Raw genomic sequence first — 115,343 nt, 5'->3', positions numbered from 1 at the left:
CATTTCAACTGTAGCCGACTGTGGAACTAAAATTGCATCGTCGTGCTGTAATCCTAAACGGATTCTTCCTGTGTTTCCAGAACGTAAGGTTCCGTTTGCATTTGGGAAAGTGGCTCTAATTGTGATGGCACCTGTAGTTTTATCAAACTGACCGTCAACCATATCGATTTTTCCTGTTTTTGGATAAGCACTGTTATCAGCCAAAATCAAAGTAACTGGAGGAAGTTTTTTGATTTTATCTCCTAATGAACTTCCTGCATATTGCTCTTTAAAGTGGATGAAATCTGTTTCACCTAAAGAAAAATAAGCATATACTTCATGAACATCAGATAAAGTTGTTAACGCTTCAACATCAGAAGCAGAAACTAAACTTCCTTGTTTTTTAGGCAGTCTTCCAATGTAACCGCTAACTGGAGCCGTAACATTTGTATATCCTAAATTAATTTTTGCAGAACCAACCATTGCCTTTGCTTGTTCGATATTCGCAGCAGCAATTTTTTGAGAAGCTTTAGCTGTTTTCAATTGGTAATCAGAAACTACTTTGTTTTGTACTAACGGAGTCAATTTATCAACTTCTAAATTCGCGTTGATCAAAGCCGCTTCTGCAGCGTGAAGACTTGCTAAAGCATTGTTTAACTGCTCACGATATGGACGTTCATTTATTTTGAATAAAGTTTGTCCTTTGCTTACATAAGCACCTTCGTCAACAAAAATTCGGTCAAGGTTTCCGCTTACTTGTGGGCGAATTTCAACGTCAACAGTTCCTTGTATAGAAGCTGGATATTCAGCATCAGTAGTTGTATTTGCACTTGTTATAGCCAACACAGGTAAAACCGGCGGCGGTGGAGCAGTAGGCGCCTGATTTTTGTCGCCACAGCTGCTTAATACTAAAGCCAGAATAAAACTGGTTATAATTACATTTTTCATTTTCATATTGGTTTTAATTGGTTGAACATTCTCTCGGATTAAATTTTTTGGTATTCTGGAATTCTCGGGATTCATATTTAATTAAATTAAATTATCTAACGTTGTTAAGTAAAAGTGCACAAACTTTCATACTTTTTATCTTTTTCAATGTGTTCTAAAATCACTATTAAAATATTTAACGGTGTTAAGTAAAAGTCTAAAAAAAAGGCTTTTATTACCTCGATTAAATTTTCTAACAGCGTTAAGTGAATGTTATAAAAAAAAGGATTTTATATTATCCAATTAAATTATTTTACACTGTTAAGTAAAAATTGAAAAAAATATTATTGTATAGATTTGATGATACCGCCAATGGCATCTTTCAAAATTTGAGCATTTATTGTTTCTAAAATATCACTTTTGTTAATGATGTTGATGGCGATTAAACCATGAATAACAGAAAAGAAAGTGAAATACTTTTGTTTAATGATATCTTGACTCGGATTGCTTTCTTTCATTACTTCAGCAATAACCTGAGTGAATAATTTGTAAGGTCCCTCTTGAGCCGAACATCGCTGTGCGCAACACGTCATTTGAACACCAAACATCAGCTGATACATTTCAGTATTAGTAAAAGCGAAGTCCCAGTAAGTCATCCACATGGCTTCCAATTGATCTTCGGGTTTTTCAAACTTATCTATTGCAACTTGCAATTCTTTAGTCAGTTTAATAAAACCTTTGCCAGTCAGTTCTTCTAAAATTGCTTCTTTATTTGAGAAATATTCATAAATAATAGGAGCAGTATATTCGATTCTGTCAGCAATTTTACGCATACTCAAACCATTCCAGCCTTCTTCTTTTACGATATCATAAGCAGCGCCAAGGATATTGTTCCTTGTCTCTTCTTTTTGTCTCAAAATTCGATCTTTGCTAGCCATTATATTCGAGTATTAAATCGTTTAACACTGTTAGGCAAATGTATGACGGTTTTTCTAATAATGAAATATTTTTATCATAATATTTTCTTATCGTGTCATAGATTAATGCAAAAAGCTTTAAGAACCCTTTATTTTATTGAGATTTCTTTTGGTGTGATTTTATTAAGGAGCACAACTTTTTCGTTTTTTAAGACCACTTGTCCTGCTCTTCACTATATCTTTTATGCCGAACCCCGGCATAAAAGGATGCCGTTTCGATCAGGGCTAGGTGAGAGCGTGTATTTTTTCATTAGAACTTTGTCAAAGTTTCAAACTTTGACAAAGTTGACAAGAACGATTCTCTTACCGCAAAATTCCGAAAGAATGAAATATTTATAGATTGTTGGTTACGCGGTTTACAAAAAAGCTCCAGCGGAGCGACATATTAATTATTGCAAATCCAAAAAATATTTCGCCCCGCTGGGGCTCTTGCAAAACGGAATTGATTTTTCTATAAATATTCCGTCCCTCTGGGACTTGCTATAGAATACAATTTTAACGTTCGGTTTGTCATCCTGAGGAACGAAGGATCACACTCGAATATCGACAAAGATTGGAATTTCACAAATAAATAAAGCTCAAAATTCTCATCCCGCAAAATTCCGGAGGAATGAAATATTTATAGATTGTTGGATACACGGTTTGCAAAGAGCTCCAGCGGAGCGACATATTAATTATTGTAAATCCAAAAAATATTTCGCCCCGCTGGGGCTCTTGCAAAACGGAATTGATTTTTCTATAAATATTCCGTCCCGCTGGGACTTGCTGTAGAATGCAATTTTAGCATTCAGTTTGTCATCCTTAGGAACGAAAGATCATACGAGCAAATCGACAAAGATTAGAATTTCACAAATAAATAAAGCGTAAAATTCCGGAGGAATGAAATATTTATAGGTTTATGGATACGCGGTTTACAAAAGAGCTCCAGCGGAGCGACATATTAATTATTGCAAATCCAAAAAATATTTCGCTCCGCTGGGGCTCTTCTAAATTGGAATTAATTGTTTATAAATATTTCGTCCCGCTGGGACTTTTGCAGAATACAATTTTGGCGTTCAGTTTGTCATCCTGAGGAACGAAGGATCACACTCGTAAGTCGACAAAGATTAGATTCCACGCGTAGTTTGTCATCCCGACGAAAGGAGGGATCTCCATAAGTAGCTCCGCAAAGATTGTCAATTATGATTGCGGAATTCCTAGTGTGATCCTTCGTTCCTCAGGATGACAAAAACTCGAATACAGCCATCTGTATTCAATTTTTTTCGTAACATTACAATAAAAAAAATGAAACCTCTAACTATCCTAAAGACCACAATCGCTGTTTTATTTTTCCAGCAAACCTTTTCTCAGGAAACAAAAAAAGAAACCGTAACACCACAATACACAATCGAAAACTGTGTCAATCATTTTGATATAAACAAAGCCACCAAAACCAAAGTAGGTTATCAATATTGGTTTGCAGACAAAGATTTTACTCAAGAAAACACTTTAAAAATGAGCATTGTCGAACCTGGAAAATCAACACACGCGCCGCATCACCATCCTGAAGAAGAATTTTTCTACATCTTAGAAGGAACAGCCGAATTCTTCCTTAACGGAAAAACTGTTACAGCTGGTCCAAATACAAGTTTCTATTGTCCGCCAAATGCCGAACACGGAATTAGTAATGCAGGAAAAACAGATTTGAAATATTTAGTTATTAAAAAGGATTTGAGATAGTTTGGTTTCTTGTATTTTGAATTTTTTGGTTGTGTTTAACGGAATTTAATTAGCATTTAAGATACCATTAATCTGCATGCATTTCAAAATAATTGGAAGCCATTTCTACAATTGCCTCTTTTGTTGTAAAACTATATTGAACTCCATGATTGAGTGTATAGGAATCTCCAAGTTCAGGATAATGCTGTTTTCCATCGATTTGAAAGGGATCTAGAACCGACAGCCAAAGATTGCGATGCCGATCTTTGAAATAAAACTGATCTCTATCTGAAACGACTAAGATCGTCCCATTGTTATCGTCAAGAATTGAAGTGTAGTTACTGCTTTCATAATCGCCCAAAATAGTAATATTGGTATTGTATTTTTGGGACATTATTTTTGCAATTTTCTTTTTTAACGGCATAAGAAGTGGTATTTAATTGGTCTGGAAGACAGTAAATTTAAAACCGCAGGATTTATGAATATTACCCCTAAAAGTTTTTTTTATATTAAAATAAGGTTTTTTTGCTCGATAATTTGAGTGAAGCTTTGAATACTTATTTTCGACTAGAAGCATACATAAGTTTCAATAAAATAAAAAACCTCGATCTTATGAATCAAGGTTTTGTTTTAAAATCTTTGTTTTTCAATGCGTTATCTATAATTCTAATGTAATCAAATAAAGAATGAAAGCAAGTAGTATTGATCCAATTCCAACTATCAGTATTGGATCGACTATATCAAAAAGTTTTGGTTTTTTAGGAAGAGAATATACAATGGCTGTCAAAATAGTGATCGAAAACAAAATCAGAAAAATCCTTTTTCCTCCTCCAGTGTCTACTTCATTTCTGCATCTAAGATCGAGGTATTCTTTATCATTTTTTATGAGCGAATGAATTTCACAGGAATTTTGCGTGTTGAAATCATTCAAATCATTTTTTAAAATAGCAATTGAGATAGTATCTCCAGTTTTTATTTCATTTATAACTTCTTCATCATTAACACAACTATAGTCATAACCAGTAATCTCAAAAGTACTTTGATTATTAATGCAATTAAATTCTATCCATTTTCTGCTTCTTTTTCCTTTTCTTTCTTTGAATTTAGGAGCGTTCGAAATGATCAGGTTTTCATAAACTTCAAGGTCTGATTTTTCTATGGCATAACTTCCGCTAATGACTTTGATAAAAAAATAAGTTCCGAAAATGAGACACAATACAGATACAACTAAATAACCTTTTTGTTTTTCTTCCCAATCACTAATGCTGTTAATCATATTAAAGTTTGTGATATTTTGTATTCAAAAATAGGAATATTTTTGTAGAGATTTTGGGTTTAGAATTGTTGGTGTTTTTGTTGTGCTTTGTTGTCAGTCTGAGCGAAGTCGAAGACCGCATTAGTAGCTCTACAAAGATTGGCGATTATAGGAGCGGGGCTTCGACTTCGCTCAGCCTGACAAATGTTTACGTGCAGCTTGTCATCCTGAGGAACGAAGGATCACACGCGCATATCGACAAAGATTGTCGATTTAGATTGCGGGGCTTCGACTTCGCTCAGCCTGACAAATGTTTACGTACAGTTTGTCATCCTGAGGAACGAAGGATCACACACGCATATCGACAAAGATTGTCGATTTAGATTGCGGGGCTTCGACTTCGCTCAGCCTGACAAATGTTTACGAGTAGTTTGTCATCCTGAGGGACGAAGGATCACACACGCATATCGACAAAGATTGACGATTTAGATTGCGGGGCTTCGACTTCGCTCAGCCTGACAAATGTGTACGTGTAGTTTGTCATCCTGAGGGACGAAGGATCACACATGTATTTCGACAAAGATTATCAACTCACTTTGCGGAGTTTCTCGCGAAGATTTGCTTCGCCTATTCGCTATCGCTCGGGTCTCCTTACGTCGAAATGACAAAAATGCGATAAATCCCTGCTGAAATATAGATTTCTTATATTTGATAAAAGCAATATATTAATTGAAAGAAAAATCCTTCTTTTAAAATAATTTTCTCTACATTTGAAGTTCTTAAATCTTCACATTTAAAATAAAGTAAAAATTTGCCTTTTATGGTTTGACAAGTAATTCTAGCTACAGTGTCTTACCAAACAGGCTTTAATTCACTAAATGGAAGAATGAAAACAAACACCCTTTCCAAAGAAGCCGAAACAAGGCTGATTGATTTTTTTAACCATATTATAGATCCCGAAGATATGGCTAAAATCTTAAGACAAGTAAATTGCATTTTAGCTCTCGGCGTAATGCGACAACACGAAACCCTCCAAATTGGACTAACCAATTTTGAAGACAATTATTATTGGCTCAATGAATTGGCGGAGATTTTGAATCCTTATTTGAGTGCGGAGTAGAGATTTTTTAAATGGAAAAACCTCGACTTTTTTAAGATCGAGGTTTTATTTTAATGTATCATTTATCTGTCGTGCCAATAAGAACTAAATTATTTTTGCAAATATATTTTTTGTCATTTCTACTGCATCTCCCAATTCATTAATTATTAAATCTAACACTTCAATATATTGTTTTTTTGCTTCTTTCAAAGTCGAATGATTATTTGGCATACTACTAACTGTATCTCTTAGATTAATAAAAGTGTTTAATGCATAATCAATTTGATTTGGCACTTGCTCAATGAAATTTACATCATCTACAAAATCTTCTAATCTAAAGTTCAGGAACTGCATGCCTATTATAAGCTTTTCAAATCCACTGATTCCAATAGAATATAATTGAGAAAATAATTCAATCTCTGTCTCAGATCTTCGGGCAGTTAAATTCATTGATTTTCCTAAAGCTTTATAGGTATTTATTAATTCTGCGTTTAAATCTGGCGATTTCTTTTCAATAAAATGGTTTAATTTTTCTGTTAAGCGATTTGTTTCTGTTGTTTGTGAATTTAGAAAAGCACTTATATTATTTATACATATTGTAGCATCAGTAATAGACTTTATGTCTTCATTGATTTCATCAATATCATTCGAATCTACTCTGCCTCTGAAGACATCGAACTTCTTCTCATTTTTAAGAGATAAAATTTGAACAAGTCTGCTTTCTGATTTTTCATTAAGTTTTTGTTTTAATGGAATCTCAATTTTCCATCTTTTTTTACTTTTCTTTAAGTTTTCGGTCGTTATTGCTTGCCAATAGGTTTCATCTTCATTTGGTAAATGAGCAACAAGGATTATGGGGATGTTTAGATTTAACCAGTAATTATAATGGACATTGCTAACATAATAGGTCAAACCTTTTTCAGTTTTATAAAAATTGCCCAAACCACTCTTAATTTGAATCGCAATAAATTTCCCCGTGGGTTCTCCATTTTGAACTTGCTCTATTATTCCATCTATTCCCACATCAGCAATAGATTGTTCTCTAAAAATCCAACCAAGATTTTTAGTTATAATTCTTTCTGTTGCATTAACACCTATTCTTTCTGTAGGATCAAATCTTTTCATGTTTTTAAATCTTGAATTTAATGCTTTTTTATAAAAAAAATGATTTTATTGTTTATCAAAAACTTTTCTCTGGTTCCTTAATCACTATTTTCTTGTACTAATTATATAGACTTGTTCAAAAAGGGAATCTCTATCTTTTTTATTTTCTTCATAATTAAAATTAGTGTCTGAAAATATAATTTTTAAATTCAATCCTTCAATCAAAAAGGTTGGAGGTAAATTATGAATTATTCTGAAATCAGTCAAAAATTTATTTTCATTATTTTCCCATTCAGACCCTGTTCCTGAATACCAGTTATAAAATATGTGTAATTGCTCGTAATTGGAAAGTATTGATCTAAGTACTCTTAAATAATTTCTTTTCTCATGATAACTTAGAAAATCATTATTAGCCACATATTTAACTAGAGAGTACAGTTGTCTAATTATCAGTGATAATTTCGTTTCCATACCCTTAAAGGGAATATGATTGAATTTTATTCCGTACTTTTCAATAAAGATTAAGTATGAATAATGATAATTTTCAAATAGTAGGTCTTGAAATAATGTATCATATTCTTTAATGTCTAATTTTTCCAAAAGGGTTGATACTTCTAAATCTTCTTCATTAGTTAAAGTCTTATTTTGCTCTTTGTCTTTAATGATATATCTATATATACTATCTAAAATATCATCCAGTTCTAGAAAATCTTTTTTACGTATATTATATTTATCGCTAAGAAATAGAATGTTTTTTTCTTCAAAGAAAAATTTTCTGCCCATATAAAAAATTTTATAGGCAATTTTGAATTTAATTTCAATTGGTTTGTCTGTCAATATATTAGATACTATAAAATAGATAAATTTTATTTCCTTATCTAATTCGTAGAAAACTTTACGGCCTGTTAGTGTACTACCATTTTTTAAGGGTAAGTATATATTATTAATTTCTTCTTTTGCTAAATTTAGTCTTTCATAAAATTGTGACTCAAATTGTTGAATTGTGAATTGTTCTTGTACCTGTTGATTGGCTATAAATTGCGCATAAAAAGCAAGTGATGCTGCAATTATCCCAATAAAGGCAATTATTGGGTTCAGAATACCACCAATTAAATCGCCATATGGACCAATTTTTCCGTAGTCTACAGTTGTTAGATTAGGATTGACCAATAAATCATTAGTAAAATTTAAAATTATTGCTAATAGAAATGCAGATATTGCTAATAAACATAAGGAAATAATAACTGTTGAGCTTTTTTTATTTTTAGCGTTTTTTCCAAATTTATGTAATAAGAAATAGCCTGAAAAGAAAAATGCAATAGCTGCAATGACTGAAGATAAAAAAGAAAAAAAAATCATGTTTTGGTTTTAATAAATTTTAGGATTTATTCGATTGGAAATTTAAGTACTATCTATCGAATAATTTTACGGAAAACCGTAAGATTATAAATTAAGATTTTATTTAGATGAGTTCTTTTCAGATTATTCTTTAATTAGAAAAGTTAGAAATACAATTAGGTTTTGGTAAACGTAGTAACAAAAAAAGGACAGTCCCTCCAATTAAAGAAGAACTGCCCTTTTAGGCAAATTTTTAAATTTGCATTCCTAAGAATGCGTACAGTTTTTGGTAATCACTAAATTGAAGACTAAACGCAGGTTATTCGTTTATGGTATCGCCTTCCTTAGTTTCTTCGCTGGCAATTTTTACCAGTTTATCGTTTGGAGTCAAATCGCCGAAAATTTCAATTTTATCTTCGATTTCTCTTCCTTTTTTAATGTCAACTCTTGTCGCTTTGTGGTTTACTACTTTTACCACATAAATTCCTTCTGCAGAACTTACTACTGCCGATTTTGGCACTACAAATGTGCTGTCTTTCGCGTTAAGCGGTAATAAAACTTCGGCAACCATTCCTGGCAATAAATTTCCTTTGGTGTTGTGAACGTCCATTTCAACTCTTTCAGAACGTAATTTTAAATCTAAAGCGCCAGACATTCTGGTAATTTTAGCTGTAAAAGTATCTGGTAACGATTTTACATTAAAACTCATTTCGTCGCCTGGGTGTAAATATCCTGTGTACAATTCTGGAACAGAAACCGCCAAACGTAATTTGCTTTGTTCCTGAATCGTCAATAAAGGCAAATCTGAACCTTTTCCTGCTGGGCCAACAAATGTTCCTAAATTCACATTTCTAGCTGCTACAACACCATCAAAAGGAGCACGAATTTCCAGATAACCTCTCATAATCGAGATTTCTTTGTGTGCTGCAATTGCTGCTTGGTATTGTGCATAATCAGAATTCTTTTTACCGCTTGCCATTTCTAAATCGTTTTTAGAAATCGTTCCTTCCACTTTGCTTGTTTCGTACAAACGGTTGTAAGTGCTTTTGCTGGTTGCGTAAATCGCTTCCATAGATTTCAATCTCGATTCGGCTGCTACTACTTGCGAGCTTATTTCTGGCGCTTCTAAAACAATTAAAAGCTGTCCTTTTTTTACTTTCGTACCAATATCAACTTTTAAAGTTTTTACGAAACTGCTCACTTTTGCGTACAAATCAACTTGTTGGAAACCGGTTAATTCAGCTGGTAAACGCAATTCGGTTGTTAGTTTTTCTTTCGATAAAAGGAAAGTTTCAATTTTAGGTTCTATTTCTGCTTTCGCAGTTTCTTCTTTTTTCTTTTCACAGCTTAGTACAACTAAAGCTGTAAATAGTATCGCTGTAGATTTTATAATGTTGCTTTTCATTTTTTGGTTTTATATAATGAATATATTTTTAATTCTTTGGGAGTAATTATTTTAACACATAGACACATAGCTTTTCTTTGTGCATAAAAGGCGTTTCACTTTTTTAAATACATCTCGAAGCTTCGGGACTATGTGTGAAAACTAGTTTTTTCTTTTACCTTTTTTTATTAAAACTAAAATCTATGTTTCTATGTGTTTAAAAAAAAATTACACTCAACGAGTTATGACTTTCCAACTTTCGACTTACTTATTGATGAGATATAATGGATACTTTCTTCGTCTTCAGGATCTAAAGAAACAGATTGTGTCGATGTTTTTTCTTGTGCCCACGCAAATATCTGCGGAAGGATTAATAATACGGCAAAAGTAGAAAATAATAATCCGCCAATAACCGCTCTTCCTAACGGAGAAACCTGATCGCCTCCTTCGCCGTGTCCAATTGCCATTGGTAACATTCCCGCAATCATCGCAACAGATGTCATGATAATCGGACGAAGACGCAACGCAGCAGCTTCACGCGCAGATTCTAAGGCATTTCCGTTTATTTTTCGAAGCTGTTCAGCATTCGTGACCAAAAGTACGGCGTTTGCAATAGAAACCCCAACCGACATGATGATTCCCATATACGATTGTAAATTTAATGTAGAACCAGTAATAGTAAGCATTAATAAAGCGCCTAAAACTACCGCAGGAACCGTTGTTAAAATTACCAGCGAAACTTTGAACGATTGGAAATTAGCAGCCAACATTAAGAAGATTACAAAAATGGCAACCAATAATCCTGTTTGTAAACTGCTTAATGTTTCGGTCAATACAGTACTTAGTCCAATTGGCGTAATAAACAAACCACGAGGCAATTCGCCTAAAGAACTAATTGTTTTGTCAACATCTTTTGTAGCCGTACCTAAATCGGTTTGGTAGATGTTTGCTGTAACGGTAATGTATGGCATGGCTCCTAAATTGTCATTTTCACCGCTTACAAAGCCCGGTGTAATTTTGGCAACATCACTTAAAACAGGACGAAGCGAATTTTTCAATACTGGAATTTCTCCAATATCAGTTTTGCTTTTCATTTTATTTAATGGCACTTGAACCTGAACAGAATATGATAATCCTGCTTTTTCATCGACCCAGTTATTTTTTTCTGTATAACGAGAAGATGAAGTTGAAGCCACAAGCGAACGCGAGATATCGTTCATATCAACTCCTAATTCAGCAGCACGGGTTCGGTCAATATCAATATTCATTGCTGGATAATGAATTGGCTGACCAATTTGAACGTCTCTGAAATATGAAATCGCTTTTAGTTTGTCTACAATTTGAGTAGCGTATAATTCATTTTTCTTTTTGTCTTTTCCGGCAACTCGAATCTCGATTGGAGTAGGAGAACCTTGACTTAAAACTTTATCTGTCAATTCGATTGGCTCAAAAGAAAGTTTAGTATCAGGAAGCACTTTTTTAAGTCTTGCTCTAAACTCGTCTTTAAAGTCATCCATGTCTGCCTCATAGTCTTTCAAACTCACTTGGAAAACCGCTTCGTGAGAACCCGCCATGAAAAGATAAATCGGGTTGATCGAGAATAGAGAAGGGTGCTGACCGACATAAACAGAAGAAATTCCGATATGATCTTTGCCCACCATTTTTTCCAGTTCTTTTAAAACAATTCTGGCTTGTTCTTCGGTTCTTTCCAAACGCGTTCCATCAACAGCACGCATTCTCAGCTGAAACTGGCTTGAATTGGTTCTTGGGAAAACGTCTTTTCCAATTAAACTAATAAATACTACAGCGAGAATAATAGATCCTGTTAAATAAACAATTGTCGTAACTTTTTTATGAACAAACAAACGATCTAAAGTTCGCATGAAACGATTTCTGAACTTTTCGAAACCGCTTACTTTTCCGTCGTCGTTGAAATCTTCTCTTTCAACCAAATCTTTTTTCTGACCAATTAAATTTTGTTCAGATTCTGGTGTTAAACCACAGTCATTAAATTCAGCTTCGTCATCAGTAATTTCTGGTCCGTGCGCATGTTTTTCATGTCCTTTCATCATCCAGTTGGCCATTACAGGTACAAATGTCTGCGAAAGCAAGAATGAAATTACCATTGAGAATCCAATTGCTAAAGCTAAAGGAAGAAACAATGCTCCCGGAATACCAACCATTGTAAATGCTGGCGCAAATACAGCTAGAATACAAAGAAGAATCAATAATTTAGGTAAAGCAATTTCCTGACAGGCATCCCAAATAGCGAGTGCCTTGGGTTTTCCCATATCGAGATGCTGGTGAATATTTTCGATCGTTACCGTACTTTCATCCACCAAAATACCAATTGCCAAAGCTAATCCTGATAAGGACATTAAGTTGATGGTTTGTCCGAATAATTTTAGGAATAAAACTCCAGAAATAATCGAAATCGGAATCGTCATAATTACAATTAAAGCCGCACGACGGTCACCTAAGAATAATAAAACCATTAATCCTGTTAGAACCGCCCCGATAATTCCTTCAGTAATCAAACTTTTAACCGAGTTGATTACATAAACCGATTGGTCAAATTCATACGTAATGTTTACATCTTCAGGAAGAGTACTTTGAATTTTTGGAAGTTCTTTTTTCAATTTCTGAACCACATCCCATGTTGAAGCGTCTCCCGCTTTTGCAATACTAATATAAACCGAACGTTTTCCGTTTACCAAAGCATAACCTGCCGTAATATCGGCACCGTCTTTTACATTGGCAACATCGCCTAGTTTTAAGTTTTGAACACCGCCTTTGAATAACGGAATCTGCTCAAAATCTTTAATTTCTTTAATCGTATTATTGGTTGGCGTAATATAGTTTTTGTCGCCCATACGTACGTTACCAGATGGAGCCGTTTGGTTGTTTAAACGAATCGCTTCCACGATTTGATCTGGCGTCATATTATGAGAACGCAATAAATCTGGATCTACGTTTACCTCAATAGTTCTTGGACTTCCTCCAAATGGAGCAGGCGATAATAAACCAGGAATTGCAGTAAACGAAGCACGAACATAAACGTTGGCTAAATCCTGTAATTCGTTGTTTGAACGTATTTTACTGCTCAAAACCAATTGTCCAATTGGAAGCGAAGAAGCATCAAAACGAATGATAAATGGAGGCTGAGTTCCAGGAGGAAAAGCCGCCTGGATTCTGTTAGAAAGTGCACTTAACTCGGCAGCAGCCTGAGCCATGTTCGTACCTTCATAATAGGTTAATTTCATAATCATTAACCCTTGAATATTTTTGGTTTCTACGGATTTGATACCGTTCGAGAAAGGTAAAACGTTTACGTAGTTTTTGGCAAAATAAGCTTCCATTTGGTCTGGCGTATAACCTCCAAACGGATGCGCAATATAGATAACCGGCAAATTCATTTTTGGTAAAATATCTACCTTAATGTCTTTGATGGCACCAATTCCGAAGAAAAATAGACCCGCAACCAATACTAAAATGGAAATGGGTTTGCGGAGTGCAAAACGTATTAAATTCATTAGGATTTATAATTAAAATTCATTTATAAATAAGTCAAAATTTCCTGTTGCAGCGACTTTCAGTAAAAACGACTGCCATACATTGTTGTTAACAATATCACGGTCGATTTCTGCACGGTTTAAGACATACATTGTTTGTGTTAAATCGGTCAAATCGGTTAAACCGTTTTTGTATAAAGTCGATTTCTGAATGTAAGCTCTTTTTGCCGCGTCAACTTGAATTGGTGCTTCGGCATAGTTTTCCAAAGTAATTTTGATCTTATCTTCTGCAAAGTTCAATTGCGATTTCAATTCTCTGTCTGCCTGATTATATTCTTCCTGCAATCCTTGAGAAACAAATTTCTGTGCGCTGACTTGCTTACTTGATCTAAACGGTGTGGTTAAATTCCAAGAAATTCCAACTCCAACCAAATAATTTGCACGATCTGGATTTACACCGTCCCAATAATTTCTGGTAAAAGCAGTCTGGTCTGTTGTATAAGATGAGTCAAATCCCGAAGCTCTGGTTTGTAAAACTCCAAAAGCACTCATGGTCGGATAATAAAATCTCTTATACAATTTAACCTGCTGGTTGCTGTAATCGATTTTCGTTTTATAGAATTGTAATAAAGGATGAAGACTATCTGTAGAAGCTTCTTTTGTTACTAATTCCTTCGGAATCTGAGTTACAAATAAAGTATCTGTAACGAAATCCTGAGGCGCAACGCCCATTAAATCGACTAATTTGTTGTTTTGTTCTTTAACGAAGTTTCTAGCAAGGTTTAAAGCAATTTTAGCTTTAGAAACCTCGGCTGTAGCCAAAGTAGAATCGACTCCGGCCAATAATCCGTTTTTAACTCTCGCTGCAGCAGTCTTTTTGAAAACTTCTGCACGATCTAAATTCTTTTGCTGTGAAATCACTAATCTCTGGCTCGCCAATAGATTGAGATAAGCAGCCGAAATTTTGATTTCCTGCTGAAATTTTTCCTGCTGTAAATCTTTTTCTTTAGCCTGAACATCAATTTTAGATAAATTGATTTTTTCCTGTGTTTTTCCGAAAGTGAAAAAATCCCAGTTCATGTTGACTAAATAAAGTGCGCCAAAAGCTGAGTTCCAGTTTTGTTCTGGTAACGGAAGTCCTGATGAAGCAACTCCTAAACCTCCAAAACCATAAAGCGGTCCGTTTTGTCCGTTTACAGTTCCGTAATCCTGCTGTGCCGATAAGTTAAGGTTTGGCAGGTAATCACGTCGAGATTGTTTTAGAGTCTCTTTTGATGCATTGGCGTAATTGTTTTTTGCTCGGATAGAACCGTAGTTTTCAAGACCTATCTTTAATGCTTCTTTTAAAGACAGGGTTTGAGCATAACCGATTGAGGCAAAAATCAATAAAAATAAAATGGTAATTTTTTTGAAATACATAAACTCAAGGTGTGAAATAGAATGTTTTTGATGCAACAAATTTATTTCTCTTACACTGATAAAAGTCAGGTTAAGTGATGTACTGCACTGGTAAATGACGAATTGAATTTGTCATTTAATGGAAAAAATAATTAAAATTTTATTCGAACTTTGTAAACTATTTTAAAATTAAGAATGAACAAAAGAATTGATAACATACTGGATAACAAATGGTGGCAAGAAGTTGCTGTTATCCTTTTCTCCTTTACTATTTATACCTTAAAAAACGATTGGATGTTAATTAGTTCATTCACTTCTATCTTAATGGGTATATTTTTCTACTGCATTTTGTATATGCATGCGCAGTTTAACCGATTCTTTTTACTTCCAATATTATTCAAAGCCAATAAACCTTTCACTTATATTATCCTAACTCTTTTTGGTGTTTTTGTCTTTTCTGTCGTGTTGTATGAAATCACAATGATGGATATGTTTAATAAATGCCATTTGTATCAAAATTCACATCAAAGAAGTTATGCGTATCAATTAGCGAGCGTTCTAGGAACTTTGGTCTGCATTCTGAGTCCGATAATTGTGTTTAAGTTTTATCGTATTCACAGAAAACAAACCGATGCGGCTTTATTGTTCAATCAAATGCAATTAAATTCTTTGAAAGGACAATTAAATCCGCATTTTTTGTTCAATACATTTAATACGCTATACGGAATAAGCCTTCAATTTCCAGATAGAACGCCCGATTTAATTATGAAGGTTTCGCAGTTAATGCGTTATCAATTAGAAAGTAACAGCAAACAATGTGTTTCTTTAGAAGATGAATTGGAGTTTATAAACAGCTATGTTCAGCTTGAAAAAGAACGTGTCGGTTATAGATGCGACATTAATTTTGAAAGTAAAGTTGATATTGAATATACCTATAAAATTTCTCCGATGCTGTTAATTGCATTTATCGAAAATGCCTTTAAACACGGAACTTGTGCTATTGAAAATTGTTTTGTAAAAATCACGATTTCTGTTGAGAACGGATTGCTTCATCTTCATGTTGCCAATTCAATTCCGAAAAAAAACGATGTGATTTCTACCAAAATTGGATTAAAAAACACAATCGAACGTCTGAACTTAATTTATGGAAAAGATTATAAATTAGATGTTAAAGACGATAAACAGACTTATATTGTAGATTTGCAAATACAGCTTAAAAAGTTTGTAGGATGAGAGAAACAAAAAGATGCATTATTATAGATGATGAGCCCGCAGCGCATTATGTTTTGGCTAATTATATCAAACAGAATCCGCAGTTAGAATTGGTTTTTCAAGGTTATAATGGCATTGAAGCGATGAATTATCTTAGAGAAAATCCAGTCGATTTGATGTTTTTGGACATTAATATGCCTGAAATTTCAGGAATGGAATTGCTTAAAATTCTTCCGACACATCCAAAAACAATTTTGACCACAGCTTATTCTGAATTTGCTTTAGAAAGTTATGATTACGGTGTTATTGATTATTTGCTGAAACCAATTTATTTTCCAAGATTTCTAAAGGCAATTGACCGTTTTTTTGCAACCGAAAGTGTGAAGCAAAAAACAGAAGAAACGGTAAATTCGGTTAGCGTAAAAGTAGATGGTTATTTGATGGATATCGAGTTGGATCAGCTTTTATATGCACAGAGTTTTGGTAATTATGTAAAACTTCATACTACAAAGAGAACTTATCTAGCTTCGATTACTACAACGGAATTTGAAAAATGTCTTCCCGAAAAGAGTTTTATGCGCATTCATAAATCGTATATCGTAGCGCTGGATAAAATTGATGCAACCGAAAAAGATTTTGTAGTCATTAAAAACGAAAGAATCCCAATCGGAATTACTTATAAAAGAGAATTGACAGATAGATTAAAAAAGCTTGAATTGTAAACAGAATTTTTGTCTAATGCTTAATTTAAAAGAAGTTTTAAGTGTTGGTGAAAAATGTTAATTTCTTCATGTGATCTTAATAAAAAAGTAGTAATTTTAATACGTTGTTTGAAGTTTAATTTAAAGAATGAAACTATGAAAAACGTGTTTTTTACATTGGCTTTTTTATGCAGTAGTATTTTAATTGCACAGGAAGGAACAAACATGAAAAAGTTGATCACTCCGCCAGAACAGGTGAGATTAGCTTTTGAAAAAGAATATCCTGGAAAAGTGCCTGTTTGGTCTGAAGAATATGTTGGTGATGATGCAGATGAAATTAGATTTGAGGCAAAATATAACGTAAGTAATACAACCAAAGCGGTTGCGATTTATGATAACTTAGGAAATATGAAAGCGTATGAGTTACAGATTCCTTTTAGTCAGCTTCCGCCAAAATCGCAGGCATATTTAAAGAAAAATTATGCTCCAAAAGCGATTCGAGAAATTGCAATGGTGGTAGATAATAAAAATGTAACAACTTATGAAGTAGGAATAGAAAAGGATACTAAATTTTATGACATCCAGTTTGATAAAGATGGAGGTTTTGATGTTATAATAGAAAAAAATTAGAATAAAATTGTAAGAAAAATACTTTTGTTTTAGTTTTGTGTTTTTAAAACCAAAACAATGAAAAACATTCTTTTATTAGCCTTTTTTATTTATAGTCATTTTCTAATAGGTCAAAACGCAACTTTAGTACCGCCTGAAAATATTAGAACAGCATTTGAGAATCAATATCCAAAAAAGAAACCAATTTGGGATATTGAATACAGCAGTAAAAATGACGATGTTATTTTTGAAGCAAAATTTAATGAAACACCAAAAACAATAGCTTTTGCCAGATATGACAAAAATGGAAATTTTAAAGCCTACAAAGGACAGATACTTTTGAATAAACTGCCAAAGAAAGCACAAACATATCTTAAAGCGAATTATCCTGTAAAGTCTTTAAAACAGTTTTTTGCTGTAAATGATAATTTAAATGTACGCACATACGAAGCCGCAGTTATTAAAGATTCAAAATTTTATAATGTAATTTTTGATCAAGACGGCGAATTTTATAAAAGAGTCCAAATAAGGTAAAACTGCTTACTAATTCAAATATTATTTGAAATGACAAACCCGATAAGTTTTAAAGCTTATCGGGTTTTGTTTTTTTTTTATGAATTATGAATTATGAGTTATGAATTATGAATTATGAATTATGAGTTATGAGTTATGAGTTATGAGTTATGAGTGAGATAATTACCACCAACCACCAACAATTAACCATCAACAATCAACCATTAACCATTAACAATTAATTTAAAGCATCATTCCGCCAGAAGCTTCAATTCTTTGAGCGTTTACCCAGCGCGCATCTTCTGAACATAAAAAGGCAACAACACCGCCAATATCATCAGGAAGACCAACTCTTCCTAAAGCTGTTACAGAAGCAATTTGCTGATTCATTTGCTCATTGTCACGAACTACACCGCCTCCAAAATCAGTTTCAATTGCACCAGGCGCAACTACGTTTGCTCTAATTTTTCTTGCGCCCAATTCTTTGGCCTGATATTTTGTCAAAGTTTCAATGGCACCTTTCATAGAAGCGTAAGCTGCGTAACCTGGGAATGAAAATCTTGCTAAACCAGTTGAAATGTTTACAATTCCGCCGCCATCATTCATTACATTAAGTCCTTTTTGAGTTAAGAAAAAAGGCCCTTTAAATTGAATATTAGTCAATTGATCAAATTCTGCTTCTGTTGTTCCGATGAAAGAATTATGAATTCCAATTCCTGCATTGTTTATTAAAAAGTCGAATTTATCAGTTTTAAAAGTGTTTTTTAAAGTAGTTTCTACTTCTTTAAAGAATGAATCAAAAGTGCTCGATTCGGCTACGTTTAATTGTAATGAAGCTGCTTTTTGACCTAAACTTTCAATCTCTGAAACTACAGCGTCGGCTTCATCTTTTTTACTGTTGTATGTGATAATTACATCAAGTCCTTTTTTTGCAATTGCAATTGCCATATTTTTTCCTAAACCTCTGCTACCGCCTGTAACTAGAGCTATTTTTGTATTTACTGCCATTTTTATAATTGTTAATTGTGAATGGTTAATTGTGAATTAATTACTTGCTTTTTTTGTTGTCAGTCTGAGCGAAGTCGAAGACCCTTTACGGCACCAATGTCCTTCGACTACGCTCAGGAGGACAAATCGTTGAGTTTATTTTTTAAACACATAGAAACATAGATTTTATTTCTCTTTTAAAAGATTACTTAAAGAAACTAGTTTCTAACACATAGCTATGTGTATTTATAGAAAGTGAAATGCCAAATGTTTTATCTTTTCAATTAACAATTCACCATTTATAATTTACCATTAATTATGCATTGCATTAAAATGATTTCTCAATTCTTCTGCGCTTGCGTTTAATCTTGTTTCGCTTGTGCCGAAAGTCAGTTCTTGTCTGCCTTCTTTTAGTTGTTCGAAAATAGATTCGATAAAACTGCTTACGCTTGGATGTGCGTCGTGAAGACCAATTCCGCCTAAATCGGTATTTAATGCTGGCGGAATAATTTCGATTACTTCAATGTTTTTTTCCTTTAATAAATGACGAAGTGAAAGCGTAAACGAACGGAAAAATGCTTTTGTAGCCGAATAAACTGGAACTTTTGCAAATGGCGAAAACGCCAATCCAGAAGTTGTATTCATTACTGTTTTTAGAGATGGTAACTGAATAAATAATGAAGTTAAATGTAAAGGAGCTTCAATATTTGTAGTAAGCTCATTTTTCATGTTTTCATAAAAAGCGGCATCAGTTATGCTCATCCAATTTTGAATTCCAGCATTGTTTACTAAAACATTTAAGTCTGGATGATTTGCTGTAATCCATTCGTAAAGTGCAATGCGTTCTTCTTCTAAAGATAAATCGCATACTTTAGTAATAATACTTGGAAACTTAGCTTTTACTTCCTCTAAAAGAGAAGCTCTTCTTCCGCAAATAATTACAGTATTATTTTCTTGAATGAATCGTTCGGCAAGTCCAAGTCCGATACCGCTTGCACCGCCAGTTATTAAGATTTTGTTGTTTGATAAATTCATTTTTTCGATCTTTTAATTTGATGAGACAAAGGTAGGAGCGAAGTAGACTTGGGGAGTTGTAAATATCAAACCGATGTTTGCGAAATTCAAATCAATTGTAAAATTCAAATAATAAAATTCCAAATTCCAAAACTCATTTCTTGTCTTCCTGAGCGAAGTCGAAGGACACACACAGTATGGCGAACTGAATGGATCAAGCATGCGATCCTTCTCCCGAAGCCTCGGGATCGCTCAGGAAGACAAGCTTTGTAAAATAATCTAAAATCTAAAATATCTAACTCCTAAAAGCAATCGGCGTAAAGGAAGTTTGTTTTTTAAAGAAATTAGAAAAATGCGCTAATTCTTCAAAACCAAGAGAATAAGCTATTTCAGAAATATTCCAATCGGTTTGTTTTAAAAGTATTTTGGCTTCGTTTGTTAGTCGGTTGCTGATTAATTCGGTTGTGGTTTTTCCGGTGTTTTCCTTTAAAACCTTATTTAAATGATTCACATGAACGGATAAACGTGCAGCGAAATCTTTTGCCGTTCTTAATTCCAATCTTTGATTTGGCGATTCAATAGGGAATTGTCTTTCTAGTAATTCAGCAAATAAAGAAGAAACTCTTGCTGCCGAATTGTGCTTAGAATACAATGCTGTAATAGGCTGTAATTTTTGCCCGAAGTGGATTAATTCAGCCACATAATTTCGAATTAAATCATATTTATAAATATAATCAGAATTAATTTCTTTTTGTATCTTTTTGAAAATCAAAGCTACTTCTTCCACTTCTTCATCTGATAACTGAAAAATTGGATAACCATCTGAAGCAAAAATAGGAAGTTCATCCAGATCGATTCCGCTTTTGCTTTTAGATAAAAATTCGCTGGTAAAAACACAAAACTGTCCGCCTTGATTAGTATCTTGCGGTAAATAATTGTACGGAATTTTTGGTGTTGCAAATAACAATCCCTGTTTTTCGATTTCGATTACTTTATCGGCATATTCAGCTTTATTGTGACCTCTAATTAAACTTATTTTGTAATACGCTCTGCGGTCATAAGGCATTCCAGGCTTTCCTTTCATGCGTTCCAAAAGTTCTTTAATATCAAAAACATTAAAATGCCCAATTTCTTTCTGAATGTCGTTTGGCAATAATGAATTGGGATCAACTGTTGAGCCTTCGGTAATATCTTGGTAAAATGAATCTAAGGATTTCATATAAGTGAATTGCGAAATTCAAATATACGACTTTTTTTGCACGCAGATTTAAACAGATAATAGCATATTTTGTTTTCACTTTTTGTCATCCTGAGGAACGAAGGATCACACTTGAGATTCGCCAAAGATTGACTACTTTATGGAGTTTCTTGTGTGATCCTTCGTTCCTCAGGATGACAAGATTGTGTAAAAAACTAAAACAAACTTCCTTGAACAAACTCAGGTTCTGGATTGCTTCCAAAAGGAAAAGTATCCATTACAAAAAACTGTTTTACTTTGGGATCAAATTCCCTTAAAACAATTTCATTACATTCAAATTGAAGATCAATTGCTGTAAAAAGTTCAGATGCTATTTTAAGATTTTCGGGAGTTAATCTTCTTCCGATTGACATATGCGGTTCGTCACTTTTTTTGAGTTTTAAAGACTTTAGAGTTTCATGAATCTTTTTCATGATAGGCACTAAATTATTTTTAGAATCTTCATTTACACCAATAAAGAAAGCACCAGCATTCGGAAAAGAATCAAAGTGATTTAAAGACACTTGGAAAGGCGTAAAAGTATCCGAAATTTTAGAAAGTTTTTGTTTGATTAAATCGAACTCAGATTCATCGATTGTAAATTCACAAATTGTAATATGTGCTTCAGAATTGCAGCTGTTGTACCAATTGATTTTGCTTTTTAAAAAGTCTTTCAATTTTTTAACAGGCTCAACTAATGCTTTAGAATAAAATACAACCGAATATGTTTTCTCCATTTGATAAAACTATTTTACAATTTTAAAATCGGAATTGTAATGGTGCTGTCAGAATACCATTTTATTTGTAAAGGCTCTTTAGCATCAGCAATAGTTTCATCGCTAACATTTTTACCAGAACCGTAATTAACTTCCCAGTTTGGATTTTTGTTAACGCCTAATACGATTACAATTGAGCTTCCTTTTTCTAATTCTTTTGAAATTATAAAGGTTTGTTCAATGTCAATTGTTTCTATTTTATTAGGAGTCAATAATTGTCTTTTGGTTCTGTCTTTTGCAAAACTAGCTCTTTGTAAATTGTTGGTTAAAGCAAAATATTGATCTTTTGCTGTTTTTTCGTAAAGCTGTATTTCGACATCAATGTCTTTTTTGTTGGTGCTTATTTTTAACGATGTTTTTAATGAACCGCTTATTATAGTTGAATTTTCAAGTGGGTCGCTTTCAAAAACTAATAGATGTTTTTCTGGTTTAAAAATCGAATCTATAACTTTAGGAAAACCATTTACGTAGTCATCATTATAGATATTAATTTCAGATCGATCTGTTAAATCAACAGTTTGGTTAATAGCAATGGCCTTTTTTGGAGCTGTTTTTTGTAATGAATATTTAGAATTGTTATTGCTTAGATAAAAGGTTAAGTTTTCATTGTGCATTTTGTCTAAAGAAGAAACACTTTTCCATTCATTTTTACCCATAATTTCAAAGTTTACTTTGTCCTTCAAAATTTCAGGACGTTTTGCACCTTTCAAGATATGATCAAACCATTCAAAAATAATGGCATTAATTGGAATATTTGCCGCCTCATCGATGGTATAACCGCCTAATTCTTTTCGCGGAGTTCCTTGTGAACCGCCATGATCATACGGCCCGATTATGAGATAATAATTGTCGCTTTTATTATATTTTTGATACTGATTGTAATAGTACATCGCTCCAAGCTGATCGTCATCGTAATAACCTGTTGTGCTTAGAATTGGGATATTAATATTAGCAAAAGCTTCTTTTTGAGGCGTCATATTTTGCCAGTAGCTGTCATAAGCTGGATGTTCCAACCATCTTTGAAATAAAGGAGAAGGATTGCCTTCAATTTTGTCTAAGGAACCGAAGCTTGCTCCAGTTTTATAATATTGAGTGAAAACTTCATCCCATTTTTTGCTGTTTAAAAAGCTATTGAGATCTGTTAGTTTTGTATTGGTAACCAGATGAATCCATTTTAAAGCATAACTCATAAAAATGCCGTTTTGCATAGGAAAATCAATTCCAGCTCCTACCGAAACCAAAGGCACAATTGTCTTTAAGGCAGGATGTACTTTTTTTACAGCGCTCCATTGGCTAAAGCCTAAATAACTGCCACCGTATAATCCAATTTTACCGTTGCACCACGGTTGTTTGCTAACCCAATCCAAAATATGATACGCATCGTCGCCATCGTGTTCGTAAGGTTCTATTGGATCATTGCTTAAACGTTTGCCTCGTGTATTGGCAACAAAACCAACATAGCCCATATTCGCAATTTCTTTGCAGTCGCTTACTTCATTTCCTGCATAGATATTATATTTCATTACAACGGGCTGTGGTTCGGATACATTTTTAAGTCTGACCATAGTGGCAGAAATTGTACTTCCGTTTGGCAATGTAATAATAATATCACGATCTATTATGTAAGTTTCAGCTTCTATTTTTGCAATTATTTTATGAGCGAGAGAAAGTGTTTTGCTTAAAATAAAATAGCGTGAATATTGTCGGCATAATTGCGCAGCATTTTCTACACTAATGCTGTCATTATCACGAACCGCTTTTAACTGTGTTTCAAAATCGTTTTTAATGTCGGATAGTTTTAATTCATAATATCCTTCAGCCCAGCTTTTTCCATCTGTATTGAAAGTATTGTATAATTTGTAAAACTCAGCTGTGAAGACTTTTTCAAAATCAGATTTTGTTTTAGGCTCTTTTAAAGCTGTTTTTCCATAAGTTTTGTAAACAAATCCTAAAGGTCTGTTGGCAATACTGTCTCCTAAAATTTCTTGCGAATAGGTTACAAAAGTCTCATGCATTCCTTTAAAATCTCCTGCAACAGATTGTATTCTAGAATAATAGTCTAAGTAGGAAGCCCTGCTTGGATTTTTATAAAGCGGCAGTACCTTTTTGGCAAGAAGCGGCATGTTTTTGCTGAGAGTCAGACTGTCTTTGTAATTGTTTTTTTCAAAATAGATTTTTTGTGAAGTTCCTATTTGAAAGGAAAAACAAATTAATAAAAGAATGATGCTTTTTTTCATCTTAAGAAACTTACTTTTTGAGGTATTGGTTTAAATTTGTGTTCTCAAAAGTAGCATAAATTTCTTATAATTGACAAGCGGATTTTCATTATGTTTAAAAGAAGAAAAATATGGCAGCTAAATTTTTCCTTTTAGATGTAATCTATGCAGAATTTCAGATTTTAACAAACCGCTTCCTCCTCCAAAATGTTCAATGACTTCAACATCTGGCTGATGTTTTAAACAGAAAGATGTAAATTCTTTTTCGACATGATCTTCGATCGCAGAACTCAAAAGTACGATGTCAATTTTGTTATTTTGAAAATATTCTTGAGCTTCTTTTTCGTTATTAAAAGCAACTCCGTTCCAGTTTTCATCTGCATTGACAAGACGAAGTAAAATTGCCAATATTGCTTCGTTTTTTCCAAGTAATAAGAATTGTAAAGTTTTCATTTTTTTAAGGTTCTAAGATACTAATGCACTAAGTTTCTGAGCTTTTAATTATCTGATTGATAAATTCTCTCTTTATCTAATCAACATTGGTTACAAATGTAGGCAGGATTTAGAAAATCAAGACTTAATCTAGAACAAGAAATGTAGTTTTTTCGCTTCTTTTGAGGAAAATTTTTTAAAAAATGAGAATTTTCTTTTGCGAAAGTTTTGTTAAATAAAAAAATGAAATATTCTGCTGTACAATTAATTAGCTCTTTTGTGATGAGTTTGATTCCATTATTTTTTATTTAATGAGGAAAACCGTAATGTATTCTCTTTTAAGCTTTATACTTTTGAACTGTAGAAATCTTGAAACTAGTGGCATTTTTACCTTTTTAAATGTCATGTAATGTTTCTAGAGCTGTTTTTGGAGAAACATTTTTACAACGAATTTGGCATATTCATTTGATCGTGGGTACTTGTATAAGAGTTTGCATTATACATTAATGTCTAATTTTTTTTGGGTTTTAAGATTAGGTCGACGGACATAATTTTAAAACCCTTTTTTTATATAAAAAATGAAAGACCAAAGAGCCAGAATTGAATTACATCGGTATTGATTTTAAACTTTTGAGGTGAGAATCCATAGTAGCTTTTAAATGCTGCCGAAAAATGGGAAACATCTTTATAACCACATTTATAAGCAGCTTCAGTTACTGTTGCTTTTTTATTTTGAAACAATTCTTTGGCATGCTCCATTCTCAGTTTGATGATATAACTTTTAACGGTTGTACCAAAACAAGTTTTAAATCCCTTTTTTAGTTTGAATTCGTTTAGCGAAATAAGTCTGGAAAGTTCAGGTAGAGTAGGTGTGTTTCGATAATCGTTGTCTATTATTTTTTTTGCTTCTAATAATTTGTTGTAATGTTCTTCGTCAATCTTATCTATTGCTAAAGGCTTAATAATTAAGCTTTCAAGTTGATGAATTAAAAGTTCTTTTATTTTACTTTCAATATAAATTCTTTTTAAAACACCTTGTCTTGTACAGCTTTTTATTTCGTGTGTTACCCACTGAATGGCAGGTGTAAAAGGAAGATATTTTGTAGTTAAATAACTAGATTGTTTTTGAAGTATTTTTTTAGAAAACTTTTCATGAAGCTGCCAGTCTTCATTGATAATATTATAATAAAACTCTTTAGAAAGTATGATCGAAAGATAATTTGTCGGAGTAGAGGCAGGAATTTTAAAGGAAGCTTTGAAATCACTAGTATAGAAAATGTTATGAGTGTTTTCTCTAGAATATTTTTCGCTTTCTAATTGATCAATTTGGGTTTCTACGTTACTGCTATAGATAAAATTCATTACTACAGATTCTTCGTTGATTTCAAAGTTAACAGTTTTAGGACTTGAGAAATACATTTCAGTATCCAAAAGAACTAATCCTTCGGTTATCCAATGGCGACTTATAATTTTCTCTGAATCTCCATTTTGGATATTTATGTTTTCCTCGGTTAAAATGCTTTTGGGGTAATATTTGTCTCCAATTTGAATTTTAATTATAGGTGTTTCTGGCGTTAAAAGAGTGGCTTTGATTTTCAAAATTTAATCCGTTTTTACAAAATAATAATCCGTTTTTCCCTATCTTTTTTTAAGACGTTGATGGTACTTTTGTAGCAAAGTTATTTATAATTAGTCTAATTAAAGATATGTCAACTCGAAAAATTTTATTTGCCTGTTTGTTTTTTTTATTTACGTTCGTATCATTTTCCCAGCAAAATCAAGGCTTTATGGTGTCTGGAAAAGTTGTTGAAAATTCTGGAGAGACAATTCCGTTTGCAACGGTTATTATTGAAAAAACGGATTTAAGTGTGATTTCCGATGAAAATGGGAATTATATTTTCAAAAATGTAGCACCAGGAAAATATGCTCTAAAAATTTCCGCAATCGGGTTTGCAGTTCAGAAAAAACAGATCGAAGTTTCGGCAAGTAATTTAGATGTTTCGATTAAAATGGAAAGTGAATTGCAAGAGTTAGAAAGTGTAACTGTACTTGGAAGATCTCAAACAGAAAAAGTAAATAAACAAGCTTACAGTGTAACTGCAATAGATGCTAGAAAGCTTCACAATTCAACTTTAGATTTATCTCATGCATTAGATCGCGTTTCGGGTGTGCGTAACCGTGAAGCGGGTGGAGTAGGTTCTAGATCGGAGCTTTCGATTAATGGATTTTCAGGAAATCAGATTAAAGTTTTTATTGACGGAGTTCCGATGGATAATTTTGGATCTTCTTTTCAGATGAATAATATTCCGATCAATTTAGCTGATCGTGTAGAAGTTTATAAAGGTGTTGTGCCAATTTGGTTGGGTGGAGACGCTTTAGGCGGAGCCATTAATATTGTAACAAATAGTAAACCTAGAACTTTTATTGACGCTTCTTATTCGTTCGGATCATTTAATACACATCGTTCAAGTATTAATGCTGGATATACTGCAAAAAGCGGTTTTACAACAGAAATTAATGCTTTTCAAAACTATTCAGATAATAATTATTGGGTAAATGTTGATGTCGCAGATTTAAATACTGGAGCTTATTTTCCGAACCAGAGAGTGAGACGTTTTCACGATAAATACCGTAATGAAACCGTGATTTTCAACATTGGAATAACTGGAAAAAAATACGCGGATAAATTAATGATCGGATTTACCGGTGGTGAAAACAAAGCAGATATTCAAACCGGAGCCAGAATGGTAAGCGTTTTTGGTCAGATTTATAGAAAAGGAAGTATTGTAATGCCAACTTTGAAATATCAGGTTAGAGATTTATTTACAAAAGGGCTGAATGTAAATGTTACAGGAAATTACAATTTTGGTTACGAACAGAATATAGATACTGTTTTTAGAAGATACAATTGGTTTGGCGATTATAAAGAATATGATGGCGATGGAGGAGAAAGAAGCCGAACACTCCGCAAGTTTTACAATAATAATGGTGTGGCAACGGCCAATGCTACTTATACACTTAATGACAGACATTCGTTTATGGTCAATAATACGTTTAATACGTTTGATCGTAAGGAAAGTGACGAATTAGTTCCAGAATCTTTGGTGTATAAACAGCCTAAGAAAACGCAAAAAAACGTTTTGGGATTAGGTTATAAATTAGATTACAATCAAAAATGGAGTACTTCTTTATTTTTAAAAGATTACTCATTAAAAACTACTTATTCAAGAAGTTATAATCCGTCTGGAAATACAGGAGATATTGCTTATCAAAAATATGTAGATCACACTTCTACAACAGGATATGGCGCTGCTACGAGTTATTATTTAAGACATAATCTTCAGATTAAAGCTTCTTATGAAAAGACTTATAGACTTCCAACTCCAGAGGAAATCTTTGGTAATGTCAATGACAATTTAGAAGGAAACCTTTCTTTAAAACCTGAAACAAGTAACAACTACAATTTAGGAGCAAGCTATCAGACAAGTTTTAATGAAAAAAACGCCTTGTCATTTGATGTGAATCTTTTGCATAGAAATGCCACTGACTTTATTCGTGCGACATTAAACAATAATCAAACCATGACCACAAATGTCAACCAAGGAAAAGTGACGAATTATGGTATTGATGGCGAAATTAGATATTCATACAGCAATCGTTTTACAGCTGGTTTGAATACGACTTATCAAAATATTCGAAACATGACCGAATATGAGCCAGATCAAAATTATGTATCTCCATTTTATAAAGACAGAATTCCAAATATGCCTTATTTGTTTGGAAATGCAGATGCTACAATGTTCTTTAATAATGTTTGGAAAAAAGGTAACAATTTGTCTGTAGGCTATAATCTGCTATATGTTCACACGTATTATTTGTCATGGCCAAGCATGGGAAGCAAGGACAGTAAACTAGAAATTCCGCAACAATTCAGCCACGATTTAAATGCGGTTTATACAATGGCAAACGGAAAATACAATATCGCTTTAGAATGTAAAAATCTTTTAGATAATAAGCTTTACGACAATTTTTCATTGCAAAAACCAAGCAGAGCTTTTTACATCAAGTTTAGATATTATTTCAGTAAATCAAACAATTAATTTTTAATACAAATACATAATACAATGAAAAAAAGTACCACATTAGCTTTATTATCAGCTGTTTTAGCTTTTACAGCTTTTTCTTGCAGCAGTGATTCTGATAAATCAGGAGGAGAAACTGGCGGAGGAACCGATACTGGGAAAACGAAATATATTATTACTGCAACAACTGGAGCTGCAGGAATTGCAGATTATTTATTGACTGCAGACGATGTTTCAACTGGAACAATTACAACTACAGGAAACGGATTGGAGCAAGACGGAACGTATCGTTACTATATTACAGCACAAAATAATTTCTTCAGTTTGCTTTACGGACAAGGAAATCCAGGAGCTGTAACAACTTATAATTTAAATTCAGAAGGAAAATTAGTTAAGAAATCTGATTTTCAAGCGGAAACTGTACATGTGTTCGCGGCTGTAAATACGGATATTTTGACAGTTAAAGTTCCAAGAAGCGGTGCTTCAATTGCTTCAATGTATAAAATTGATGCTGTAAACTCACTTATTACGGGTGAAGCTCAACAAGATACTAAAGTATTAGCTGGGAATGGAGAAAGAGCTTTCTTTACTTGGGCAACTCAAGTGGGAGAAAAAGTGTATATGCCTTATATGAGTATTAAAGGAGACGGAGTAGATAACTTTGGAACTGCAAATCCAGATAGTACTTGGGTTGCGGTTTATAACTACCCAGAATTGAAATTAGAAAAAGTAATCAAAGATAACAGAACAAGTTATTTAGGAGCTTATTTCACAAACGGATTATTTCAGGATGAAAATGGAGATGCTTACGGTTTCTCAGGTGCAATCGCTACGAGCAATTCTGTAATGACTTCTACAAAACCTTCAGCTGTTGTTAAAATCAAAAAAGGAACTACAGAGTTTGATCAATCGTACTTCTTTAACGTTCAAGAAAAATCTGGCGGATATAAAATTTCTTCTACAACTTATATTTCAAAAGGTAAATTCTTACTGTTAATGTACGGAAATGTTGGAAAAAATAGCGGAACTGTAAAAATGGCAATTGCTGATGTTTACAACCAAACATTTACTTGGGTAACAAATGCTCCAGAAACATTAACTTCTGTAACAAGCCGTTACAACATTACTTCAGAAGATGGAAGTTCTGCAATTGTGGGTATCAATACTCCTGACGGAAACTGGATTTACTCAATCAACGGTACAACTGCTGTTGCAACAAAAGGTATGAAAGTTGAAGGCGGACAAATTACTGCAATTCAAAAATTGAAATACTAATATTTTTTTACTGTAAGTCCTTATTTTATGAGGGCTTACAGTTTTTTCATTTATCCTATTTATCTATCCAATTATGTTTTCTTCTTCAAAACCGAATAATAAGAAAAAAAGTAAAAAGTCGCTTTTTAAGCGTATTATGGCCTGGCTGCATTTGTGGCTCGGTTTGGCATCTGGAATCATTGTAGTAATTGTCAGTCTAACAGGCTGTATTTATGTTTTTGAAAATGAAATTAAAGATTTTATTGAAGACTGGCGTTTTGTAAAACCTCAGAAAGAAGCATTTTTGCTGCCTTCGCAATTAGTCTCAATTGCTGATAAAAAAATGAAAGACAAAAAAGCTACAAGTGTCACTTTTGGCGCAAAAGATGAAGCTGCAATTGTTGGTTATTTTGTGGAGAAAAAAGAAGAAGGCGAAAAAGGAGAACGAGGAGAGAAAAGAGGAGAAAGAAAAAAAGACTTTGCTAAAAACGGAAACGGAAAAGGAAAATTTGCTGAAAAAGGCAAAGGAAAAGGAAAGGGAGAAAAACCTAAAGGAGGCCGAAGATCTGGAACTTTTATCAGTGTTTACATGAATCCGTATACAGGAGAAATATTAAATGTAAAATCTGTTTCTAGAAGTGATTCGCCAGATTTTTTCAGATGGATATTAAACGGACATCGCGCCTTATGGCTTCCTTATGATATTGGAAGACCAATCGTTGGAGTCGCAGTTTTGATTTTTGTAGTGTTATTAATTTCGGGTATCGTTTTATGGTGGCCAACAAAATGGATTAAATCTATTATTGATAAAAGTTTTAAAATTAAATGGGATGCCAGCTTTAAACGTGTCAATTATGATATGCATAATGTGCTTGGCTTTTACAGCTGTATATTCCTGTTTTTTATTTCCGTAACGGGCTTAGTATGGAGTTTTGGATGGTGGAGTAAATCATTGTATTGGGTCACATCTGGAGGAAAACCGTTGACTGAAAACCGTGAATCTCCAAAATCTGACACAACTAATGTGAAGGAATTCAATATCACAACAGCAGATAAAGTTTTATTGAATTTAAGAAAAGAAAATCCGCAGGCATCTGGAATTTTAATTAGTATTCCCGCAAAACCTGCAGACCCAATTGGAGCTTTTGTTTACAAGCAAAAGAATACCTATTACAATATGGATCGTTATAGTTATGATCAGCAGAGTTTGAAAGAAATCTCGATTAAAACGCCTTTTTCGGGAAAGTATATTGAGGCCAATATTCCAGATAAAATCCGACGTATGAATTATGACATTCATGTTGGAAGCGTTCTTGGATTAACAGGGAAATTTATTGCATTTTTTGCCAGTTTAATTTCGGCGAGCTTACCCATTACAGGTTTTATTGTTTGGTGGGGAAAACAGAAATTTGGTAAAAAGAAACCTGCTGCACAACCAAAAACAGCAAGCAAAGCAATTCCTGTCCCTAAATTGAAAAATACAGCAGAACAAGAAGTTACTGCTTAAAGATATTGAAAAGGTTTTTTCATTCCTTTTTGTTTTTTTTTTTTTTGATCAAAAGGCAAAACTTGTAAAAGTTTTGCCTTTTTTTATTTTAGTTATAACCGTTTGCTTTTAGCCATTCTTCGCAGTCTCTGGTCCAGAATTTATTAGTGTCGCTAATGCCTAAACCAAATCCGTGACCACCTTTTTCGTAGATGTGTAATTCCGCTGAAACGCCATTTTTCTTTAATGCTAAATAATAGTTGATGCTATTTTCTGGAATAACTACAGTATCATCTGTAGCATGAATTAAGAAAGTTGGAGGCGTTTGTGCGGTAACTTTCTTTTCGTTTGAAAATGAATCTATTAACTCTTTTGAAGGATTGTTTCCAAGCAAATTGATTTGAGAACCTTTATGTGTGATTTCGTTTTCCATTGAAATTACTGGATAAATCAGCAACGAAAAGTCTGGACGAGCACTTACTTTAAAAGCAGATTCATAAACTTTGTCATCGTAATGCGTTGAAGCTGTAGATGCTAAATGTCCTCCAGCTGAAAATCCTAAAATTCCAATTTTATTAGGATCAATATTCCATTTTGCTGCATTTTGTCTTACATAGCGAATGGCTTCCTGAGCATCTTGTAACGGACCAACATTTTTATTTTTCATCGTTAAATCAGTTGGCATGCGGTATTTCAATACAAAAGCTGTAATTCCTAAGCTATTGAACCATTCAGCTACTTTTGTTCCTTCTTTGTCAAATGCCAAATGTGTGTAACCGCCTCCTGGACAAATCACAACAGCAGTTTGATTTCTTTTTGTTTCTTTCGGAATAAAAATGCTTAAAGTAGGTACAGAGACCTGACTTGTACTTTGCATTTTTCCATCTTTCAGTTCTGGTTTTTCTTTATAATCAGGAGCTTTTATTTCATCAGGAATTTTATTCCACAACGGAATTACCTGATTTTGCGCGTTAACGGTAAATATTCCCGAAAATAGAAAAAAACTAAATGTAATTTTTCTTAAAGATTGTGTTTTTGTATTTTTCAATTTAATTATAATTATTTGGTTTACAATTAGTTGTTTTGTTTAGGTTCTAAAAATGAGAGAACTAAAAAGGTTTAATAAAAATAGGTAAAAATAAGCGTTAAAAGTATCAAGTTTAGGACAATTTTACCCCATAAAAAGGATAATTTTAGCCTATTGGCTTTTAACAAATATATTGTTTAATGTGTAATTTTGTATTATTTTTTTTGCTTAATATGTTTATTTAGTCACTTTAAATAATTTTATATATAATTTATTTGGATTATACAGATTAAAAACTATATTTGTGCAATCGATTACATTATTTCTTTCATAGAATGTTAATTTGTTGATTTTAATATTTTTAGAAAGATGTAAATAGAACTATCTCACAATTACCAAAAATTACAAAACTATAATCTCAACTTACTATGAATCAAACCGAAACCGTTGCAGTAAATCAGAGTGTTAAAACTACCGGTAAATACCGTTGGAGTATTTGCGCCTTATTATTTTTTGCAACTACGATCAATTATCTGGACAGACAAGTGCTTTCTTTAACTTGGAGCGATTTTATTGCACCAGAATTTCACTGGACAAACAATGACTACGGAAATATCACTGCATTGTTTTCTATTTTTTATGCAGTTTCCTTACTGTTTGCTGGAAGATTTGTGGATTGGTTGGATACTAAAAAAGGATTTCTTTGGGCAATCGGAATTTGGTCTGTAGGAGCTTGCCTTCATGCATTTTGTGGAATTGCTACTTCAGGAATTATTACAGGAGAATGGTTTGTAGGGTTTCATGGTTCAAAAGAAATAATCAGTACAATAAGTGATACAGCTTTGGTAATCAATGTGAGTGTGGCGCTATTTATTTTTGCTCGTTTCGTTTTAGCAGTTGGAGAAGCAGGAAACTTCCCCGCAGCAATTAAAACTACAGCAGAATATTTTCCTAAAAAAGACAGAGCTTTTGCAACAAGTATCTTTAATGCAGGAGCAACAGTTGGAGCTTTAGCTGCACCAATTACAATTCCGTTTATTGCAAAATCTTTCGGTTGGGAAATGTCTTTCATTATTATTGGTGCTTTAGGATTTGTTTGGATGGGATTTTGGATGTTTATGTACGATAAACCAGAAAAACATTCAAGAGTAAGTGCAGAAGAATTAGCTTATATTCAGCAAGATGATATTGAAGATAGTAAAATAGGTTTTAAGCCTGAAGCTAAAGGAAAAGTGTCTTTGGCAGATTGTTTTAAATACAAACAAACGTGGGCGTTTGCGTTTGGTAAATTCATGACAGATGGTGTTTGGTGGTTCTTTTTATTTTGGACTCCAGCGTATTTAAGTTCTGTTTACGGAATGGATTCTACAGAAGCTGCATTCCCATTATTTGTACTTTATTTAATTACATTATTGTCAATTATTGGTGGATGGCTTCCAACGTTTTTCGTAGAGAAAAAAGGAATGAATCCGTATGAAGGAAGAATGAGAGCGATGCTAATTTTTGCATTTTTCCCATTATTAGCTTTAATCGCACAACCATTAGGTTACATTAGTTACTGGGTTCCAGTAATTATTATCGGAATTGCAGGAGCAGCGCACCAATCTTGGTCAGCAAATATTTTTACAACAGTTGGAGACATGTTTCCTAAAAAAGCAATTGCAACCATTACAGGAATTGGCGGTTTAGCAGGTGGAGTTGGTTCAACTTTAATTAATAAAGGATCGGGAGTTTTGTTTGATTATGCTAAAGAAACAGAAATGGTTTTTATGGGATTTAAAGGAATTGAAGCGGGTTATTTTATTATCTTTTCAATTTGTGCAATTTGTTACTTAACTGGTTGGATTGTAATGAAATCACTAGTTCCTAAATATGCTCCAATCACTGATCTATAAAGAAAAATTAGCATAATTGAAATAATTTTTCGATTTCAATTATGCTATTTAAATATAAAAATATAATTTTGTGCAATCGATTACATTAATTTAAAATTATGACAAAATATAGTTCAAGATACGCGTCAAGTCCAGAAGCAGTAAAAAAATATGATACACAGCAATTGAGAGAAGAGTTCTTAATTGATGACTTAATGCAGGAAGATGAAGTTGTATTGGTTTATTCGCATTACGACAGATACATTGCAGGTTCTGCAGTTCCTGTAAAAGGCGATTTAGCTTTAGAAACTATTGACCCTCTTAAAGCTCCTTATTTTTTAGAAAGAAGAGAATTAGGAATCATCAATGTTGGAGGAAGCGGTTCGGTTGTGGTAGAAGGAACAACTTATGAGTTAGGTTTTAAAGATGCTTTGTATATCGGAGCTGGAAATAAAGAGGTGGTTTTTAAAAGTTACGACAAAAACAATCCTGCTAAATTCTATTTGAATTCTGCACCAGCGCACACCAATTATCCAACTAAAAAAGTAAGTTTAGCTGAAGCGAATAAATTACAATTGGGAACTATGGAAACGGCAAATCACCGTACCGTAAACCAAATGATTATAGGAAGTGTGGTGACCACTTGCCAATTGCAAATGGGAATGACAGAATTGAAACCAGGAAGTGTTTGGAATACAATGCCGGCACACGTTCACGATCGTAGAATGGAGGTTTATTTTTATTTGGATATTCCAGAAAATCAGGCAGTTTGCCACTTTATGGGGCAGCCGCAGGAAACAAGACATATTTGGATGAACAATCATCAGGCAGTAATTTCTCCGCCTTGGTCTATTCACTCAGGTTCTGGAACTAGCAATTACACTTTTATCTGGGGAATGGCAGGTGAGAACTTAGATTACGGAGATATGGATGTTTGTAAAATCACTGATTTGAGATAAGATGACAAATTTATTTGATATAAAAGGAAAAGTTGCCTTGATCACAGGAAGTACGCACGGACTAGGGATGGCAATGGCAAAAGGATTAGGTCAGGCTGGCGCTACAATTGTGGTTAACGGAAATTCTTCTCAAGAAAAAATTGACAATGCTGTAGCAGAATTAAAAAGTGAAGGCATCAATGCGGTTGGTTACAAATTTAATGTAACAGAAGAACAGGAAGTAAAAACTGCTGTTGCGAAAATCGAAAGTGAAGTTGGACCAATCGATATCTTGATCAATAATGCTGGAATTATTAAAAGAATTCCGCTTTTGGATATGGAAGTTTCAGATTTCAGAGAAGTAGTTGATATTGATTTAGTAAGTCCGTTTATCGTTTCTAAGCATGTTGCAAAAGGAATGATCGAAAGAAGACAAGGAAAAATCATCAACATTTGTTCTATGATGAGTGAGTTGGGTAGAAATACCGTTTCTGCTTACGCTGCTGCAAAAGGAGGCTTAAAAATGCTGACTAAAAACATGGCAACAGAATGGGCAAAATACAATGTTCAGATTAACGGAATCGGTCCTGGCTATTTTGCTACAGAACAGACAAAACCAATTAGAGTTGATGGGCATCCGTTTAACGATTTCATCATCAGCAGAACTCCTGCAGCAAAATGGGGAGATCCAAGTGATTTAGCTGGAGCAGCGATATTTTTATCATCAAAAGCAAGTGATTTCGTAAACGGTCACATTTTGTATGTTGACGGCGGAATCCTTGCAACAATCGGAAAACCTTCAAACGAAGAATAATTTTCAAATTATATTTTAAAAGACATGAGCCAGAAATTCATACACGATAATTTTTTATTAGAAAATAAATATGCTGAAGAGTTGTACCATAATTACTCTAAAAATCAGCCCATTATTGACTATCATAATCACTTAAATCCGCAGTTTATTGCCGAAGATAAAATCTTTGATAATATTACACAAGTTTGGATTAATGGTGACCACTACAAATGGCGTGCAATGCGTACATTAGGAATCAACGAGCAGTTTGTAACTGGAAATGGTTCAGATAAAGATAAATTCTTAAACTGGGGAAAAACAGTTCCGTACACAATGCGTAATCCGTTGTACCACTGGACACATTTAGAATTGGCTCGTTATTTTGATATTTATGATTTATTGAATGAGAAATCTGCAGAGAAAATCTATATCGAAACTTCTGAGAAAATAAATTCTCAGGCGTACAGCACGCAGAATCTTCTTAAAAAAGTAAATGCTGAATTAGTTTGTACGACAGAAGACCCAATTGATTCGTTAGAATTTCACCAGAAATTCGCGAACAATTCGACTGGAATCAAGATGAGTACTGCTTTCAGACCTGATAAAGCCATCTTAATTGCTAATGATGGTTATAATGCATATCTGGACACATTAGGGGATGTGTCCGGACTTGCAATTAACACTTATGCTGATTTACTTTCGGCATTAAGAAAAAGAATTGAATTCTTTAATGCAAACGGCTGTAAATTGAGTGATCACGGTTTAGATCAGATTTACTTTGAAAACTTTACAGAAAGTGAGATCAATGCTATTTTCAAAAAGAAAAGAGAAAACGGAGAATTGTCTCCTGAAGAAGCATTAAAATTCCAAAGTGCTGTTTTGATTTTCTTATGCGAAACATATCATGAATTTGGATGGGTACAACAGTTTCACTTAGGCGCGTTGCGTAACAACAATGCACGCATGCACAGAATCTTAGGCCCAGATACAGGATGGGATTCTATTGGAGATTATCCACAGGCACAAAAACTGTCAAGCTTTTTAAATGCTTTAGATAGTAAAGATAAATTGACTAAAACTATTATTTACAACTTAAATCCTGCTGATAACGAAGTTATGGCAACAATGATTGGAAACTTCAACGATGGAAGTGTTCGCGGAAAAGTACAATTTGGTTCTGGATGGTGGTTTTTAGATCAAAAAGACGGAATGACAAAACAATTGAACGCGCTTTCAAACATGGGCTTAATCAGCTGTTTTGTTGGAATGCTTACAGATTCAAGAAGTTTCTTATCGTTCCCAAGACACGAATATTTCAGACGTATTCTATGTAATCTTTTGGGAGACGAAATCAAACGTGGAGAACTTCCAAACGATATGGAATGGATCGGAAAATTAGTTGCCGACATTTCATACAACAACGCAAAAGAGTATTTCAAATTCTAATTTTTTTAACCATTAAGGCATTAAGAAAATTAAGTTTTGGGTTTAAATAGTTACTTAATAATAAAAAGATAATTAAGCGAGTAGGCTTAATAAACTTAACCTTTAATCGCAAAGAGAACATAAAGTAAAGCTTAATTTTCTTAATGCCTTAATGGTAAAATATAAAGATATATGAGTAGAGTAGTTGCATTTGGAGAAATCATGCTGCGTTTATCGACAGAGAGACATTTACGTTTTTCGCAATCTACAGCATTTGGTGCTACGTATGGTGGCGGCGAATTCAATGTTTGCGTTTCGCTAGCGAATTATGGTTTAAACGCTGAATTTGTAACCAGATTACCTGAAAACGAAATTGGTTTTTCGGCATTAAAAGAAATGCGAAAAATGAATGTCGAATCTAAAAACATTGTTTACGGAGGAGAACGTTTAGGAATTTATTTCTTAGAAACTGGAGCAGGAACTCGCGGAAGCAATGTAGTTTACGATCGTGCGCACAGTGCCATGTCAACAATCCAAAAAGGTATGGTTGATTGGGAAAAAGTGCTAGCTGGAGCTGAATGGTTTCACTGGAGCGGAATTACACCAGCAATTTCAGAAAGTGCTGCAGAAGCTTGTTTAGAAGCGATTAAAGTCGCTCATAAATTAGGAATTAAAATTTCATGTGATTTAAACTATAGATCAAAACTTTGGCAATATGGAAAAACTCCGAGCGAGGTTATGCCAGAAATGCTGAAATACAGTAATGTGATTTTGGGAGATATCGATACAGCGTATTTCATGCTTGGAATTCCGAAAGTGAATCCGAATTATCAGGACGAAAAATCGCTTCCAGCAGTTTACGATAAATTGTTTGAATTGATTCCGAGTCTGAAAATTGCAGCAACTACGCTTCGTTATTCTGTTAGCGCTTCTCACCAGAGAATTGGCGGAATTTTATACGACGGAAAAGCAATTTACAGTGCAGCCGTTAAAGAAGTTACTCCAGTCGTTGATCGTGTAGGAAGCGGTGATGCTTTCATGGGTGGATTAATTTATGGTTTATTAGAATATCAAAATAACAATCAGAGAGCATTAGATTTTGCAGTTGCAGCGTGTTGTCTAAAACATACTATTGCTGGAGATTACAACTTGGTTACTTTAAAAGAAGTGGAAAATATGATTGATGGTGATGGTTCTGCATTAGTATCAAGATAATTTTAAATAAAAATGGCAAAATATTCAAGAATTGAAGTAGCTCAGACAATGAAAGATAATGGTATGGTTCCGTTATTTTTTCATTCTGATATTGAGCTAAGTAAAAAAGTTTTAAAAGCGTGCTACGACGGCGGTTCCAGATTGATGGAATTTACAAGTAGAGGTGATTTTGCACATGAAGTTTTTGGAGCTTTAAACAAATACGCTTTAGCAGAACTTCCAGGAATGATTCTAGGAGTTGGTTCTGTGACAGATGCGGCTTCGGCTTCATTGTACATGAGTTTAGGAGCAAATTTTATTGTAACACCAGTTTTCAGAGAAGATATAGCTATAGCTTGTAATCGCAGAAAAGTGCTTTGGTCTCCGGGCTGCGGTACTTTGACAGAAATTGCAAGAGCAGAAGAATTAGGTTGTGAAATTGTAAAATTATTTCCAGCAGATACTTACGGACCAGAATTTATAAAAGCGATAAAAGGTCCGTGTCCTTGGACGAATATAATGCCTACTGGAGGCGTTTATCCAACGGTTGAAAGTTTGAGTTCATGGCTAAATGCAGGCGCAACTTGTGTTGGTTTAGGTTCACAATTGATTTCAAAAGACATATTAGAAAACAAAGACTTCGACGGACTAACTGCAAAAGTGAAACAGGTTCTTGATATTATAAAAAACATTCGAAAATAAATAAGGAGTAATCATGCCAACCCCTTATTTTAATAAGTTTTTTTTAGATTTTTAGAGATTGTAATAGAACATTACGCTTGAAAAATTTAGCTCGCCATTCCTCACAGCAGGCTCTATTTTACTCAATTGGGTGTGATGTTTCTTTTACAATTTTAAAGGCAGAAATGAAGAAATAGGGTTTGTAAATGGTTATTTATAACACAACTAACTTAGAATTCAAAATGGAAAAAATAAACAGATCAAACGCGGGACTTACAGAGAAACTTCCGATTAAAATCGTACAATTTGGAGAAGGGAACTTCTTAAGAGCTTTTGTTGAATATGCTATCCAAAAATTAAATCAAGAAGCTGATTTTAATGCTGGTATTGCAGTGGTTCAGCCAATCGATAAAGGTTTGGTAAACATGATCAATGCGCAAGACGGATTGTATACTTTGTTTATGAAAGGAGTTAAAAAAGGTGAAGAAATTCAAGAAAAAGAATTGATTACTAATATTGTAAAAGCGATTGATCCTTATGCTTCTTTTCAAGATTATTTAGCTTTAGCTAAAGAAGAAGAATTGGCTTTTATTATTTCAAACACAACTGAAGCCGGAATTGAATACATCGCTTCAGATTTGCCTACAATGCAGCCACCAGTTTCTTTCCCAGCGAAATTGACTGTTCTTTTACATGAAAGATTCAAACACTTTAAAGGTGCTTCAGATAAAGCTTTAACGATTATTCCTTGCGAATTAATCAATTATAATTCAGATACTTTAAAAGAAATTATTTTGAAGTATTGTGTAGATTGGAAATTGGAACAAGAATTTGTTTCTTGGTTACTAAACGATTGTTCTTTCCATAATACTTTGGTTGACAGAATTGTTCCAGGTTATCCAAAAGATCAAATCGAAGAATACAATGCACAGCTTTCGTATAAAGATGATTTGATTGTTAGTGCAGAAACTTTCTTCTTATGGGTTATTGAAGGTGATGATGAATTAAAAGCAAAACTTCCATTTCATAAAACAGATTTAGATGTAAAAATCATTTCTGACATGCAGCCATACAGAACTCGTAAAGTTAGAATCCTGAACGGAGCGCATACAGCAATGGTGCCATTTTCTTTGCTTTACGGAAACGAAACTGTAAAAGAAACGGTTGATAATCAGTTTACAGGAGATTTTATCAATAAAGCATTATTTGAAGAAATCAATGAAACTTTAAACATGGATAAATCAGAATTGGCTAGTTTCTCTGAAGAGATTTTAGACCGTTTTAGAAATCCATTCGTAAAGCACTTATTGTCTTCGATCGCTTTAAATTCAATTTCTAAATTCAAAGTTCGTGTATTACCTAGTTTAACAGGTTATGTTGATGTTCACGGAAAACTTCCTGTTCATTTAACTTTCGCTTTTGCGGCGTTAATTCGTTTCTACAAAGGAACTTGGAACGGACAGGATTTACCAGTGAATGACAGCGAAGATATTACAACATTCTTCAATGGACTTTGGAAGTCTGATGATTACGAGAAAATTGCTCGTTTAACATTACAAAACAAAGGTTTCTGGGATGAGGATTTAACGGAAATTCCAGGTTTAACTAGAGCAATTACAATTGCTTTAGAAGAAATAGATTCAAACGGAATTGAAGCTGGCTTTGCTAAGTTTCAAGAAAGAATAAAATAAATCCATTTTGTGGATTGGGCTAAGAAATAGTTTGTTTCAATGAATAAAAATCTAATTTGATCTGCTAAAATCGTTTAAAATCTGCGTGAAATTATTTTTGCGCATTGATTTTCACGCAGATTTATACAGATCAAAGCAGATTTACACAGATTTAAATCTAAGCTCATGAGTAAAATTTAGAAGAAAGTAATTTTGCTCAAAGGGTTGAAAATAAGAGAAAAACAAAAAGAACAAAGAACAAAGGTTAATTATGGCAACGCAGAAAAAATTAATAAAAGTTCACCCAACCGACAATGTTGCGGTTGCTTTGGTGGATCTTACTGCAGGCGAAGTGATTGATTTTGAAGGACAATCAATTACCGTAGAGTCTGATGTAAAAATGAAACATAAGATTGCAATGGTTCCTTTTAATGTAGGGGACAGAATCATTATGTATGGTGTTTTAGTAGGAAAGGCAAGCGCTAAAATTGAAAAAGGCGGTTTACTTTCTACAGCAAACGTAAAACACGAAAGTGATAAAGTTACAGGTAAAACTGAAACTATTGGCTGGAATGCTCCAAATGTTGACAAATGGAAAGACAGAACGTGGCAGGGCTATCATAGAGAAGATGGACAGGTTGGAACAGAAAATGTATGGTTATTTTTTCCATTAGTTTTTTGTGAAAACAGAAACATCGAAATCTTAAAAGATATTTTTGAGAAGGAGTTGATGAAGCCGAAAGAGAACGATTATCAGTTATTGTTGCGTTCTTTAGTGAAGTCAGAAACGGGTGGAGCAGGAAATCAAGAAGCTTCAAACGATGCTAATTTATTCAATAATATTGAAGTAAAATTCATTACACACCAAGGTGGTTGCGGTGGAATTCGTCAGGATTCTCACAGTTTAGCGAAGCTTTTGGCGGGTTATGTAAACAATCCAAACGTAGCTGGAGCAACTGTTTTGAGTTTAGGATGCCAGAATCTTCAGATTTCGATTTTTAAAGAAGCTTTAGATGCTATTAATCCAAACAGTAAAAAGCCTGTTTTAATCTACGATCAGCAATCTATCGGAACAATTGAAACGATGTTGAGCAGTGTTGTAAAAGATACTTTTGAAGCCATAAAAAAAGCAAACGAAATTAAGAGACAACCCGCTCCATTATCTAAACTAAGAATTGGTTTAGAGTGCGGTGGATCTGACGGATTCTCTGGAATTTCTGCAAACCCAACATTGGGAGTTTTATCTGATCATTTAGTTGCTTTGGGAGGAACTACAATTCTTTCTGAATTTCCTGAATTATGTGGAGTAGAACAGGAATTAGTAAATCGTTGTGTAGATGATAAGGACGGAAAACGTTTCTTAGACTTAATGCAATGGTACGAAAAAACAGTTGTTGATGCAGGTTCAGGATTTGATATGAATCCTTCTCCAGGTAACATTAAAGACGGTTTAATTACAGATGCTATGAAATCGGCTGGTGCTGCTAAAAAAGGTGGAACATCGCCAATTACAGGAGTTTTTGATTATGGAGAATATATTAACGAACCAGGCTTTACATTGTTATGTACGCCAGGAAACGACGTAGAATGTACAACTGCAATGGTAGGTTCTGGTGCAAATATGGTATTGTTTACAACAGGTTTAGGAACTCCAACAGGAAACCCGATTGCGCCAGTTGTAAAGATTTCATCAAATACACAGTTAGCAAACAAAATGTCTGATATTATCGATATCGATACTGGAGGAATTATCACTGGAGAAAAATCAATTGATGAAATGGCTGACGAAATGCTTGAGTTTATTATTGATGTTGCCAGCGGTAACATTAAAACAAAAGCTGCTATTTTAAATCAGAACGATTTTATTCCTTGGAAAAGAGGAGTTTCGCTTTAGTTTTTAGGTACAAAGGTACAGAGATACAAAGTGACAAAGGTTTATATGTAGAGACGCACAATAGTGCGTCTCTTTTTTTTTTTTTTGAGAAAGCTTCGGAGAAGCGAAATATTTATAGATAACAATTTGTCATCGAGAATAAAGCTCCAGCGGAGCGACATAAATCTAGATTGCTGAAAAATATGTCGCTCCGCTGGAGCTTTGTGTTGTAACCGCTTATCTTTTTCTATAAATATTTCGCTCCTCTGGAGCTTACAAAAAAAGCTATCCTTTTGAGATAGCCTTTTATATAACTTTATGGTGGAAAATTAAAAATTAGTTCTTGTAGAAGATTTACGAATATGTAATTCTGGTGCAAGAACGACCTTTTTTTCGATTTTAATAGTGTCAGTTTTGGCAACCTGTTCTAAGAAAACACGAGCAGACATTTTTCCCATTTCTAATGGAGACTGATCTACCGATGTGATTGATAACTCCATAAATTTAGTAAAAGGCTCGTTACTAAAACCTGCTACACAAAATTCATTTGGAATACTTATATTTCTAAATTGAAGTTCCTGAATAGCACCTAAAGCAGCAAAATCACTAGCAGAAAAAATAGCATCTGGAGGTGTTTCTAAGTTCAATAAAATATCTACAGCTTCTTTACCAGCTTCTACGCTACTTTTTGTGTGGATAACATATTCTTCTTTAAAAGTTAATCCGCTGTCTAATAACGCTTGTTTATAACCTAAAAACCTGTTTTTAAAAATATCTAAAGATTGATTTCCGGAGAAATGTGCAATGTTTCTGCAACCTTCATCAATTAAATGTTTGGTAGCTAAATAGCCTCCTTTAAAATCATTAATCGTTACAGAACTTACACCGTCAATATGTTTACTTCTATCGAAAAATATCAGCGGTACATTTTTTTCTAATACATTTCTAAAAGCGCTGTCGTTTTCGTTTGAAATACCAGTAACAGACATTATAATTCCGTCAACTTGAGCATCTACTAAAGTATGAAGATTTTCATTTTCTCTTTTGATGCTTTCATGAGTTTGGCAAATAATAACCTGATAGCCATGAGGATAAAGTTCTTCCTCAATTCCTCTAATGACTGAGGCGAAAAAGTTGCTGTCAATACGCGGAACAATAACTCCGATATTATTACTGCGACCACTCTTTAGAGCTAACGCCAGTTTATTCTGCTTATAATTCATCTCTGCTGCAGTCCTAATAACAAGTTCGCGCGTGGCCTCTTTTATTTTAGGATTATTGTTTAACGCTCTGGAAACCGTTGCAGCTGTGATGTTTAATTTTTCAGCAATATCGTAAATAGTTACTTTTTCACTCATTCAAAAAAAAGTTTTTCAGATTATTTTTAGACAAAAGTACATTTTTTTTCATTATGTAATAAAAATTGTTATCGATTACCATAACTAAAAACTAAAACGTTTTAGATTCTACAATGATAATAAATTATCTAATTTTTTGCATTAAATGTAATTATAATTTCTAATAAAAATTAAATATATAATTTTTTTCTAAATTAATTTGGTCTCTTAGAACAATTTTTCTACTTTCGTGTAATCGATTACATGATTTTTCAATGTTTTCGGTATTAAACATGGAAATACTGTGCAAATGATTACAAATAAGACCATAACATTTAAAAAGATTCTTTTTTTAGCCTTTCTTGGCTTGTTAATCATATCGTGCGCAAAACATACTTCTTCAGTTTCTTCTGATAATCCGTGGAAAAAAATGGATTTGGTTGTAAAAAGTATTCCGCAAACTCATTTTTCAAGTAAGATTTATAATATAAATGATTTTGGAGCTGTTGCTGACGGTAAAACATTAAACACTTTGGCTTTTCAAAAAGCAATAAAAGAATGTGCTGCAAATGGTGGAGGACAGGTTTTGGTTCCAAACGGAAAGTATTTGACAGGAGCAATTCATTTAGAAAGCAATGTAAATCTGCATTTAGAAGATAATGCAGAGATTCTTTTTAGTTTAAATCCGAACGATTATCCAATTGTTCATACTTCTTGGGAAGGAACAGAATTGATGAATTATTCACCATTAATTTATGCGAAGAATAAAACCAATATTGCCATTACAGGAAAAGGAACATTAAACGGTCAGGCCGACGGTACAAATTGGTGGATTTGGTCTGGAGGAAAAAACTACGGTTGGAAAAAAGGAATTCCTTCTCAAAACGATCCAACAAATCGTGAAGTTTTGGTTGAGATGGCAGAAAAAGGAGTTCCAGTTTCTGAAAGAGTCTTTGGAGATGGACGTTATTTAAGACCAAATTTTATTGAATTTTTTGAATGCAATACTGCTTTAATAAAAGATATCAAAATAATCAATTCCCCTTTTTGGATTTTACATCCAATAAAAACCAATAATATGATTATTGATGGCGTAACAGTCAACAGTCACGGCCCAAATAATGATGGCTGTGATCCTGAATATTCTCAAAATATTTTAATTAAAAACTGCACTTTCAATACTGGTGATGATTGTATTGCAATTAAAGCAGGACGTGATGCGGATGGGAGAAGAGTTGCAATTCCGAGTAAAAATATCATTGTACAAAACTGTAAAATGATTGATGGTCATGGGGGAGTTGTAATTGGAAGTGAAATTTCAGCTGGAGTGAATAATGTTTTCGTCGAAAATTGCGTAATGGATAGTCCAAATTTGGATCGCGCCATTCGTATCAAAACCAATTCGAAAAGAGGAGGAGTCATTGAAGATATTTATGTTCGAAATCTTGAAGTTGGAAAGGTAAAAGAATGTGTTTTAAAACTAAACATGTTTTACAATGTCTATGGTTCTCAGACAGGCAACTTTATTCCAGTAATCAGAAATGTAAGCTTAGAGAATGTAACTGTAAAAAACGGTGGAAAATACAGCGTTTGGGCAGAAGGATACAAAGAGTCTCCAGTAGAAAATATTACACTAAAAAATGTAAAAATCCAGAAGGTAGATTCTGTCTATTTATTAAAAAACGTAAAAAACATAAATTTTATAAATACCTATATCAATGAGAAAAAAGTAGAATCTATTAACAACTAAACACTATCAATTAACCAAACTTTAAACCACATGAGTATTAAACAATTATCTAAGAAAAAAGAGAAGTGCTTTGTATTTTTCTTTTTCCTGAATTTTTTGCTGTGCAGTTCTATATATGCACAGTCAACAACAATTGAAGGGAAGATTACCGACGCTACAGGAATGTCGCTGCCAGGGGTAAACGTTAATGAAAAGGGAACTAAAAATGGAACTTCGACAGATTTTGAAGGAAGTTTTAAAATTAATGTATCAAACAGTAAAGCGACCTTAATAATTAGCTATTTAGGATTTCAGACACAAGAAGTAAGTGTTGCTGGAAAAACGAAAATCAATGTAAGTTTAGCTGAACAATCAAACGCATTAACAGAAGTTGTTGTCGTTGGATATGGTTCTGTAAAAAAGACAGACCTAACAGGATCTGTTAGTACAATTAGTGCCGCAACTATTACCGAAAGAAATACAATCAATCCTTTAGAGGCAATTCAAGGTAGCACGCCTGGGGTTCAGATTTCGTCTTCATCAGGACGTGCAGGAGATGGATTTAAAGTAGTAATTAGAGGAAATAATTCCTTAATTGCAGACTCCAATAACCCAAGTGTGGTTGGTTCTTCGCCTTTATACGTTGTAGACGGTGTGCCAATGGATGGAATCGATTTCTTAAATCCACAGGATATTGCCAGAATGGACGTTTTAAAAGATGCTTCTTCTGCTGCAATTTACGGTTCTAGAGGATCAAACGGGGTTATCATTGTTACAACAAAAAGCGGAACTAGCGCAAAAGCTGGAATTAGCGTGACTTTTGACACTTCTTACGGAAATAAAGTAGCAACGAGATTACCAAAAATGATGACAGGAGAAGAGTGGTGGAAATTCCACCAAGTTGCTTATATGAGTGCGACACCTCTTACGCAAACTCCTGCACAATTAGCCACTTTAGCTGGAAATCAGAGCCCTTTATTGGTTTCTCGTGCTAACAGCGGTTACAATTTTGACTGGTATGATGCAGTACTTCAATCAGGAATGACAGAGAATAATTATTTAAATATTTCTGGACGTTCAGATTCTGGTTTAAGCTATAACTTAGGATTCGGAATCCAAAGCGATCGCGGACTTATAGAAAATGATGCAACAGATAAATATTCTTTTAAATTAGGATTGAATCATAAAATAAACGATAAATTTTCTACAGGAGTAAATGTTACAATTGCAAGATTAGATAACCAACTAGGAAGTGATTTGGCAATGCAGGATGCTTTTAGATTAAGTCCACTTATGTCTCCATGGGCAATTGATGCGCAAGGAAATGAGAAAGTTGGAACTTTATTTTTCTTGCCAGGAAAATTGACTTATCCTGATGGCTCTTGGGCTATTAACAAAACTTCGACAGTGAATCCGTTAATGGAGATTGCTAATTCTTCTCAAACAGAAAAAACATGGCAAACTGTAGGAAATGCGTATTTTCAATATCAGCCACTAAAATGGCTTTCGTTTAAAACAACTTTTGCTGCAGGAATTATGGATACTCAAAATTCAAAATCTTACACAGCACAGACAAATGCAGGGGTAACCTTAAACGGGAAAAACTCAGCAACTTTAGAAAACGTAAACAACTTCAATTATACTTGGGATAATCAAATCGATTTGAAACATACTTTCAATGAAGTTCACGATGTAAGTGTTTTATTATTGCAAAGTTTGTATTCAAACACAGACGAAAACTCTTACATGTATTCTAATAACCAGCCTTTTGATGTAGGGACAGATAATATGGGTTCTGGTGCGCAAACGAGTTATGTAATAAAATCGGCTTTTGCGAAAAATACCTTAAACTCGTATGCAGTACGTTTAAACTATGCGTTTAAAGACAAATATTTGGTTACCGCTTCTTCAAGATGGGATGGTTCGTCTGTTTTATCTGAAGGCAACAAATGGGAAAGTTTTCCATCATTGGCTTTAGGATGGAAACTTAGTAAAGAGTCATTTTTAGCAAATAGCTCAGTTGTTTCAGATTTAAAATTGCGTGCTAGTATTGGTTATACAGGAAATGATAACGTAGCTCCTTATACATCTCAGGCACTTTTAAACCAACAGACATTCTATGCCGCAGGTTCAAATGTTGTTCCAGGTTGGCAGTCAGAGAATTTGGCAAATCCAAATTTGACTTGGGAAAAAACAAGAGAGTATAACTTAGGTCTTGATTTTGGATTCTTAAAAAATAGAATTACGGGTACAGTAGACGTATATGATAGATTATCAGACAATTTGATTTACAAACAGCAATTGCCATCAGAATCAGGATGGAAAAATACATTTGCAAATGTTGGATCTGTTAGTAATAAAGGTATAGAAGCTTTATTAACTACAAAAAACATTAAAACTCAGAAAGTAACTTGGGAAACGACTTTTACTTTTACTAAAAACGTAAATAAATTAGAGTCAATTTACAATCAGGATAAAGTAAGTGATATTGGAAACAAATTAATACTTGGTGCGCCATTAAACCCAAATTACAATTATGTTTATGATGGAGTTTGGCAAGAAAGCGAAGCCGCTCAGGCAGCATCTTACGGAATGGCTCCTGGTCAAGCAAGACCAAAAGATTTAAACGGAGATGGTAAATTTAATCAAGATGATAGAACGGTAATTGGAAATCCAAATCCAGAATGGCAAGGAAGTTTGTATTCTAAATTAGTTGTAGGACAATTTGATTTTAATTTTTCTGTCTTAACAAGCCAAGGGCAAACTGTTTTAAGTACTTTCCACCAAAACTTTGCCGATGTAAGCGATAGAGGACGCCAAAAATTAGCAATGGATTACTTTATTCCAACCAATGGTACAGGAATTGAGGCTAATGCAAATAATACAAACCCAAGACCAGGACCAGTAGCAACAGGTGCAGGTGCATATTGGACTTCTTTATTTGGTTACTACAGAGATGTTTCTTATGTGAAAATCAAAAATATATCTTTAGGTTATACTTTAGATTCTGAATTATTGAAAAAACTAAAAATTTCTAATTTCAGAATTTATGTAAACGTTCTAGATCCATTTGTGTTTACAGATTTTGATGGTTACGATCCAGAATGGGCAGCTTCTCCATTTGGAGTAAACCGTCCAGCGGCAGTAACTACACAATTGGGATTAAGTGTTAAATTTTAATAAAGATATTCAAATGAAAAAAATATTAGTAATGATAGGAATAATTGCTGCAGCTGTAAGTTCTTGCAGTGATTATATTGAAGAAGATAGCCGCTCTTTTGTACCAGCAGACGCAACATACAAAACGGCATCAGGATTCCAGTTATTGGTAAATACGAACTATGCTTGGCTGAAAGGAATTTATGGTGGAAATCCATGGCTTTTTGAAGCTGGAACCGATATGTATGCAGAAGGAAGAACTCCAGAGCCAGCAGGATTAAGCCAATACGCGCTTTTAATTCCTTCTTCAGACAATGTTGCAGATTTGTACAATTCTTGTTACCAGCAGATCCAGGCAGTAAATAAGACTGTTTATTATTCTACAATTACAGAACAAACACCAAATTTAAATACACTTGTAGGTGAAGCTCGTTATTTAAGAGCAAATGCATATTTCTTATTAGTGCAGACTTATGGTGGTGTGCCGATTGTTTTGGATAATATTACCACTCCAGTTTTATTTTTTACAAGAAATACTGCAGAAGAAGTATATACACAAATTATTGCAGATTTAGATTTTGCATTAGCTAATGTTGGAACTTCGGCTTATGCTACTACTGGAAAAGTAAACAAAAGAGCCGTAAACGATTTGTTGGCAAAAGTGTATTTAACAAGAGGATATGAAACTTTCGGAAAAGCAGATGATTTCTCTAAAGCAGCAGCTTATGCAGATGCAGCAATTGGTGGCCAGACTTTAGCAATTGCATTCGATCAGTTATTTAAACCTGGAAATGATTTAAATGCAGAAACGATTTTTTCTGTGCAATACGATAAAGCATCTACAAGTACAGATCCAACAAAATTGGGAAACAATCAGTTTTACTATTTTAGTTCCTATTTAGGAGGAGCAGAAACAGGAGCTCCATTAAGAAGTTACAATTTATGTCCGACAGATTATGCTTTAGGTTTATATGAAAAAGGTGATGCAAGATGGAATGCTACTTTCATGACCGAAATTTTAGAGGGACCTGAAACAACAAACGGAGTTACAAAAACTATTTTATACTATCCGTACTACAGAAGCTCAAATCCATCTTCTCTAAAAATAAGACATTTTTACGAGCCAAAATGGTTTACTGAAGCAGACAAAACGGCTTATATGACAACTAATGCTTCTAGATTAGCCTCGACATTTGTATACCATCCTTGGGGAGAATATTCTGCAGCGCATACGCTAATTAAAAACTTAGACTGTTACACTATTCCGGTTAAGAAATTTGACGATCCAGATCCAACTACACCATCAAGTACTGGACCAGTAAGTACAAGAGATATTATTGTTTCTAGACTTGGAGAAACGTATTTAGTTGCAGCAGAAGCTTATTTAAAAGCAGGAAATCCAGGAACAGGATTAGATCGTTTAAATGAAGTAAGAAGAAGAGCAGGTGTTGCCAATGCAACTTTAGCTCAATTTAATATCGATTATATCTTAGACGAAAGAGGACGCGAACTATTAGGAGAATACAAACGCTGGTTCGACTTAAAACGTACAGGAACTTTAGTGGCAAGAGCTTCAGCTCATAATTATAAGATAAAAGAAGCAAATTTTGTTGGCGTAGATGGTAAACTTAAAATTTTAAGACCAATTCCGCAATCAGCTTTAGATTTGAATCAGAATAAAGATTTTCCTCAAAATCCTGGTTATTAGTAATTTGTTAGTTTTTTGAGAACTATGTTTTTTGAAGTAGTTAAAAAGGAGTTTGACTGTAGTCGAACTCCTTTCTTAACTGAAAAGTCAGAAATGAAATGAGAAGTAAATTAATTTTAATAGTGTTTTTGAATGTTATTGCGGTTCACAGCCAGCAATATAAGGTTGATACATCGTATACAATCAAAAGTACTTTTACGAAATTAATTAAGAAATATCCGTTCATCACAATTCCAGAAATTAAGCCAAACCCAGAAGTTAAAGAAAGCTTCGATTTGGTTTACAATCAAGAACAAGATAGAATTTTGCATTTTGATGCTTTCATTAACACCAAAAAGAAAAAAAATCCAGCTGTAATATTGATTCACGGCGGAGGTTGGAGATCAGGAAACAAAAGCCAGATGCAGTTTATTGGAAAAGAAATTGCGGCAAAAGGCTATTCGTGTTTCTCGATTGAATACAGATTGTCATTAGAAGCAAAATATCCAACGGGAGTTATAGATGTAAAAAATGCTATAAAATTCATTAAAGACAATGTTATAAAATTTAATGTTGATCCTAATAAAATAGCGGTTTTAGGCTGTTCTTCTGGGGGACAAATGGCATCGTTAATAGGAACGACAAATAATAATTCTCTTTTCGAAGATCCTTCTTTTAAAAGTAAATCTTCATCAAAAGTAAATGCTATTATTGATGTAGACGGGGTTTTAGCATTCAAACATCCAGAATCATCAGAAGGAGATATGGCTGCTTTTTGGCTTGGTGGAAAATCAGATGAAATTCCTGAGAACTGGAAAAATGCTTCGGCGCTAAGTCATACCGATAAAAATACGCCGCCAGTTTTATATATCTGCAGCAGTATTCCGAGATTTCATGCAGGAAGAGACGATATGATTAAGATTTTGAATGAGAATAAAATTTATAATGAAGTGCAGACTTTTCCAGATTCACCTCATTCATTTTGGTTTTACGAACCTTGGTTTGGACAGACAATTTCGTACAGCGTACGATTTTTAGATAAAATTTTTAAATAATTTAGAATACAAATGAAAGCAAAAATCACCACAGCAATTTTATTTTTCGCGGGTTTAACTGCCGTAAATGCGCAGAAGTATGATATTAAAACCAATAAAACTTATGCCGAAATATCTGCAAAAACAGACGGAAAATGGGAAGGCAGAAAGTATAAAGGCGGAACGGTTTTTAAAAATGTGGACCGATTAAAATTGGCTCCAGAACATACAGATCACTCTTTTGATATTCGTTATGAAGGGCCAGGATGGGAAAATAACAGAATTGGCTATCGTTTGTATTTAGATTGGAGAAATGCTATTGATATTTTTGGAAAAAAGACTTCTGAAAATATCCTTCCAATAGTTGGGCAAGATGGTTTCGATTCGTATCACAATATGAGCGATTGGGGCGCAGATATTCTAAAAGCAGGAAAAGGAATCGGAATTGGTTCTATCGATCGTTATTTAAATAATGAAAAATTACACTTCCGTGAAGTAGATTCAACTATTGCCACAGTTGCTAATAAATCGAATGAATCTGTGGTAAAAGTGAATTATTATGGATGGAAAACTGCTTCAGATAAAATTGATTTTATTTCAGAATTAACGATAAAACCAGATCAATTATATACGCAGCATACTATTAAAGCTTCACAAGCAATTAAGGGAATCTGTACTGGAATTGTAAAGACAAAAACGGCTGAATTGCTTAAAAAAGAAAGTAAAAATAAAAAATGGGCTTATTTGGCAACTTACGGAGAACAATCTTTGGTTCCTGATAAGTTAGGTATGGCAATTTTTTATGAAATTAGTAGTATCGAAAATGTAGCAGATACGGATTTAGATTACCTTTTAGTTTTCAAACCAACAACAAAAGCAGTTACTTTTTATCTTTTAGGAGCTTGGGAACAAGAAGTTAACGGAATTAAAACAAAAGAAGAATTTGCTAAATATTTAGATAAACAATTAGAAGTGCTAAATAAAAAAGGTAAAATGTAAAACGTAATCTTTATGCATAAATCTCTTTCTGCGAAGTTCAATTTTTTAAAAGCGACATTGATTTTACTGTTGTTTTTTGGAAATAAAATCAATGCTCAAAATCAAGCTGATTCTGAAAATACTGTTATTTCATACGATTTAAAATGGTCGGAGCGTACAGCGCTTTCCATTTTAAATGAATATCCAAATGCTTGGCAACTGGACGGAAATGACAGACCAAAATGGGATTATAAAATGGGTTTTGTATTGTCTGGTTTTGAAAAATTATATCAAAAAACAAACGATAAAAAATACCAGAAGTATATCAAAGATTATGTTGATGGAATGATTGACAGCACTGGAAATATTAAAAAATACGATATAAAAGAATACAATATCGATTATTTAAATCCAGGAAAATTGCTCTTTAATCTGTATGATGAAACGAAAGATTCGCGCTATTTACAGATTATTGGAAAGCTGAGAAATCAATTGGAAAGTCAGCCGAGAACACCAAGTGGAGGATTCTGGCACAAGCAGATTTATCCAAACCAAATGTGGATTGATGGTTTGTATATGGCAGAACCTTTCTATACGCAATTTACCGTTAAGTACGAAAAAGGAAAAAGCTTAGATGATATTGCTAAACAATTCGAATTAGTTCAGAATCATTTTGTAGATAAAAAAACAGGTTTGGTTTACCAAGCTTGGGACGAAAGTAAAGAGATTGCTTGGGCAGATAAACAAACGGGAGCTTCGCCAACAATTTGGGGACGCGGTATTGGATGGTATATGGTTGCTTTGGTTGAAACTTTAGATTATTTTCCAAAATCTCATCCCAAGTATAAAGTTTTGGTAAGCTATTTAGAACAGATTTCAAAAAGTGTAAATCAATACAAAAGCGAATCTGGATTATGGTATCAAGTAGCAGATAAGCCAGAATTGTATGCAAATTACGTTGAACCATCGGCTTCTGGAATGATTATTTATGCTTTTGCAAAAGGAGCCAATAAAGGGTATTTGTCTTCAAGCTATAAAACAACAGCTAAAAAATCATTTGAAAGTTTTGTAAAAGAGTTTGTGAAAGTCGATAAAAAAGGAGAAATCAATATTTTGAATGTTTCATCTAATGTTGGTTTAGGAGGAAAACCTTTCCGAGATGGCACAAACAATTATTATCTGTCTTCCAAAACAAAAGAGAATGGCGCAATAGGTCTTGGAGCATTTTTATTGGCCACAATTGAATTAGAAAAATAGTAGAATTTTAATATATTTTGAAATGAAAAATAATAGAAAGCATAGTTATTTTATGTCGGTTTTGATGATCTGCGTTATGACTATTACAAGTTGTAAAGTAACTTCTCAAGAGCCTGCAAAAAATGATATCGTAATTGGAAAAAATCTGAAATGGTCCGATAAAATGGCTTTGACATTGATGAAACGCCACCCAGAGGCATACATGATCGACGACGCTAAAAAACCAAAGTGGGATTATGTTCACGCTTTAGTATTGCATTCAATTGAAGAATTATACAAAAAAAATCCAGATCCTAGATACAAAGTGTACATAAAAGGGTATGTCGATAATTTGGTGCAAGCGGACGGAAGCATTAATACTTACGAATTTGATAAATACAATATTGATTTAGTATTACCAGGACGTTTGCTTTTTGATGTTTATGCCTATACAAAAGAAGACAAGTATTTAAAAGCAATGCAATTGATTCGTAAACAGCTTTCAGAACAGCCAAGAACTCAAAGTGGTGGATTCTGGCACAAACAAATTTATCCAAACCAAATGTGGTTGGATGGTCTGTATATGGGAGAGCCATTCTATGCAGAATACACTGCTAAATTTGAAAACGGAAAAAGCTTCGACGACATCGCAAAACAATTCGAATTAATTCAGCTTAATGCTACGGATCCAAAAACGGGATTATTATATCACGGTTGGGACGAAAGCAAACAAATGCCTTGGGCAAATAAAGAAACAGGAAATTCACCAAACTTCTGGTCAAGATCTTTAGGCTGGTATGTTATGGCTTTGGTTGATGTTTTAGATTATATGCCAAAAGATCATCCAAAGAGAAAAGAGTTGATCCAATATTTAAATAATGCTTCTGAAGCGATACTTAAATTTCAAGATAAATCATCAGGTTTGTGGTATCAGGTTACGGATAAAGGCGGTGAAAAAGGAAATTATTTAGAAGCTTCTGGATCTGCTATGTTTTCTTATGCTTTTGCAAAAGGTGCAAACAAAGGGTATTTACCATCTAAATTTAAAAAAGCAGCCAATAAAGCTTTTGACGGATTATCTACAGTGTTAATCAAAAAAGTAGATGAAGATGGTGGAATCACTTTAACAAACTGCTGTCAAGTTGCTGGTTTAGGAGGAAATCCATACCGTGATGGATCTTACGAATATTATGTAAACGAAAGAAAAAAAGACAACGATCCAAAAGCAACTGGGCCTTTTATTTTGGCAGCTTTAGAATTGAATAGATAATTTTAATGGTTGATTGTTGATTGTCGATTGAGAAAAGCAAATACAATCTTGTCATTTCGACGAAGGAGAAATCACACTCGTAATTCGACAAAGATTGGCGACATTCTGTACGGAGTTTCTAGTGTGATTTCTCCTTCGTCGAAATGACAAAAAACGTTTAGTAAAGAAATGAAAATTAAAAACATAAAAATCATCATATTCCTCTTCTGTATAGTTTCTTTTCAGAAGAATAACGCGCAAGTTTGGGTATCTGATAATGGAGACGGAACATTTACAAATCCGATTCTTCATGCTGATTATTCAGATCCAGATGTTGTTCGCGTAGGCGATGATTATTATATGACAGCTTCTTCTTTTAACTGCATTCCGGGTTTGCCGATTTTGCATTCTAAAGATTTGGTAAACTGGAAAATTATTGGATATGCTTTAGCAAAACAGCCTCCATTTGAAACTTACGATAGAGTACAGCACGGAAACGGAGTTTGGGCGCCAAGCATTAATTATCATAATAATGAATTTTACATTTATTACCCAGATCCTGATTTTGGAATTTATATGATTAAAGCAAAAAAAGCTGAAGGGCCTTGGTCTGCGCCGATTTTGGTTAAAGAAGGAAAAGGATTGATAGACCCAAGTCCGCTTTGGGATACAGATGGGAAGGCGTATTTAGTTCATGCTTTTGCAGGAAGTCGGGCTCAGATTAAAAGTTTGTTGGTAGTTTGTACAATGAATCCTGAAGGAACTGTTGTAAATCATGATGAAGTAATGGTGATTGACGGACATGAAAGTGAAGGCACAATTGAAGGCCCAAAGTTTTATAAGCGAAATGGATACTACTACATTTTTGCTCCTGCAGGTGGCGTTCCAACTGGTTGGCAGACTGTTTTAAGATCGAAAAATGTTTTCGGGCCTTATGAAAAGAAAAAAGTTTTAGAGCAAGGTTCAACAAATATAAATGGTCCGCATCAAGGCGCTTGGGTCACTACGCAAACGGGAGAAGATTGGTTTTTTCATTTTCAAGATAAAGGTGCTTACGGAAGAATTGTGCATTTACAGCCAATGAAATGGGTAAATGATTGGCCAGTGATGGGACAAGATTTTGATAATAATGGAATTGGAGAACCCGTTACAACTTTCAAAAAGCCAAATGTTGGTAAAAAATATCCAATAGAAACTCCAGCAGAATCAGATGAATTTAATTCGCCGAAATTAGGTTTACAATGGCAATGGCAAGCCAATAAACAAATCAATTGGGGATTTCCAACAAGTTTAGGATACTTGAATTTATTTTGTGCAACAACAACTCAAAATATCTTTAATGCTCCGAATTTATTACTTCAAAAATTTCCTGCCGAAGAATTTACAGCAACAACAAAACTGACTTTTAATTCCAGAATAAAAGGCGAATCTACTGGTTTGATTGTTATGGGATTAGACTATAGTTATTTGTCTTTTAAAAACGATAACGGAAAATTGTATTTAAGCCAAAAAACAGGAACTTTTGATAAAACGGTTTCAGAAAAAGAAACAAAACCTATTTTAATAGAAAACAGCACTATTTACCTAAGAGTACAAATTAAAAAAGGCGGAATTTGCAGTTTCTTCTATAGTTTAGACGATAAAAATTATCAAGCCATTGGGAGCAATTTCAATGCAAAAGAAGGAAAATGGATTGGTGCGAAAGTCGGACTTTTTGCTTTGGGCGAAGAAGTGAAAAACGATTCTGGAAATGTGGAAGTAGATTGGTTTAGAGTAACTAAATAAGAAGGAAATGATGCAGTTTAAAAAACAAATAATACTTTTTTTCTGTCTTTGCAGTTTTGCTGTAAAAGCCCAAAACACATACAAAAGATGGTCAGAAATTATTCGTAAGAATGATGCTTCTTGGTTTGCTTCGGCGGAGGCAAAAAAAATAGCAGAGAATGTTTTACTTTATCAAAGAGATATTGGCGGATGGCCAAAAAATATTCAAATGCAAGATGAACTGACAGAAAAGCAAAAGAAAGATTTAATTGCGCTTAAAAAAACGGCTGTAGAAACAACAACAGACAATGGGGCAACTTGTCAAGAAATGCTTTTTATGTCTAAAATGTATGGCCAAGTAAAAGACGAACGTTACGCTGCATCTTTCCTAAAAGGATTGAATTATCTTCTTGAAGCACAATATGCAAATGGCGGATGGCCGCAATTTTATCCATTGAAAAAAGGATATTATACGCATATTACCTATAATGACGATTCGATGGTAAATATTATGAATGTAATAAAAGCCGTTGCCGATCAAACGGATTATTACAGCATAAAACCTTCCAGTGAAATTGTCGAAAAATGTAAAAAAGCTTTTGATAAAGGAGTTGACTGTATCTTAAAAACGCAATACAAACAAAATGGAGTTTTAACTGCATGGTGCGCGCAGCATGACGAAGTTACTTTGGCGCCAGCAAATGCAAGAGCTTTTGAATTGGCTTCTTTAAGCGGATATGAATCGACAAAAATTGTTTTGCTTTTAATGTCAATTGATAAACCATCACCAGAGATTGTTACTTCAGTAAAAAGTGCTGTAGCATGGTTTGAAAAAACAAAAATCACCAATTTAGAAGAGAAAAGAGTCTTAAATGATGCTGGAAAAATTGTAGATAAAAAGATGATTTCTGCAACTAATGCAACACCAATTTGGGCAAGATTTATGGATTTGGAAACCAATGAGCCATTTTTCTGCGACCGTGATGGAATTAGAAAAAAATCTTTGGATCAAATTGGTTCAGAAAGAAGAAATGGTTATTCGTGGTATTCTGAAGCTCCGCAAGAAGTTTTAAAAAAGTTTCCAGATTGGGCAGTTAAAAACGGAACAAAAGTAGGCGCTACTGAAAAGAAAAACGTGAATTACATTACCGTTGCACAGGACGGTTTTGGAGATTTTACTAAAATTCAAGATGCAATTTATGCAACTCCCGCGTTTCCGTATGAGAAGGTAACGATATTTATAAAAAACGGAACTTACAATGAAAAAGTTAGAGTTCCAGAATGGAATACAAATGTGGTTTTATTAGGCGAAAGCAAAGAAAACACCATCATTACATATGATGATAATTTCTCGAAAATTGGTTTAGGAAGAAACAGCACTTTTTATACGTACACACTTTTGGTTGAAGGAGATGATTTTACTGCTTCAAATTTAACCATCAAAAATACTTCGGGAGAACGCGGACAAGCGATTGCATTATCAGTTGTTGCTAGTCGTGCTAAGATTTCAAATTGCAATCTTTTAGGAAATCAAGATACGTTGTATTTGTCTGGAAAAGAAGCAAAGCAATATTTTAAAGATTGTTATATCGAAGGAACTACAGATTTTATTTTTGGAGGTGCAACTGCTTTATTCGAAAATTGTACGATTCATAGTATCAAAAGCTCTTATATTACTGCAGCTTCAACTCCAGAGGGAGCTCCATTCGGATTTGTTTTTATTGATTGTAAACTAACCGCAAATTCAGATGCTAAAGACGTTTATTTAGGTCGTCCGTGGCGTATTTATGCTAAAACCGTTTTCATTAATTGTGAAATGGGAAAACAGATTAAACCAGAAGGTTGGGAAAATTGGTCGAAACCAGAAGCAGAAAAAAAAGCTTTTTATGCCGAATATAATTGCAAAGGAGAAGGTTTTCAGCCATCAAAAAGAGTAAAATGGGCACATCAATTAAGTAAAAAGGAAGCAAGTCAATATTCGATAGAAAATATTCTAAAAGATAAAAATGGCAGTTGGTATTCTCTTGCTAAGTAAAATTAATTTTAGTTTTCAGTCGCAGTCGCAGTTTTCAGTGTTAACGATGTCTGAGACTGAAAACTGCGACTGAATACTAAAAAAAAACGCATTACATGAATTTCAAATATCTATTCATAATACTCTTTTCATGTGTTTCATTTGCACAGAATAACGATTTTCCTTCGGGTAAGGTAGATTCCATTGTGCGACGAATTCAGCTTCCTGTAATTCCTTCTTATCAAATCAATATTTTGAAATTGGGAGCAAAGGGAGATTCGATTACAGACAATAAAAAGGCCTTCGATAAAGCAATGGCTTTGTGTGAAAAGAATAACGGAGGAACTATTATTGTTCCAAAAGGTATTTATAAAATTAACGGACCCATTCATTTTGTAAGCAATGTCAATCTTAAAATAGAAAAAGGAGGAAAGATTAAATTCAGTGACAATCCGAAAGATTATTTGCCATTGGTTTTAACAAGTTGGGAAGGAACGATGCTGTATAATTACAGTCCACTTATTTATGCTAATAATTGTGTCAATATTGCCATTTCTGGCGAAGGAACGATTGATGGCGAAGGTGGCAAAACTTGGAAAAGCTTTAAAGCGAAAGAAAGTTCAGGTAAAAATTTGAGCCGAGAAATGAATCACAATAACGTTCCATTAAACGAAAGAAAATTTGGAGAAGGTTATTTTTTAAGACCTCAGATGATTCAGTTTCTAAATTGTAAAAACGTTTTGGTTGAAAATGTTAGAATAGAAAATTCACCATTTTGGTGTCTTCATCTTTTAAAATCAGAAAGTATAACCGTTAGAGGGATAAGTTACAAATCATTAAATCACAACAATGACGGAATTGATCCTGAATATGCAAAAGATGTTTTAATTGAAAATGTAACTTTTGATAATGGAGATGACAATGTTGCTATAAAAGCAGGAAGAGATCACGAAGGTAGAGCAAATACAGCAACGCCAAGTCAGAACATTGTTATTAGGAATTGTAATTTTAAAGGACTGCACGGAGTTGTAATTGGCAGCGAAATGTCGGCAGGAGTTCAGAATGTTTATGTTGAAAATTGTAAAACAGCTGGATATTTAAAAAGAGGGATTTATTTAAAAACCAATGCAGATAGAGGAGGATTTATTAAAAATATATTTGTTAGAAATATTCAATTAGACGAAGTGGAAGATTGCTTGTACATTACGGCCAATTATCATGGAGAAGGAAAAGGGTATCAATCGGATATATCAAATGTATATTTTTCGAATATTACCTGTAATAAAGCATCAGAATCAGGTATTGTAATTCAGGGATTTCCAGACAAAAAAATCCGAAATATTACTTTGAAAAATATCGAGATTAAATGGGCTAAAAATGCTTTGTCAAATGAAAATGCCGAAAACGTTCTAATGACAGATGTTTTTATCGGGCAAAGAGCGAGTGTGCCTACAGCAGTTTCTAAGGATTAGACTTTGTGCGTCTTAACCGCAAAGAGCGCTAAGAATTTACGCAAAGTTCGCAAAGGTTTTCTGTGTAGACGCACTGCAGTGCGTCTACACAAAGAATATCAACATAGCTTTGTGCGGTATAGAAGAAAAAATTGCGGTAAAAAAACAAATCAAAATTATCAAAAAATGAAAAAATACTTATTACTAACATTCTTAATCACTTCAGTTTGTTTCGCACAAAAAACAACTTTGTATTGTATTGGAGACTCAACAATGGCAAACAAAAAAGATCCCGAAAAGAATCCAGAACATGGATGGGCACAAGTTTTACAGCCATTTTTTACAGATAATATAATAGTCGTAAACAAAGCTGTAAATGGAAGAAGCACCAGAAGTTTTATAAACGAAAAACGTTGGGATTCAATTTATAACCAACTAAAAAAGGGAGATTACGTTTTTATCGAATTTGGCCACAATGATGCGAAAATTGAAGATCCAAGCCGATATACAAATCCGCATACTGCCTACAGATACAATCTAATCCGATTTGTAAACGAAAGCAGAGCAAAAGGAGCAATTCCTGTTTTATTGACTTCAATTTCAAGACGTAATTTCAACGAGAAAGGAGTGTTAGTTCCAACACACGGTGATTATCCATTAGAAACGCGTTTGGTTGCACAAGAATACAATGTACCATTTATTGATTTGGAATATTACACAGAGTTATTAGAGCAATCCTACGGACCTGATAAATCTAAAGAATTGCATTTGCATTTTAAGGCAGGAGAAAATCCGTATTATGATCAAGATAAAGCAGATGATACACATTTATCTCTAAAAGGGGCAACAGAAATAGCTCAAATAGCTATTAAGCAATTAAAAGAATTGAAAGATCCATCTTTAGACAAACTAAAAAAAGCAATCAAATAAAATTTAAAAATTAAAATGTCTTATATTGTAATATTAAAAACTTTTACGGCTAAGTTTAATTTTTATTTTGTTGGAATTTTGCAAGTGTAAATACCAATTTTGATAGTTAAATTGTTTTTGGAATTCTAGATATTTTGGTCTCGATAATTTAAAGTGAAGAAAGTCATTTCTTCACTTTTTTGTTTTATAAGTGAATCATTAAAAAAATATGTAATTAATGAAATAACTTTAAACTAAAAAATAGAAAACAAAAAAGTGACAATTAAGTCACTTTTTTATTTTTACGATGATGCTTTTTTACGAAATCATCTGTTGGTTTTCGTTTGAGCTGTTCGTAGTATTTAGTGCAAAAATAGCTGAGTTTAGTATAATTAAGTTCGTACATTACTGCTGTTAGAGTACTGTATTCACCGCTTTTTAAAAGTTTTTGCGCTAAATTTATTTTCTCTTCTATAAATAGGTTTTTAGGTGTATTGTTAAAATGTTTTTTAAATAAACTTTTATATTTAGATGCCGACATACCGGCCATTCCAGCTAAAAAAGTCAAAGAAGGAAATGGGCCATACAAATTGTTCATTAAATAATCTTTTGTTTTTTCAATTGCTTCACTTTCCAGATCTGTAATCTCTGTACTAGTGTCTTTTGTTTCATAAAACTTATTAAAAAAATTACCAAGGACTTTCAACGAAATTCCTTTTAAGAAAGAATCAAAAGACAAATCTTCTACAGGTTTTGTTTTTAAAGATTGAATTAATAAAATACTATTACTATCAATATTACCGTAATGATAAAAAGCTTTCTTTCCTGGAGTATCTGATGAAAATGAACTTTCTGGCAGAGAGATTTTTTTGATAAAATCATGCAACAGTTTTTTATCTATCAATATACGTAATGCAATAGTTCTTTCATTAACAGCGGGCTTAAAAGAGCTTTCTATTTGATTGTCAAGAATTGCCAAATCTAATTGATTAAACGCTCCTATTTGGTAATCAATATTGTTAATTTTAATGAGATTAATATGCTCGCTTAAATCAAAATGAAAAATATACAATTCATTATCTGATCTAAGACGAGTAATTTTCAATGGTTCTTTTGCAGTTAAATCGGCATAAACGACGGAAACTCCATCCATGACCTGAGAAAAATAAAAAAAACCTTTCCCTATTTCTTTTGGTATAAAAATAATTTTGTTATCAATCAATTTTGTATTTAATTGTTCGACTACATCCAATTGCCATTCTGGTGTTAGACTGTAATAATGTGTAACTTTTCTCATAGGCTAATTTGTTTCTGATCGTTAGTGCAATTTTCACAATTGTTTATTAAATGCTTTAGGAGATAATCCGAAATATTCTTTAAATTTTGAAGCGAAATAAGAATTGTTGGTAAAATGAAGTTGATCGGAGACTTGAGAAATGGTAAGCTGTTTTTTTTCTAGAAGTTCTTTTGCGAAAAGCAATTTATTTTCCATAAAGAAAACATTTGCAGTATCTCCAGTTATTTTTTTAAATAAACTTTTAAATTTAGATTCAGACATATTAGCCATTTTCGCCATATATTGAATGCTAGGAAAGTGGTCATCTAAATGATTAATTAAATACATTTGAACGTTTATAATATTACCCAAATCAGAATTGTTTACTGTTTGCATTATAAGCCTTTTTGTAGCAATCTTTTTTAGATAATTTGAAATTAAAAGATGAACAGTTCCTCTAAGATTTAAATCAAAAATGGCTCCTCCAACTTCTAATTTTCTTAAATCATCTAACAAATGAAAACTTTCGCTACTCATTCGGTCAAAACGAACAATTGTATTTTCTTTTGAATCAACCAGACTGTCTATATTTTGAATGACAATATTGTTTTTTTTAGCATACGCCTTAATCATACTTTTTTTGATAAAAATGCAAAGAGCAAAAGTTTTGCTTCCTTTTACAACATCATATTTTGATTCTAGAGAACCGTCTATAACCGCTAAGTTATACTGCCATCGCCCAACATTGTACATGAAATGTCCGCTGCTAACAGATGCTTCTCCTTCTGTTAGATTGTAGTAAAAGCCGACAAAATCTTGATTTAAATTTTTTTGTATTAATTGGAAATTTCTACGATACTCTACATCTATGTAATAGGCTATTATTCCATCGCCACAATCTAGAAAGTATCTAATACCAGTTTGAGAATCCTCTGGCAGAATAATAAAATTCCCTTCAATTTTTCCTCCAATTTGAGCAGCATAATGCTCTACCCAACTTAGATCTGCACCATAATAATGTTCTATTATTTTCATGGAAATGTGGATTTTGTACCTAAAGTTAAGTTATTTTAACGAAACTTTTGATTTTTTTTACTTGTAAGTGTTTGATATTTAAGTTTAAAAGGGGCTTTTTGTGAATTTGCTAAACTATTTTTCTTAAAAAGAATTATAAAATTTAGGGATATAGAAGTGATCTCTCTTTCTAAAAAAATGAGAAATACTAAACGTAATTTGACAATCTGTCGATTTCATGAAGAATATGTTTTTAATTAATTTGATTTATTTTAATACATTTTTGTCTTTTAAGGGCAAATAATGTGCCTCGAAATATATATATATTGAAAATCAGCAGATTAAAAACAGAATGTCTTTTTTTGTATAAAATTAGGTAGGTAGTTTATGATCGCATGGGGAAAAAATACTCGATTTAAGCTATTTTTTGATTTATGGTTTTACGATCGATTTGCAAGATTTGGGCTGCCTTTGTTTTATTATGATTGACAAATGCCAAAACTTTTAAGATTTGCTCTTTTTCGTATTCTTTTAAGGATTTCAGAATTTCAGGTGAAGTAGGAATGTGATACTTCAAGTTTTCAGGAACTTGATTTAATGTAATGAGATCATCGCTCATAATAATCATTCTCTGGATAATGTTTTCAAGTTCTCTTATATTGCCTGGCCAATCATATCGCAACAAAACTTCTGTTACTTTTTCATTTATCTTTATTCCGGGTTTATTATATTCGTTAGAATATTTATCAATAAAAGTTTTTATTAATAAGGGAATATCTTCCTTTCGCTCTCTTAATGGTGTAGTTTTTATATTGGCAACATTTAAACGGTAGTACAAATCTTCTCTAAAGAGACCTTTTGCTATCATTTCTTCCAAATTGCTATTGGTTGCAGAGATAATTCTAACATCAATTTTTTCAGGTTTTGTAGCGCCAACTCTTAGAATTTCTTTTTCTTGAATGACTCTTAAAAGTTTAATTTGTAGTGATAAAGGAGTATTGCCGATCTCATCTAAAAAAATGGTGCCACCTGAAGCTGCCTGAAATAAACCAGTTTTGGTTTCAATAGCTCCTGTAAATGAACCTTTAATATGACCAAACAATTCAGATTCAGCCAAATTTTCGGGAATTCCACCACAATTTACAGCAATAAAAGGTTTATGAGCTGTTTTACTTGTAAAATGAATAGCTCTGGCAATCAGTTCTTTTCCTGTTCCGCTTTCGCCTTCTATGAGAATAGTTGCTTTAGTGTCTTTTACACGTTCGATTATTTCAACAACATTTTTAGAATGGACAGATTTACCTATAATATTGCTATATAAATCCTCATTTTTTGAATGAAAATCATTAGCAAGAAGGTTATTCTTTACCAGTGAACTTCTAATTGCTTTATACAGCTCGTCGCTTGTAAATGGTTTTGTTAAATAATCTAATGCACCAGATTTGATTGCGCAAACAACACTTGGAATAGACGGAACACCAGATATCACTAGTTTTGGTATAGCAGGATAATGTTCGTCAGTATATTTTAATAATTCCATGCCATTAATTTCTGGCATATTAAGATCACTTATTAATAAATCGATAGTTGTATTTTTTAAAACTTCGATCGCTTCGTTTACAGAAGAAGCTTTATAAGTGCGATAATTAAAAGTTTTTAATTGTCTCTGAATGAGATCTAACATATCGTTGTTATCATCAACAACCAATATATTTTCTTTTTTAGAATTCATTTTGCTTTTAAGTTAATGGGATTCTGATTATGAAGATGGTTCCGTTTGGAAAATTGTCCTGTAAAATAATCTCTCCATTATGGTTTTTGATTATTCCATGAACTACACTTAAACCTAATCCGCAGCCATAATTGACTGGTTTGGTTGAAAAAAAAGGTTCAAATATTTTTTCTTTAATAGTATCTGGAACTCCTGTTCCTTGATCTTCAATTTTTAGGTATAAATTGTTTTCATCATGATCCACAATAATTTTGATGATGCTTTTTTCTGGCGATGCATAAACTGCATTTATGAGCAGATTAAATAGAACTTGAGTAATTTGAACCGAATCTACTTTTGCAATAACATTTTCATCTTTAAAAATTAATTCAGTTTTGATGCCTTTTTTTTGAAAATTCGATTTTAGGAATGATAAAGCAAAAACTATAATTGGTTTTATTTCTTGTGATTCTAATTTTTGAGGCATTTCGCAAGAAAAGAACATTAGTTTTTTGACAATTTCCCTCGAATAGATAACCGAATTAATAACGATTGAAATGTCTGCATCAATATCAGAATCAATATTTTGCTCTTTTATCAGTTCTGCAAAACCTAAAATATTACCTAAAGGTGTGTTTAGTTCATGAGCAATTCCAGCCGTCATTTCCCCAAGGAGAGTAAGGCGTTCCATTCGCTCAATAGTTTTGCGTAATAAAGCCTTTCGTTCTAATGTTTGATATTTTTCAATATAATTTCCAACCTCAATTGCAATGGTATCAAGAAGTTTTTGTTCATCATCGTCAAAGTCATTTTGTGTATATTTTTTAGCTGGATAATGTACTTTAATATGTCCGCAGTCCACTTTATTTACCTGTATAAAACTAGATTGGGAAATACTTTCTTCCATTTGTTGTGAAGTAGATAAATGATAATCTGTTACATGAATTTCGACAATAGTATCTGCACTATATCTCCACGCATTTTTTATGCTCATGATAATATCATGCAGGGTTTGGATGTTGATCGAATTTGATTTTGAAATAATCTTTGAAATTTCGTAAAGACAAGTAAGTTCTTTAATTTTTTCTCTTAAATTTTCTTCAGTTGACAGTAAACACATTGTAGGAAAATATTTTCTTTATTTTGAATTCGATTCAAAAGTAAGTAAATATTTTCGTACTTAAAATAAAACACATTGTTTAGATAACTATTTGAAAACAAAATAAATAACATTTGTTTTTACGTCTTATTTTATTGTTTTTTTGACTTTTTAAGGTAGAGTAAAAGAAAAGTTTTGTGTACAAAATCGCTTCTGTTTTTATTTATAAGGAGAAAAAAAAGTCTTATTCTAATATTTTAAAAACTTTATTGCCCTAATTAAAAATATGGTGAAACTACTTTTGTTGTAAAATATATCTGAACGTATAAAAATGAATACCACTAACTTTTTATTAGAGTTTGAATTGAATATTTCTGAGATCAGAAAATTAAACAAAATGTATTTCGAGCATTTGTTTCGAGACCGATTCATATTTATTTCACTTTTCTTTTTGTTGGTTCTCATCTTTTTTGATTTTGCTTATATTAATGAAGATCAGGATATTTCTGCTTGGCTAATAAGAAGCTTAGCTTTAATTGTTTTTTTCGTTGTAATTGAATATTCTTTTATAAATACAATTTCGAAAATTGGTTTTCAGCTGACTAAGAGATTTCTAAAATCTGATAGATTTCATAACAGATATAAAATTACATTTACGAGCTTAGAAATTTTTGTCAAATCTCCATTGGGAGAACTTACTCATAAATGGACATCGATTGAAAAAGCAATTTTGACTAAAAATTTTTTATTCCTGTATGTTAGAGGTAGAAACAATTATATTATCTCAATTTCTAATAAAGATTATGATTTTAGAAAAATGGAAGAACTATTGGCTTTTGTTGAAAAGAATGTAACTCACATTATAAAAGTTTAAAATGAATAAAAATGGCTTATCATATTAATTTTCTGACTTATAGGGGTAATTGTTTTTTCGCAGCCTAGTTAGTTTTGCAATATGTTTTTAATAGATCAAAATGCAAAAGAAACAGGTTTTAGTGTACGATAACAATGGAGTCTTTTTAAAAATGTTTAAAAGAAGATTTAAAGAAGAGTTTGATTTCTTTGAAGAATCTTTATTATTTGAAAACGAAAAAAAAGAGTTTGATCATATAGTTTATGCAATACATGATAGGAAAGAATTGCTTAACTTTTTATCACAGGAAAAAAACGAACCAAATGTTTTGGTTTGCTTATTTAATGTTCAATTCTTTAGAAGTGTCTCATTTTTGGAAGTAGCAAATAATTTTATTCTAATTGATGAATCTAAAACTAGAAATGAAATTCTGAAAGAACTGAATGCTTTTTTTAGAAAGAAATTGGATCACAAAACAGAAAACAAACCTTTTATAGCATCTAAAATTTCTAAGACAAAACTTCAGGAATATTATAAGGCAATGTATTTTTTAATGTAATTTATTTTATTTTTTTATATTTTTTCACGCACTTATTCTATAAAATTTGTGCATTTGTTTGCAGGATAGGGTATTTCTCTATCCTGCTTTTTTTTATAATAGTGTAGGAATTCTAAAACAAAGTTTTTATTTTTAAGTGTTGTTATAACAATTAAAACTCTTAAATTGTTCTAAAAAAATATAGAATGAAAAAAGCAGTATTATTTTATCTTCCAATTACTTTAATAACAGCCTTTTTAACTAGTTGTGGAGTTTCTCAAAAGGTTTCGGAAAAAACAATTGTTTTAAAAAATAGCAGTTCTTTAGCGCTATCACAAAAGGCAATTTCTATAAAAAAAGATGATCTTGGTAATGAAAAGGGAACTTTCCCGATTTTGCTTTTTAAAACCGATACAATTCCAGCACAAGTAAATGATCTTAATGGAGATGGAAAATGGGATGAACTTTTTTTTACTGCTGATTTTTTGCCAAATGAAGAAAAAACTTTACAATTAAAATGGTCTAATACAGATCCGAAATTTACAGTAAAAACAAGTGTTCGTTTTGGAAAAAGGGAAGGGAAGAATCTTCCGGTTCATCCAGATACGCAAGAAGTTTTAATGGCAGATCAGGTTCATAAAAAGTTAGGCTATCAAAAATATCAAACTGATGGGCCAACGTGGGAAAATGATAAAGTAGGTTTTAGACATTATTTGGATGGAAGAAACTCAAAAGATGTTTTCGGTAAAAAACTTCCAGGCATAACACCAGAAAATGTTGGAATAAATGATAAAGGCGCGGTTGAAGACAATTACCATGTAATGTACGATTGGGGCCGAGATATTTTTCCTGTTGGAAATTCAGTTGGATTAGGAGGTTATGCTTTATGGATTGATAATAAAATTAACCGACTTGGAATTTTAGGAAACGATACTATTAATAATGTTGAAAAAACAACTTTTAAAATTGTAAGCGAAGGTCCAGTAAATTCTGTTTTAAGCTATCATTACGAAAACTGGAAAGCGACCAATAATTTATATCAAGTTCAGGAAACTACTTCTATCTGGCCGGGAATGTACGGTTATAAAAATACAGTTTCGATTAAAGGGATTAAGGGAAAGGAAACTTTCTTAGCGGCAATTTCTAACTTAAATAATAAAAACCCGCTTCAGGTAATTGAGTCTGGAGATTGGATTTGCCTTATTCAGCATGACTATTTAACTTACGAACGTCAATGGATTTTAGGGACGGCAATTTTGGTTCCTGCAGCTATTTACCAAGGTTATATTGAAGCTCCGAAAACAGGACAGTTAACAGATTCTTATTTGGCTAAATTAACCGTTCAAGATAATAAAGAAATTAGTTATTATGCAATTGCAGCTTGGGAATTGAGTGCAGACAAGGGGTTTAATGATTCGGCATTTTTTACCAATTATGTTACGAATTTGGCAAAACAGCTTTCTGTTAAAATAAAAGTTGAAATTAGATAACTGGACGTTATAAACTGAAAGAAAGAGAAAAGTAAAACTGAAAAAAATAGCCTTCTAAATCCTCCATATCGAGATTAAAATTGAAGTATTCTAAACAGTCTGGTGAGGATTTTTCTCCCTTTTGGGGTAATTTTTCTCTGGAGAAATTAACAAATAGAAGTACTTTCAGACAATATGTGAAAGAAAATATTATTGCTTGCAATACTTTCTACAAAGCCTTAAAATAGGAATGATTTAAAAGTTGTTATAATAAGTATTTGATTGTTAGTGCATTGTGTTTTGTGATGTTTTAGAAAAACAAGAAGTCAATTTATTGTAAAGAAAATGAATGAAAAACTGCATTAAATTTAACAGCAAAATTGTTGTAACTATCACACAAACTTTTATTTTTGTGGCTTAATTTAACAATATATAAGCATGAAAGATTTATTAGTAAAAATCAACGCCGAAATTGAAACATTCAAAGCTGAAGCAGAATCTTTAACTGAGAAAGGAATTAAAGCTGCTGGACCAAGAGCACGTAAATCGACTTTGGAAATTGAAAAACTTTTAAAAGAGTTTAGAAAAGTTTCTATCGAAGAATCAAAAAAATAATACAACTAAAACCTCGTCAATCGACGAGGTTTTTTTATAAATAAAAGTAGTCACGAAATTCTTTAAAGGATTGATTATTTGACTAGTCTTTAATACTGTAAAGTATTTGTTGAAAATCAGCTTTAAATGTATTTTTTCGTTCTATCGGCACCCACGAAATGAAAGTGTAGAAAGTGGTTTTTGTTTCGGCAACACCAATGAAGTAGTAAAACTTTTGTTTTCTTTCTTTATCGTAATAGGAAACATCTGTTTCCATAAAATTTATCAACCCTTTTGTAAAATAAACTGGCTTTGAAGCTTCTTTTTCTTGTTGCTCAAAAAAATCATCTACCAGACTTTTACAAAAGTCATTTATAGAAGAGTAAGTCTCACCAGATAATGCCAAATTTTCTTTGGTTTCATATATTACACTTCCAAAGACGTTATTTTCAATACTTGTATATTCTATTGCCGAATATGAATTTATTCCGCTGGTTTTACGCATATAAAATGGCAGGCTTATATGAAATAAATGTCCACCTATATATTCTTTAAATTTTGACTCGACCTTGACTGAAGGATCGTTAACAACAGTTACATAAGTTTCAGGCGATTTTAGAATTTGACCTTTATAGAGAACAAATAACTGAGGCAGTTTTTGCTTTCCTAGCGTAATTGCTTTAAACGAATAAGAAAATGCAGTTTGATAAGAAGTTACGGTTTTATCTTTAGTCGTTGCACTATATGTGTTTGCAGGACCACCAATTTTATCAAATTGATTTAAATCTAATTTCTGAATTGAATCGCGCTTATATTTAAATTCAACGGGAATCTCGTATCTGACATAAATATTTTCATTAAGCTGACATGTTGATCTGTCAAATTTTATCTTTATTTCTTGCGCTGATAGATTATTAGTGCAGAAGGTTATAAAAAAGAAGAATAGAAGTAATTTTTGATATTTCATTTTTAGTATTGGTTTTAAAAGGGATTTAATTTACAAAAGCGTTTTTACTTTCGTCTTAGCTCATTAGAAATTAATTCTTTTGTGTTTAAATCATATGTTTTAGTAGCATCACTGCTATAAAACTTAATTTGCAATCTCTTTTTCTCCATAAAATCAAATTGGTACGAGCAATTATTGCCTTTGTCTTTGAAGTTAATAATTTCCTTGCCATCTGGATTGTATATGGAATACAAATTATAATTTCCTTCGTTTTTAATTGTAAAATAGTGAAAACTGAGTAAGTTATTATTCTTGAAAAAATTTATAAGCTCTGGACTTGGTTGTGTAGTAGGACTTAAATCTTTCATGGAAATTTTGGAAAATTCTGCTGGCAGGATAATTTTTCCACTTAGATCTATAATGCCTTTTATATCTCCTTGTTTTTGAGGTGAAAAAACAAAGAGTTTATCTAGAATAATTTCTTTGCCAAAATAAATATTAGCGCCATACATTACACTGTTTTTAACCGGTTCAAGAAAAGGGTATGCAAATGGAGAAGCAGTTCCATCAAAACCAATAATCTGTATTCCTTTTTCAGTTTCAGAAAAATAATATTTTTTATCGCCACTTATAACATTTTTAGCAGAATTAGGTTTTACGTTTAATGTACTGTCAATAACGGTATCGTAATATTCATTTGTTTTTTGGGTTTCTGATTTGTCTATCTGAGTCCATATTTCATTTTTGTCTTTTACATATAAATATTTTTGAAATCCTCGAGTATGGTTTTTGAACAGAATTTTTGTATCAGAATTAAGATCAAAACACCCAAACTGCTTATTATCCTTAATATAAATCATATTTTTGCCAAGATGAGTTATTGAAGAATAAGTGCAAAGTTCAACGGCATTATTTTTATTTGCGTCTAAGCGAAATAATTTATCATCGCAATTTATCATATTGATTTCGCCTGGCATTTTTTCCTTACCCCAAAGCTGTTTTTTAGTGATAAGGTAAAGTTGTTTATTGTGGTAAAAAAGTGATTTTACATCTTCGCCTTCATCAAAAGTATATAACAATTTGCCATTTACATTAAAAAGGAAACTTTTCACATAAATTAAAGCAGTATCCGCCCTATAAGATCCAAAGTAAAAAATATCTTTTGATTTTGGAGGATAACTGTCACTTGTCAAATATCGATCTATCCAACCATATTTTGCAGGAATCAGAATTTGCTGGGTTTTGGTAACCATTACACCAGATGTAGAGCCGTCTAAAAATTGAGTATAAGGAGTGTCAGGATAAGGCCAATATATTAGTTTTGCTTTGCAGGAATTGAGTAAAATACAAAATAGAACCAACAAAATGTAGCGTATGTTTTTCATAGTTTTCCTTTTATTATAAGGATACAATAAATTGCAAAAAGGTTGGATTGTGTTTTGTTTATTTCAAAAAAAAATCAAAACCTCCAAGATATTTGATATTTTGGAGGTTTTGATTACATTCAAAAAACTCAGGATCTCAGCGACTTAGAACTTTAAATAGAATTCCTATCAATAAAATTAAAAGGCACTTTTACCTGACCTTTTTCTTTATTCAAAATCATTCGGGCAGCGGTTTCCCCCATGATATTAAAATCAGTTGACATTACTGTAATTCCTAATAACTCTTTTAGAGGTGTATCGTTGTATGAGATTACGCCAATTTCTTTTCCTAAAACAAATTCCTCATCGCGAATTTGCTTCATTAGATTTACAAGGTCAGATTCTTCGATTGTGATAAACAAATCACCCTTTTTCAAAATCATATCATCATAAACTTCACTCAGAATCTCAAAATTGATTTCATGTTCTACGCAGAATTTTCTAAATCCGTGTAAAATTCTTCTTGGATAAGGATAAACAGCTTTGTCTGGATAAACCAATATTAAGCGTTTGTATTTCATGATTTTAGATAAACCTTCTTTCAAGGCATTGTAAATATCATTTTCAAAATCCTGATAGATTTTAATCACTTCATCACCAGCACCCAATTTGATATTATCTAAAATCACTAATTTCTCTTGCGGAATGTTTTTTATTGCTGCAACAACTTCATCAGTAAAACTTAAGTGTTTCAGTTCGTCTGTTTTGAAATGTGTTGTAATCACATAATAATCATAAGCACCCTCAAATTTGTCTAAAATATTCAAAAACAGAGTTTCATCGCAATGATAAATTTGAAGATCAACGAGTGCATTAGCTCCCAAAGTATTAATAAATGAACTGTAAGTTTTCATTTTATACGAGCTCAGCTTATTGGTCAAAAACAAAATATTGACTTTAGATTCAAGCTTAGTTCTTGTAATATAATAGCCTTTTCCTCTAATCGAAGAAATGATTTTTCGTTCCTTTAAAATATTGTACGCCTTTTCTACAGTATCGCGAGACATATAAAATTCTTCGCTGAAACTATTTATAGAAGGAATTTTTTGATTGATTTTTAAATTTCCGTTGGCAATGTTCTGAAGAATAGAGTCCACAATTTGTTTGTATTTAGGAACTCTCGAATCTTCGTCTATTTTAATAAGTTTAATCATGTTCATTTGAGGAAATCTGCTTCGTGTTTCAACGAAACTCACTTTTAAATCTAACTTTTATTAAAAAAATCTCTTTAATCAAATAATCTTACGAGCAAAATTATTTTACTTATCAAAAAAGAGAATTTGCTAAGGCTTGTAATCTTTTTTTTATAATTTCTAAATTTTAACCCGAATGCGGATTCAATAATTACGAAATCGATTGCTAAAGTAGCCATTTTAAATTTATTTACCCAAAAAATGCTGGCTGTTATTTCTAATAATCTCTAGTTTTAACAAAAAATACGAAAACCATAAAGGATAGTACAGGACAGTTTTCTTTTTTACATTCTCTTATTTTACAAAACCAAATCACTAACAAACCTAACCTAAACCAAAAACAATAATATGGAGTCATTATTAGGAATCATTTTTCATTCTATCGGAGGATTTTCTTCAGGTAGTTTTTATATGCCTTTTAAAAAAGTAAAAGACTGGGCTTGGGAAAGCTATTGGCTTGTGGGAGGATTTTTCTCTTGGCTAATTGTTCCTCCAGTTGCAGCTTATCTAACGATTCCAAATTTTACAGAAATTATTGCTACTGCTTCTCCATCTATTAAAACCTTCACTTTTACAATGGGATTAATCTGGGGAATTGGCGGTTTAACTTATGGTTTGGGCGTTCGCTACTTAGGAATGTCTTTAGGAAATTCAATTACTTTAGGATTTTGCTCTGCATTTGGAGCTTTGGTTCCTTCAATTTATTATGATATTGTTCCAACAGAAGGGAAGATTTCATTTTCTCACATGCTTACGAATACTGGCGGGCAGATCGTTTTATTGGGTGTGGTTGTATATCTAATAGGAATTGCCATTTCTGGAAAAGCAGGAATGCTGAAAGAAAAGGATTTTGCAACAGGTCACGAAGATAAGGATAAAGACTTCAATTTAGTAAAAGGTCTCATTGTAGCCGTGATTTCAGGAATTTTAAGTTCATTTTTTAATTACGGAATCGAAGCTGGAAAATCAATGGCAGAACAAGCTGTTGTAAATGGGGCTAATCCGTTATTTCAAAACAATGTGACTTATGTAGTTCTGCTTTGGGGAGGACTTACAACCAATTTTATCTGGTGTCTTTACTTGAATTTTAAAAATAAATCAATTAAAAACTATACTGATAAATCTACTCCAATAACTAAAAATGTTTTGTTTTCTGCTCTTGCTGGAACCATGTGGTTTTTACAGTTTTTCTTTTACGGAATGGGAGAAAGCAAACTAGGAAATGGTGCCAGTTCATGGATTCTGCATATGGCAACTATCATTTTAACAGCAAACTTTTGGGGATTTTATTTGAAAGAATGGAAAGGAGTTTCCACAAAAACATTAAGAACTTTTTTCTGGGGAATCGGGCTTATTATGCTTGCAATCGTTTTGGTAGGAATTGGTAACTCATTATAAATACAAGAAATAATTTAAAATACTATATGTCGAATACAAACACAATTAATGATATGAATTTTAAGCATGTAAGCTACCTTTGGGATGAAGCTAAGGCAGCAGAACTAGCAGGTGATGAAGTAGCGCTTTTTATTTATCGTTCTAACTTGTTAGGAGCTGATTTAAGATTGACCAACTACGGAGGTGGAAACACTTCTGTAAAAATTACCGACAAAGATCCTCTTACGGGAGAATCTTCTGAAGTAATGTGGATTAAAGGTTCTGGCGGTGATATTGGAACATTGACAAAATCAGGTTGTGCGGCTTTGTATTTAGACAGACTTCGTAACCTTGAAAATGTTTACAGAGGTATTGAGTTTGAAGATGAAATGGTAGAATTATTCAACCACTGTATTTTTGATTTGGCTTCAAAAGCGCCTTCTATCGATACGCCTTTACATGGTTTTCTTCCATTCAAACATATTGATCACTTACATCCAGACGCGGCAATTGCTATCGCTGCAGCGAAAGATGGAAAGAAAATCACAGAAGAGTTATTCAACGGAGAAATTGGCTGGGTAGGCTGGCAACGTCCAGGATTTGATCTTGGTCTTCAGTTGAGAGCTTGTTTAGAAGAAGCGGAGAAAAACGGTAAAAAACTACGCGGAATCATGTTAGGTTCTCATGGTTTGTTTACTTGGGGAGACACTGCGTTTGATAGTTATATCAATACGCTGGAAGTAATCGAGAAATGTGCTTCTTATTTGGAAGATAACTACGGAAAGAAACGTCCAGTTTTTGGAGGTAAAAAAATCGACAGTCTTCCAGAAGCAGACCGTAAATTGAAAGCAGCAAAAGTAGCGCCGATTTTAAGAGGTTTCTGTTCATCAGAACGTCAAATGATTGGCCATTATACAGACGATGCAAGAGTTTTGGAATTTATTAATTCGAATGATTTGGCGAAATTAGCTCCATTAGGAACATCTTGTCCAGATCACTTTTTAAGAACTAAAATCAGTCCTTTGGTTTTAGAATTAGATCCAAACGAAGATTTATCTGATGTTGCAGCTGTGAAAGCAAAATTAGCTCCTGCATTTGAAGCTTATCGTGCAATGTATAAAGATTATTACAATGCATGTAAAAAATCAAATTCGCCGGCAATGCGTGACCCAAATCCGGTTGTGATTTTATATCCTGGAGTTGGTATGTTCACTTTTGCTAAAGATAAAACAATGGCACGTTTGGCATCTGAATATTATATCAATGCTGTAAACGTGATGAAAGGTGCTGAAGCAGTTTCTGAATATACTTCTTTGCCTCACCAAGAAGCTTTTGATATTGAATATTGGTTATTGGAAGAAGCAAAATTACAGCGTATGCCAAAACCAAAAGCATTATCTGGAAGAGTAGCTTTAATTACTGGTTCTGCAGGCGGAATTGGAAAAGCTATCGCTAAAAAATTCGCGCAGGAAGGTGCTTGTGTCGTAATTAATGATATTAATGAAGAGCGTTTGCAAGGTGCATCTGCTGAGTTTATTAAAGCTTTTGGTAAAGATGCCGTTTCTAGCACTTTGTTGAATGTTACTGATGAAGCAAGCACAGAAAAAGCATTAGACGAAGCTTGTTTAGCTTTTGGAGGTGTTGACATTGTGGTAAATAATGCTGGAATCAGTATTTCTAAATCTATCGCAGAACACACTTTAGAAGAGTGGGATAGATTATATGATATCTTGGTAAAAGGACAATTTATTGTTTCTAAAGCAGGAATCGAAGTAATGCGCAAACAAGGTTTTGGAGGAGATATTGTAAATATCGTTTCTAAAAACGCTGTTGTTGCTGGTCCGAATAATCCAGGTTATGGTTCGGCAAAAGCGGCACAAGCGCACTTAACACGTTTAATGGCTGCTGAACTTGGAGCTGATAAAATTCGTGTCAATACAGTAAATCCTGATGCTGTAATTTCAGACTCCAATATTTGGTCTGGCGGATGGGCAGAAGGTCGTGCAAAAGCATACGGAATTACAGTTGAAGAACTTCCGGCTTACTATGCAAAACGTACGTTATTAAACGAAATCATATTGCCAGATGATATTGCTAACGCTTGTTATGCTTTTGTTGGAGGTTTACTTGATAAATCTACAGGAAACGCATTAAACGTAGACGGTGGCGTTGCCATGGGCTTTTATAGATAAAGATTGTTTAGGTTTTTTATATAAGTTTGTTTAAGCAAAAGTGGTTTTTTGTGGTCTAGCGTTCGAATTCTTTCGAACGTTAGATTTTTTTAGCATATAACAATTCGCTTTAACAAAGAAAACTTAACAAAAAAGTGAAGTACAACCAGAGTTTAACAGCTATAGAAATTATAAGTTCAAAAAATATTTAAAACACATAAGATTAAGATATAGAACGCAGATAACTCGGATTCGCTATCGCGAAAACGCTGAAAAAGAAGGATTTTTTTGTTTCACGCAGATTTAGACAGATTTAAGCAGATCTAACAGATTTTAATTTTTAGATGATTAAAAAAAGATTTGCGTTATCTGCTAAAATCCTTTTTAAATCTGCGTGAAACCAGAAAATAAAATCTGCGTCAATCAGCGTTTTCGCGATAGCGAATCCGTAAAATCAGCGTCAAAAATTTCGGTATTAAAACGGCAGAACTATGTGTTAAAATAAATATACTAGACATATAAAATTTATATATTGTAAACTCTATTAAAATATCAATAACTATGTTAATCGGATCAAACCACATCGAATCTCATAACGAGGATTTATTAAAAAAACACCAAAATAAATTAGTTTTTACAGCATCAGAAATTAATGATACAGAAGCGATTATTCAAAAATTAATCGACTTTCAAATTGCCATTCCATCTTGGGCTTTAGGAACAGGAGGAACAAGATTTGGACGTTTCGCTGGAGGAGGAGAACCTCGTTCTTTAGAAGAAAAAATCGAAGATGTTGGTTTGCTTCACAAATTAAACAATGCTTCGGGAGCTATTTCACTTCATATTCCGTGGGATATTCCAACTGATTATAAAGCAATCAAAACACTTGCAAATCAGCACGGATTAAAATTCGATGCTATGAATTCGAATACTTTTCAAGATCAAGCAAGCTCTGAGCACACTTACAAATACGGTTCTTTACAAAATGTAAACAAAGCGGTTCGCAAACAAGCAATTGCTCATAATATTGAAGTTATTAAACACGGAATCGAATTAGGATCTGAGTCATTAACAATTTGGTTGGCAGATGGTTCTAACTTCCCAGGACAATTAAACTTTAGAAAAGCTTATCAAAATACATTAGAAAGTTTAGAAGAAATCTACGATGCATTACCTTCAAACTGGAAATTATTTTTAGAATACAAATGTGCTGAGCCTAACTTTTATTCTACGACAGTAGCTGATTGGGGGCAGTCTTATTCGTATGTTAAAAAGTTAGGCGACAAAGCGCAGACTTTAGTCGATTTAGGCCACCACCTTCCAAATGCTAATATTGAGCAGATTGTTTCTTTATTATTGATGGAAAACAAATTAGGCGGATTCCACTTTAACGACTCAAAATACGGTGATGACGATTTAACTGCAGGCGCATTAAAACCATATCAATTGTTCTTGATTTTTAATGAATTAGTTGAAGGAATGGATGCCAGAGGAATGAATCACGCCAAAGATTTAGGTTGGATGATCGACGCTTCTCACAACATCAAAGATCCATTAGAAGATTTATTGCAATCTGTTGAAGCGATTATGATTGCTTATGCTCAGGCACTTTCTGTAGATAGAAAAGCATTGGAACAAGCACAAGAAGAAAATGACGTGGTAAAAGCACAGGAAATTCTTCAAAATGCTTTCCGTACAGATGTTCGCGCATTAGTTGCCGAAGCTCGTCTTCGTTCTGGAGCGGCTTTAAACCCTGTAGCATTATACCGTTCGATTCAAGTAAGACAAAATCTTATCGAAGAAAGAGGTTTAAAAACAATGGCAACTGGATTATAATTATAAATTATTAATTGTTAATTATAAATTGTGAACTATAATTAACATTTGATAATTAACAATTTACAATTAAAAAAATGAATGTAGTTGCGATTTTTGATATTGGTAAAACAAACAAAAAGGTTTTTTTATTTAACGAAAATTATAAAATTGTCTGGGAGAAATCGGTTAATCTGGAGGAAACCGCAGACGAAGATGGATTTCCCTGCGAAGATATCGAAGTACTTAAAAATTGGGTTTTAGATCGATTATCTGAAATAAAAGAGCTTAAGGATTATGTTTTAAAAGCCATCAATTTCAGCACTTACGGAGCAAGTTTTGTTTATATAGACGAGAACGGAAAAGTTTTAACTCCTCTGTATAATTATTTAAAAGATTATCCAGAGGAATTAAAATCTCATTTCTATGAAAAATACAAAGGAGAAAAAAAGTTTGCTGTAAAAACAGCTTCTCCTGTTTTGGGCAGTTTAAATTCGGGAATGCAGATTTACCGACTGAAAGAACAAAAGCCTGAAATATTCGAAAATGTAAAATACTGTCTACACTTGCCACAGTTTTTAAGTTTTCTTTTGACGAATGAAGCATACGCTGATATTACCAGTATTGGATGCCATACCAATTTGTGGAATTTCAAAAAAATGAAATACCATAAATGGTTGAAAGAAGAGGGTATTTCAGGAAAAATACCACCAATTCATTTTGGAAAAGATGTCATTATGACTCGTGATGATCTGGCCATAGGAGTTGGTCTTCACGATAGTTCATCGGCCATTATTCCGTATACAATCAATTTTACAGAACCTTTTGTATTGTTGTCTACAGGAACTTGGAGTATTTCTTTAAATCCATTCAATAATAAGCCTTTAACTTTTGACGAATCGCAAAACGATTGTCTGTGTTATATGCAGTACACAGAGAAACCCGTAAAAGCGGCACGATTATTTGCAGGAAACGAGCACGAAGTGCAAACCAAACGTTTGGCGCAGCACTTTAATGTTCCAGTTGATACCTACAAAGAAGTTTATTTTGACAAGAAGATTGTAGCCAATTTGCGAGCGCTTAATTATCAAATTTTTTATCCTAAGAAATATAATTTTGATATACTGAAAGAATGCCCTTTTCAAAAAAGAGATCTTTCACATTATAAAAATTACGAAACAGCCTATCACCAATTAATGCTGGATTTGGTAGAACAGCAAGTTTTTTCTACCAATTTGGTAATTCATAATAGTCCTGTAAAAAAGATTTTTGTGGATGGAGGTTTCAGTAAAAATTCAATTTATATGAATTTATTAGCAGAAGCTTTTCCAGATATTGAAGTCTATGCCGCTTCGATGGCGCAGGCGAGTGCTTTGGGTGCAGCATTGGCGATTCATGATAATTGGAATCCAAAACCAATTCAGAACGATTTAATTGACTTGAAATTCTATAAACATTAGGTAAAAACGATCTGTATGTTGTAAATTTGCTGAGAAACGTATTTTTTACATTTTTACAGTACACGCCAAAATGAACAACACACTAAATACTACAACATGAAAATTGGACTTTTTATACCTTGTTATGTCGACCAATTTTATCCAAAAGTAGGAATCGCAACCTACGAATTACTACAAAAGTTAGGTTGTGACGTCGAATTTCCGATGGGGCAAACCTGCTGCGGACAGCCAATGGCAAATAGCGGTTACGCACATTTAACAAAAGGATGTGACGCCAATTTTATTGCCAATTTTTCTGGATTTGATTATATCGTCTGTCCTTCGGGAAGTTGTGTTTTGCATGTAAAAGACCATTTGCATGACGAAAAACAAGAAGAGAAGGCAACAGCAATTCGAAATACGGTTTACGAACTTACTGAGTTTATAACCGACGTTTTAAAAATTGACCACATAGACGGTAAATTTCCGTTTAAAGTAGGAATGCACGTAAGCTGTCACGGTCAGCGCGGTTTAAAGCTTTCGCAAATGTCTGAATTAAACGCACCATTTTTCTCGAAACCTGAACAACTACTACACAATATAGAAGGTCTTGATTTGGTTGCTTTAACTAGAAAAGACGAATGCTGTGGTTTCGGAGGAACGTTCTGCGTTACCGAAGAAGCAGTTTCTGTAAAAATGGGACAAGATCGTATTAAAGATCACGAAAGTCATGATGTGGATTATATTACTGGTGGAGATATGTCTTGCTTAATGCATTTGGATGGAATTCTAAAAAGGCAAAAAAGCAGAATCAAAACCATTCACATTGCTGAAATATTAAATTCACTCGAAAACTAAAAATAAATGTTGAGTATAAAATTTAACCGCAAAGTGCGCAAAGTTTTACGCAATGTTCGCAAAGCTAATTTTTATCCTTGCGCACTTTGCGCTTTTTCCTTTGCGCACTTTGCGGTTAAATAAACATTTCAAAATTGACTTTTAAATAATAGAAAATGTCATCAGAAAAAATAATACAGCACAGCGAAGCCGCAACAAAGTTCAATAAAGATGTAGAGCGTGTCAATTGGCACGATGAAACGTTATGGTTTGTGCGTGCTAAAAGAGATAAATCAGCGCACCAAATAGCAGATTGGGAACTGTTGCGCGAAACAGCTTCTCAAATCAAACTTAATGTGCTTTCTAATATTCATGATTATTTAGTTGAATTTGAGGCAAATGCTCAACGAAACGGAATAATTGTACATTGGGCAGCCGATGCCAAAGAACACAACGAAATTGTACATTCTATAATGGCTAAACATGATGTAAAGCAAATGGTGAAATCCAAATCGATGCTTACAGAAGAATGCCATTTAAATGATTATTTAGCCGAAAAAGGAATTGAAGTAATCGATTCTGATTTAGGTGAATATATTGTACAGCTTCGAAAAGAACCACCGAGTCATATTGTACTTCCGGCCATTCACTTAAAGAAAGAAGATGTAAGTGAAACTTTCCACGAACATTTGGGTACCGAAAAAGGAAATTTCAATCCGCAGTATTTAACAGAATCTGCTCGCCATAGTTTGAGAAATACCTTCTTGACTAGAAAAGTGGCTTTAACAGGAGTCAATTTTGCTGTTGCAGAAACAGGAGAATTTGTAGTTTGCACGAATGAAGGAAATGCCGATATGGGCGCGCACTTAGCAGACGTTCACATCGCTTGTATGGGATTCGAGAAATTGATTCCGAAAAGAGAACATTTAGGCGTTTTCTTGAGATTATTGGCAAGAAGTGCAACAGGACAGCCAATTACTACTTTTTCAAGTCATTTTAAGAAGCCAAGAGACGGTAAAGAAATGCATATCGTAATTGTGGATAACGGAAGAAGTACACAATTAGGAAGAGAAGATTTTAGAAACTCATTAAAATGTATTCGTTGTGGAGCGTGTATGAACACTTGTCCAGTTTACAGACGAAGCGGCGGTCATAGTTATCACAATGCGGTTGCAGGACCAATTGGTTCTATTTTGGCACCAAACTTAGACATGAGCAAAAATGCCGATCTGCCTTTTGCAAGTACACTTTGCGGTTCTTGTACCAACGTTTGTCCCGTAAAAATTGATATTCACGATCAATTGTACAAATGGCGTCAGGTTTTGGTAAAAGAAGGGCATACACCAACTGCCAAAACGGTTGCAATGAAAACGATGGCGACGGTATTGGCGAATCCAACAGTTTTTAATATTGCTGGAAAATCGGGAAGATTTGTAATGAAGAACGTTCCAGGAATGGTCAATAATAAAATGAATAAATGGTACGATCAGCGCGAAATGCCAGATGTTCCAGAAGAATCTTTTAGAGAATGGTACAAGAAAAATTCGAAAGAATCTAAAAATAAAAAGAATGAGTAGTAAAGGCGAAATTTTAAAAAGAATAAAACTGAATCAGCCTAATGAGGTTGCAGAACTGCCTGATCTAAATCTTTTAGGTTCTGAACAATTTGATGTATTAGAAACCTACAAAACAGTTTTAAAAGGAATTGGAGGAGATCCTGTAGAAGTTGCTGATTATAATGAAATTATCAATTACATTAAATCTAATTACAATCTGGAGAAACGATTAATTACAACGCTTCCAGAACTTTCTGAGATTGCTTCTTTAGATTGGAAAACAGTTGATCCGCATTCGCTTCAAGATGTTGAATTAACGGTTGTAAAAGCACATTTTGGCGTAGCAGAAAACAGTGGACTTTGGGTAACGGATGATATTTTAGGACAGCGTGTTGCGCCTTTCATTGCACAATATTTAGCTATCATCGTTCATAAAAAAGATCTTGTGCCAACAATGCAGCAAGCGTATCAAAGAATTGGAAACATGGAATACGGTTTCGGAACTTTCATCGCTGGTCCGTCAAAAACGGCTGATATCGAGCAGTCATTAGTTCTTGGAGCTCACGGCGCGCGCGGATTGATCGTGTTTTTATTGGATTAATAAACTAAGTCGTAAGACTCTTTTTAGTTTCTATTAAAAACCGACTATTTGTAAGAAAAATTATTATTTTTTTTTCCTTTGAACAGCTATAATTTGTTATGCTTATTTTAAAAACATTAAATTCTAATTTCAAAATTTCGACCATTGACCTTGAACTGTTTTATACTGAATCTAAAGGTGCAAAAATTGCTATTGAAGTAATAAAAAATGGTAATGAAGAATATTCTCGTGTAGAAATTGATTTTTTTATTGTGGCGGAAGTAAAATGCGTAACATTAAATTTTTTTGAGTCAAATTACAGTAATTATTTAATCAAATACTTTGGAGATAATGAAAAACCTTTTGATTCAGGATTTTACGAAGTGATGGATTCAGCTTATTTAAAAGAGAATATTGAGAAGTATGACCCAAAAATGAGATTTGATTTAAAGCATTATATTGTTACAGGAAACGATAGTTATGTTGAAATAATTGCATCTAAATATTCTGTATATTGAATAAATTATTTTCAAGTTTAAAAAAATATTTTAAAGACTTTTTTCAGTTTGTTATTTATGAAAATATTCCCATAGAATTTGAAGTCAGTAGGGAATGCTTTATTAAAAAAATAAGCGTAAAGATAAAATCTCAATTAGAATGCAGAAAGTTTGTGACTTCTGCATTCTTTTTTATAAAATTTCCCTAAAATTAGCTTATAATTGTACTTATTACCAGAATATAAAAAAGTACATTTTGAAGCATTTTGTTCTAAATCTTCTACTGCTAATAGGGTTTTCTTCCTTAGGATATTCGCAGGATTATCCCGTCAAATTTCTTGACATATCAGACGGTTTGTCTAATAATTCCATTATAACAATTTATCAAGATAAAGAAGGTTATATGTGGTTTGGAACCTACGATGGTTTAAACCGATATGATGGATATAATTTTAAGGTTTTTAGAAACAGAATCAACGATAAAAAATCACTTTTATTCAATACAATCTACAATATTGAAGGCGATTCTAGAAACAATATCTGGGTAGGAGGAACCAGCGGAATCTGCATTTACAATAAAACAAAAGCCTCATTTCATACCGTTCAATATACATTGTGGGACGATAAACCAAAAGTTCTTCAAGATATTATACATCAGATGCGCTCAGTATCAGATAATTTGGTTTTGGTCGCTTCACAGAAATTAGGATTGTTAGCTTTTGAAAACGGTTCTTTCACAGGAAGACATATTCCGCTAAATGCATTAGGAAACAGAATTACGATTAGCAATTATGATGCAATTGCAATTCAAGAAAATAAAGAGAAATCTGGATGCTGGATATATGTTCGCAATGTTGGAGTTTGCGTTTATAATTACAAGGCAAAAGACTTAAAAATTGTTTTTCCGCTTTCGATTGGGGTAAAAGCCATGAAACTTTCTTCTGATGGGAATCTTCTTTTAGGAACAGATGAAGGTTTATTTTTAATGAATACCAAAACAGGTACCATTTCCGAAAATTATTTCACTAATAAATGCAGTGTTACTGATGTTTTGGTAGATAAAAAAGGTAAAACTTGGGTCACGACAGACGGCTGCGGAATTTTCTATATCAATCCAAACAGTAAAAATCTTCTTGCTTATAATGAACAATTAGCAAAAAGTAATTCGGTTTGGAGTTTATACGAAGATAAATCGGGTAACAAGTGGTTTGGTTCACTTCGCGGCGGAATCAGTATGCTGAGTGATACACCAAAATATTTCAAAAGTGTTCGCTATAATGCTAAAGATCCAGCAGATAACTTTATTTTATCTTTTTGCGAAGACGAAAAAAAGAATCTTTGGATTGGTACAGATGGCGCAGGTTTAAAGTATTGGGATAGAAAAAACAATACGTACACAAATTATGGAAACTCGTTTTCAAGCAGTTTTATAACGGGAATAGTTCGTGATCATAATAACGATATCTGGATTTCTACTTGGGCAGGAGGAATCAATAAAATAAGCAAGAGTAATAATAGTGTAAAACATTATTCTTGTTATAATCCGCATACGAAACAAACGGAAAAAAATATCTGGTTTGTATTTAAAGATTCAAAAGCAAATATTTGGGCAAGTGCTACAAATGAGGGAACGCTTTATCTTTTGGACCGAAATAAAGACACTTTTGAACTTTTTGATAAAAGAATCGATAACCTGCAATGCATGACTGAAACTTCAGATGGAAAGTTGTGGGCAGGAAATTATACTTCTCTTTTATCTATCGAAAAAAATACTAGAAAAATCACTAAGAAAGCAATCGGAAACCCTATTCGATGTATTTACGAAGACAAAGACAAAAATCTTTGGGTTGGAACGCAAGAAGGTGGTTTGCTTTTATTTGACCGAAAAACAAATACTTTTAAAAGATTAACAATCGATGATGGATTGCCTTCAAACACTATTTTAAGGTTATTAGAGGATAAAGATGGAAATTTATGGATGAGCACTTATAACGGAATCTGCCGTTATGATAAAAAGAGCAAGACATTCCGTAATTTTTCTGTAAACGATGGACTTCAGAGCAATCAATTTAGTTTTAATGCTGGAATCAAACTTTCGTCTGGAGAATTTCTTTTTGGAGGTATAAACGGTTTCAACATCTTTTATCCGCAGGCTATAAAAGGCTTTAATCAAAAAAATAATGTGTTGTTAACAGATTTCTATGTTAACAATCAGCTGATTGAAGAAAGTAAAGCAGAAGTTGATATTGATTCAGATAAAACGAAAGAAGTTAGTTTGGAATACGATCAAACGACTTTATCATTAGAATTTGTTGCTTTAGATTACAATAATGCAGATAAAATAAATTACGCTTATTTTCTAGAAGGCTGGGATCAGCAATGGAATTATGTGGGTCAAGCCCGAAAAGCAAATTATTCAAGATTGCCAGAAGGGAATTACACTTTTAAAGTCAAAACTACCAATTTTAAAGGTGGATGGAATAAAGAAGTCAGTTTGGTTTCTATACAAGTTTTGCCGCCGTGGTACAGAACTTGGTGGGCGTATACACTTTATTTAGCAGCAATTGGCGGACTTTTATTTTTATATCTTGATTACAATAAAAACAAAGAAAAATTAAAGTATAAGGTCAAAATCGCCGAGCTTGAAAGTAAAAAAGAAAAAGAGATTGCCGAAAAGCAGTCGTCTATGTTTACTTATATTTCGCATGAATTTAGAACACCGCTTTCGCTGATTATTAATCCGTTAAAAAAAGCAGTTCAGAAAGAAATTGTAGAAAACGGTTCTTCAGGAAGCGATTTGGCAATTGCACACCGAAATGCCAGAAGACTTTTGAGTCTGGTAGATCAATTGCTTTTATTGCGAAAAGCTGAAAATGATGCGGATTCTCTTCGCTTATCACCAATCAATGTAAATAATCTTTCGAATGAAGTGTATCAATGCTTTGTAAATCAGGCGAAAGATAAAAGTATCAATTATAATTTTACAATTCCTGATCACGAAATTACCATTATTGGCGATTATGAAAAGATCGAAATTTCGCTATTCAATTTAATGTCAAATGCTTTCAAGTACACGCCAATTGGAGGCGAGATTAATTTGATTGTGACAGAAAGTGATGAAGAAGTTTTTCTTGAAATATCAGATAACGGAGACGGAATAGATAAAAAAGACATTGATCTTATTTTTGAAAAATTCAAACAGATCAATTCGAAAGTTTCAGTTGGAACTGGTTTCGGTATCGGGCTTTATATCGTTAAATATTTCGTTGACAAACACAAAGGTTCTGTAACCTGTAGCAGTGAAGCAGGAAAAGGAAGCACTTTTAAATTGACGTTTTTAAAAGGAAACAGTCATTTTGAAGATATTGAAATCACAAATGAAAAACCACAGCGAAGCCAATTATTTGACGAATTGATTCCAGATGAAATTGAAGAACCAATTTCAACAGCAACAACTTCAATTGCAGATAGCGATTTCAAAAAGACCATGTTGACTGATAAACGCACTGTTTTAATAGTTGACGATAATGCAGAAATTCGCGCGTATCTGATTAAGTTGTTTGCTGATAATTATATTGTATACAGTGCTGAAAATGGAGAAGAAGGTTTAAAATTGACTAAAAAACACATGCCAGATCTTGTCATTAGCGATATTACAATGGAAGAAATGGATGGTTTGGAATTGTGCCGAAAAATTAAAGAAGATAGCGCTTTATCGCATATTCCGGTTATTTTATTGACGGCGTCTAAAAATCCTGAAACGCATTTGCAAGGGATTAATGAAGGCGCAGACGATTATATCACAAAACCATTTGATGACGATATTCTTACTGCAAGAGTCGAATCGCTATTGCGAAACCGTCATAATTTGCGGACTTATTTCTTAGACAGTATTACATTAAAAGAAAATACTCAAAAAGTTCCAGTTGAATATCAAGAGATACTGAAAAAATGTATCGAGATTGTTGAAGCTAATATTCATAAAAAAGATTTTACGATTCGAACTTTTGCCCTTGAAATGGGAATGAGCCATAGAACACTTTATACCAAAATCAAAATTATTTCGGGACAAACCTTAAATGCTTTTATTCGTTCCTTGCGAATAAGAAGAGCGGCGATGTTAATGCTGACAGAAGATATGAATATCACTCAAGCAGCTACCGAAGTCGGTTTTGAAGATCCGAAATATTTCAGACAGCAATTCGTAAAACTTTTTGGAATGACTCCTTCAGAATACATTAAAAAGTATAAAACGTCATTCAATTCTGACTTGAATATCATTAAATAATCAATAGCTTCAGTTTTAATGCTGCATAATTTGCTTCTTTTTTTACTGAAGAAGTGAAATCTTTTATCCAACTTAAACGTTTTAGCTGAAAAACTGCTGTTTTTTCAATAATTATATATTTTGTAAAAAATCAGCCATAATTTTTAATAGTCTATAAAATTTATTCCAAAATAATAGTTAATTGCGATTTTGACCTCCTTTTTTTTCCATTTTACCCCTCCTTAAAAGTGTTATTTAAACATTTCTTTGCAGTAATAGCAATCGATAATTAGGTTATTGCTGTTAGTCATAAGTGTTAATTTCAAGATAGTTTGTTATCTGTTTAAAGAGCTGAGCACTCTTTAAATTTTAGATCAGTAGTGGTTGGTTTACATTACTTATCAGCCCGCAGTTTAAAAAAGATAAACTGCGGGTTAATTAAAAAAGACACTTGTACAATTTGAAAGAAAATAAAAAAAGGAAATATCAAACAATTAACCAAACTCAATATAATATGAAAATGACCACATAATGATGTAATGCTGTTTTCCTTGCCTCAGAAAAAAATAGCACAACCTCGAATAACCTACGAGAATAAAACAAACTTTCGCTTTAGAAAGAAAACTAACTAACCTAACCTTAAAATTAAAGAAATGAAAAAAAATGTATTTTTATTTTTTCTTGCCCTTTTTGGCTTTCTTGTAACCGGATGCCAAAATAACGATTCAGGATATCCAAGTTCTGATAACCCTACGGTGGTAGTTTCTACAAAAGAGATATATGGAGCTCCGAGTAGAAAATTTGAAATTAAAGCTGCGCTTGCAGATGACTTAGGATTAAAAAGTGTAGAAATTCAGATTCCAGAATTATCATTGGATAAAGTGATTACTTTCGCAACAAATCCGCTTTTAAAATCTTACGATTTAAGTTACTTTTTTGAAGTTCCTTCGGATAGAGGAACATCAGAAGCTTTCAAAATTAAATTATTAATTACAGACGTTTCAGGAAATGTTGTAACTGAGGAAATTAATTTACGCCTTGATGGAGAATTTGCAGCTCCAACAATAACTATGATCACGCCAAAAGAAGGAGCAGTTATTTTATTGTCAACAAGCAATGAAATGCCAGTAAATTTTGTGGTAAATGACGATTCAGGAATTGATTACATCAATGTAAAATGTGAAGATTTAGGTATTGATGAAACGATTCAGTTAGAAGGTTCTCCACAATCTTATACATTCAATAAGACTTATACATTGCCAGTTACGGCAGCCAATTATGTTTTAACAATTACGGCTAAAGATAAATTTGCAATTCCAAATACAGGATCATTAGATGTTAATATTGTTGCAACAAACGAATATCCTGCAATTTATTTATGCGATCAGCCAAAAGGCACTAATCTTACAACAGACGCAGTTGGAGTTCCAATGTATTTCCATGAGAAAAACGGACAAGATTTCGAGTTCAAATATTATGCAGATACAGACAATAAAGAGGTTTATTTCTTAGGTCAGGAATCAGATTTTGCTCCACATTGTTTTGGTCTAAATACATCTGGAGAATTGGTTGATGATGTTGCTTCGACTCCAATTATTCTGCCAACAAAAGGATATTACATCATAAAAGTAAATCCAAACACGCTTAAATATACAGCAGAGAAATACACACCAACAAGCAAAGTTTGGGCTGATGTCGCAAATGGTTTATGGCATGATGATGAAGCATTGAGAAAACCTTTTGTTAGTGTTTGCGGTGGCGGAATCGACGGTGCTAACTGGGATACATGGAATGCATGGGTAGTTACAAAACTTCATTTGGCGAATAACGCAAGTAATCCTTACCAATTAGTTGGAGAATACACATTAACAGGAACAATGGAAGCAACATTTACAGGTCAGTGGTGGAGTCCTTCATGGAGACTTATCAAAAACGGTATCGCAACTATGTCACCAGGAGAAAATGGTAATGCTAAATATCCTGCAGCTGCTGGAGTTTACAAAGTAGTTTTAGATACAGAATTAGAAAGAGTATTTATCACAAAAAAATAGTTGGTTATAACCCTGTTGTAACATTTAACAAATAAAACAGCTTAATATGAAATTTAAATATATAGGATTTTTTATTGCCCTTATGTGTACTGCTGTATCCTTTGGACAAATAAAAATAAAAGGTACTGTTAAGGATAAAGCCAATGTGCCGATTCCAGGAGTAAATGTGATCGTGAAAGGAACTTCAACATCGGGAGCAACTGATTTTGATGGAAATTATACAATCAGTGTTCCAAATAAAAATGCACAGATCGAATTTTCATTCGTAGGTTTTACTTCTCAGGTTGTGCCAGTTGGAGATAAAACAGAGATTAGTGTAGTAATGCAAGAATCAAGTCAGGCATTAGACGAGATCGTAGTTGTGGGTTATGCTGCCGTAAAAAAGAGCGACGTAACGAGTTCTATTTCTTCTGTAAAAGGAAAAGAATTACAGACTATGACTGTGGGTAACGTGACAGAATCATTACAAGGTAAAGTTTCTGGGGTTCAGGTTGTAGGAGCTGGAGGTCCAGGAGCACAGCCAAGAGTTTTGATCCGTGGTATTTCTACGATCAATTTAAGTACAGATCCGCTTTATGTAGTAGACGGAATTCCGATGGGAACAAGCATTAACTTTTTGAGCAATAATGAGATCGAATCTATGGAGGTTCTTAAAGATGCGTCTGCAAGTGCAATTTATGGTTCTCGTGCTTCGAATGGAGTTATCTTAATTACAACTAAAAAAGGTAAAGTTGGAAAAACGAGATTCAATTTTGATTTGAGTTCTGGTATGCAGATCATGAATAATCCATATAATATGGCTGATGCCGAAGGTTATGCAACGATTATGAATACGGCATATAACAATTCAGGATATTCAGATTATTTGCCAAATCCTTCTCAATACAGAGGAAAAACAACAGATTGGTGGAGAGCAGGAATTAGAACTGGAACACCTGTAACAAATGCTTCTCTTGGAGTAACAGGAGGTTCAGATAAACATACTTATGCAGTTAGTTTAAACTATTACGATTCTGAATCTATGTACGGCATAGGCGGATGGGAGAGAATAACAATGAGAATTGCAAATGATTTTAAATTCTCTGATAAATTCTCAGCTGGAATTACTTTAAACCCACGTTATGAAACTTATGGTTCGCCAAGCAACTGGGCAGATTTTGATAAAATTGATCCAATTACGCCAATTTACAAACCAGCAGATCAATTAACTGGTTTAGAAAATGAGTACAGTATTTATGCGCGTTCGCCATCGTATGTTTGGAATCCAGTTGCAGCTGTAAAACGTTATGATGATTATACAGATCAGTACAATTTAAATACAAACGGTTATTTGCAATATACACCAATTAAAGGTTTGGTAATTCGTTCACAAGCTTCGATTGAAGTAGGTGATATCGTAAGAGATAAATTCAGTCCTGATTTTGTAATTGATGCTGCACACGAAAAAGCAGAAATCAACAGTGTTGAAAAATGGAATACTACTGATGTTAATTGGACTTGGCAAAATACAGCTACATACAATAGAACATTCGCAGAAAAACATAATGCGTCTTTGATGATTGGTAATACCATGGAAGAATACAACCAAAGCACACTTTGGGGATATGGCGAGGGAGTTCCAAACAACTCTGATTCGATGAGAGAATTAAATGCTGCTACTAAGAATCGTAACAGTAGCGGTACCAAAACATCAAGCTCTTTAATGTCTTATATTTCTCGTTTTTCTTATAACTATGATGAAAAATATTATTTCACAGGTACTTTCAGACGAGACGGTTCTTCTAAATTCATGGAAAACAACAAATGGGCAAACTTCCCTTCAGCTTCTGTTTCATGGAGAGTTTTGAATGAAGGTTTCATGGAATCTACAAAAGATCTTCTTAGTGATCTTAGATTTAGAGCTGGTTGGGGTAGAGTGGGTAACCAAAATTTACCAAGTGCGGTTTATCAGTCAAATATCGGGCAAGGATTTTATATCATAAATGGAGAAGTAGTTGATACATCATATCCGTCAACAATGGCGAATAAAGATATCAAATGGGAAACTGTTGAAGATTTAAGTTTTGGACTTGATTTCGGATTATGGAAAAACAAACTTTCAGGATCTTTAGAATACTACGAAAAGAAAACAAAGGATATGTTGTTCTTAAAACAGTTCCCAACTTACAGCGGATTCCCAGGATATTCTACAATGTGGACTAACGTAGGTTCAATGAAATCTAATGGTATCGATTTATTGATTTCATATAAAGATAAAAGAGGAGATTTCTCTTGGGGTGCAGATGTGACTTTTACAACTGTAAATGTAAAAATGTTGTCTTTATCTGCTGATGGCGAAAAGTTATACGGTTCAAGCAATAGAACATTAACAGTTGAAGGTGACGAACCTGGATATTTCTACGGATATGTTGCTGATGGATTATTCCAGAATCAAACAGAATTGAATTCTCACACAGATGAGCATGGTACAAAATTACAGCCTTATGCACAAGTTGGAGATATTCGTTTTAAAGATGTTAATGGCGATGGAAAATTAGATGATAAAGACAGAACAAAAATTGGAAGTCCGTGGGCAGATTATAATGTTGGTTTAAATTTAAATTTTGCTTACAAAGGATTTGATTTAGTAGCTAATTTCTATTCAAGTATTGGAAATGACCTTATCAATCAGAATATTTCAGATTTATACAATGGTGCAAGCTTAACAAACAAAGTAAGCGGATTAGATCATATGGCTTGGCATGGAGAAGGAACTTCAAACTACATTCCTCGTTTGTCTAAAGATGATAACAACGAAAACTTTACAAAGTTCTCTTCTTTTTATGTTGAAGACGGTTCTTACGTTCGTATGAAAAATTTACAAGTAGGATATTCATTCTACAACAAATTCGGACTAGATAAATTAAGACTTTCTTTATCAGGACAAAACCTTTGGACATGGACAAACTATACAGGAGTTGATCCTGAAGTAGGTGGTGGAGTTTTAGGATCAGGATTTGGAGGATGGAACTATCCAGTACAGCCAACAATTTTGATGGGTCTTAATGTAGCATTTTAATAAAAAACGATCATGAAAAAAATAATAGTATCAATAATAACTTTTTCTCTATTAGCAGTTTCTTGCAGCGATTTTATTGAAAAAGAAGAAAGAGGAACACAAACTTTAGAGAACTATTTTCAGACTGTACAAGAGTGTGAAAATTATACAAACGAATTAACTCATAGGTTATTGCTTCCAAATGACTGGTGGACATTGATTGCTCCAAGAGTTACTAACGAAATGTCAACAGATGATGCTTGGATGGGAAATACAGGGCAAGACAGTGGTGCTCACAGACCATGTTCGCAATATCTGATTACTCCAGATAACATGGGAGATATGAATAGTATTTATACTGCTCATTATTATACCATTCAATCGGCTAATATTGGTTTGGAGAAAATGGCATTATCGCCAATTACAGATGCTCAGAAAGACCAATATATGGGAGAATCATTATTCGTTCGTGCGTATTGCTACTACGAATTGGTGAATCTTTTTGGAGGAGTTCCAGTTTACACAAAATCATTAGGAACTGGAGATTTAACTTTAGAAAGAAATACTGCTGAAGAAGTTTATGCTCAAGTTGAAAGTGATCTTAAAGAAGCGGCTGCAAAATTAGAAAATGCTCCAGTAGCCAAAGACGGAAGAATCAACAAATGGGCAGCTTATGCTTTATTAGCGAGAGTATCTCTGTTTCAAGAAAAATGGGCTGAAGCTAAATTATATTCTAATAAAGTTATTACAGAAGGACCTTTTGCTCTTGAATCAGATTTCTTAAAAATCTGGGATGTAAACAATCATAACGGAATCGAATCTATTCTTGAAGCGCAATCATCATCTGTACAAGATAAATCTTTAGGATCTGCTCTTCCAACTTTATCAGGAGCAAGAGGAGAAGACAAAAAGAACTTTCCAAGTAATGATGCTGGAGACGTTCTTGACGGTTGGGGATGGTGTATGCCAACAAGCGATTTAGAAAACGCATATCTTTCTGAAAATGATGAAATTCGCAGAAGAAGCACGATTACAAAATGGGGAGAAGCAGCTTACGGAGATGAGGTTTTAAACCCAACACACAAATTCAGTTTAAATGACAATAAATCTGGACGTATCTGCCGTAAATATTATATTCCAATTGCAACTCGTCGTTCTTTAGATAAAAAAGATGGTCACTTACCACTAAACATTCCGTTGATTCGTTTGGCTGAAATGTATTTGACAAGAGCAGAAGCAAATTATCATTTAGGAGGAGATGCTTTATCAGATATCAATGTTATTAGAGCTCGTGTAAAATTAGATCCAAAAACAGGAATTTCAGGACCAACTTTATTGAGACAAATCTATAAAGAGCGTCGTTTAGAATTGGCTTTTGAAGGACTTCGTTTATATGATATTCGTCGTGAAAAAGACCCAACAACAGGAAGACCAGTAATCGAATCATTAATGGGACCAAACGGAACTTTTGTTCAGTATAACCTAAATTCTACAGATCCTTACGAAACAACCAATTTGAGAGAACCACAAGACAAAGGAATCAACTTTGATGCATCTAAACATTTATTATGGCCAATTCCGCAATTAGAAATTGACTTAAGTAATGGTTTAATCAAACAAAACCCAAATTATTAAGATGAGAATCTTTAATGCAACAAAAGTAAGTCTGCTGTGTGCAGGCTTGCTTTTAGCTAACACTTTATTGGTAGGTTGTGATTCTGAACCAAATAATTCAAATTCAGAAGATACTACAATTGCTAGTTTAAATGTAAATTTAGATATGAATCTTCAGACTATGGAAAGTTTTGGAGCTTCAGATGCTTGGCAATGTAATTTTATTGGAAAAAACTGGCCTACAGATAAAAGAAATAAAATTGCTGATTTGCTTTTCAGCCAAGGTTTAGATGCTGATGGAAACCCAAAAGGAATTGGATTATCATTATGGCGATTTAATCTTGGAGCTGGTAGTGCAGAACAAGGCGACGCAAGCGATATTACTGATGAATGGAGAAGATCAGAATGTTTTACTACAGACGGAGTTTCGTATGATATGACAAAACAAGCTGGTCAGGTTTGGTTTATGAAAGCTGCAAGAGAACGTGGTGTAGATAAACTTTTAGCATTTGCAAACAGCGCTCCAGTTTATTTAACTCAAAACGGAAAAGCGTATGCTTCAATTAAAGAATTTTACAATTTAAAAGATGGTAAAATGTCTGATTTAGCCGATTTCTGGACAACTTCATTAGATAAACTTAAAACAGAACACGGTTTAACAATAGATTATGTGAGTCCGTTTAATGAACCGCAATACGAGTGGGACGGTACAGGACAAGAAGGTTCTCCAGCAACCAATGCGAATATTTACAGTTTTGTAAATGTTCTTTCTCCAAAATTACAATCAAAAGGATTGGATGCTAAAATTGTAGTAGGCGAAGCAGGAGCTTATGAACCATTATATAAAACGGTTTCAGGAAAGGAAAGCAGATCTAACCAAATTGATTATTTCTTTGCATCTAATTCTACTAAAAATATTGGTGGCTTAAGTAATGTCAAAAAAACAATTTCTGGACATAGCTATTGGCAAGCTTGGCCGTTGAGCGAAATGATTTCATCAAGACAATCAGCAGCATCAAAAATTCAATCAGTTGGAAATGTTAGTCTTTGGTCATCAGAATATTGCGTATTAGAAAGTCCAGGGACTGATGAACTTCCAGGCGGAGCTGGTTCAGGAAGAGATTTAGGAATGTCACTAGCACTTTGGACAGCAAGAATCATCAGCACAGATATTGCAATTGGAGGCGTAACGTCTTGGCAATGGTGGACAGCAATTAGCCGCGGTGATTATAAAGACGGTTTAATTCACGTTGATGATGGAGCAAGCAATGGAGCAGGAAACGCTGATTATTGTAAAAATGACGGTTACATCAGAGATTCTAAGACGCTTTGGGCTTTAGGTAACTTTTCGTTCTTCGTAAAACCAGGAATGGTGAGAGTTCAAATTCCAAGTGTTGATAATTCAACCGCTTTAAATGATGTTATGGTTACGGCTTACAAAGACGCAACAAATAAAAAGTTGGTAATCGTTGCAGTAAACATGAGTAAATCAGCTAAAACATACAAATTGAATCTTTCAGGAGGAACGGTTAGCGATAATAAACTGACTCCTTATACCACTTCTGAAACTTTAAGTTTGAAAAAAGGAACAGCGGTAGACGCTTCGAATTTGGAAATTCCAGCAAGGTCAGTTGTGACTTATGTTGGAACATATAAATAAGTTGCTAAGGGTCTAAGATGCTAAGATTCTAAGTTTAGAAAGATAAGAAGTATTGTGTGCAAACTTTGTCAAAGTTTTAAACTTTGACAAAGTTATTAACCACAAACTTGTCATCCCGACGGAGGAGGGATCTCCACAAGTAGCTCGACAAAGTAATGGGGGACTTGGTTGATTTATTTACGAAGATTTCTCTTTCGGCGAAATGACAAAAGACGATAACAAAAATTACGTCAACACGAAAAATAATAATTAAATGAGAAAAATATATATCTCGCTTTTATTGGTAACAACTTCACTGACATTTGCACAGCGAACGGTTAGTATCAGCACAGATAATGTAGTACAAACCATGGACGGTTTTGGTGGCTCTGATGCCTGGAGAACACAGTTTGTGGGTAAAAATTGGCCTGAACAGAAAAAAAATGCCATTGCAGATTTGCTTTTTAGTAAAGAAATCGATGCACAAGGAAATCCAAAAGGAATCGGACTTTCGATTTGGCGATTTAATCTTGGCGCAGGAAGTACAGAGCAAGGAGAAAACAGCAAAGTTTCGGACGAATGGAGAAGAAGCGAATGTTTTTTGAATGCTGACGGGACTTATGATTTCTCAAAACAAGAAGGACAAAGATGGTTTTTGCAGGCGGCTAAAAAACGTGGAGTAGAAAAGTTTCTTATTTTTACTAATAGTCCACCAGTTTATATGACTAACAACGGATTATCTTTTGCCTCTCAAAAGAATAAACTGAATCTAAAAGATGGTGCGATTCCAAAATTTGCCGATTTCTTAGTTCAAAGTATTCAAGGACTGGAACAAAAAGAGGGAATAAAATTCGATTATGTTAGTCCGATAAACGAACCGCAATGGGAATGGATGCCAAAACATGGAGACACCAATAGTCAGGAAGGAACGCCAGCAACCAATCAGGAAATATATGATTTGACCAAATCACTTTCAGAAAAATTGAAAGCAAAAAAAATAAACACCGAGATTGTAATTGCTGAAGCTGCTCAAATCGATTATTTGTATGAAAATGTAAATGCCGAAAACCGTGACAATCAAATTGATTATTTCTTTGGAAATACTAAAACGAATGTGACTAAATTTTCAAATGTAAAAAATGTAATTCTTGGACACAGTTATTTTACAACATGGCCAGTTGAAAGACAGGTTTTAAGTAGAAAATTAATTGCTAAAGAAGTCAAACAAAAAACAGGATTAAAATACTGGCAATCGGAATACTGTATTTTAGAAAACCCAGGAGAAGCAGAAATCCCTGGAGGTTCTGGCGGAGGAAGAGATTTAGGAATGCAGACTGCTTTGTTTGTAGCGCGTTTAATTCATAATGATATTGCAGTTGCCAATGCAGCTTCATGGCAATGGTGGACCTCAATAACAAGAGTAGATTACAAAGACGGCTTGATCTATCTGGATGACGGAAAAAGTAACGGAGGAACTGCACCAGATTATGTGAGAAATGATGGAGAATTTCACGATTCAAAACTGCTTTGGGCTTTCGGAAATTATTCGCTTTTTGTTCGTCCAGGAATGTTGAGAGTTGATATTCCAAACCAAAATGAATTGGACAAAGCTAACGACGTAATGCTTACGGCTTACAAAGATGCTCAAAACAAAAAACTGATTGTAGTAGCAGTCAACTGCGGAAAATCAGCGCAGCAATACAAATTTGATTTATCAAAAGGAACTTTGAAGAACAATGAGTTCACACCTTACGTAACTTCTGACACATCAAACCTAAAAAGAGCCGAAGTTCAAAAAAATGGTAATCTAGAAATCCCAGCAAAGTCTGTAGTGACGTTTGTTGGAGAGCTACAATAAAAATGAAATTAGTTTCAAGTTTCAGGTTTCACGTTCGAAGTAAACTTGAAACCTGAAACCTGAAACAAAAAAATAATTAAATAAACAAAAGAAGCTTAGATTCTCAGAATCTTAGCATCTTAGAACCTTAAAAAAATGTTTACAAAAAAGATCTTACTACCCGTATTTCTCTTTTCGTGTTTATCGGCTTTTAGCCAGATATCATTTGGAGATTCAAAAAAAATAAATGACAACTGGAAATTCAATCTTCAGGAAACTCCAGAAGCAAAAAATAATGCTTTTGACGACAGTAAATGGCAACAGGTAAATGTACCGCACGATTGGAGCGTAAAAGGGCAATTGAGTCCTACGCTGGCGAGCTGTACAGGATATCTTCCAGGGGGAATTGGCTGGTATAGAAAATCAATCAATATTCCGCAAAGCAAAGCTGGTGAAAAAGTGTATTTATATTTTGAAGGAGTTTACAATAGAAGCGAAGTTTTCATCAACGGGCAATCATTAGGAAAACGTCCAAACGGATATATTTCTTTTGCTTATGATGCGACGCCGTACGTAAAATTTGGAGGAGAAAACACGATTTCAGTTCGTGTAGATCACAGTCAAAGCGCCGATTCAAGATGGTACACTGGATCTGGAATTTACAGAAATGTTTGGTTGGTTTATGCAAATCCGGTTCATATTGCACAATGGGGAGTTTATGCTTATCCAGAAGTAAACAAAGGAAACGGAACTTTGAATGTTGAGGTTGCTGTTGAAAATGGTTCAAAAGGAAAAGCAAGTCTGACAATTGTAAATGAGCTTTTCTCAAAAGACGGAAAATCTGTAGCGAAATCATCTTCAAAGGTTGAGGTTGCGGCAAATCAGAACGGAAAAATTTCGGCAAAAATCAACGTTAAAAACCCTAAATTATGGGATTTAGATAATCCGAATTTATATGAGTTAAAAACTACTGTTTTACAAGACGGAAAAGAAATTGATAAAACGGTAACTCAAACTGGTTTCAGAAGTTTTACATTTGATCCAAACAATGGTTTTGCATTAAACGGAAAATGGATGAAAATGAAAGGTGTTTGTTTACATCACGACGCTGGAGTTTTAGGATCTGCAGTTCCAAGAGAAGTTTGGAAAACAAGATTAAAAACATTGAAAGAAATTGGTGTAAATGCCATTCGTACAAGTCATAATCCACAAGCACCTGATTTTTATGAACTTTGCGACGAACTAGGATTATTGGTTTTAAACGAAGCTTATGACGAATGGGAATTCCCAAAACGTAAATGGTTAGAAGGCTGGAATTACGGAACACCAGGATTTGAAGGTTCATTTGATATTTTTGCTAATTGGGCAGAAAAAGACTTAGAAGATTTTGTTCGCCGTGACAGAAACCATCTTTCAGTTTTCGGATGGAGTATTGGTAACGAAGTAGATTATCCAAACGATCCATATTCTCACCCAGTTTTAGACAAAGGAAAAGACGGTTTCGGGCAAGCAGCTTATGGTGGTTATAAGCCAGATGCGCCAGATGCCATGAGACTTGGAGCAATTGCAAAACGTTTGGTTGCGGCGGTTAAAAAATACGACAAATCAAGACCGACAACAGCTGGTTTAGCAGGAGTTGCAATGTCTAACGAAACAGAATATCCAGGAGCTTTAGATATTACAGGTTACAATTATACCGAAAGCAAATACCAGTCAGATCACGAAAAGTATCCAAAAAGAGTGATTTATGGAAGTGAAAATGTTCATGATATGGAACCTTGGTTAGCTGTAAAAAACAACAAACATATTTTCGGTCAGTTCCTTTGGACAGGAATCGATTATTTGGGAGAATCAGGAAGATGGCCTTCAAGAGGATTTTATTCAGGTTTAGTTGATTTTGCTGGAGTTATCAAACCGAGAGGATATTTCCGTCAATCATTATGGTCAGATAAACCAATGGCTTATTTAGGAACTTATCCGTTGACAAACGAAAAAGATATTTCGAAAGACGCTTGGGCAATTTGGAATTACGAAAACGGACAAAAAATTCGTGTGGTTTGTTATACAAATGCTGCTAAAGCCCGTTTAGAATTGAACGGAAAAGTTGTTGGTGAAACCAAATTATACGACGAAAAAACGGGAATTATCTATTGGGATATTCCGTTTGCTTCAGGAAAATTAGAAGCAGTTGGTTTAGACAAAAATGATAAAGAAGTAAGCCGTTACGCTATTAACTCAACACAACAGCCAGTTGAATTAACAATTGCTGATAAAGATATCACAATCAGCAAAGACAAAGGAGTGGCGAAAATAATGGTTCAGATTAAAGATCAAAACGGACTTCCTGTAATGCTTTCAGACAACGAAGTAACTTGTACGATCAATGGCTCTGCAACATTATTAGGATTGGAAGCGGGAAATAATAGCGACATGACAGACTATACAGATAATATTCAGCGAGTATTCCACGGACATATTGCAGCATATATTCAGGCAAATGGAGATTCTACAGCGCCAATAAAAGTGAAATTTACAAGTCAGTGGTTAAAACCTGTTGAGGTTACTATTAATGTGAAATAAAGTATCAATTCAAAAACCTAACAAGTTTTTAGTAACCTGTTAGGTTTTCTGTATGTTGGTAACGATAAAATTTCATTATATTTAAAGTGTAAAAACCACACATAAAAAACACAATGAAAATTACAAACTTACTTACAGTGGCTATAGGAACTTTTTTTCTATCTGTCGCGACTAACGCTCAAAACAAAACGTTTCAAAAAGGAGAATTCAAACAATGGGCTCAAACTCCGCCAATGGGTTGGAATAGCTGGGATTGTTATGGTCCAACAGTTGAGGAACACGAGGTAAAAGCCAACGCCGATTACATGGCAAAAGAGCTGAAGAAATTTGGCTGGGAATACATCGTTGTTGATATCAGATGGTTTGTTGAAAACGACAAAGCAGGAGGTTATAACCAAACAGATCCGCGTTACGTAATCGATCAGTACGGAAGATATTTGCCAGCTGTTAACCGTTTTCCTTCAGCAAAAGATGGGCAGGGATTCAAGCCTTTAGCCGATTATATTCATAAAAAAGGACTAAAATTCGGAATCCATATTATGCGCGGAATTCCTAAAAAAGCAGTTGAAGATAAATTGCCAATTAAAGGAGCAAATGGAATTACTGCAGATCAAGTTTATTCAACAGCATTGCAATGTGAATGGCTGAGAGACAATTACACAGTTTTGGCAGACAAACCAGGTGCGCAAGAATATTACGATTCTATTTTCGAATTATACGCACAATGGGGAGTAGATTTTATTAAAATTGATGATTTATCAAGACCGTATCATGAAGGCGAAATCAACTTAATCAGAAAGGCAATAGACAAATGTGGACGTAAAATTGTTTTAAGTACATCGCCTGGAGAAACACCAATCGAAGCCGCGCCTCACGTAACAACACATGCTAATATGTGGCGTATGGTTGATGATGTTTGGGATACATGGCCTCATATTACACATTTAATGGATGTTGCTCAAAAATGGTATCCTCACATTGCACCGGGAACATGGCCAGATTGCGATATGATTCCGCTAGGGCGTATTTCAATTAGAGGAGAAAGAGGTGAAGACCGTATGACGCGTTTAACAAAAGACGAACAATATACTTTGATTACATTTTTTAATATCTTTAAGTCACCATTATTTTTTGGAGGAGATTTACCAAGTAATGACGCTTTTACATTGTCACTATTGACGAATAAAGAAGTCGTAAAAATGCATAATCAAAGTACTGATGTAAAACAGCTTTTCCAAAAAGATGGAAAAATAGCTGTAACTTCAAAAAATCCAAAAGATGGCAGTGTTTATCTAGCGTTGTTTAATATTTCAGACAAGGATTCGCAAAAGGTTTCAGTTAATCTTTCTGATTTAGGAATTTCAGGTTCAGCAGAAGTTTTGAATATGTGGACAGGCGAGAAATCAAAAGCAACTTCAAAAGAAATAGGATTAGAATTAAAACCTCACAGTTCTGTTTTGTATCAATTAAAAAGTAAAAAATAAATGAAAAGAATATTTTTTTGTCTGATATCATTAATAAGCCTTTCGACTTCTATACAAGCCCAAAATACAGCAAAAGGAGTTCCGCCCGTTATTGCCGAAAAGGATTTAACAGCTTATTTATTCGTTTATTTCATTGGAAATAAAGTCGAAGAAGAAGCGGTTAATTACGCCGTAAGTAATGATGGATATCACTATTATGCGCTTAATAATAACAAACCAATTTTAGATAGTAAAGCAATCAGTTCAACTGGAGGAGTTCGCGATCCGCATATCTTACGCGGAGACGATGGCAAAACATTTTATATGGTTTTGACCGATATGACTTCTTCAAAAGGCTGGGACAGCAACCGTGCGATGGTTTTATTGAAAAGTACTGATTTAGTAAATTGGAAAAGCAGCATTGTTAATATCCAAAATACATTTCCAGGGAATGAAAACCTAAAACGTGTTTGGGCGCCGCAAACTATTTACGATGCAAAGGCCGGAAAATACATGATTTACTTTAGTATGCAGCATGCTGGAGGTCCAGATAAAATTTATTACGCTTACGCGAATAAAGATTTTACTGCCTTAGAAAGTGAGCCAAAATTATTGTTTGTTCCAAAGTCAGGAAACGCTTGTATTGATGGTGATATCATTGAAAAAGATGGAGAATATCACCTTTTTTATAAAACAGAAACCAATACGCCAGGAATCAAAGTGGCAGTTACAAAAGATTTGACTTCTGGAAAATGGATTGAAAATGATAATTATCTACAGCAGACAAAAGATGGAGTAGAAGGTTCGAGTGTTTTCAAACTGAACAATTCAGACGAATACATTTTAATGTACGATGTTTATACTAAAGGAAGATATCAATTCACAAAAACGAAAGACCTAGAAAATTTCAGCGTAATTGATAATGATATTTCAATGGATTTTAATCCGCGCCACGGAACTATTTTGCCTATAACTCGTTCTGAATTAAAGCGAATTACAGACAAATGGGGAACGCCAGCAAAACTTTCAAAAGTAAACCACAATCCAGTTTTAGAAGGTTATTATGCAGATCCAGAAATTTTGTATTCAAACAAAACAAAAAAATATTACATCTACCCAACAAGTGATGGATTTGACGGCTGGTCGGGTTATTATTTCAAAACTTTTTCTTCAGATAATTTAGTTGATTGGAAAGATGAAGGAGTTATTATCGATCTTAAAAAAGACGTAACTTGGGCAAACAGAAACGCTTGGGCGCCTTGTATTGTAGAGAAAAAGATAAAAGGAAAGTATAAATATTTCTATTATTTCACTGCAGCACAAAAAGTTGGAGTTGCAGTTTCAGATAATCCAACAGGACTATTTAAAGACAGCGGAAAAGCAATTGTAGCCACAAGACCAGAAGGAATACATGACGGTCAGGAAATTGATCCAGATGTTTTTACAGATCCAAAAACGGGTAAAAGTTATTTATATTGGGGAAATATGTATATGGGTGTTGCTGAATTAAATCCTGATATGGTTTCTTTAAAACCTGGAACGCAGAAAGTTATTACTGTAAATAATTCCTTCCGCGAGGGAACTTATGTAATCTATAGAAACGGAAAATATTATTTCTTTTGGAGCGAAGACGATACGAGAAGTCCGAAATACAAAGTGAGATACGGAATTTCAGATTCTCCAACTGGACCGCTTGAAATTCCAGAAAACAATATTGTAATTCAAGGAAAACCAGAAGAAGGAATTTATGCAACAGGACACAATTCAGTTTTACAAATTCCAAACAAAGACGAATGGTATATTACGTATCATAGATTCTCTTATCCAACAGGAATTAAAATGGGAGACGCAGGAGGTTTTCATCGCGAAGTTTGCATCGATAAATTAGAATTTAATGCAGATGAAACCATCAAACAAGTTGTTCCAACTCATGCTGGAATTCAGGCTTTGAAGAAGTAATTTCAAAATTTAATTTTCAATAAAAAAAGCTGTTTCTAAATTAATAGAAACAGCTTTTTTTATAATTATAAATATGTTTTTTAAGCCGTCTGATCGTCAATAGTAGCTTCAGGAGCATTTTTCTTTACAGATTCAATTCCGTTTTCTCTAGCAGATACACTTTCGTACATTTCACTCGAACCAATAATCTGACCATTTCCAGCTTTTAAATTGAAATATGGTTTTCCGTTTTTAGCTTCTTTTCTGTCATAACGATTATCGTCACCCGCGTTGGTTTTTACAGATTCAATACCATTATTACATGCTGCTTTTGTAGTGTAACCTTCGCTTGTTAAAATGGTCTGACCATTACCAGCTTTTAAATTGAATTGAAACTCTCCGTTGGCTCTAGTAGTAATTACAAATTTTCCCATTTAGTTTATTTTTAAAGTTAGGTAATATAAAATTTTGCTATTGATAAAAATACAAAACTTGGTAATATAAATCATACATCAATTTAAAAAAATGATTACCTAAACAATAAAAAAAATATACTTTAAGTAAATTCGAAACCGTCAGATCTTAAAGAAAAAGTTATATTCCTAAACGAAAATCAGAAACACTTTTTTCTTCCAGATTAATTTCTTCAAAAATACTTTGCGTTCCTTTATCAATTGGGCATTGTGTACTAATTCCCATCCAGATTTCTTTTGGATAATTGTTTTTATACAAACGAACCATTTGCCAAGTCTTTTTGTCTAATGAATAATAACTTGCAACTGTCTTAGTGTCAGAAGAAATTTTCATGTAAACAGAAGGTTCTTTCACCACATCATGATTATTATCATCAGAAGTTCCCATTGTACGAACCGTTACAATTCTGTGATTTCCTCTTTCGTCTTGCTCAAAACAGAATTTCTGGTAAAAACTATCATTCACATAAATGTATAAAACACCTGCGTTGTATAATCCTTTTTCTGTAAACTCAGGCGTAACTTTCGCGGTAAGCGTAAAAGGTTTCGTATTATCTACTTTTGATAAAAGCATTGGCGCTGTCGTACTCGACAATTTTCCATTTGGATCAGAAAAATAATCTGTTTTTTCACCTGTTTTAAAAACAAGTTTTCCATTGGTTTCCTGCGTAATAAGTTTTTCAGCGTCGTTTATTCCTTTAGTAAAATGAATGTTCGAAAGTTTAACATCAATTGGCGAACCTTTTGCGACTGAATCTATTTTTGTTTCTTCTTTCATTGTTTTAGCAGTTTCATTTTTGTTATTGCAGCTTGATAAAACAGAAAGGCTCAGGATAACAATAGCGTTGTAAAAAATTGTTTTCATAAATTATTTTTTTGGGATAGAAAGTGATATTTTTAATGTTCCAAAAATAAAATTGCTCGAAGAAAAGGGCAATACGTAAAATTAACCAATTACACTTTCCAATGCCACAGAATTCTTCAATCGAAAGCCAATTAATGTCCACATTTTTAGAACAAAAGTTTGACATTGGAGAATCAAATGATATTGAAATGTACAAACAGTTCGTTATCAATTATGTCAAAATTGAGCAATGTGTAGCCGTTTTATCCGATTATCAATCCGACAAAAGTTATATTTATGCAGGAAGTTTTGGCTCAATTTTCGGACTTCCAGATGAAAATTCCGTTATTGATTCCGCTTTTGAAGAATGTATTTTTACTAAAATCAATTCAAATGATTTGATCGAACGTCATGTTTTAGAACTTAATTTTTATGAGTTTTTAAAAGGAATTCCAAAAGAAGAATACAGTAATTACAGTACTTTGAGCCGTCTTAGAATGAAAGATTCTAGTGATAGAAATACTTACATAAACCATCGGACTATTTATCTAAATACATTTAATAACGGAAGCATTTCTCTTGCATTATGTTTATACCTGCCTTCAACAGATTTACAGCCTCGAACAGGAATTGACGGAAAAATTTTTAATATTCAAACAGGTGAAGTAATCGAATCAGAAAAATATAAAAACAATACAGAAAATATACTTTCAAAAAGAGAAATTGAAGTTTTGACCAGTGTTGCAAGAGGAAATAAAAGCGAACAAATTGCTGCAGAAATGTATATTTCGGTTTACACAGTAAGACGCCACAGGCAAAACATTATTGAAAAATTAAAAGTAACCAATACCGCCGAAGCTGTTCAGACCGCTATTATTATGGGAGTTATATCGCTGTAGATTTAAAAGTTAAATTCGTACATTAAGTAAGAATATTCCTTATATTTGCAAAAAAATATCATGAGAAAAATAATTATTCTTGCTTTTACATTAGCTCTTATTGTATCCTGTAATTCTAAAAATGGTAAAGATGAAAATAATGTTGTTTTGACAGATACAATTGCTAGTAATGAAAAAAACGAACCAGCTGATAGTATTTCTGTTTACGAAGGAACGCTACCGTGTGCAGATTGCGAAGGAATAGAAACGATTCTAAAAATTAATATCGTAGATAATAAATTTGAATTATCTAGCACATACAAAGGAAAACAGCCTGAAAAAAACTTTAAGGGAAGAGGTAATATCAATACCGAAAGAGGTTTAGAAAAAGATCCTGATGGAACAATCTATATTTTAAACTGGGACAAACCAGAAAAAGATCAGGTTTATTACGGTTATTACAGTAAAAATCCTGAAAAACTATATCTGCTAGACAGAAACAAAAAAATGATAAAGTCTAAGCTGAATTATTTTTTAGAATTAAATGAATAAAACAGATCATTTTTGAAAGAGAATATTACAAACTTAAATGGCCTTCGAGCGCTTAAGTTTGTAATATTTTTTTACTTTTAGGTAATAAAAAATGTCATCAATATTAAGTTTCTATTGATGAAGAATATCTATGAAAGAAATCAACGAAATTCTTAAAGCCTATTCGCAAGCAGAATCCGAAGGAAAAAAAACAGCTTTAGCAACAGTCGTTAAAGTTGAAGGTTCGTCATATCGACAGCCTGGCGCGCGTATGCTGGTTACAGAAGATGGAGAATTGACGGGGGCAATAAGCGGTGGCTGTTTGGAAGGCGACGCGTTACGAAAAGCACTTCTATCAATCCATCAAAAGCAAAATAAATTAGTTACTTACAATACGAATAACGAAGATGATGCAGAAGTGGGTTTACAGCTCGGATGCAACGGAATCGTTCATATTCTTTTTGAATATATTGATGAAGAGGTTTCAAATAACCCAATTCAGCTTTTGCAGCAATTGGAATTAGAAAGAAAAGAAGCAGTAATAGTAACCGTTTTTTCTTTAAAAAGAAATGCTTTTCAGATTGGAACAACTTTATTTTTTAGAAAAGACAGTCCTGTTTTAAACCATAATAACGAAGCTTTAAGTTTAATTTCTGATGTAAAAGAAGTGCTGAAAACTAAAACTTCTGTAGTGAAAAAACTTCAGGAAGAAAACGACAACGAAGCTTTAATAGAATACATAAAACCTTCTATTTCGCTAGTAATTGCTGGCGCAGGAAACGATATTCAGCCTTTAGTAAAAATGGCTTCAATTTTAGGCTGGAAAATTACTATTGGAGAAGGCCGAGCAACTCATGCAACTAAAAAACGTTTTCCTAAAGCCAATGAAGTTTTGGTTGTAAAACCCGAACAATTTTTAGAGAATATTGTTATTGACGATCAGACCTATTTTGCTTTGATGACGCACAATTACAAATACGATTTAGCAGTTTTAAAAGCGCTGCTAAAAACCGATTTTCATTATGTTGGAATTCTAGGTCCGAAGTCAAAATTCAACCGAATGCTGGACGATCTTTTGATTGAAGGAATAAGAGTAAGCGAAGAGCAGATGAAAAGAATTCATACTCCAATTGGGCTCGATATTGGCGCAGAAACATCAGAAGAAATCGCTTTGTCGATTGTTTCGGAAATTAAAGCCGTTGCATCTGAACGTATAGGAACGTCGCTGAAATATAAAAAAGGGAAAATACATGATGAAATTCATTATGGAGAATAGATTTCAAAATAAAACAGGTATTATTATTTTGGCTGCGGGTAATTCTTCCAGATTAGGCAGACCAAAACAATTGCTGGAATATAAAGAATCTACTTTGCTGAAAAATACCGTTTCAGAAGCTTTGAAGGTCGAAAATTCGTTTGCAATAGTTGTGACAGGTTCAAACCATGATGTAATCGAAAAAGAGCTTAATTTGCCCGAAATCACATTTTCTTTTAATTCGGAATGGGAAAACGGAATGTCTTCTTCAATCGTAAACGGTATTAGCGAATTATTAAATCAAAATCCTGATTGTGAACAATGTATTTTAGCAGTTTGTGATCAACCTTTTGTTAATCATTCTATTTTTGAAAATTTAATTATTGAAACCAACAAAACGAAAAAAGGAATTGCAGCTTCTGCATACTCAGAAACTTTAGGAACGCCAGTTTTATTTCATAAAAAATACTTTCAAGAACTTCTGGAATTAAAAGGACAAGAAGGCGCCAAAAAGCTCATTAAAAAATATGCTGAAGATGTTGTCTCAGTTCCTTTCGAAAAAGGGAATATAGATATTGATACAGAGGAAGATTATTTTAAGTTAATTTCTTGAGGAAAGGGACAAAGGTTCAAAGTTACAGAGTGACAAAGTTTTTTTTACACAGATTTTCTAGAGCCAGTTTGTCATCCTGAAGAAAGGGACAAAGGGACAAAGTTGCAGAGTGACAAAGTTTTTTTTTACACAGATTTTCTAGATCCAGTTTGTCATCCTGACGAAGGAAGGATCACACTAGAAACTCCATAAAGTAAATCCTCAATCTTTGTCGGCTCCCGCGTGTGATCCTTCCTTCGTCAGGATGACAAAAATAACCTTCGCGTCTCTGCGCCTTTTCGAGATTACAAAAAATAAAAAACTTAGAGTCTTAGTGCCTTAGTGGCAAACTAACAAGAAGCAATTCATAAAAACTTTGCGTCTCTGCGAGATTAAAAGTATAAAAAAAGAAAAAAACTTAGTGTCTTAGCGCCTTCGTGGCAAACTGCTTAGCGAGACTCAAAACACGCTCAACAGCAATATCAATTTCTTCAGAAGTAGTAAATCTTCCCAAACTAAAACGAACCGAACTCAAAGCTTCTTCATCAGATAATCCCATTGCTTTTAAAACATGCGAAGGCTCAGAAGTCACCGCCGAACAAGAAGCGCCATTAGAAACCGAAACATTTCCTAAAGCCAAAATTAGCTGTTCTGAATTTACATTTGGAAAACAAATATTTGCAGTATTGTAAATTCGGTTTTCTGTATTTCCATTTACAAAAGAACCTTCAAATTGTAATAAACCTTTTTCAAGTTTGTCTCGTAATAGAGAAACTCTATTTTGATCTTTTTCTAATTCATTTACAGCAATTTCCGATGCTTTTCCTAAACCGATAATTCCGGGAACATTTAGCGTTCCGCTTCGTAATTTTCTTTGTTGCCCTCCTCCAAGAATTTGAGGAGACAATTTTATTTTGGCTTTCGCAGAAACATACAAAGCGCCAATTCCTTTCGGACCATAAAATTTATGTGCAGATAAAGTCAAAAGATCAATTCCGAGTTTTTTTACATCGACAGGAATTTTACCAACAGCCTGTGTGGCATCGCACATAAAAAGTACATTTTTGGCTTTCAATATTTTAGAAATTGCACTGATATTTTGTATGATGCCAGTTTCATTATTAGAAAACATTCCTATGAAAACCAGTGTTTTATCTGTAATTATTTCTTCTAAAAGTTGAAGACTTATAAGTCCGTCAGAATCAGTTGGAAGATAAGTCACTTCAAAACCAATACTTTCCATAAAACGACAAGTTTCCAGAACCGCTTTATGTTCGGTTTGAATGGTAACGATATGTTTTCGGTCTTGATCGACAAGACCTTTTATCGCCAGATTTATTGCTTCAGTCGCACCCGAAGTAAATACAATTTCATCAGCATCAGCATTTATTAAATCAGATGTTTGCCATGCAGCGTTTTCAATAGCTTCTTTTACCGTTAATCCCGCTAAATGTGTTCCTGTTGAATTCGCATACAAATCAGTAAAATACGGAAGCATCGCATTCACAACACGCTCATCAACACGGGTCGTGGCATTATTATCAAGATAAATGATTTCTTGTTGTGGCATAATTTGGGCTTAGTTCAGTAAAAATACAATTTCAGAATTAATCTACGTGAAAAAATTAACCGCAAAGGCGCAAAGGGTTTTCGCAAAGAACGCAAAATTTTAATGTGTATAATTTTTTGTTTCTCGCAGATTTTGCAGATCTAAACAGATTTTTTATTTATTTCTATCATAAAGAATCTGTGTAAATCTTTTCATCGTATTTAAAATCTGCATTATCTGCCAAATCTGCGAAAGAAAAATAACTTGGCGAACTTTGCGAAAACCCTTTGCGGTTAAAAAAACAAAATTGTAATTATTCTAAATAAGAGTAATGTTTGAATTTTATAATTTTTTCTTACATAAGATCGCTAAATTTGTTAGAATGACAAAAGCGAATTTGCTAATTTAACAAATAGACTGAATGGCTTCTAAAAAAACAAATCAGGATAAAGTAACACCGGAAGATGCTAGTTCCCGTCGTGACTTTATAAAGAAATCAGGACTTTTTACCGCCCTTGCCCTGACGCCGCCCTCGTTGGTTATGGCTACAGAAAAGAAATGGGATGAAAAAATAGCGGAGTATTTAGAAACAGTACCGCTTTCTATTGAAGTAAATGGCACAAAACACAATCTGAATATTGAACCAAGAACTACGTTATTGGATTTACTTCGCGAACAGTTACAGCTTACTGGAACCAAAAAAGGATGTGACCACGGACAATGCGGTGCGTGTACCGTTCACGTAAATGGAACTAGAATTTTGTCGTGTCTGTCTTTGGCAACGATGCAGCAAAACTCACAAGTCACAACAATTGAAGGACTTTCAAAAGGTAAAAAACTACATCCAATGCAGGAAGCTTTTATCAAACACGACGGTTTTCAGTGTGGCTATTGTACGCCAGGACAAATCATGTCGGGAATTGCTTGTATCAAAGAAGGTCATGCTAATAGCAGAGAAGAAATCAGTGAATATATGAGTGGTAACATCTGTAGATGCGGTGCTTATCATAATATCGTTGACGCCATAACGGAAGTGAAGGAAGGAGGGAAGGAAATATGAAAAACTTTCAGATAATTAAAGCCTTGTCGTCGTCTTCGGCAATTACAGGAAAAGCAAAAGATGATTCTTCTATGTTTATTGCGGGAGGAACCAATCTGGTGGATTTAATGAAGAAGAATATTGTCGCTCCAGATAAATTGGTTGACATTAACGGATTAGACTTAAAGAAAATAGAGTTCTTAAAAGGAAAAGTTTCGATTGGTGCATTAGCAAAAAATAGTCAGGTTGCCGAAGATGCTTCTATTAAAGAAAAATATCCTTTGTTGGCGTTAGCATTAGCTGCTGGAGCTTCTCAGCAAATTCGTCACATGGCGACAGTTGGAGGTAATATGCTGCAGAAAACGAGATGCTCTTATTATTACAATACCGATATGCCTTGCAACAAACGAGTACCAAAAAGCGGATGCGGTGCGATTGGCGGTTCTAACCGAATGGCAGCTGTTTTTGGAACTTCGGATAGTTGTATTGCCGTTCACCCAAGTGATATGTGTGTGGCTTTGGCGGCGCTCGATGCAACAGTTTTGGTAGATGGTCCAAAAGGAAAACGAGAAATTAAGTTTACTGATTTTCATAAACTTCCTGGAAATACACCAGAAAAAGACAATACACTTGACAGCAGAGAATTGATTACTGCTGTTGAAATTCCAGATAATAATTTTATTAAAAATGTGCATTATCTTAAAGTTCGTGACAGGACGAGTTATGCTTTTGCATTGGTGTCTGTTGCTGTGGCTTTAGATATAAAAAATAATACCATAAATGATGTCAGATTGGCGATGGGAGGTGTGGCACATAAACCATGGAGATTGACTGAAACAGAAAAATTCCTGAAAGGAAAAACAGTTTCTGAAGATCTATTTAAACAAGCAGGCCATTTGTCTATGAAAGGAGCAAAAGGATTCGGGGATAATAATTTTAAAATAACGCTTGGAGAGAATGCAGTAGCAGAAGCACTTACAATAGCAGCATCAAAATAATTAAATTATGAGCAAGACAAGTAATATTAATAGAGTTGACGGATTTGCTAAAGTAACGGGTTCAGCAACTTATTCGGCAGAATATAAAACAGCAGGCGTTGTTTATGCTTGTTTGGTAGGAAGTACGATTGCGAAAGGAAGAATTAAAACCATTGATACTAAAAAAGCGGAATGGGCGCCAGGAGTTTTGGCTGTAATTACGCATTTAAATGTGGATAAACCTGCTGGCTACGAAAAAGCAAAAGACAAGCATAATTTTGGTCAGCCCTTGCAGATTTTCAAGGATGATTCAGTTTTGTATTACGATCAGCCCATTGCTTTGGTGATTGCCGATACTTTTGAGCGTATGCGATATGCGGCGAGTTTAATTAAAGCCGATTATTTTAAAGAAGAACATTCGACAGAACTTAAAAAAGCAGCTGAAAAAGAAAAGAAAGTCGAAACCGATAAAGGAAATGATTACCATCGCGGAGAACATGATGGTTATAAAAATGCTGAGGTTATTTTGGAAACCGAATATACGATTCCAACCGAGGTGCATAACCCGATGGAATTGGCAAATATCATAGCCAAATGGGACGGAAATAAACCCATTTTATATACCAAAAGTCAAGGTGTCGAGGGAACGCGTAGAAGTGTTGCCGGAGTTTTTGGAGTGCCTGTTGAAGATGTTGAGGTTCATGCGGAGTATCTTGGCGGCGCTTTCGGAATGGGATTGCATACTTGGCCGTATGAAATAGCGGCTTTAATTGGAGCCAAAAAATTAAATCGTCCAGTTAAATTAGTACTGCATCGCGAACAGATGTTTACCAATGTTGGTTTCAGACCTTACACGATTCAGAAAATGGGGCTTGGGGCAACTAAAGATGGAAAACTGACTGGATTAACGCATGAAGCGGTTGCAATGACTTCAGGCTATGAGGATTTTATGGAGGGTACCGTAAACATGTCCCGATTTATTTATGATTGTGCCAATGTTTCGACACGTTACAGAATTGTGCCTTTGGATACTTGCACACCGATCTGGATGCGTGGACCGGGCGAGGCGACAGGTTCTTTTGCCTTAGAAAGTGCGATGGATGAAATGGCTTATAAATTAAACTTAGATCCGATTGAATTTCGCAAGCTGAATTATGCCGAAAAAGATCAGGAACAAAATAAACCGTGGAGTAGTAAATTTCTTTTAGAATGTTACGAAGGCGGAATGGAACGCATTGGCTGGAAAAACCGTAAAAATGAACCCGGTTCTGTTAAAGAAGGAAACTGGCTAGTGGGTTACGGAATGGGAACTGGAACTTTCGGCTGTTATAGAAGCCCAACTTCTGTAAAAGCAAAATTCTTAGCCAATGGAGATTTAGTACTGCAATGCAGTGTAAACGATATGGGGCCAGGAACGGCTACTATGATGACTGCTATTGGAGCTGAAGTAATTGGTCTCCCATCAGAAAATGTGATTATCGAAATGGGAAAAAGCGGTTTGCCAAAAGGTCCAACGCAAGGTGGTTCGGCAACGACTTCATCTGTTGGTTCTGCGGTTCACGACGCTTGCAATTTGTTGCTGAATAAAATAATTGAATTGGGAAGTAAAAATCCTGTATTAAAAGGAATCGCTCTCACAGATTTAACTTTTGAAAATGGTGCAGTTTCTTCTAAAAAAGACAAATCTAAATCGGTTACATTAGCGGCGCTCTTAAGCAGTAATAAATTAGAAGATTTTGAAGTAGAAAATCTTTCTAAAGCTGCAGAAGAAGCTAAGAAATATTCCATTTATTCGTTTTCGGTTCATTTTGTAAAAGTATTAGTGAATCCGAATTTGGGTAAAATAAGATTGGCTCATGTTGTGTCTTGTGCCGATATTGGAACCGTAATCAGCCAGAAAACTTCTGCGGGGCAAATGTTCGGTGGAGCAGTAGGGGGAATCGGAATGGGATTGATGGAAGCGCTTGAAATTGATCATCGTTTTGGCCGTCCAATCAACAATAATTTCGCTGATTATCATGTTCCTGTAAATGCGGATATAGAAAAACAAGAAGTTTTCTTCGTCAATAAAAAAGACCCAATTAGTAACCCAATGGGAACAAAAGGTCTGGGAGAAACCGCTTTAGTCGGAATGGCGCCAGCAATTGCAAATGCCGTTTTCAATGCAACCGGAAAACGTGTTAGAGATTTACCAATCACGTTGGATAAAATTATAGAAATCGCTAAGGTTTAGAAAAAAAAGAGGCATTGAAAAATGCCTTTTTTTGTTTTACGTTCCAATTTTAAACATAGCTCGTGGTTTCAACCACGGAAAACGTATTTTAATATACGTAATGTTATATGCTTAGCGTCCCCGTGGTTGAAACCACGGGCTATGTTTGCATAGGATTGTGTTTGCAAATGCAATTATATAAACAAAAAAGAGGCATATTAGATGCCTCTTTTTATATCTTAAAAACGATTAATTACTTAATCGTAATTGGTAATTCAACGGTTGTTTTATCCCATCCAATAACAAGATTTGCAACATTACCTTGAGTCGTAAAAGCAATAGATAAAGCTTCGATAGTTTCACTTACAGATTTTACAGGAACAGAAACTCTTACAACGTCTTTACTTTCATCGTAAGCATAACCTCCCCATAAATCCAATTCTTTATTGATAATGATCGTCCATTTATCTTTTTCTGGAATAGCAAATAAACTGTAATATCCTGCAGCAACTTTTTTACCGCCAATAGTTACATCTTTGTAGAATTTAATCTCTGTGTTTTCATTAGCACCAACTCTCCAAATTTCACCAAACTTTACAACATCTCCAAAAATAGTTCTTCCTTTTGCAGAAGGTCTTGCGTAAAGCACTTTGATAACTGGATTTGGATTATCTGTTTTTTTGAATTTAACAGCTTTGTTCGGGAAATAAGAAATATCAACCGGACTTGCATCAAGTGGAGCAAATTTCACCACTTCTTGTGCCTGAACTGTAAAGGCAGCAAACAAAGTAACTGCCAGTAAATAAATTTTTTTCATAGGATTACAATTTTTAGAATAACTACAAAGTAAGTTAATAATAAAGAAAAATCATATAATTTGCAGCCTGTTTTTTGTTAATGAATTGGTAACAGTTTTGACAAAATAATTTTATTTCCGTTCCTATTTTCCGTAGAGACGCACTGCAG

85 protein-coding genes (1 of these 85 cut by a window edge) are annotated in these 115,343 nt (G+C 33.6%); 56 read left to right on the top strand and 29 right to left on the bottom strand.

Translation table 11 applies throughout. The features are described from left to right. Both V6624_RS20025 and V6624_RS20020 read right to left on the bottom strand, forming a co-directional pair. Positions 1–1,002, bottom strand: the 5' portion of a protein-coding gene (locus V6624_RS20025; protein WP_111289444.1) for an efflux RND transporter periplasmic adaptor subunit. It extends 216 nt beyond the left edge of the window; 1,002 of the gene's 1,218 nt are visible here — the first part of the coding sequence; its start codon is at positions 1,000–1,002; its stop codon lies beyond the left edge, outside the window. Positions 1,003–1,250: 248 nt separating this feature from the next. Further along, on the bottom strand, positions 1,251–1,844 hold the full coding sequence (locus V6624_RS20020; RefSeq protein ID WP_111289446.1) for a TetR/AcrR family transcriptional regulator: 594 nt from the start codon (positions 1,842–1,844) through the stop codon (positions 1,251–1,253). A 1,323-nt stretch (positions 1,845–3,167) separates the two neighbouring features. Here V6624_RS20020 and V6624_RS20015 point away from each other — a divergent pair. Further along, complete coding sequence (locus V6624_RS20015; RefSeq protein ID WP_111290122.1) at positions 3,168–3,602, top strand: cupin domain-containing protein; 435 nt, start codon at positions 3,168–3,170, stop codon at positions 3,600–3,602. Between the two features lie 67 nt (positions 3,603–3,669). Here the strand turns inward: V6624_RS20015 and V6624_RS20010 are convergent, their stop codons facing one another. Together V6624_RS20010 and V6624_RS20005 are read right to left on the bottom strand one after the other, a co-directional pair. Then, positions 3,670–4,005, bottom strand: coding sequence for a hypothetical protein (locus V6624_RS20010; protein WP_111289448.1), 336 nt, complete (start codon positions 4,003–4,005; stop codon positions 3,670–3,672). A gap of 234 nt (positions 4,006–4,239) precedes the next feature. Continuing rightward, the gene (locus V6624_RS20005; protein ID WP_111289450.1) at positions 4,240–4,857 is read right to left on the bottom strand and encodes a hypothetical protein; all 618 of its coding nucleotides are present in this window, start codon (positions 4,855–4,857) and stop codon (positions 4,240–4,242) included. Positions 4,858–5,722: 865 nt separating this feature from the next. Between V6624_RS20005 and V6624_RS20000 the strand changes: the two genes are divergently transcribed. Beyond that, a complete protein-coding gene (locus tag V6624_RS20000; RefSeq protein ID WP_111290124.1) occupies positions 5,723–5,956 on the top strand; it encodes a hypothetical protein in 234 nt (77 codons plus the stop codon). Positions 5,957–6,040: 84 nt separating this feature from the next. Here the strand turns inward: V6624_RS20000 and V6624_RS19995 are convergent, their stop codons facing one another. The 5 genes from V6624_RS19995 to V6624_RS19975 form a co-directional block, all read right to left on the bottom strand. Next, positions 6,041–7,060, bottom strand: a complete 1,020-nt coding sequence (locus V6624_RS19995) for a DUF4365 domain-containing protein (protein ID WP_111289452.1) — start codon at positions 7,058–7,060, stop codon at positions 6,041–6,043. Positions 7,061–7,144: 84 nt separating this feature from the next. Beyond that, positions 7,145–8,398 carry a putative phage abortive infection protein gene (locus V6624_RS19990; protein ID WP_111289454.1) on the bottom strand — a complete coding sequence of 418 codons (1,254 nt, stop codon included), beginning with the start codon at positions 8,396–8,398 and terminating at the stop codon, positions 7,145–7,147. A gap of 298 nt (positions 8,399–8,696) precedes the next feature. Beyond that, entirely contained in the window at positions 8,697–9,782 is a 1,086-nt protein-coding gene (locus V6624_RS19985; RefSeq protein WP_111289456.1) for an efflux RND transporter periplasmic adaptor subunit, read from the bottom strand. A 221-nt stretch (positions 9,783–10,003) separates the two neighbouring features. Continuing rightward, positions 10,004–13,294 (bottom strand): efflux RND transporter permease subunit, encoded by a 3,291-nt coding sequence (locus V6624_RS19980; protein WP_111289458.1) that lies wholly within the window; start codon positions 13,292–13,294, stop codon positions 10,004–10,006. A gap of 12 nt (positions 13,295–13,306) precedes the next feature. Further along, positions 13,307–14,692 carry a TolC family protein gene (locus V6624_RS19975; RefSeq protein WP_111289460.1) on the bottom strand — a complete coding sequence of 462 codons (1,386 nt, stop codon included), beginning with the start codon at positions 14,690–14,692 and terminating at the stop codon, positions 13,307–13,309. Positions 14,693–14,866: 174 nt separating this feature from the next. Between V6624_RS19975 and V6624_RS19970 the strand changes: the two genes are divergently transcribed. The 4 genes from V6624_RS19970 to V6624_RS19955 all read left to right on the top strand — a co-directional run bounded on the left by V6624_RS19970 (position 14,867) and on the right by V6624_RS19955 (position 17,727). Continuing rightward, positions 14,867–15,904, top strand: coding sequence for a sensor histidine kinase (locus V6624_RS19970; RefSeq protein ID WP_338839959.1), 1,038 nt, complete (start codon positions 14,867–14,869; stop codon positions 15,902–15,904). Then, the gene (locus tag V6624_RS19965; RefSeq protein ID WP_263522777.1) at positions 15,901–16,605 is read left to right on the top strand and encodes a LytR/AlgR family response regulator transcription factor; all 705 of its coding nucleotides are present in this window, start codon (positions 15,901–15,903) and stop codon (positions 16,603–16,605) included. The genes V6624_RS19970 and V6624_RS19965 overlap by 4 nt, the downstream gene beginning before the upstream one ends. A 135-nt stretch (positions 16,606–16,740) precedes the next feature. Further along, entirely contained in the window at positions 16,741–17,214 is a 474-nt protein-coding gene (locus V6624_RS19960) for a hypothetical protein (protein WP_338839957.1), read from the top strand. A gap of 57 nt (positions 17,215–17,271) precedes the next feature. After that, entirely contained in the window at positions 17,272–17,727 is a 456-nt protein-coding gene (locus V6624_RS19955; protein WP_338839955.1) for a hypothetical protein, read from the top strand. A gap of 222 nt (positions 17,728–17,949) precedes the next feature. Here V6624_RS19955 and V6624_RS19950 read toward each other — a convergent pair whose 3' ends face one another. From V6624_RS19950 to V6624_RS19920, 7 genes are all read right to left on the bottom strand, one after another. Continuing rightward, complete coding sequence (locus V6624_RS19950; RefSeq protein ID WP_338839954.1) at positions 17,950–18,714, bottom strand: SDR family oxidoreductase; 765 nt, start codon at positions 18,712–18,714, stop codon at positions 17,950–17,952. A gap of 291 nt (positions 18,715–19,005) precedes the next feature. Continuing rightward, positions 19,006–19,728 carry an SDR family oxidoreductase gene (locus V6624_RS19945; RefSeq protein ID WP_111289472.1) on the bottom strand — a complete coding sequence of 241 codons (723 nt, stop codon included), beginning with the start codon at positions 19,726–19,728 and terminating at the stop codon, positions 19,006–19,008. A gap of 274 nt (positions 19,729–20,002) precedes the next feature. Next, positions 20,003–20,926: a helix-turn-helix domain-containing protein gene (locus V6624_RS19940; protein ID WP_111289474.1), complete on the bottom strand. Its 924-nt coding sequence runs from the start codon at positions 20,924–20,926 to the stop codon at positions 20,003–20,005. A 194-nt stretch (positions 20,927–21,120) separates the two neighbouring features. Further along, positions 21,121–21,681: a 2'-5' RNA ligase family protein gene (locus V6624_RS19935; protein WP_111289476.1), complete on the bottom strand. Its 561-nt coding sequence runs from the start codon at positions 21,679–21,681 to the stop codon at positions 21,121–21,123. A 14-nt stretch (positions 21,682–21,695) separates the two neighbouring features. Further along, entirely contained in the window at positions 21,696–23,957 is a 2,262-nt protein-coding gene (locus V6624_RS19930; RefSeq protein WP_111289478.1) for a CocE/NonD family hydrolase, read from the bottom strand. A gap of 117 nt (positions 23,958–24,074) precedes the next feature. Beyond that, positions 24,075–24,389 (bottom strand): hypothetical protein, encoded by a 315-nt coding sequence (locus tag V6624_RS19925; RefSeq protein ID WP_111289480.1) that lies wholly within the window; start codon positions 24,387–24,389, stop codon positions 24,075–24,077. Positions 24,390–24,935: 546 nt separating this feature from the next. Next, the gene (locus tag V6624_RS19920; RefSeq protein WP_111289482.1) at positions 24,936–25,967 is read right to left on the bottom strand and encodes a helix-turn-helix domain-containing protein; all 1,032 of its coding nucleotides are present in this window, start codon (positions 25,965–25,967) and stop codon (positions 24,936–24,938) included. Between the two features lie 188 nt (positions 25,968–26,155). Between V6624_RS19920 and V6624_RS19915 the strand changes: the two genes are divergently transcribed. The 3 genes from V6624_RS19915 (at position 26,156) to V6624_RS19905 (ending at position 31,211) form a co-directional block, all read left to right on the top strand. Next, on the top strand, positions 26,156–28,468 hold the full coding sequence (locus tag V6624_RS19915) for a TonB-dependent receptor (RefSeq protein WP_239455721.1): 2,313 nt from the start codon (positions 26,156–26,158) through the stop codon (positions 28,466–28,468). Between the two features lie 24 nt (positions 28,469–28,492). Next, complete coding sequence (locus V6624_RS19910) at positions 28,493–29,725, top strand: DUF4374 domain-containing protein (protein WP_111289486.1); 1,233 nt, start codon at positions 28,493–28,495, stop codon at positions 29,723–29,725. A gap of 73 nt (positions 29,726–29,798) precedes the next feature. Further along, complete coding sequence (locus V6624_RS19905; RefSeq protein WP_111289488.1) at positions 29,799–31,211, top strand: PepSY-associated TM helix domain-containing protein; 1,413 nt, start codon at positions 29,799–29,801, stop codon at positions 31,209–31,211. Between the two features lie 88 nt (positions 31,212–31,299). On the opposite strand, the gene V6624_RS19900 is transcribed toward V6624_RS19905, so the two are convergent. Beyond that, on the bottom strand, positions 31,300–32,238 hold the full coding sequence (locus tag V6624_RS19900) for an alpha/beta hydrolase (RefSeq protein ID WP_111289490.1): 939 nt from the start codon (positions 32,236–32,238) through the stop codon (positions 31,300–31,302). Positions 32,239–32,645: 407 nt separating this feature from the next. Between V6624_RS19900 and V6624_RS19895 the strand changes: the two genes are divergently transcribed. The 8 genes from V6624_RS19895 to V6624_RS19860 all read left to right on the top strand — a co-directional run bounded on the left by V6624_RS19895 (position 32,646) and on the right by V6624_RS19860 (position 42,686). Continuing rightward, positions 32,646–34,112, top strand: a complete 1,467-nt coding sequence (locus V6624_RS19895) for an MFS transporter (RefSeq protein WP_111289492.1) — start codon at positions 32,646–32,648, stop codon at positions 34,110–34,112. A gap of 98 nt (positions 34,113–34,210) precedes the next feature. After that, positions 34,211–35,050, top strand: coding sequence for a 5-dehydro-4-deoxy-D-glucuronate isomerase (gene kduI, locus V6624_RS19890; protein WP_111289494.1), 840 nt, complete (start codon positions 34,211–34,213; stop codon positions 35,048–35,050). Between the two features lies 1 nt (position 35,051). Then, positions 35,052–35,843 (top strand): gluconate 5-dehydrogenase, encoded by a 792-nt coding sequence (locus V6624_RS19885; RefSeq protein WP_111289496.1) that lies wholly within the window; start codon positions 35,052–35,054, stop codon positions 35,841–35,843. A gap of 24 nt (positions 35,844–35,867) precedes the next feature. Next, positions 35,868–37,268, top strand: a complete 1,401-nt coding sequence (gene uxaC / locus V6624_RS19880) for a glucuronate isomerase (protein WP_111289498.1) — start codon at positions 35,868–35,870, stop codon at positions 37,266–37,268. A gap of 171 nt (positions 37,269–37,439) precedes the next feature. Further along, positions 37,440–38,462, top strand: coding sequence for a sugar kinase (locus tag V6624_RS19875; protein WP_338839949.1), 1,023 nt, complete (start codon positions 37,440–37,442; stop codon positions 38,460–38,462). A gap of 12 nt (positions 38,463–38,474) precedes the next feature. Continuing rightward, the gene (locus V6624_RS19870; protein ID WP_338839948.1) at positions 38,475–39,143 is read left to right on the top strand and encodes a bifunctional 4-hydroxy-2-oxoglutarate aldolase/2-dehydro-3-deoxy-phosphogluconate aldolase; all 669 of its coding nucleotides are present in this window, start codon (positions 38,475–38,477) and stop codon (positions 39,141–39,143) included. A 221-nt stretch (positions 39,144–39,364) separates the two neighbouring features. Further along, a complete protein-coding gene (locus V6624_RS19865) occupies positions 39,365–40,813 on the top strand; it encodes a tagaturonate reductase (protein WP_338839946.1) in 1,449 nt (482 codons plus the stop codon). 250 nt (positions 40,814–41,063) lie between these two features. After that, positions 41,064–42,686, top strand: a complete 1,623-nt coding sequence (locus V6624_RS19860) for a UxaA family hydrolase (protein WP_111289504.1) — start codon at positions 41,064–41,066, stop codon at positions 42,684–42,686. 308 nt (positions 42,687–42,994) lie between these two features. Here V6624_RS19860 and V6624_RS19855 read toward each other — a convergent pair whose 3' ends face one another. Next, positions 42,995–44,023 carry a LacI family DNA-binding transcriptional regulator gene (locus V6624_RS19855; protein WP_111289506.1) on the bottom strand — a complete coding sequence of 343 codons (1,029 nt, stop codon included), beginning with the start codon at positions 44,021–44,023 and terminating at the stop codon, positions 42,995–42,997. Positions 44,024–44,312: 289 nt separating this feature from the next. Here V6624_RS19855 and V6624_RS19850 point away from each other — a divergent pair, with 289 nt between their 5' ends. From V6624_RS19850 to V6624_RS19800, 11 genes are all read left to right on the top strand, one after another. Beyond that, a complete protein-coding gene (locus tag V6624_RS19850; protein WP_338839945.1) occupies positions 44,313–45,752 on the top strand; it encodes a glycoside hydrolase family 28 protein in 1,440 nt (479 codons plus the stop codon). Positions 45,753–45,782: 30 nt separating this feature from the next. Beyond that, positions 45,783–48,911 carry a TonB-dependent receptor gene (locus V6624_RS19845; RefSeq protein ID WP_338839944.1) on the top strand — a complete coding sequence of 1,043 codons (3,129 nt, stop codon included), beginning with the start codon at positions 45,783–45,785 and terminating at the stop codon, positions 48,909–48,911. A 13-nt stretch (positions 48,912–48,924) separates the two neighbouring features. Next, positions 48,925–50,598 (top strand): RagB/SusD family nutrient uptake outer membrane protein, encoded by a 1,674-nt coding sequence (locus V6624_RS19840; RefSeq protein ID WP_338839942.1) that lies wholly within the window; start codon positions 48,925–48,927, stop codon positions 50,596–50,598. A 98-nt stretch (positions 50,599–50,696) separates the two neighbouring features. Further along, complete coding sequence (locus tag V6624_RS19835; RefSeq protein WP_338839941.1) at positions 50,697–51,632, top strand: alpha/beta hydrolase; 936 nt, start codon at positions 50,697–50,699, stop codon at positions 51,630–51,632. A 12-nt stretch (positions 51,633–51,644) separates the two neighbouring features. Beyond that, positions 51,645–52,610: a DUF4861 family protein gene (locus tag V6624_RS19830; protein ID WP_338839939.1), complete on the top strand. Its 966-nt coding sequence runs from the start codon at positions 51,645–51,647 to the stop codon at positions 52,608–52,610. A 12-nt stretch (positions 52,611–52,622) separates the two neighbouring features. Then, entirely contained in the window at positions 52,623–53,846 is a 1,224-nt protein-coding gene (locus V6624_RS19825) for a glycoside hydrolase family 88 protein (protein WP_338839938.1), read from the top strand. 22 nt (positions 53,847–53,868) lie between these two features. Beyond that, positions 53,869–55,095 carry a glycoside hydrolase family 88 protein gene (locus V6624_RS19820; protein ID WP_338839936.1) on the top strand — a complete coding sequence of 409 codons (1,227 nt, stop codon included), beginning with the start codon at positions 53,869–53,871 and terminating at the stop codon, positions 55,093–55,095. A gap of 168 nt (positions 55,096–55,263) precedes the next feature. Continuing rightward, positions 55,264–56,859: a glycoside hydrolase 43 family protein gene (locus V6624_RS19815; RefSeq protein ID WP_338839934.1), complete on the top strand. Its 1,596-nt coding sequence runs from the start codon at positions 55,264–55,266 to the stop codon at positions 56,857–56,859. 7 nt (positions 56,860–56,866) lie between these two features. Next, positions 56,867–58,873 (top strand): pectate lyase, encoded by a 2,007-nt coding sequence (gene pelA, locus V6624_RS19810; protein ID WP_338839932.1) that lies wholly within the window; start codon positions 56,867–56,869, stop codon positions 58,871–58,873. 95 nt (positions 58,874–58,968) lie between these two features. After that, complete coding sequence (locus V6624_RS19805; protein ID WP_338839931.1) at positions 58,969–60,324, top strand: glycoside hydrolase family 28 protein; 1,356 nt, start codon at positions 58,969–58,971, stop codon at positions 60,322–60,324. 165 nt (positions 60,325–60,489) lie between these two features. Next, positions 60,490–61,233 (top strand): rhamnogalacturonan acetylesterase, encoded by a 744-nt coding sequence (locus V6624_RS19800; protein WP_338839929.1) that lies wholly within the window; start codon positions 60,490–60,492, stop codon positions 61,231–61,233. Between the two features lie 262 nt (positions 61,234–61,495). Here V6624_RS19800 and V6624_RS19795 read toward each other — a convergent pair whose 3' ends face one another. From V6624_RS19795 to V6624_RS19780, 4 genes are all read right to left on the bottom strand, one after another. Beyond that, on the bottom strand, positions 61,496–62,509 hold the full coding sequence (locus V6624_RS19795; RefSeq protein ID WP_111289534.1) for a helix-turn-helix domain-containing protein: 1,014 nt from the start codon (positions 62,507–62,509) through the stop codon (positions 61,496–61,498). Between the two features lie 33 nt (positions 62,510–62,542). Next, positions 62,543–63,523, bottom strand: a complete 981-nt coding sequence (locus V6624_RS19790; protein WP_111289537.1) for a helix-turn-helix domain-containing protein — start codon at positions 63,521–63,523, stop codon at positions 62,543–62,545. A gap of 394 nt (positions 63,524–63,917) precedes the next feature. Beyond that, positions 63,918–65,234: a sigma-54 dependent transcriptional regulator gene (locus V6624_RS19785; RefSeq protein ID WP_338839928.1), complete on the bottom strand. Its 1,317-nt coding sequence runs from the start codon at positions 65,232–65,234 to the stop codon at positions 63,918–63,920. 7 nt (positions 65,235–65,241) lie between these two features. Then, positions 65,242–66,333, bottom strand: coding sequence for a HAMP domain-containing sensor histidine kinase (locus V6624_RS19780; RefSeq protein WP_338839926.1), 1,092 nt, complete (start codon positions 66,331–66,333; stop codon positions 65,242–65,244). 310 nt (positions 66,334–66,643) lie between these two features. Between V6624_RS19780 and V6624_RS19775 the strand changes: the two genes are divergently transcribed. The 4 genes from V6624_RS19775 (at position 66,644) to V6624_RS19760 (ending at position 69,787) form a co-directional block, all read left to right on the top strand. Then, complete coding sequence (locus V6624_RS19775) at positions 66,644–67,186, top strand: hypothetical protein (RefSeq protein ID WP_338839925.1); 543 nt, start codon at positions 66,644–66,646, stop codon at positions 67,184–67,186. 100 nt (positions 67,187–67,286) lie between these two features. Further along, positions 67,287–67,724: a hypothetical protein gene (locus V6624_RS19770; RefSeq protein WP_111289549.1), complete on the top strand. Its 438-nt coding sequence runs from the start codon at positions 67,287–67,289 to the stop codon at positions 67,722–67,724. 185 nt (positions 67,725–67,909) lie between these two features. Continuing rightward, entirely contained in the window at positions 67,910–69,193 is a 1,284-nt protein-coding gene (locus V6624_RS19765) for a DUF4861 domain-containing protein (protein WP_338839923.1), read from the top strand. 417 nt (positions 69,194–69,610) lie between these two features. Beyond that, positions 69,611–69,787: a histone H1 gene (locus tag V6624_RS19760; protein WP_008467640.1), complete on the top strand. Its 177-nt coding sequence runs from the start codon at positions 69,611–69,613 to the stop codon at positions 69,785–69,787. Positions 69,788–69,869: 82 nt separating this feature from the next. Here the strand turns inward: V6624_RS19760 and V6624_RS19755 are convergent, their stop codons facing one another. From V6624_RS19755 to V6624_RS19745, 3 genes are all read right to left on the bottom strand, one after another. Beyond that, positions 69,870–70,733: a hypothetical protein gene (locus tag V6624_RS19755; protein WP_338839916.1), complete on the bottom strand. Its 864-nt coding sequence runs from the start codon at positions 70,731–70,733 to the stop codon at positions 69,870–69,872. A 44-nt stretch (positions 70,734–70,777) separates the two neighbouring features. Continuing rightward, positions 70,778–72,124 carry a hypothetical protein gene (locus tag V6624_RS19750; protein WP_338839915.1) on the bottom strand — a complete coding sequence of 449 codons (1,347 nt, stop codon included), beginning with the start codon at positions 72,122–72,124 and terminating at the stop codon, positions 70,778–70,780. Positions 72,125–72,249: 125 nt separating this feature from the next. Then, positions 72,250–73,290 carry a GntR family transcriptional regulator gene (locus tag V6624_RS19745; RefSeq protein ID WP_111290131.1) on the bottom strand — a complete coding sequence of 347 codons (1,041 nt, stop codon included), beginning with the start codon at positions 73,288–73,290 and terminating at the stop codon, positions 72,250–72,252. 387 nt (positions 73,291–73,677) lie between these two features. On the opposite strand from V6624_RS19745, the gene rhaT reads away from it, so the two are divergent. From rhaT to V6624_RS19660, 17 genes are all read left to right on the top strand, one after another. After that, the gene (gene rhaT, locus V6624_RS19740; RefSeq protein ID WP_338839914.1) at positions 73,678–74,727 is read left to right on the top strand and encodes an L-rhamnose/proton symporter RhaT; all 1,050 of its coding nucleotides are present in this window, start codon (positions 73,678–73,680) and stop codon (positions 74,725–74,727) included. Between the two features lie 26 nt (positions 74,728–74,753). Beyond that, positions 74,754–76,898 carry a bifunctional aldolase/short-chain dehydrogenase gene (locus tag V6624_RS19735; protein ID WP_338839913.1) on the top strand — a complete coding sequence of 715 codons (2,145 nt, stop codon included), beginning with the start codon at positions 74,754–74,756 and terminating at the stop codon, positions 76,896–76,898. A 540-nt stretch (positions 76,899–77,438) separates the two neighbouring features. Next, positions 77,439–78,713, top strand: coding sequence for a TIM barrel protein (locus V6624_RS19730; RefSeq protein ID WP_111289567.1), 1,275 nt, complete (start codon positions 77,439–77,441; stop codon positions 78,711–78,713). 77 nt (positions 78,714–78,790) lie between these two features. After that, on the top strand, positions 78,791–80,152 hold the full coding sequence (locus V6624_RS19725) for an FGGY-family carbohydrate kinase (protein ID WP_111289570.1): 1,362 nt from the start codon (positions 78,791–78,793) through the stop codon (positions 80,150–80,152). 96 nt (positions 80,153–80,248) lie between these two features. Continuing rightward, on the top strand, positions 80,249–80,989 hold the full coding sequence (locus tag V6624_RS19720) for a (Fe-S)-binding protein (RefSeq protein WP_111289572.1): 741 nt from the start codon (positions 80,249–80,251) through the stop codon (positions 80,987–80,989). A gap of 155 nt (positions 80,990–81,144) precedes the next feature. Further along, positions 81,145–82,545: a lactate utilization protein B gene (locus V6624_RS19715; protein WP_111289574.1), complete on the top strand. Its 1,401-nt coding sequence runs from the start codon at positions 81,145–81,147 to the stop codon at positions 82,543–82,545. Further along, positions 82,538–83,125, top strand: a complete 588-nt coding sequence (locus tag V6624_RS19710) for a LutC/YkgG family protein (protein WP_111289576.1) — start codon at positions 82,538–82,540, stop codon at positions 83,123–83,125. The genes V6624_RS19715 and V6624_RS19710 overlap by 8 nt, the downstream gene beginning before the upstream one ends. Before the next feature lie 98 nt (positions 83,126–83,223). Then, positions 83,224–83,622 (top strand): hypothetical protein, encoded by a 399-nt coding sequence (locus V6624_RS19705; protein ID WP_111289578.1) that lies wholly within the window; start codon positions 83,224–83,226, stop codon positions 83,620–83,622. A gap of 235 nt (positions 83,623–83,857) precedes the next feature. Continuing rightward, positions 83,858–87,889 (top strand): two-component regulator propeller domain-containing protein, encoded by a 4,032-nt coding sequence (locus V6624_RS19700; RefSeq protein WP_338839912.1) that lies wholly within the window; start codon positions 83,858–83,860, stop codon positions 87,887–87,889. 632 nt (positions 87,890–88,521) lie between these two features. After that, positions 88,522–89,919, top strand: a complete 1,398-nt coding sequence (locus V6624_RS19695; protein WP_338839910.1) for a hypothetical protein — start codon at positions 88,522–88,524, stop codon at positions 89,917–89,919. Between the two features lie 46 nt (positions 89,920–89,965). Next, the gene (locus V6624_RS19690; protein ID WP_338839909.1) at positions 89,966–92,977 is read left to right on the top strand and encodes a TonB-dependent receptor; all 3,012 of its coding nucleotides are present in this window, start codon (positions 89,966–89,968) and stop codon (positions 92,975–92,977) included. A gap of 12 nt (positions 92,978–92,989) precedes the next feature. Continuing rightward, positions 92,990–94,591, top strand: a complete 1,602-nt coding sequence (locus tag V6624_RS19685) for a RagB/SusD family nutrient uptake outer membrane protein (protein WP_111289586.1) — start codon at positions 92,990–92,992, stop codon at positions 94,589–94,591. Position 94,592: 1 nt separating this feature from the next. Next, positions 94,593–96,230 (top strand): glycoside hydrolase, encoded by a 1,638-nt coding sequence (locus V6624_RS19680; protein WP_111289588.1) that lies wholly within the window; start codon positions 94,593–94,595, stop codon positions 96,228–96,230. A 253-nt stretch (positions 96,231–96,483) separates the two neighbouring features. Continuing rightward, positions 96,484–98,067 carry a glycoside hydrolase gene (locus V6624_RS19675; protein WP_111289590.1) on the top strand — a complete coding sequence of 528 codons (1,584 nt, stop codon included), beginning with the start codon at positions 96,484–96,486 and terminating at the stop codon, positions 98,065–98,067. Positions 98,068–98,202: 135 nt separating this feature from the next. Further along, positions 98,203–100,626: a sugar-binding domain-containing protein gene (locus V6624_RS19670; RefSeq protein ID WP_111289592.1), complete on the top strand. Its 2,424-nt coding sequence runs from the start codon at positions 98,203–98,205 to the stop codon at positions 100,624–100,626. Between the two features lie 113 nt (positions 100,627–100,739). Continuing rightward, positions 100,740–102,110 carry a glycoside hydrolase family 27 protein gene (locus V6624_RS19665; RefSeq protein ID WP_111289594.1) on the top strand — a complete coding sequence of 457 codons (1,371 nt, stop codon included), beginning with the start codon at positions 100,740–100,742 and terminating at the stop codon, positions 102,108–102,110. Then, positions 102,111–104,048 (top strand): family 43 glycosylhydrolase, encoded by a 1,938-nt coding sequence (locus tag V6624_RS19660; RefSeq protein ID WP_111289596.1) that lies wholly within the window; start codon positions 102,111–102,113, stop codon positions 104,046–104,048. It begins immediately after the preceding gene. Positions 104,049–104,128: 80 nt separating this feature from the next. Here V6624_RS19660 and V6624_RS19655 read toward each other — a convergent pair whose 3' ends face one another. Both V6624_RS19655 and V6624_RS19650 read right to left on the bottom strand, forming a co-directional pair. Beyond that, a complete protein-coding gene (locus tag V6624_RS19655; protein WP_111289598.1) occupies positions 104,129–104,461 on the bottom strand; it encodes a YegP family protein in 333 nt (110 codons plus the stop codon). A gap of 160 nt (positions 104,462–104,621) precedes the next feature. Further along, a complete protein-coding gene (locus tag V6624_RS19650; protein WP_111289600.1) occupies positions 104,622–105,365 on the bottom strand; it encodes a DUF1349 domain-containing protein in 744 nt (247 codons plus the stop codon). A gap of 101 nt (positions 105,366–105,466) precedes the next feature. Here V6624_RS19650 and V6624_RS19645 point away from each other — a divergent pair, with 101 nt between their 5' ends. The 4 genes from V6624_RS19645 (at position 105,467) to V6624_RS19630 (ending at position 108,621) form a co-directional block, all read left to right on the top strand. Then, positions 105,467–106,243 (top strand): response regulator transcription factor, encoded by a 777-nt coding sequence (locus tag V6624_RS19645; RefSeq protein ID WP_111289602.1) that lies wholly within the window; start codon positions 105,467–105,469, stop codon positions 106,241–106,243. A gap of 60 nt (positions 106,244–106,303) precedes the next feature. Then, on the top strand, positions 106,304–106,774 hold the full coding sequence (locus tag V6624_RS19640; protein WP_111289604.1) for a copper resistance protein NlpE: 471 nt from the start codon (positions 106,304–106,306) through the stop codon (positions 106,772–106,774). A gap of 130 nt (positions 106,775–106,904) precedes the next feature. Further along, positions 106,905–108,029: an XdhC family protein gene (locus tag V6624_RS19635; RefSeq protein ID WP_111289606.1), complete on the top strand. Its 1,125-nt coding sequence runs from the start codon at positions 106,905–106,907 to the stop codon at positions 108,027–108,029. Beyond that, complete coding sequence (locus V6624_RS19630) at positions 108,004–108,621, top strand: nucleotidyltransferase family protein (RefSeq protein ID WP_239455722.1); 618 nt, start codon at positions 108,004–108,006, stop codon at positions 108,619–108,621. Before V6624_RS19635 ends, V6624_RS19630 begins: the two co-directional genes overlap by 26 nt. Before the next feature lie 397 nt (positions 108,622–109,018). Here the strand turns inward: V6624_RS19630 and V6624_RS19625 are convergent, their stop codons facing one another. Then, positions 109,019–110,170 carry a cysteine desulfurase family protein gene (locus V6624_RS19625; RefSeq protein ID WP_111289610.1) on the bottom strand — a complete coding sequence of 384 codons (1,152 nt, stop codon included), beginning with the start codon at positions 110,168–110,170 and terminating at the stop codon, positions 109,019–109,021. 400 nt (positions 110,171–110,570) lie between these two features. Between V6624_RS19625 and V6624_RS19620 the strand changes: the two genes are divergently transcribed. The 3 genes from V6624_RS19620 to V6624_RS19610 are packed head-to-tail and all read left to right on the top strand — an operon-like array spanning position 110,571 to position 114,398. Next, positions 110,571–111,209, top strand: a complete 639-nt coding sequence (locus V6624_RS19620) for a 2Fe-2S iron-sulfur cluster-binding protein (RefSeq protein ID WP_111289612.1) — start codon at positions 110,571–110,573, stop codon at positions 111,207–111,209. Then, positions 111,206–112,186, top strand: a complete 981-nt coding sequence (locus V6624_RS19615) for an FAD binding domain-containing protein (protein ID WP_111289614.1) — start codon at positions 111,206–111,208, stop codon at positions 112,184–112,186. The genes V6624_RS19620 and V6624_RS19615 overlap by 4 nt, the downstream gene beginning before the upstream one ends. A gap of 7 nt (positions 112,187–112,193) precedes the next feature. Then, positions 112,194–114,398, top strand: coding sequence for a xanthine dehydrogenase family protein molybdopterin-binding subunit (locus V6624_RS19610; RefSeq protein WP_111289616.1), 2,205 nt, complete (start codon positions 112,194–112,196; stop codon positions 114,396–114,398). 232 nt (positions 114,399–114,630) lie between these two features. Here the strand turns inward: V6624_RS19610 and V6624_RS19605 are convergent, their stop codons facing one another. After that, positions 114,631–115,194: a DUF2911 domain-containing protein gene (locus tag V6624_RS19605; RefSeq protein WP_111289618.1), complete on the bottom strand. Its 564-nt coding sequence runs from the start codon at positions 115,192–115,194 to the stop codon at positions 114,631–114,633. Between the last annotated feature and the right edge of the window lie 149 nt (positions 115,195–115,343).

The organism is Flavobacterium ginsenosidimutans (assembly GCF_037478105.1).
Classification (GTDB): domain Bacteria; phylum Bacteroidota; class Bacteroidia; order Flavobacteriales; family Flavobacteriaceae; genus Flavobacterium; species Flavobacterium ginsenosidimutans.
This window is presented reverse-complemented; position numbering and strand designations above follow the sequence as displayed.

Excerpts from the sequence above, each read along its gene's own strand:
- V6624_RS20020 (WP_111289446.1), bottom strand. The coding sequence starts at position 1,844 with ATGGCTAGCAAAGATCGAATTTTGAGACAAAAAGAAGAGACAAGGAAC.
- V6624_RS20015 (WP_111290122.1), top strand. The coding sequence starts at position 3,168 with ATGAAACCTCTAACTATCCTAAAGACCACAATCGCTGTTTTATTTTTC.
- V6624_RS20010 (WP_111289448.1), bottom strand. The coding sequence starts at position 4,005 with ATGCCGTTAAAAAAGAAAATTGCAAAAATAATGTCCCAAAAATACAAT.
- V6624_RS20005 (WP_111289450.1), bottom strand. The coding sequence starts at position 4,857 with ATGATTAACAGCATTAGTGATTGGGAAGAAAAACAAAAAGGTTATTTA.
- V6624_RS20000 (WP_111290124.1), top strand. The coding sequence starts at position 5,723 with ATGAAAACAAACACCCTTTCCAAAGAAGCCGAAACAAGGCTGATTGAT.
- V6624_RS19995 (WP_111289452.1), bottom strand. The coding sequence starts at position 7,060 with ATGAAAAGATTTGATCCTACAGAAAGAATAGGTGTTAATGCAACAGAA.
- V6624_RS19990 (WP_111289454.1), bottom strand. The coding sequence starts at position 8,398 with ATGATTTTTTTTTCTTTTTTATCTTCAGTCATTGCAGCTATTGCATTT.
- V6624_RS19985 (WP_111289456.1), bottom strand. The coding sequence starts at position 9,782 with ATGAAAAGCAACATTATAAAATCTACAGCGATACTATTTACAGCTTTA.
- V6624_RS19980 (WP_111289458.1), bottom strand. The coding sequence starts at position 13,294 with ATGAATTTAATACGTTTTGCACTCCGCAAACCCATTTCCATTTTAGTA.
- V6624_RS19975 (WP_111289460.1), bottom strand. The coding sequence starts at position 14,692 with ATGTATTTCAAAAAAATTACCATTTTATTTTTATTGATTTTTGCCTCA.
- V6624_RS19970 (WP_338839959.1), top strand. The coding sequence starts at position 14,867 with ATGAACAAAAGAATTGATAACATACTGGATAACAAATGGTGGCAAGAA.
- V6624_RS19965 (WP_263522777.1), top strand. The coding sequence starts at position 15,901 with ATGAGAGAAACAAAAAGATGCATTATTATAGATGATGAGCCCGCAGCG.
- V6624_RS19960 (WP_338839957.1), top strand. The coding sequence starts at position 16,741 with ATGAAAAACGTGTTTTTTACATTGGCTTTTTTATGCAGTAGTATTTTA.
- V6624_RS19955 (WP_338839955.1), top strand. The coding sequence starts at position 17,272 with ATGAAAAACATTCTTTTATTAGCCTTTTTTATTTATAGTCATTTTCTA.
- V6624_RS19950 (WP_338839954.1), bottom strand. The coding sequence starts at position 18,714 with ATGGCAGTAAATACAAAAATAGCTCTAGTTACAGGCGGTAGCAGAGGT.
- V6624_RS19945 (WP_111289472.1), bottom strand. The coding sequence starts at position 19,728 with ATGAATTTATCAAACAACAAAATCTTAATAACTGGCGGTGCAAGCGGT.
- V6624_RS19940 (WP_111289474.1), bottom strand. The coding sequence starts at position 20,926 with ATGAAATCCTTAGATTCATTTTACCAAGATATTACCGAAGGCTCAACA.
- V6624_RS19935 (WP_111289476.1), bottom strand. The coding sequence starts at position 21,681 with ATGGAGAAAACATATTCGGTTGTATTTTATTCTAAAGCATTAGTTGAG.
- V6624_RS19930 (WP_111289478.1), bottom strand. The coding sequence starts at position 23,957 with ATGAAAAAAAGCATCATTCTTTTATTAATTTGTTTTTCCTTTCAAATA.
- V6624_RS19925 (WP_111289480.1), bottom strand. The coding sequence starts at position 24,389 with ATGAAAACTTTACAATTCTTATTACTTGGAAAAAACGAAGCAATATTG.
- V6624_RS19915 (WP_239455721.1), top strand. The coding sequence starts at position 26,156 with ATGGTGTCTGGAAAAGTTGTTGAAAATTCTGGAGAGACAATTCCGTTT.
- V6624_RS19910 (WP_111289486.1), top strand. The coding sequence starts at position 28,493 with ATGAAAAAAAGTACCACATTAGCTTTATTATCAGCTGTTTTAGCTTTT.
- V6624_RS19905 (WP_111289488.1), top strand. The coding sequence starts at position 29,799 with ATGTTTTCTTCTTCAAAACCGAATAATAAGAAAAAAAGTAAAAAGTCG.
- V6624_RS19895 (WP_111289492.1), top strand. The coding sequence starts at position 32,646 with ATGAATCAAACCGAAACCGTTGCAGTAAATCAGAGTGTTAAAACTACC.
- kduI (WP_111289494.1), top strand. The coding sequence starts at position 34,211 with ATGACAAAATATAGTTCAAGATACGCGTCAAGTCCAGAAGCAGTAAAA.
- V6624_RS19885 (WP_111289496.1), top strand. The coding sequence starts at position 35,052 with ATGACAAATTTATTTGATATAAAAGGAAAAGTTGCCTTGATCACAGGA.
- uxaC (WP_111289498.1), top strand. The coding sequence starts at position 35,868 with ATGAGCCAGAAATTCATACACGATAATTTTTTATTAGAAAATAAATAT.
- V6624_RS19875 (WP_338839949.1), top strand. The coding sequence starts at position 37,440 with ATGAGTAGAGTAGTTGCATTTGGAGAAATCATGCTGCGTTTATCGACA.
- V6624_RS19870 (WP_338839948.1), top strand. The coding sequence starts at position 38,475 with ATGGCAAAATATTCAAGAATTGAAGTAGCTCAGACAATGAAAGATAAT.
- V6624_RS19865 (WP_338839946.1), top strand. The coding sequence starts at position 39,365 with ATGGAAAAAATAAACAGATCAAACGCGGGACTTACAGAGAAACTTCCG.
- V6624_RS19860 (WP_111289504.1), top strand. The coding sequence starts at position 41,064 with ATGGCAACGCAGAAAAAATTAATAAAAGTTCACCCAACCGACAATGTT.
- V6624_RS19855 (WP_111289506.1), bottom strand. The coding sequence starts at position 44,023 with ATGAGTGAAAAAGTAACTATTTACGATATTGCTGAAAAATTAAACATC.
- V6624_RS19850 (WP_338839945.1), top strand. The coding sequence starts at position 44,313 with ATGATTACAAATAAGACCATAACATTTAAAAAGATTCTTTTTTTAGCC.
- V6624_RS19845 (WP_338839944.1), top strand. The coding sequence starts at position 45,783 with ATGAGTATTAAACAATTATCTAAGAAAAAAGAGAAGTGCTTTGTATTT.
- V6624_RS19840 (WP_338839942.1), top strand. The coding sequence starts at position 48,925 with ATGAAAAAAATATTAGTAATGATAGGAATAATTGCTGCAGCTGTAAGT.
- V6624_RS19835 (WP_338839941.1), top strand. The coding sequence starts at position 50,697 with ATGAGAAGTAAATTAATTTTAATAGTGTTTTTGAATGTTATTGCGGTT.
- V6624_RS19830 (WP_338839939.1), top strand. The coding sequence starts at position 51,645 with ATGAAAGCAAAAATCACCACAGCAATTTTATTTTTCGCGGGTTTAACT.
- V6624_RS19825 (WP_338839938.1), top strand. The coding sequence starts at position 52,623 with ATGCATAAATCTCTTTCTGCGAAGTTCAATTTTTTAAAAGCGACATTG.
- V6624_RS19820 (WP_338839936.1), top strand. The coding sequence starts at position 53,869 with ATGAAAAATAATAGAAAGCATAGTTATTTTATGTCGGTTTTGATGATC.
- V6624_RS19815 (WP_338839934.1), top strand. The coding sequence starts at position 55,264 with ATGAAAATTAAAAACATAAAAATCATCATATTCCTCTTCTGTATAGTT.
- pelA (WP_338839932.1), top strand. The coding sequence starts at position 56,867 with ATGATGCAGTTTAAAAAACAAATAATACTTTTTTTCTGTCTTTGCAGT.
- V6624_RS19805 (WP_338839931.1), top strand. The coding sequence starts at position 58,969 with ATGAATTTCAAATATCTATTCATAATACTCTTTTCATGTGTTTCATTT.
- V6624_RS19800 (WP_338839929.1), top strand. The coding sequence starts at position 60,490 with ATGAAAAAATACTTATTACTAACATTCTTAATCACTTCAGTTTGTTTC.
- V6624_RS19795 (WP_111289534.1), bottom strand. The coding sequence starts at position 62,509 with ATGAGAAAAGTTACACATTATTACAGTCTAACACCAGAATGGCAATTG.
- V6624_RS19790 (WP_111289537.1), bottom strand. The coding sequence starts at position 63,523 with ATGAAAATAATAGAACATTATTATGGTGCAGATCTAAGTTGGGTAGAG.
- V6624_RS19785 (WP_338839928.1), bottom strand. The coding sequence starts at position 65,234 with ATGAATTCTAAAAAAGAAAATATATTGGTTGTTGATGATAACAACGAT.
- V6624_RS19780 (WP_338839926.1), bottom strand. The coding sequence starts at position 66,333 with ATGTGTTTACTGTCAACTGAAGAAAATTTAAGAGAAAAAATTAAAGAA.
- V6624_RS19775 (WP_338839925.1), top strand. The coding sequence starts at position 66,644 with ATGAATACCACTAACTTTTTATTAGAGTTTGAATTGAATATTTCTGAG.
- V6624_RS19770 (WP_111289549.1), top strand. The coding sequence starts at position 67,287 with ATGCAAAAGAAACAGGTTTTAGTGTACGATAACAATGGAGTCTTTTTA.
- V6624_RS19765 (WP_338839923.1), top strand. The coding sequence starts at position 67,910 with ATGAAAAAAGCAGTATTATTTTATCTTCCAATTACTTTAATAACAGCC.
- V6624_RS19760 (WP_008467640.1), top strand. The coding sequence starts at position 69,611 with ATGAAAGATTTATTAGTAAAAATCAACGCCGAAATTGAAACATTCAAA.
- V6624_RS19755 (WP_338839916.1), bottom strand. The coding sequence starts at position 70,733 with ATGAAATATCAAAAATTACTTCTATTCTTCTTTTTTATAACCTTCTGC.
- V6624_RS19745 (WP_111290131.1), bottom strand. The coding sequence starts at position 73,290 with ATGATTAAACTTATTAAAATAGACGAAGATTCGAGAGTTCCTAAATAC.
- rhaT (WP_338839914.1), top strand. The coding sequence starts at position 73,678 with ATGGAGTCATTATTAGGAATCATTTTTCATTCTATCGGAGGATTTTCT.
- V6624_RS19735 (WP_338839913.1), top strand. The coding sequence starts at position 74,754 with ATGTCGAATACAAACACAATTAATGATATGAATTTTAAGCATGTAAGC.
- V6624_RS19730 (WP_111289567.1), top strand. The coding sequence starts at position 77,439 with ATGTTAATCGGATCAAACCACATCGAATCTCATAACGAGGATTTATTA.
- V6624_RS19725 (WP_111289570.1), top strand. The coding sequence starts at position 78,791 with ATGAATGTAGTTGCGATTTTTGATATTGGTAAAACAAACAAAAAGGTT.
- V6624_RS19720 (WP_111289572.1), top strand. The coding sequence starts at position 80,249 with ATGAAAATTGGACTTTTTATACCTTGTTATGTCGACCAATTTTATCCA.
- V6624_RS19715 (WP_111289574.1), top strand. The coding sequence starts at position 81,145 with ATGTCATCAGAAAAAATAATACAGCACAGCGAAGCCGCAACAAAGTTC.
- V6624_RS19710 (WP_111289576.1), top strand. The coding sequence starts at position 82,538 with ATGAGTAGTAAAGGCGAAATTTTAAAAAGAATAAAACTGAATCAGCCT.
- V6624_RS19705 (WP_111289578.1), top strand. The coding sequence starts at position 83,224 with ATGCTTATTTTAAAAACATTAAATTCTAATTTCAAAATTTCGACCATT.
- V6624_RS19695 (WP_338839910.1), top strand. The coding sequence starts at position 88,522 with ATGAAAAAAAATGTATTTTTATTTTTTCTTGCCCTTTTTGGCTTTCTT.
- V6624_RS19690 (WP_338839909.1), top strand. The coding sequence starts at position 89,966 with ATGAAATTTAAATATATAGGATTTTTTATTGCCCTTATGTGTACTGCT.
- V6624_RS19685 (WP_111289586.1), top strand. The coding sequence starts at position 92,990 with ATGAAAAAAATAATAGTATCAATAATAACTTTTTCTCTATTAGCAGTT.
- V6624_RS19680 (WP_111289588.1), top strand. The coding sequence starts at position 94,593 with ATGAGAATCTTTAATGCAACAAAAGTAAGTCTGCTGTGTGCAGGCTTG.
- V6624_RS19675 (WP_111289590.1), top strand. The coding sequence starts at position 96,484 with ATGAGAAAAATATATATCTCGCTTTTATTGGTAACAACTTCACTGACA.
- V6624_RS19670 (WP_111289592.1), top strand. The coding sequence starts at position 98,203 with ATGTTTACAAAAAAGATCTTACTACCCGTATTTCTCTTTTCGTGTTTA.
- V6624_RS19665 (WP_111289594.1), top strand. The coding sequence starts at position 100,740 with ATGAAAATTACAAACTTACTTACAGTGGCTATAGGAACTTTTTTTCTA.
- V6624_RS19660 (WP_111289596.1), top strand. The coding sequence starts at position 102,111 with ATGAAAAGAATATTTTTTTGTCTGATATCATTAATAAGCCTTTCGACT.
- V6624_RS19655 (WP_111289598.1), bottom strand. The coding sequence starts at position 104,461 with ATGGGAAAATTTGTAATTACTACTAGAGCCAACGGAGAGTTTCAATTC.
- V6624_RS19650 (WP_111289600.1), bottom strand. The coding sequence starts at position 105,365 with ATGAAAACAATTTTTTACAACGCTATTGTTATCCTGAGCCTTTCTGTT.
- V6624_RS19645 (WP_111289602.1), top strand. The coding sequence starts at position 105,467 with ATGCCACAGAATTCTTCAATCGAAAGCCAATTAATGTCCACATTTTTA.
- V6624_RS19640 (WP_111289604.1), top strand. The coding sequence starts at position 106,304 with ATGAGAAAAATAATTATTCTTGCTTTTACATTAGCTCTTATTGTATCC.
- V6624_RS19635 (WP_111289606.1), top strand. The coding sequence starts at position 106,905 with ATGAAAGAAATCAACGAAATTCTTAAAGCCTATTCGCAAGCAGAATCC.
- V6624_RS19630 (WP_239455722.1), top strand. The coding sequence starts at position 108,004 with ATGATGAAATTCATTATGGAGAATAGATTTCAAAATAAAACAGGTATT.
- V6624_RS19625 (WP_111289610.1), bottom strand. The coding sequence starts at position 110,170 with ATGCCACAACAAGAAATCATTTATCTTGATAATAATGCCACGACCCGT.
- V6624_RS19620 (WP_111289612.1), top strand. The coding sequence starts at position 110,571 with ATGGCTTCTAAAAAAACAAATCAGGATAAAGTAACACCGGAAGATGCT.
- V6624_RS19615 (WP_111289614.1), top strand. The coding sequence starts at position 111,206 with ATGAAAAACTTTCAGATAATTAAAGCCTTGTCGTCGTCTTCGGCAATT.
- V6624_RS19610 (WP_111289616.1), top strand. The coding sequence starts at position 112,194 with ATGAGCAAGACAAGTAATATTAATAGAGTTGACGGATTTGCTAAAGTA.
- V6624_RS19605 (WP_111289618.1), bottom strand. The coding sequence starts at position 115,194 with ATGAAAAAAATTTATTTACTGGCAGTTACTTTGTTTGCTGCCTTTACA.